Raw genomic sequence first — 115,343 nt, 5'->3', positions numbered from 1 at the left:
CGACGCCGACGGGCAACTGCGCGGCACGATTGACAGCCTCGACCAAGCCGCGACGGGCATCCCAATCAGCGAAATCACGGTGGAGGGCAACACCATTCGCGTCCGTTCCGACGCGGTGCAGGGCGAGTTCGTCGGGACACTTTCGGACGACGGCAAGCAGGTTGCAGGCGTCTGGAAGCAGGGCGGGCAGGAGTTGCCGCTGACGCTAACGCGCGGCGAACCGCCCACACCCAAACGCCCCCAAGAACCCAAACCGCCCTTCCCCTACCGCACGGAAGAAGTGCGCATTCCCCACCTCAAGGAGCGGTTCGAACTGGCGGGCACGTTGACCATCCCCGAAGGCAAGCCGCCGTTCCCCGCGATTGTGTTTTTCACAGGGTCGGGCGCGCAGAACCGCGACCAAGAGGTGTTCGGGCACAAGCCGTTTCTGGTGCTGGCGGACTACCTAACCCGTGCGGGCTATGCAACGCTGCGCATGGACGACCGCGGGGTAGGCGGTTCAGGCGGCGACATGCGCACGGCGACCACGCTCGATTTCGCAGACGACGCGCTGTCGGGCGTGCGCTACCTGCAGAAGCGCAAGGAGATCGACCGCAAGCGCATCGGGCTGCTGGGGCACAGCGAGGGCGCGCTGGTGTGCGCCATTGCCGCCGCCAAAGCGCCGCGCGAGGTCGCCTTCCTGATTATGCTGGCGGGCACAGGCGTGCCCGGCGAGCAGATTCTGTACCGCCAAGCGGAACTGATGAGCCGCAAAGCGGGGCTTGCCGAGCCGCTGATCGAGCGCAACCGCGCCCTACAGCAGCGCGTGTTCGAGATCCTTAAACGCGAGCGCGACGACGCCAAAGCGCAGGACGCAATTTATGAGGCGATGCTCCAGTCGCTGGGGGCGGGCGCGAACCTGCCCGAAAACCAGAAGGCTGCCCTCCGCGCGCAAGCCGCCAACTACATCTCCCCGTGGTTCCGCGCCTTCATCACGCTGGATCCTGCGCCCTACCTGCGCAAGGTGCGCTGCCCCGTGCTTGCCCTCAACGGCGAACTGGACTTACAGGTAGACCCTGAGCAGAACCTGCCCGCCATCGAGCGCGCGCTGCGCGAGGGGGGCAACAAGCGCATCACCATACGCCGCCTGCCCAACCTCAACCATCTGTTCCAGAAGGCAAGGACGGGGCTGATTACCGAATACACGGAAATCGAGGAGACCTTCAACCCCAACGCGCTGGAAGTGATTCGTAAGTGGCTGGACGAGACCGTGCGGGGCAAGAAATAGAAATGGTGACCCCAGGGGGATTCGAACCCCCGTCCTCCTGGCTGAAAACCAGGCGTCCTAGACCACTAGACCATGGGGCCAGCCGTGAGTAGTATACCCCAGCGCGCCAAGGGAATTGCAAGCCCTTGCGAGGAAGGCTTTTGTGGGGGCGCGGCAGGACTTCCGCAGCGAGACGCGAATCCCGCGCTTATGGAGGGCAACGATGCAAACCTACAGACTCTACATCAACGGTGAATGGGTAGACACAGGCACGCGCTACGAAGTGCGCAACCCCGCCAACGGCGAGGTGATTGCCGAGTGCGCCGTCGCAGGCGAGGCGGAACTGAACGCCGCCGTAGACGCCGCTGCACGCGCCTTCCCCGACTGGGCAGCCCGTTCCTACGAAGAGCGCGGCGAACTGCTGCGCGCCGTCGCGCAAGGCATCAAGGCACGCTACGAAGCGTTCGCCCTCGCCGAAACGCAAGAGACAGGACGCTGCCTGCGCGAAACGATGGCGCACGACATCCCCGCCACAATCGCCGTGTTCGAGTATTTCGCAGGCGTCGCCCCCGCTACACTCGGCGAGACCATCCCCGTTCCTGGCATGTACCTCAACTACACGCGGCGCGAGCCCTACGGCGTCGTCGGCGCAATCACCCCGTGGAACTTCCCGCTGTGGCTGGCAGCCATCAAGATTGCCCCCGCGCTGGCGGTCGGCAACACGATGGTTCTCAAGCCCGCGCCCACCACGCCGATTACCGCGCTGATGCTGGCGGAAGTGATGCACCAAGCGGGCATCCCTGCAGGCGTGTTCAATGTGCTGACCGACCCGACGCCCGCCACGCTTGGCGACCTACTGACCCGCCACCCGAAGGTGCGCAAGATCTCCTTCACGGGGTCTACGGCGGTTGGCGTGCGCGTGATGCAAAACGCCGCGACGCACATCGCCCCCGTGTCGCTGGAGTTGGGCGGCAAGTCGCCGTTTATTGTGTTCGCCGACGCCGATTTTGACCGCGCCCTCGCCCACGCCCTGCTGGCGAACTACTTCGCGCAGGGGCAGATGTGTACCGCCGCTACGCGCATCTTCGTCGAGCGACCAATCTACGAGCGGTTCCGCGATGCGTTCGTCGCCCGCGCCCAACGCCTGCAGATTGGCGACCCGTCAGACCCCACCACCGAGTTTGCGACCCTGCACAAGCGCGAGCAACTGGAGAAGACCGAGTTCTATGTGCGCACTGCGCTTGAGGAAGGCGCGAAACTGCTTGCAGGCGGCAGACGCCTCACCGAGCCGCCCTTCGACAAGGGCTTCTACTTCGCGCCGACCGTGCTGGAAGAGGTGCAGCCCACCATGCGCGTCGCCTGCGATGAGATTTTCGGACCCGTCGCGATGCTGATGCCGTTCGAGGGCGAGGCAGAGGCGGTGCGCCTTGCCAACAGCACCGACTACGGGCTGGCGGCGGGCGTCTGGACGCAGGACATCGGCAAGGCGTTGCGCGTCGCCCACCAGATTGAGGCGGGCAAGGTGTGGGTCAACTGCTACAACATGATTCCCCCGCAAGCGCCCTACGGCGGCTACAAACTTAGCGGCTTCGGGCGCGAACTCGGCTTGCACTGCCTGCTCGACCTCTACACGCAGGTCAAAAATGTGCAGGTAGACCTCAGCCCCGACTATTTTGAGTGGTTCGGGTAGGCTCCCCACGAGAAAACTCCTAACGAAAAAGCAGGGAATGCCATAATTAAGGGTACGGAGGTGTGAAATGCGAGTCTGGACGATTTTGAGTCTGCTGGCAGCGGCGGTTTGCTTAGGGTACGCGCAGGGGCAGACACAGGAAACGCCCCAGGAAGCCCCCAAGCCGCCAGTTCAGATTGAGGTTAAGAAAATTGCGCTTTACCCGTGGAGTTTCGCCGAGAACGAGCGCGGCACGAACGAGCAAGCCGTGCGTACCGTGCAAGAGCTGTTGCGTCGGTCGTTCGAAGACCGCGCGGGGCTGGAAATTATCCCTGAAGGACGATGCCGCTCTGTGTGGCTGCAACTGGGTAACGATAATGTTTCGCTCACTTACGAGGAGCCGGGGCAATTACCCCAGCTGCCCAGTCCGAAGAAATTGCTGGAGTTCGGCGAGGCGTTAGGCGCGGACTATGTGTGCGCAGGCACGGTCTCGTGGCGCGTGCGCTCCGTCTGGGTTGGACTGGGACCCAAAACGAAGGCGGAAGCCACGGTGAATGTGATTATCGTCGATGTGAAAAAGCGCGAGATTGTGGTTGATGTGCGCGACTTCTCGTCGGGAAGCAACAAAGCGGAGAAGTGGTACGAGACGGCGGGCGCGCTGCTGGTGTCATGGGGCATTACACTCTTCAGCGGTGGACCGAAGACGCCGCACATGCAACGCGCAGGCGTGATTGCCGTCGGCGCGGCAATTGAACCCTTCTTCGCCGCCACAGGACGCAAAATCGACTGACCTTTAATCGCCTACCCTAATCCCTCCCGCCTCTGGTAGGGCGAAACGCTCTGCCAGAGGCGTGCGTCTTCTACCAATCGCATAGGCAAAATTTACGAAAACCAGTGAGATTGAAGACCCCCTCCTTAAGGTTCCCCCTGCACGCAGGGGGAACCGATGGGCTTGGTTCCCCTCGCGAAGCGGGGGGAACCTAAAGGAGGGGGGCAATTGATAAACTCTGCCCGTGCGATTGGTATTCGAGTATACTTCTCGTCGGAGGCGCACGATGCGGTGGCTGTGGCTGTGTGTATGGCTTACGCTGGCGGGGCAATCTGCGCTTGCCCAGGTGACGCTTGCTGACGACCCGCGCTTGCAACCGCGCATCACCCTCTGGCTGAAGATGGAACCCCTGCGCGATGTGTTGCGCACGGTTAGCAAACAAACAGGCGTCTCCCTGCGCTGCCAAGACGCCATCCAGCACCACAAGGTGTCTATCTTCGTGGAGAACCGCCCTGCGGGGGAGATCCTGACGCAGTTAGCGTCGTTGTTTCGCTATGCGTGGCGCAGGGATGGGGGGGAGTATGTGTTGTATGTGCCTGACGAGACGCGGCAGCAGGAGGAGGGTGTGTTGCGTGCGGCTCGCGAGGCGCGTGTGCGGGCGTTGCAGGATGTGATCCGCTTTGCGCGGGAGGCTGTCAACAATCCGCCTGCTGAAGCGGAGGACGACGATTCGTTCTGGAATCTCCCGCAACCAAGTGAAGACGCGCCGCCTGAAGAGTGGAATCGGTGGTTGGCATATTGGTATCGTCCTTGGGAGGCAACGCGCGAATATGCTCAAAAGCGAGGCAATTTCCCAGAGTGGATCTTCGAAGACGCAGTGCTGTTGGCGTTGCTGGCGAAGATGCCGCCGCAGGCGGAACGCGCCCTGCTGAATGGGCAACTGGTCGGGTTTAGCACGCGCCCTATGCCAGGGGTCTATCCGCTGCCTGAAAGCATTATCGCCTCCAATTATATGCGCGGCTACGAATGGGATGAGGCGACAAATCAAACCCGTGCCGTCCAGCAGAACCCTCCGTACTGGGGGCTTTGGATTCGGCTTCCAAAGCGTGGAAACTACTTGGAGTATGAAATGGTTTGGTTCTCGCGCGACCGCTACTCTTCTGGGAACCGTTCGCCTTCTGAGCCGGAGTTGAATCGCATGATGAAACAGTTTTTATTCTACACGGTACCCTATGTGCGCGACCATCCGTGGCTTGCCCAGTGGCGGGCGTGGGCGACTCCTCAGAAGGCGTGGGAACCGCGCATCCCCGAACGCGCCCTCACTGAGCGCAATGACCGCGCCAAGCCGCAGTCCCCTTCGTATGTTCTGGATCGAGATTACTCGAACAACCTCGTCAACAGCGCCGACCTACTGGAATGGTTCGCGTGGAGTACGCGCCTACCCGTCATTAGCGAGTCGTTCCGAACAGATTCGGCGTGGCTTCGGGAGTTGAATCTCAAAGCGCCTCGTGATGTGCTTCGGAAGTTGTCGGAACGCGCGTGGGTGCGAGTTGACGAGTCGGGCTATGTGCTGCGGCGTGTGGAGTTGTATTGGGCGTGGCGCCTGGTGGAGTTGCCCGAAGATTGGCTGCGCCCGCTGGAGCAACGCTTTGCCCAGCAGCGCTGGCTGGACTTAGAGGATTATGTCGCCCTTGCGGGACGCATGACCGATGTGCAGGTAGACTATTACAAACGCGATAGCGTGTCGCTCTCGTGGACATCCCCAATTTGGCTCACTGTGCGCTTTCCTTGGGAGACCCTGACCCAGAGCCTACGCGGGCTGCGATTCTTAGCGTCGCTGAGTGCAACTCAGCGCAGGCAGTTGCTTAGCGGCGATTGGATACCCGTCAGTACCTTGACGCTTCCTCAACGACAGCGATTCCGAGAGGCACTTGAGGACGGCTTTCCACCGCCTGAGCAACTCTTGAGAATCGATTTTCCGTACCGATGGGAGGATCCGCGTCAGTTTCCGCTGTTGGGATGGTCGGAAGAGAGGCGAACCGCAGAGCTGTCCCCTGTAGACACGATGGCGTTTCGGCTGAAGCATTACACCGAGTACCCGTTGAGCTACGACATCCCAGATGAGATAGGACTCGCACTGCGTTACTACATCCCTCGCAGAGAAAATATTCGTCTTCCTTCTGGGTTTGATCCCAGCGAAGTTGAACAGTGGCAAAAAGAGGCGGAGCGGTACGCTATCGAGAGTTTGCTACAGAGGTTCAAGGAGGAACAAGCAATGCATCTCTACCTTGTCCACACGCAGGGCTACACGCTGGAGTTGCAAGCGCCACCCGCGCGACGCAGAACCTACTACATCTTCCAGCGGCGCGCTGAACTTGTGGATGTGCGCACGCTGGAGGCGAGACTCAAGGAGGTGGAGAAGCTCAATGAAGATACCCAAGCCAACGGACCCTGAGGACGAATCGGCATGGCGCGCCTTTCTCAGGGCGTGCGAGCGTCATCACGAAAGTCTGCGCGGGCGCGTCCCCGAACACGCGCTTGCGCTCCTGAAACTCGAGGGCGTAGACGATGGACTTCTCGTAGAAGCTGACTACAATCGCGCCGAACGCACTCTCAAGGTGGTGCTTCGCTGCGGACACCTGCAGATGGGGTACTACGACCTTGTCTTGCAGTTCCACGACGCGGAACTGTCACCGCGCAATCGGCGAATCTTGCGGCAGATTGCAGAAACGACGCAATCCTGCCGAATCCACGAGTTTGACCTCTACCGTTTCGAGTTGGACTTAGCCTCCGATGGGGCGCTGATACTGCGATTGGAATTCCTTGGTTTCAATCTGCCCGATGCATGGGTAGAAATCCGCTGCAGTGCGTTGGAGTGGCATACGGAGCCGCGCCCCAACCAAGAGTTGCCCAACATTCCACGCTACCGCGAACGCTGACAGTTCAGTGTTGTATCAGCGTGTCAAGCAACGCACACGAATGGCAGACGAAACGCGCTCTGCCTCTGACTCGTCTCCCACTGCGGAGGAGGTACAGCGATGCATCGTGGGCAGACATGGATGTGGATATGGATTTGGATAATGATGCTTGGGATGTGGCTTGCGATACTTGCCGCGCTTGCAGGGTGCGGCGGCGCGACGAGCCATCAAATCATCACGGACTACAAGGGGAGCCTGCAGGGAATGGTGGTTGCGCCCCCGAACGGCGCGCGGGATGTGGACACGCGCATCAAGCCGCGCATCGCGTGGCGAGGCGACGCCCAGCCGCCTGCCGTGTTCAGCGTCTCGCTCAAGTACCAGCGTCAAGGCGGCGACTTTGACCCCGTGCGCACGCGCTTGGAACGGCTCGGCGAGAAGGAGTGGCAACTCGTGCCGACCTTCCCGCTCTCGTCGGGCACGCTCCACGCGATAGTCGTCACCGCGCCCAACGAGCGCGTCGAGTCGTGGTTCATCACGGAGGGCGACCCCGTTTACTTCCGCTCCGCGCCGCCCACCGAGCCTGCTGCCGACGCGGACGACGGCGCGGCGTTTGAACACACAATCTACTACCACCCACTGCCGAAGTGAACACACCCACATCTTTGACCGCCCCGCCCGTCGGGTACAATTGCTTGTGATGAGCAGCCCGATTGGTCGCGAGGTGTTGCAGGTTCCCGTCGAGGAGGAGATGAAACGCTCCTACCTCGACTACGCGATGAGCGTGATTATCGCCCGCGCGCTGCCCGATGTGCGCGACGGACTCAAGCCCGTGCAGCGGCGGATTCTGTATGTGATGCGCGAACTCGGCTTGACCCCCGACTCGCAACACACCAAGTCGGCGAAGGTGTGCGGCGAAACCACCGCCAACTACCACCCGCACGGGCAGGAGGTGGTCTACCCCACGCTGGTGCGCATGGCGCAGGACTTCAACATGCGCTATCCGCTGGTGGACGGTCAGGGGAACTTTGGGAGCGTGGACGGCGACCCGCCTGCTGCCATGCGCTACTGCCTCACAGGCGACGCGCTGGTGCGCACAGCGGAGGGGCTAATTCCGATAAGCAAGTTGGCGAGCGCGGAGGCAGGGGCGGAGGTCGCGATTGATATTGCCGTCCGCTCCGCAGGCGGGCGAACCCAGCGCGCCGAACGGTGGTTCGATTGCGGCGAGCATCCGACTCTGCGCGTGCGCACACGCTACGGCTACGAACTCATAGGCACGCCGAACCACCCCGTGCTGGTATGCCTTGCGGACACTACGGGCAAGCCGCGCCTCGCGTGGAAAACGCTGGACACGCTGCAAGTGGGCGACTACCTCGTGATTGATCGGGGCATCGAAACACAAGCGGGAACGCCTGTAGACCTCACCCCGTACTACCCAGACCTCTCTCCTGCGACGCGACGCCACGCGCTGCCGACGCAACTGGACGAGCCGCTGGCGTTCCTGATGGGTGCGCTGGTCGCTGAGGGCACGCTGGCAGACGACCGCATCGAGTTCACCTGCACGCCAGGCGAGTTCGCCGACGAGTTTGTGCGCTGCTGGGCGCGCGTCTTCCCCGACTGCCGTCTGCACCAGTGGCTGCGCCCGCCTGTCGGTTTCGGCAAGCGCCCGTTCTGGCAGATGCAGGTCGTCAGCCAGCAGGTGGTGCGGCTACTCGGCAACTTGGGGCTGCACGGGCGTTCGGCGGAGCGCGTTGTGCCCGAGGCGATTTTGCGCTCGCCGCAGGCGGTACAGGCGGCGTTTCTGCGCGGGCTGTTCGAAGGCGACGGAGGTGTCGAGCGCAGTGGGCGGAGCCTGATGCGCGTAAGCCTCGTCTCCGCCAGCAAGCGATTGCTACAACAGGTGCAGGTGATGCTGCTGCACTTTGGGATTGTGGCGCGGCTGACGCAGGACACGCGCGGCACGACTTGGCGGCTCATCCTCACAGGCGCACGCAACCTGCAGCGCTATGCCGCAAGTATCGGCTTTGTGTCCGAAGCGAAACGCAAGGCGTTGGAGGCGGTTTTGAATGATGCGACGGGGCGCGTGCTGTCCAAGACCGACTTTGTGCCGTACCTGAGCGCGTATGTGCGCCGAACAGCAACGCGCCACCGCGAGTGGCTGGGCAAGCACAACTTCGACCGACCAGAGCGGCTCGCCGACGCGCTCCCCCGCTTGCTGGAAGCCCTCACCCCTGAAGACGCCGAGTTCCTATGTGCCCTCGCCGAAGGACGCTACTTCTTCGACCCCATCGTCGCCATCGAGGACGCAGGCACGCAGCGCGTCTACTCGATTCGCGTGGCGAGCGACTGCCACTCCTTCGTCGCGAACGGGTTCATTAACCACAACACCGAGGCACGCCTCACCCCCATCGCGATGGAGATGCTCGCCGATATCGACAAGGAGACCGTCGACTGGATGCCGAACTATCTGCAGAGCGCGGAGGAGCCGACCGTGCTGCCCGCGCGATTCCCGAACCTGCTGTGCAACGGCGGGAGCGGCATCGCCGTCGGCATGGCGACCAACATCCCCCCGCACAACCTCAGCGAAATCGTCGACGCGCTCATCTATCGGCTGGAACACCCGAACTGCACGCTGGAACCCATCCTGAAACTGCTGCCTGGACCCGACTTCCCGACGGGCGCGCTGATTTTGGGCACGAAGGGCATCCGCCAAGCCTACGAGACAGGGCGCGGCAGCATCGTGATGCAAGCCAAGACGCAGATCGAACCGCTGGATGGCGGCAAAAGCGCGATTGTGATTACCGAACTGCCCTACCAAGTGAGCAAGGCGCGCCTGATCGAGCAAATCGCCGCGCTGGTCAAGGCAGGCAAACTGGATGGCATTACCGACCTCGCCGACTACTCCGACCGCACGGGCATGCGCGTGGTGATTGAACTGCGCCGTGATGTGAACCCGAACCGCATGCTCAACAGTCTGCTCAAGCACACACAGATGCGCACCACCTTCGGCGCGATTCTGCTCGCGCTGGTGGACAATGTGCCGCGCGTGATGAGCCTGCTGGACTTGCTGGATCACTATCTGGAGCATCGGCGCACCGTTATCGAGCGGCGCACGCGCTACGAACTCTACCGCGCCAAGTCGCGGGCGCATATCTTGGAGGGGCTGCAAATCGCACTCAACTTCCTGGACGAGATTATCCGCATCATCCGCCAGTCGGAGACCGCCGAGGTCGCCCGCCGCGAGATGATTCGCCGATTCGCGCTCACTGTGCTGCAGGCGGACGCAATTCTGAACACGCAACTGCGCCAACTCGCGCGGCTGGAGCAGGAGAAACTCGCCGAGGAGTACCGCGGACTGTTGCGCGAAATCACACGGTTGGAGCATATCCTCTCCGACCCGAAGCAGGTGGAGCAGATTATCAAGGACGACCTGCGCACCCTCAAGGAGAAGTACGGCGACGGGCGACGCACGCGCATCATCGCCCGCGAAGCGGAAGACATCTCGGAAGAGGAACTCATCCCCGAAGAGGAGACGCTCGTGCTGATTACGCGCGACGGGTACATCAAGCGCGTGTCGATGGACGCCTACCGCTCGCAAAAGCGCGGCGGCAAGGGCGTGATTGCCACCACCGCCCGCGAAGAGGACGAAGTGGAACACCTGTTCCAAGTCAGCACGCACCACTACATCCTGTTTTTCACGGATCGCGGGCGCGTGTACCGCCTCAAAGCCTACGAGATTCCCGAAACCTCGCGTCAGGCGCGCGGCACGGCAGTGATTAATTATATCAACATCCAGCCTGACGAGAAGGTGACGGCGACGGTCTCGGTGCGCGATTTCGCCAGCGAGGGCTACCTGACGATGATCACGCGCGGGGGCGAGATTAAGCGCACCGCGCTCAACGAGTTCGCGAACCTGCGCAGCAACGGCTTGAATGCGTTTGACCTCGAAAGCGGCGACTCGCTGGGATGGGTGCTGCACACTTCGGGCAAGGACGATGTGCTGCTGGCGACGCGCGCGGGACTGGCGATACGCTTCCCCGAATCGGATGTGCCCGTGCGGGGTCGCACGGCAGGCGGCGTGAAGGCGATTCGGCTCGGCAAGGACGACGCGCTCGTTGCTGCGTGTCGCGTGCAGCCCGACGCGCTGCTCTTAGTCGTCTCCGAGAACGGCTTCGGCAAATGCACGCCGCTTACGGAGTACCGCGTGCAATCACGCGGCGGCAAGGGCATCTTCACGATGAATGTCACGCGCAAGACGGGCAGCGTGGTCGCGGCGGAGGTCGTCGAGAAGGACGACAAGGTCATCCTCGTCACCGCGAACGGCAAGGGCATTCGGCTGCGCGTGGCGGATCTGCGCATCACGGGGCGCATCGCGCAAGGCGTGAAACTAATAGACCTCGCGCCAGGCGACACAGTGGCAGCGATTACGCGCATCGTGCTGGGCAAACGCCTGCATGCAGTGGACGCCTCGCGCGACGGACAAGACGCGAGCGCATAGCGAAGCCTCTCAAAGACAAAACTGCCTCACAGCCCTAAAATCTCTCGCGCTCCAGGCGTGCGTTGCAGTTCGTCGCGCGAGAGTCGCCTTTGAGTTTCCCAATCTGGCTCCACCTTCCAGAGGCGGTACGCGCCCGCGTGTTTGTCCCACTGCCATATCTTGCGTGCGAATAAGCATCGCTGGCGGGCAATCTGCGAGTAGTGCGGCTCATCTAACTGAATGGTGAGCCACGACTCCACAATCTCCCAGAGCCTGTCTCGGTTCACATCGCGCGCTTCTGCGCGGAAGCGACCCTCACTTCGGTAGAGCCAACGCGCTTGGGTGGGGCGTATCATCTGTAGAACGCCCGCAGCACACGCCTGCCCGTCCACCCAGAAGAAGATTTCGTCCCTGCCGTCGCGGTTCAGGTCACGCACCAGCAGTGTGCCACCACTGCCGTGCCCGACGAGCTGCTCCCAGAGACGCCTTGGCGGCTGAGCGGCGCGCGGCTCCAAGACAACTACATAGACATTGCCAGGCTCTTGATAGCTCGGCTCCCCCGCACGGGCGGCGGCGGTTTTGCGCACCAGCGCAACCAGGCAGCGCCGTGCAGGCAGCAAGCGCGCTGAGCGCGCGGTTGCCAGCACCTCAATGTAGTCGGCGGCGAAGGCAAGCGCGATCTGCGCCTTGTCGTCTCGCGAAGATTGGCTCATGGCTATCCCCGTCAAGCCCCGCGCCCGTCCATCAGCGCGAGGAACTCGTTGAAAAACGGGCGGCTGTCCCACGGTCCAGGCGCGGCTTCAGGATGGTACTGGAGCGTCATCACCCTCAAGTCGCGATGACGCACGCCCTCCACCGTGCCGTCGTTGAGGTTGATGTGCGTCAGCTCCAGCCCCGTGCCGTCCAAACTGTCGCGATCTACGGCGTAGCCGTGATTTTGCGCGGTGATGTCCACGCGCCCCGTGAGCAAGTTCTTCACAGGATGGTTGCCCCCGCGATGCCCGAACTTGAGCTTGTAGGTGCGCGCCCCCAACGCCAGACTCACTAACTGATTGCCCAAGCAGATGCCCGCAACGGGAACCTTACCCAGCAACTGACGCACAGTCTCAATCACAGGCTGCAACCGCGCGGGGTCGCCTGGACCAGGCGAAAGCAACACCCCGTCGGGCTGATACGCCAGCACCTGCTCGGCAGTCGCCGTCGCAGGCAGAATGATCGAGCGCACCCCCAGACTGGCTAAACGGCGCGGGATGTTCCACTTCACCCCGCAGTCTAGTATCACCACGCGCTTGCGGTAGTGGTCGTCGGGCGCGTCGATGGGTTCCATCCCGTCGTAGCCCCACTTGTAGGGTTCAGGTGTCGTGACGCGGTACACGAAGTCTTCCTCGTCGTAGCGGGGGACGGTCTGCAGGCGGTGGAACGCTTCGTCGGGCGTCTCGTCGGTGGTGATGGTCGCCATCATCACGCCATAATAGCGCACGCGCAGCGTGACGGCGCGGGTGTCAACGCCGCTAATCGCCACTATCCCGCGCGCGGCGAGGTAATCGTGCAGCGCGGCGCGCGCTCGCCAGTTGGACGGCGTCTCGCACGCCTCGCGCACCACAAAGCCCGCCGCCTGCGCCCGACGCGACTCGTCGCTTTCGTCGTTCACGCCGTAGTTGCCAATCAGCGGGTAGGTCATCAGCACGATTTGCCCTGCGTAGGAGGGGTCGGTGAGGATTTCTTGGTAGCCTGTCATGCTGGTGGTGAACACCAGTTCGCCTGTGGCGCGTCCCGTCGCGCCCAGCGACTCGCCCGCAAATACGCTCCCGTCTTCCAGCACCAGATGCGCCCGCATCGGGAAGGAAGTATACCTCCCGAAGCGCTCCCCAAGACACAGCCTTACCCTTTGTAGGGGGCAACCCTCGTGGTTGCCCCACTTATGGCTGCCTTCCCGTATGCGGGGTATAATCCCACCCGATGCAAGGGCAGTTCCGACCCCAGACGCCGATGCTGCAGCAGTATTTTCGCCTGAAGGCAGAGTACCCCGATGTGCTGCTGGCGATGCAGGTCGGCGACTTCTATGAATTCTACGGGGAAGACGCCGAAATCGCCGCGCGCGAGCTGGAAATCGTGCTGACGGGGCGCGAGGACGGCAGCAACGGGCGCATCCCGATGGCGGGCGTGCCCATCCACGCCTACGAACGCTACCTCGCCAAACTCGTCCAAAAAGGCTACCGCGTCGCCATCTGCGACCAAATCGAAGACCCCAAACTCGCCAAAGGGCTGGTCAAACGCCGCGTCACGCGCGTGCTGACCCCAGGCACCGTCGTGGAAGACTCGATGCTCGACGCGCGGGCGAACAACTACCTCGTCGCCGCCGTGCTGGGCGACCCGATTCACGGACTGGGCGTCGTCGATGTCTCCACAGGCGAATTTTTGGCGACCGAAATCGCAGGCGAGGGACGCCTGCAGAAACTGCTTGACGAACTGTTCCGCCTGCAACCCGCCGAGGTGCTGGTGCCCGAAGACCAAGAGGAACTCATCCAGACCTTGCGCGAGCAACTAAGCGCGACGATTACACCCGTACCGCTGCAGGAATGGGTCGGGCGCGAGGCGCGCGAAATCTTGCTGCGCCACTTTGGGGTGGAGTCGCTGCGCGGGTTCGGCTGCGAGGAGTTCACGCGCGGGCTGGATGCCGCCGCACTCGCCCTGCGCTACCTGCAGCAGAACCAGATGACCGCCTTAGAGCATATCCGCACGCTGGCGACCTACTCGGTGGAGCGGTTTATGTACCTTGACGCGACGGCGCGGCGACATCTGGAGCTGACGCAGAACCTGATGGATGGCACGCGCCGCTACACGCTGCTGGCGAGCATCGACAGCACCTGCACGCCGATGGGCGCGCGACTGCTGAAACGCTGGCTCGACGAGCCGCTGCTGGAGCCTGACGCCATCGCTGCGCGGTTGGACGCTGTAGACGCGCTGGCGCAGCAGAGCATTCGCCGCGACGCACTGCGCCAGATGCTGCGCCCACTGGCGGACTTGGAGCGGCTTGCCGCACGCGCCAGCACGGGCACAGCGAATGCCCGCGACCTCGTCGCCCTGCGCCAGTCACTGCAACGGCTGCCCGCCTTGCATGCGGAAGCGGACGCCCTGCTGCGCGAGCTGCCCCAGCCGCCGACGCTGCTGGCGACGCTTGCGCCGCGCCTTGCGCCCCTGAATGACCTCTGCGCCCTGCTGGAACGCGCCCTCGTGGACGACCCACCCGCTGACCTCAAATCGGGCGGCGTCATCCGCGACGGCTACGACCCCGAATTAGACCGCCTGCGCCAAGTGCGCACCGACGGCAAACAGTGGATTGCCCAACTGGAAGCCAAAGAGCGGCAGCGCACGGGCATCCCCAGCCTCAAGGTCGGCTACAACGCCGTCTTCGGCTACTACTTGGAGGTCTCCAAGCCGCACCTGAGCAAAGTGCCCGCCGACTACATCCGTAAGCAGACGCTGGCGAACGCCGAACGCTTCATCACCCCTGAACTCAAGGAGCAGGAGGCGATTCTGCTGGGCGCGGAGGAGCGCATTAACGCGCTGGAGTTCGAGCTGTTCACGCGCGTGCGAGGCGAGGTCGCCCGCCACACGCCACACCTGCAGTCGCTGGCGAAGGCGATTGCCGAGCTGGATGTGCTGTGTGCGTTTGCCGAGAACGCCGTGCGCCACCGCTATGTGCGCCCCGTGGTGGACGCTGAAGACCGCATCCATATCGTGGGCGGACGCCACCCCGTCGTGGAGCGATTCAGCGAGAAGCCGTTTGCGCCCAACGACTGCCGTTTAGACCCCACCCAGCGGTTGATTATCCTGACAGGTCCCAACATGAGCGGGAAGTGCCTGTCGGGCGAGACGCTGGTGTTTACAGAGCGGGGCATTCAGCGATTGCACGACCTTGCGCCGCCCGACGCGCCGCTGAACGCTTTTGCGCCGATAGATACCCGCGTGCGGACGCGCGACGGCGTGCAGCGCGCAACGCAGTTCTACTCTGGCGGGGAGCAAGCGACGATTCGGCTGACCACGCGGCTGGGGTTCACGCTGGAGGGCACGCCTGACCACAAGGTGTGGACACGCCGCGAAGATGGTTCGGAGGGCTGGACGCGCCTCGGCGACTTGCGCCCAGGCGATTGGGTCGCCCTCGCGCGCGGGTTCGAATGCTGGGGCAACCAGACGGAACTGCCCACTTTTGACCCCCCCTCCTTGAGGTTCCCCCCGCTTCGCGAGGGGAACCGCGTGCGAGTGAAGGTTGCCGCGCTTCGCGAGTGGGACTGTGGTTCCCCCTGCTTGCAGGGGGAACCTAAAGGAGGGGGTCAAAAAACCTTCATCCACCCGCGCGAGCAGGAGTGCAAAGTTCCGACCCATCTCACGCCTGATCTTGCCTACTGGTTGGGGCTACTCATCGGCGACGGCACGATAACTTATCGCAACGCCATCGTCTTTTCCACGAAAGACCCGTTCCTCGCAGAGCAGTTCTGCGAACTGTCTGAGCGACTGTTCGGCTACGCGCCCACTCGCAAGGCAAACGGCAAGGACTACTCCATCTCCAGTGCTTACTTGAGGCAGTGGCTGCACCAGATTGGATTGGATTATGCAACTGCAGCGACGAAGCGCACGCCTCAGTGCATCCTCTGTGCCCCACGCGAGTGCGTCGTAGCCTATCTGCAAGGACTGTTCGATACCGACGGCTATGTGGAGCGCAAGTACGGGAATGTGTTCCTCACCACCGCCTCGCGCCTGCTTGCGCTGGAGACCCAGATGCTGCTACTTAACCTGGGGATTGTAGCGTCGTTGCGCAAGAAGACCATCAAAAAAGGTACTTACTACGAGATCGCCGTTCACGGGGAGGATGCAATCCGTTTCCACCAACAGATAGGGTTCCGCCTTGAAAGGAAGAAACAACGCGCCTTACTCGCCTCCGAAGTGCGCCGTCCAAACAAAGGCGGGATACCTCATTTAGCACCCCTCCTAAACAACATACACCAGCGCATCGTATCCTCCCGCACCAAATGCCGTGCGCTAAAGTCCTGCAAGGCGGTCGAGTCGCTGTTTTACACTTACATCCCAAACGGCAGAAACCCGAGCTACGCCGCACTGAACCGATTAGTTCAATACTGTCGGGAAAACAATATCGACTGCCAAGAGCTGGAGTTGCTTCTGATGCAGGGCTACTTCTACGATCCCATCGTCCGCCTTAAACCCAGTCGCGCTGTCGTCTACGACTTGAATATTGAGCCTGACCATAACTACATCGCGCAGGGCTTCGTTAGCCACAACTCCACCTACATTCGCCAAAACGCGCTGATTGTGCTGATGGCGCACATCGGTAGTTTCGTGCCCGCCGAACGCGCCGAAGTCGGCTTGGTAGACCGCATCTTCACGCGCGTCGGCGCACGCGACGAACTCGCCACAGGGCAGTCCACCTTCATGGTGGAGATGACCGAGACCGCCAACATCCTCAACAACGCGACCCCGCGCAGCCTCGTGATCTTGGACGAAATCGGGCGCGGCACCAGCACCTACGACGGGCTGGCAATCGCGTGGGCGGTCGCCGAGTACCTACACGCGATTGGCTGCAAGACGCTGTTTGCGACCCACTACCACTACCTCAACGATTTGGCGAACCGATTGGAGGGCGTCGCCAACTACCGTGTCGCCGTCAAGGAGCAAGGCGACCGCATCGTGTGGCTGCACAAGGTGCTGCCTGGCGGTACGGATCGCAGTTATGGCGTGCATGTGGCGCGGATGGCGGGCGTGCCCCCAGAGGTGGTGCAGCGCGCCGAGCAAATCCTGCGCGAGTTCGAACGGCGCGGCGTGCAAGGCGCGGTTCAGCCGCCCACCAGCGACGCGCCGACCGTCCGCACCAAAAAACTGCAACTGACCCTTTTCGAGGCGGAGATGCATCCCGTGCTGGAAGCCCTCCGCGCGCTGGACATCGCCACCCTCAGCCCCGTCGAAGCCCTGCTGAAACTGGACGAGCTGAAACGCAGGCTGGAGTCATAGCTACGGAACCAGCACCGCCGCGCCGTGAATCTTGCCTTCACGCAGTGCCTGCAACGCCTCGTTCGCCTGCTCCAGCGGGAACGGCGTCGGGTGCGTCTGCACAGTGAAGGGACGAATACGCTCGAAAAACGCCGTACCGTCCTCGCGCGTCAGGTTCGCCACCGAACGCACGACCCGCTCGCCCCACAAAATGGCATACGGGAACGACGGGATGTCGCTCATGTGGATACCGCCGCACACGACGACACCGCCCTTGTCCACCGCCCGCAGCGCGGCAGGCACTAACTCGCCCGCAGGCGCGAACAGTATCGCCCCGTCCAGCGGCTCTGGGGGGATTTGGTCGGAACTGCCCGCCCACCACGCACCCAGCCCCCGCGCGTAGTCCTGAGTCTCGTGGTCGCCGGGGCGTGTGAAGGCGAACACGCGCATCCCGTCGCGGATGGCAATCTGTATCAGGATATGCGCCGCCGCGCCGAAGCCGTACAGCCCCAGCCGATTGCCCACCATCTCGCGCCGCGCAATACGGTACGAGCGGTAGCCAATCAGCCCTGCGCACAACAGCGGCGCTGCGCTCACTGCGTCGTAGCCGTCGGGGATGGGGAACACATAGCAGGCGTCAGCGACGGCGTATTCGGCATAACCGCCGTCCAGCGTGTAGCCCGTGAACTTCGCGAAGGGGCACAGGTTCTCGCGCCCCGCCTCGCAGTACCGACATGTGCCGCAAGTCCAGCCCAGCCACGGCACGCCGACGCGCTGCCCGACCTGCAGCGCAGCGACCTCCGCGCCGAGTTGCGCCACCTCGCCGACAATCTCGTGCCCCAGAATCAGCGGCAGCTTCGGATTGGGCAGCTCGCCGTCCACAATATGCAGGTCGGTGCGGCACACGGCGCACGCCTGCACACGAATCAGCACTTGGTGCGCCTCGGGCTGCGGGATGGGCGCCTCGCGCAACACCAGCGGCTGCCCGACCGCCTCCAGCACCATCGCACGCATCGTACTCATACGCGCTCAAACAGCCCTGCCGCGCCCATGCCCAGCGCGGCGCACATCGTGACGAGACCGTAGCGCCCGCCTGTGCGTTGCAGCGCGCACGCCAGCGTGACGACCTGCCGCGCACCCGTGCAACCCAGCGGATGCCCCAGCGCAATCGCGCCGCCCAGCGGATTCACCCGCGCCATCGGCATCTCAAAGATGCAGCTCGACGCCAGCACCTGCGCCGCGAACGCCTCGTTGAACTCGATGTGGTCGATCGCGTCGATGCCAACCCCTGTGCGCCGCAGGAGTTTGGGGATGGCATAGGCGGGCGCGACGCCGAAGTCTTCGGGGGTCAGCGCGGCGGTTGTGTAGCCCACGAAGCGCAGCAGGGGCTTGATGCCCAGCGCGTCTGCCTTGCGTGCGCTTATCACCAGCACGGCAGCTGCGCCGTCGCTGCGCTGCGAGGCGTTGCCCGCCGTGATGATGCCGTCGGCGCGAAAGGCGGGCTTGAGTTTCGCCAGCGACTCCATGCTCGTGTCGCGGCGGGGTCCCTCGTCACGGGTGAGGGTAATCGCCTCGCGCTGGGGGCGTCCGCAGGCGTCGACGGTCTGCACTTCGGTCTGCACGGGCGCGATTTCGGCGTCGAACAGCCCTTCGTCTTGGGCGCGGACGGCTTTCTGGTGGCTCTGCAGGGCGAAGGCGTCCGCCTGCTCGCGCGTGACGCCATACTTACGCGCAAGTTGCTCCACCGACAGCCCCATGTTCAGGTAGGTGTTGGGCGCGTCGCGGAACAGAGTCGGGTTCGGGTGTGTGCGGATGTCCAGAAACGGCACGCGGCTCATGCTCTCCACGCCCCCTGCGAGGATGATGTCAGCGTCGCCTGCACGGATACGCTCGGCGGCGATGGCGACGGCTTCCAGCCCCGACGCGCAGAAGCGGTTCACCGTCGCGCCTGGCGTGCTTGGAGGCAGCCCCGCACGCAGGGCAGCAACGCGGGCGACATTCATCCCCGATTCGCCTTCGGGCGTCGCGCAGCCGAAGATGACATCTTCAATCTCGCTGGGGTCTACAGCGGGACATCGGGCGAGAACGGCTTGGATTGCTATCGCGGCAAGGTCATCAGGTCGGGTATGGCGCAGGCTGCCGCGCGGGGCTTTGCCGATAGGTGTGCGCGCCGCTGCCACAATCACGGCTTCGTTGCTCATGCGTGCCTCCACAAAACGAAAGGATACCTGATGGGGTTCGGGCGCAGCTACTCCGCCAGCGCGTACTCCAGCGTCGCGACACGCACATAGACACCGTTGCGCACCTGCTCTAAGATTAGCGACTGTGCGCCGTCGGCAACTTCGTCGCTGAGTTCGACTCCGCGCTGGATGGGACCAGGGTGCATCACGACGCACTCAGGCTTCGCAAGGCGCAGGCGTTCGGCGTGGATCTGGTAGTCGCGGCGGTAGGCGTTGAGGCTGGGCAGGAGTCCTTGCTGCATCCGCTCGGTCTGCAAGCGGAGCGCCATGACGACATCGGCGTCTTTGATGGCGGCGTCGGCGTCGTGAGTAAGCGTGGCGCCTTTTAGAGGCGCGTCGGGCAGCAGCGACGGTGGCGCACAGAGCCACACCTCCGCGCCCGCTTGCGTGAGCAGCGTCAGGTTCGACCGCGCGACGCGGCTGTGCCGAATGTCGCCGACGATGGCGACTTTGCGCCCCGCCAGCCACGGCGTGGTCGGGTCGGGCATGCCGTAGTGGCGCCACAGCGTGTAGAGATCAAGCATCGCCTGCGTGGGGTGTTCGTGTGCGCCGTCGCCCGCGTTCAGGATGGGCACAGTGGCGACCTGCGCGGCGGTCTGGGGCGCGCCCGCCTGCGGGTGGCGCATCACAATCGCGCGGATGCCTTGCGCGCAGAGCGTGCGCACCGTATCTTGCAGGCTCTCACCTTTGGCGACGCTGCTGGCTTCCGCCGTGATGACCAGCGGGTGATAGCCCAGCAGCACGCACGCCTGCTCGAACGCCGCGCGGGTGCGCGTGCTGGGTTCGTAAAACAGCAGGGCGATTAGCGCGGCGCGGGGCTGTATCGGCGGTGTGGGATTCGCCTGCAGGCGGGTACGCCAAGACTCCGCGCGGTTCAGTATCTCCGACACGGGCAAGTCAGCGGCGGTCAGCACATGGGGCATCGGCGCCTCCTATGGCAGGGGCGGAGCCGCCTTGCGCAGCACCACGCGGTCGCGCCCTTCCAACTCCATCAACTCCACCAACACGAACTCGCTACGGCTGGTGGGCAGGTTCTTGCCCACATAGTCGGGACGGATGGGCAGCTCGCGATGCCCACGGTCAATCAGCGTCGCCAACTGGATACAGGCGGGGCGCCCCAACTGCATAATAGCCTCCATCGCGGCGCGCACCGTGCGCCCCGTGTGGATGACCTCATCGACCAAGATGACGCGCTTGCCCGTGATGGGGAACGGCACATCGGTCTGGCTACGGGTAAGCGTGCCTGGCTTGCGTTCAATGTCGTCGCGGAACGGGGTAATGTCCACACTGCCGCACGGGATTCCGACGCCTTCGATTTGCGAGAGGGCGAGCGCGAGTCGTCGGGCGACGGGCGCGCCCCGACGCTGGATGCCAATCACTACAAGGTCTTTCGCGCCGCGATTGCGCTCTAAGATTTCGTGTGCGATGCGCGTGATGGCGCGGCGCATGTCCTCCGCGTCCATCACCACAACCTCGCCCTGCTCCGTCATCGTAGGGAGTATACCCGCTTTATTGCCAGCAGTCGTCGCCGAGCGTGCCCTCGTAAAGCGCCTTGCCGACGATAACGCCTTCCAACGAGGTGGACTGCGCCAGCGCACGCAGGATAGTCAGGTCGCTCGCATCACGCACGCCCCCCGAGGCAATCACAGGCACAGAGACCGTCTTGAGCAGCTCGATGAGCGGCTCAAAATCGACCCCCTGCAAGGTTCCATCGCGCTCAATCTGAGTGAAGATGATGCGTTGTGCCCCGCGTTGCGCCATCTCCTGCGCCACTTGGAGGTAGTGCGTCTCGGACAGCGACTCCCAGCCTGCGGTGACGGCGCGCCCCGACTTCACATCGAGCGCGCAGACGATGCGTTCACCGTACTTTTCGAACAGCGCGCCCGCGACTTCGGGCTGCTCGACGGCGAGCGTGCCGAGTATCACGCGGTCTGCGCCCGCGTCCAGCAGAGCGCGTACCGCCTCTTCCGAGCGGACACCGCCCCCAACCTGAACAGGAATTGCGACCCCGCCAATCACGCGCCGAATGAGTTCTAATTGAACTGGGTAGCCCGCGCGTGCGCCGTCCAGGTCTACGACATGCAGGCGCGGCGCGCCCCGCTGCGCCCAGTGCTGGGCAAGCGCGACAGGGTCGTCGTGGTACCGCGTCTCCCGCGTATAGTCGCCCTGAAGCAAGCGCACCGCGTAGCCGCCGCGCAGGTCGATTGCGGGAATCACTTCAAATGGCTTCATCAACCGCCAATTGTACCGAAGGAAGCCACGCGCCTATAATCGGGTACAATTCGGCGCGCTATGAAACTGTTCCGTTTACAAACCGAGCAGGTCATCCCTGCGCCGTTGGAAACCGTGTGGGACTTTTTCTCCAGCCCTGTGAATCTGAAACTGATTACGCCGCCCTATATGGGCTTCGATATTTTGACGCCTGTGCCCGATAGGATGGAGGCGGGGCTGATTATCGCCTACACCGTGCGCCCACTGTTCAATATCCCGATGCACTGGGTTACCGAAATCACGCATGTCGAGCCGATGCGCTTTTTCGTGGACGAACAACGGTTCGGACCCTACCGCTTCTGGCATCATCGGCACACCTTTACGCCTGTGGAGAGCGGCGTGCGGATGGAGGACTTGGTCTACTACGCGCTCAAGCAGCCGCTGATTGACGGCATCATTCACAAACTGCTGGTGCGTCCGCGCTTGGAGGAGATTTTCGAGTACCGCCGTCGCAAGGTGGAGGAGATTTTCGGCAAGGCGCGGGCGTCCCACGCAGAGGGTCTGACAACGGTCGGTTCAGCGTAGCGCTTTTGTAGAGGCGTATCCTGTGCGCGTTCTGCGGTTAGGATAACGAAGACGACCCGTCAGAAATCCTCTCGGAAGCTGGTCCTCGTCTAAGGTATACTCCTTGCTGATGGTGTCCCCTACAGCGCAAATGATGGCTACCGAGAGCGCTGCAGCGCGCACGCCCGCCCTGCAGCGCGTGCGCTTTACCCCCGAAATGTTCCACCGACTGGGGGAACTGGGGCTGTTGGACGACGAGACCCGCTACGAGCTAATCGAAGGAGATATCTATCCTATGACGCCCGAAGGAGCCGAACACGCTGCGCTGGGCACTGTGCTTGCCTACCGCTTGATGGAGCGTCGTAGTCAGGACTGGCATGTGCGAGTCGAGAAACCGTTGCGTTTGGGTGAAAGCGAGGTAATCCCCGACCTCGCGATTGTACCCGGTCGTCCAAGCGACTACCTTGAGCGGCATCCCGAGACAGCGCTGCTAATAATCGAGATTGCCCACAGCTCTCTGCCGCGCGACCGCTTGCTTAAACTGCCCTTGTACGCGCGAGCAGGCGTTCCAGAATACTGGATTGTGAACCTCTCGGAGCGGCGGGTGGAAGTCTATCGGGCGCCTGCAGGCGACTCGTATCAAGAGCAGCAGGTCTATGCTGCAGGGGCTACACTTGCACCGTTGTTCGCCCCTGATTGGGTGCTCGCGGTGTACGACCTACTGCACTGCGCGTAGCCGCGCACGCGCCTTACGCTCGGAAGGAGGGAAACGATGGAGAGCCGCACGGAAGCGTTGCTGAGTGAACTGCGTATGGCGTTGCAGCAGCCGAACGGCGCGCTGCAGCAGATGCTGGAAGCATATGCGCCCCAAGACTTGGCGGAAGCCCTCTCGCTGATGGATAGCCCCGCCGAGCAGGCGCACGCGCTGCTGCAAATGGACGAGGCGGTCGCCTCCGAGATTTTGGAGTATCTGGAGCCGTCGCTGGTCGACGAGATTTTCGAGCATATCCCGCTGGAGAAAGCCGCGCGCCTGTTGCAACTCATCCCTGCCGACGACGCCGCGCAAATCCTCGACGCGCTGGACGAGGCAAAGGCGGAGGCGCTCCTTGAACAGATGGCGCCGCCCGAAGCCCGTGAGGTGCGTGAACTGCTGGAGTACCCTGAAAACACCGCGGGACGCCTGATGGTGCGCCAGTATGTGCGCGTGCGACCCGACTGGACGGTGGAGATGACCCTCGACTACCTGCGGCAGGTCGGCAGCGAAATCGAAACGATTTACTACCTCTATGTGGTGGACGCGCGACAACGGCTAATCGGTGTCTGCTCGTTGCGCGATGTGGTCGTTAGCGACCCCAGTAAGCGCATCGAACAAATCATGGAGACCGACATCATCGTTGTCAAGCCCGAAACCGACCAGGAAGAGGTCGCGAACCTGCTCTCCAAGTATGACCTGCTGGCGGTGCCCGTCGTAGACGATTTGGGGCGCATGCTGGGCATCGTGACGGTGGACGATGTGGTCGATATTCTGGTGAGCGAGAGCACAGAAGATGTGCTGAAACTTGGTGGTGTGGAGGCGACCGAAGAGCCATACTTTCGGCAAACCCCGTGGCAACTGGTGCAGAAGCGCGTGCGCTGGCTTGTGTTTTTGTTTGTGGCGCAACTCCTTTCGGGGGCGGTGCTGCGCACCTACGACGACGCGATTCAGAAGGTCACTGCGCTGGCGTGGTTCATCCCGCTCTTGATTGGGTCGGGCGGCAACGCAGGGGCGCAGACGACCACCACCATCACTCGCGCGATTGCGCTGGGCGAAGTGCGCTGGCAGCAGGTGTTGCGCGTGATGGGGCGCGAGTTGCGCACAGGGCTGCTGCTGGGCAGTTTGGTCGGCGCTATCGGCATCTTGAATGCGCTTGTATGGACTCGCGCAGGCTATGCGTGGGAAGACCAACTCCGAATCGCGCTGACGGTCGGGCTGGCGCAGGTCGGGATTATCACGCTGGCGACTACGGTGGGCGCGTGCCTGCCCCTGATTGCCAAGCGGCTCAATATTGACCCTGCCGTGATGTCCGCGCCGTTTATCACCACAATCGTAGACGCCTCGGGGCTGCTGCTCTACTTCACTTTAGCGCGGTTGATTGTATTCAACTGATAGGATGGCTGCACGGCTGCGGTACAGGAACTCTGGGTTTAGGAGCGAACTACCGACGCGATGGCACGCGACAGGGACTTTGTGTCGATACGCTGGGTTGTCGCAGGCATCCTGATAGGGATTGTCGGGGGCTTGTGGCTCAACCGCGCGGGTGGCGCGGAATCGCCGTTGTTTGGCGTGGTGGGGCTGGGCGCAGACCTATTTATCCGCCTGCTGCGGATGGTGATCGTACCGTTGGTCGTCGCTTCGCTCATCACGGCGGCGGCGGGGCTGGATACGCGCTATCTGGGACGGCTCGGCGTCATCACGCTCGTCTACTACACGGCGACCACTCTGTTGGCAGCAGGGCTGGGGCTGGTGATTGTGAACCTTGTCGATCCTGGGGTTGGGGCAGCGTTGCAAGGCGCGCAGACGCCCAAAGAGATACTGGAACGCGAGCCGCCGACTTTCGCTGACCTGCTGCGCAACCTCATCCCTGCAAACCCGATTGACGCGCTCGCGCGCACCGATATGCTCCAGATTATTAGTTTCAGCCTGATTGTGGGCGTTGCGCTGAACATCATGGGCGATCGTGCGCAAGCGGTCAAAAGCTTCGTCAGCGAAGTGTTGGAACTCTCGATGGTCATCGTGCGCTGGGTGCTGTATCTGTTGCCTGTGGGGGTCGCGTTGCTGTTGGCGCGGGCGATTGGTCAGGCGGGCTGGGAAGTGTTCGCGCCGCTGGCGAAGTATATGGGCGCGGTGCTGGGCGGGCTGGCAATCCACGGGCTGATTGTGCTGCCACTTTTGGTGTGGGTGTTGGGAGGCGTGCCGCCGTGGCGGTTCCTGCCAGGCATCTCGAATGCGATGCTGACCGCGCTTAGCACCAGCTCCAGTGCGGCGACGCTCCCTGTGACGATGCGCACGGTCGAGCGCGAACTCAAGGTGCCGGGCTATATCAGCCGATTCTGCATTCCCATCGGCGCGACAGTGAATATGGACGGCACGGCGCTTTACGAAGCGGTCGCCGCGCTTTTCATCGCGCAGGCATATGGAGTGCAGTTAGAGTTCACGCAGCAAATCGTGGTGCTGTTTACGGCGGCGCTGGCGGCGATTGGCGCGGCGGGCATCCCCAGCGCGGGGCTGTTCACGATGGTGATTGTGCTACAATCGGTGGGGTTGCCGCTGGAGGGGATCGGGCTGATTCTGGCGGTCGATCGGATTCTGGACATGTTCCGCACGATGGTGAATGTGGAGGGCGACGCGGGCGGCGCGGTGATTCTGACCAACATCGTTGGGCGCAAGTAGACGGCTTGCATCAACAGCGCGATAGGGTATAATGGAGAGCGTCGGGGCGTGGCGCAGTATGGTTAGCGCGCTACCATGGGGTGGTAGAGGTCCCCGGTTCGAGTCCGGGCGCCCCGACCATGTGCGCCCGTAGCTCAGCGGATCAGAGCACCAGACTTCGGATCTGGGGGTCGGGGGTTCGAATCCCTCCGGGCGCGCCAAAAGATTGGCTTGGGTAGGTCTTCACCGCATGCCTTGAGACAGGTACGCCAGAGCGGCGTCCAGCAGGCTTGCGTCCACCTTTGTTTTTAGGGCGCGTTCGAGGCTCTTGCGCTTTATAGCGAGGCGGAAGCACTCGGCATTTGGGCACAGGTACGCGCCGCGCCCCAGCAGGCGCTGATAGGGGTCAAAGACAACTCGTCGGGATTGGGGGCAGCGTGCAAAGCGCAACAGGTCGTGTTTCGGGGCGGCGCGCCGACACGCGGCGCACCGCCGAATCGGCTCATGCGGACTTCTCTTTCTCCGCTTTGGCAATCTCTTCCTCCGAACGCACCTCCAGGCTCCAGCCCGTGAGCTGTTCGGCGAGGCGCACATTCACGCCGCCGCGCCCCACCGCTTGACGCAGCTGGTTGTTGGGCACGACCACCAGCGCGCTTTTGTTCGCCTTGTCCAGAATCACGCGGTTCACGCGGGCGGGGCTGAGCGCGTCGCGGATGAACTGCACAGGGTCGCTACTCCACTCGATGACATCGATATGCTCGCCGAACAGCTCGTTGCTGATGGCTTGGATGCGCATGCCGCGCTGTCCCAAGCATGCGCCGACGGCGTCGATGAGCGGGTTTTTGGAGTGGACGGCGATTTTGGTGCGCTCGCCTGCTTCGCGGGCGATGGCTTTGATTTCCACATCGCCGCTGGCGACTTCAGGCGCCTCTTGCGCCAGCAGGCGCGCCACCAGTTGCGGTTCCGTGCGCGAGGCGATGACCTTCATGTCGCGCAGGCGCGGTTCACGCCCACGCTCGGTCGGCGGGGCTTTGACCTCCAGTACCAGCACCTTCAGCGGCTCGCCGATCTCGTAGGTGTCGCGCAGGCTTTGATGCTTTTCGGGCAGCACCACCTCGATGCGCCCGTAGGAAAGCAGCACCTTCGGACCGATGAATCGCTCCACACGCGCGGTAATCACATCGCCGACGCTGGCGTTCAACTCGCGCATCGCATGCTCGCGCTCCAACTCGCGCAGACGCTGCGTCAGCACCTGGAAGGCGTTCTGCACGGCAATCCGACCGAACTCCGCGATGGAGGCTTCCATCTGCACCGTGTCGCCCACTTCCAACGCAGGGTTCAGCTTTTGCGCCTCCTCTAACGCAATCTGTGTACTCTCGTCGGTCACGACGCCGACCACCTCCTTCTCCACGAAGATTCGAAAACAGTTCGGCTGGTCAGGCGTGAACTTGGCGCGCACCCGCGCGTTCTGGGGCAGGTGCATCTGCTTGCGATAGGCGTTCGCGAACGCGCCTTCCAGAGTCGCCACCAAATCCGCGTAGGGGATCCCACGCTCGCGCTCCAACTGCTTCAGTATCTCCACGATTTCGTTGCAAACCATTGCGCATACCCCCTTCGGGGGCGTCTCGGCTGTTAAAGACAAAGAGTGGGCACAATCCCACTCTTCCTCTCCGCGCCGCCCATGAGAGTATACCCGACCTGTCATGGATTTGAGAAGCCTGTTCCACGATAGCCCTTACGACACTATTTCGAGTGGGCAGAGCGTCGCGTTGGTTGCCCGCACCCCCAGCTGACAAGGGTACATTGCTTGAGTTCGCTGCGTGTAGAGTATGCGCATTTTTGTAGCCCTCACCCCCAGCCCCTCTCCCACTGCGTGGGAGAGGGGCGCACGGCGGTGCGCCCTCCCCTCTCCCGCGAGCGGGAAAGGAGGACACAGGGGGTGATGGCAAAAAACCGTGCCTCTCCCCACGCACGCCCTGGGAAAAGTCTCCCCCGCTTCAGAGATTCTGCGCCGAACCGTTGTACCCTTATCAGGGGGAAGCCTTTGGGACGGGCGTTGGAAAATGGTTGCCTAATGGTCGCTTCGGGATCGGGCGCCCTTCCTGCAGCCACAGGGGGATTGACTGCACTTCGCGCACGCCCGACTTGTCCAGCGTCGCCTGTAGCAGCACCGCCTGCCGCGTTAGTCGTGAGCGTGGGGTGTGAATGAAGTTGCCGACGCTGTAGAACACATGCGCCGTGCCGACTCGCTCGTAGCCCTGTACGACATGTGGGTGGTGACCGACAATCAGCGTCGCGCCCCCTTCCACCAGCAGTTGAGCGATGCGCCGCTGCTTCGCGTTGGGGCGCGTTGTGCCCTCGTCGCCCCAGTGCGGGATGACGACCAGCGCGTCGGCGTTAGCGCGCGCCTCGTGCAGGATGGGCAGCACAGCGTCCAGCGTCGCCACGCCTGGCGTGCGCGCGCCTGCAGGAAACCCGCGCGGCACAACCGCTGTGAAGCACACGAATGCAGCCCGCAGTCCACCGAAGTCCACATACACGGGCTGTGCGGCTGCTGCGCGGTTTGCCCCCGCACCTGCCCACCAGACGCCCGCCTGCCAAAGGTAATCCATCGTGTCCAGCAGGGCGGTCGCGCCGTAGTCCATCGAGTGATTGTTGCCCAGCGAGGCCATCGAGACGCCTGCAAGGCGCAGATACATCGCCAGTTCGGGCGGGGCGCGGAAGGTGTACTCTTTGGGCAGCGGCGCGCCGCGCGTGCTGATGCAGCCCTCCAGGTTCAGCACCGTCCAGTCCGCCTCACGCAGTAGGGGCGCAATCGGCTCAAAAAAGTAGCCCAGCCCGCGCGCCCGCGCGATTTGCGAGACGCCCTTGCCGAAGATGATGTCGCCCCCAATCGCGATGCGCACGCGCATTCAGCCCTCCAGCACGCGCAGGTACTGCCCGACGATGTGTCCTTCCTCGAACTGCTGCAGCCACTCGTCGGGCGCAGTCGGCAATTGCCCTTCCAGCCCGCGCACAATCGCCGCCGCCAGCGCGTCCACATCGCCCACAGGAACCAGCGCGCCGTAGCGACCGTCGTCCAGAATCTCGCGTGGACCGCTGGGGCAGTCGGTACTGATCACGGGGCAGCCGCACGCCATCGCCTGAATCAGCGCGTTGGGCAGCCCCTCGTAACGCGACGACAGCACGAACACCCGCGCGCGACGCATGTAGGCAAATGGGTTCGGCTCGTAGCCAGGCATGGCAACGGCGTCGGTCAACCCCAGCGCCTGCACCAGTCGCCACAGGTCAGCGTGCAGTTCCCCCTCGCCGAGGATCAGCAGCCGCGCGGGGTGGCTCTGGCGCACTTGGGCAAAGGCGCGCAGCAGAGTGGGGTAGTCCTTCGCTTCGGTCAGCCGCCCGACTGCCAGCACGACAGGCGGCGCGCCCGCCTCGAACCACGGGTGCGATAGTGGCTCGTCGCGCGCCTGCCGTAGTCGCTCAGTAATCACAGGGTTGTAGATACACGGGATTCGGTTTTCAGGCAGTCCCGTCAGGCGCAGCAGGTCGTGCTGCACGCCGCGCGACACGGCGACAATCGCGTCCGCCTGACGGTACATACGGGCAATCAGCGCAGGCACGATGCGGTCTTTCGGCTTGACCGCCACGCCGAACTCGCGGGTGGGCGTGCTGGCTTCCCGCACGACAAGGCGCGTGGGAACCCGCGCCAGTCGCCGCGCCACAATCGCCACAAGGTTCGGCTGGCTCAGCGTACTTAGCAGCGCGTCGGGGCGTTCCCGTCGTAGGTAGCGCGCCAGCGGCAGGATTGTGCGCACAGCGCGGTAGGTGTTGAGGTCAACGATGCGCACTTCGGGGCACAGTTCCTTGCGCAGTTCGCCCTGCGGCTTCATCAGCACAACCTGCACGGTGTGCCCCAGCGCAGCGAAGCGGTTCGCCAGCGTGACCAGCACCCGCTCCGCACCGCCGACCTCCAGACTTACCGTAAACAGCGCGAGTTTCACAGCTATGCCCGTACCGCAACGATCCGAAACGAGTTCGCCCAGCGGATGCTCAGCGGGGTCAGCGCCATGAGAATTGCGTTCGCCGCGCGCACCAGCGGGCTGCCCTTCGCGCCCCCGAAGTAGGCGTACGCGCGGGCGCGGAAGCCGTAGGACTCAATCTGACGCGCCAACTCGAGCGGGTTGAACAGCCGTTCAATCACTGCGCCTGAGTAGGGGTTCACGGGGCAGGTCTCGCCCGTGAAGCGTGCGTTAGGCATCTCGCCTGTGGCGCGGTAGTGGCGCACGGCGTCCAGAATCGCGGGCTGGGTCATCCCGCTGGTGCGCCGCGCCAACTCGGCGATGGTTTGCGCGTCCAAGTCGGGGGCGCACTCGCGAATGATCGCTTCGCGTAGTTCGCGATACGGCTGCAGAATAGTGTGCCCCTCGAACTTGCCCGCAGGTCCGTTTTCGAACCGCTCCCAGATTTGGCGCGTTTTGTGCGCCAACTTGGGGTTCGCGCCGTTGTTGCCGTCGGCGATGATGAGTACGCCCCCTTTGCGCAGCCACTGCGCCGCCCGCTCCAAGAACCGCTCCACACTGGGGTAGTGCGATATCGCCTCGTTGGAGAGAATCATGTCGAATGCGCCGTGCGGGTAGTCCGCCTCTTCCAGCCCTACCTGTGCCGCGTACAGATTGGTCAGCCCATGCTCAGCGATCACGCGCTGCAGCACTTGGAGACGGTCGGCGTAGGGGTCAAAGCCGTGCCCCTCGGCGACACCCATAAAGTGCAAAATCACTAACTGCAGTCCCAGCCCGCAGCCGACATCCAGCACGCGCTTGCCCGTTGGGTCGAATCGTGCCAGCGCACACAGGTCATACACGAAGCGGGTGTATTCGCGGCAGCCTGCCAGTGTGCCCAAGCGCGGGTAGTAGTTCAGCAGTTCGGCGGCGTGTTCGCGGCGCGACTCGTCCCGCAGCACGGCTTGGTACAGCGCGTACACCTGCTGGGCGACTTGGGCGTAGTCGGGCATAGCAGGATTGTACCATACGCAGGGTACACTTCAAGTATGCACCCGACTGCGCTGCTGATTGTGGATGTGCAGAACGATTTCTGTCCTGGGGGCGCGCTGGCTGTGCCTGAAGGCGACCAGGTGATTGCCCCGCTGAATCGCCTCGCGGAAGCGATTGCCCAGCGGGGTGGGCTGGTGGTCGCCTCGCGCGATTGGCATCCGCGCACGACGCGCCACTTCAAAGCGTTCGGCGGCTTATGGCCCGTCCACTGCGTGCAAGAGACGCATGGCGCAGCGTTCCACCCTGGCCTGAAACTGCCCGACGGCGCGGTTATCGTCTCCAAAGGAACCAGCACGGAAGACGACGGCTACTCGGCGTTCGAGGGTCGCACGGATGACGGCAAGACGCTTCACGAAGTGCTGCAGGCGCACGGCGTGCGTCGGCTGGTGGTGGGCGGGCTGGCGACCGACTACTGCGTGCGGGCATCCGTGCTGGACGCGCTTCAGCACGGCTACGAGGTCGTCGTGCTGACCGACGCGATTCGCGGGGTGAACCTGCAGCCCGACGACAGCGCACGCGCCCTGCAGGAGATGCAGGCGCACGGCGCACACCTGATGCCCACAGAGGAAGCGCTACGGGACGATAATTAGCCCGCTGCTGGACGCCCCACGCAGCACCTGCTGCACAAATGCAGGCTCAGGCAGCGCGCCCTCAAAGCTGTGGCGGTCGTTAACCACTGTCTTCGGTACTGCCATCACGCTGTATCGGCTTGCCAGCTCAGGAAAATCCTCGCTGCTGACGCCCTCGGCGGTGATTAGGTCGCTTGCCATCGCCAACTTGTGCGCCAAGCGCACCGCCGCAGGGCAGTAGGGACAGCCGTAGGTCACGAACACCCGAATATGCACGGGGGTGCGCAGGTTCACCAGCATTAGGCGGCTGTCAGGCGACAGTCCAGGATCGCCCCTGCCGACATCCTCGATTGCCCCGACCAGCGACGCGAACTCGAAGCCTGCGGGCACGCCCAGATAGCGGATGCCGTAGTCTTTTTCTTCCGTGCGCACCACGATGGCAGGCGCGTGCGTGATGCCGTACTCCTGCGCGACGGTCGGCTCCGCTTCCAGCGCGTGCTGCTCCAGCGTCAGCTTGCCGCCGCTGATGCCTACCAACTCCTGTATCAACTGTGAGACCAGCTCGCTGGTTTCGGGCTGCTGGCTCGTGGTGAACACGACCAACTTCACTGTGTTCGGCAGCCCCGATAGCCGCTGCTGTAGCACTTGTCGGTCTTTCTCCTGTAGGATGGTCATCGTCGCCTCCAGTGTAGTGTTCCATGTTCGTTAGAGGAAGGTTCTATCCAAAAAGTTGCATCCTCAGTTTACCGCCTGCTCTCCAGTTGGGCGAGGGCGGCTTGGAGCGAGTCGGGGTGGTCGGCGATGAGGCGTTGCAGCACGGCGTTGGCGGCGTCGGGTTGCCCCTGCTGGTGGAGCAGGCGAGCATGCAGTAGCAGCCATTCAGGGCGGTCGGGCAGGTCGGGGTGGCGCGTGAGCGTCTCCAGCCAGCGCAGGGCGCGCGCCCGCTCCTGATGGCGTTCGGCATGGCGCAGCAGCGTCTGCAAGGTCGGCGCGTCCAGTGTGTGCAGTTGCTCCAGTTCGCTCAGCAGGTCGGTGGCGTCGGCTGCCTGTGCGTAGTCGCCATGCCCAAGCGCGCCTTGCACCGCTTCGCGCAGCAGGGGGCTTGCTTCGTCGAGGTCGCCCAGCATCGCCCACGCCGCGCCCTGCAGGTAGCGCACGCGCGGCACATCGGTCGCAGGCAACTGCTGCAGGTAGCGCAGCGCGTCGCCTGCCGCGCCCTGCTGCAGCGCACGCGCCGCCTGCTCCACCAGGTACTCGCGCTCGCCCTGCGCCCCAGCACCCCACAGCAGCGCAAGCATCAGCCCCGTCGCGAAGCCGCCTAAGTGCGCCCAGTAGCCAATCGCGGACGGCGTCGGCTGACCCGCCTCCAGAATCGCCCCTGCGCCCTGCAACAGCACCCACGCCAGCACGCCGACCCACATCGGCACGGACAGCCCCCACCGACTCGGCGACGCCCACACCAGGCGCACCCGCCGCCGATAGAACCGCAACGCGAAGTAGCCCACCAGCCCCGAAATCGCGCCCGAGGCGCCCACCAGCCCCTCGCGATACAGCGACGGCTGAATCGTCAGGCTCATCGCCCAGTGGACGCCAATCGCGCCCAGCCCGCTCGCCAAGTAAAGCGCCAGCCACCGCCACGCCCCCAGCGCACGCTCCACATAGACCCCAAACAGCCCCAGAAACAGCGCGTTTTTCAGCCAGTGCAGCCAGCCCGCATGCACAAACAGGCTCGTCAGCGCACTCAGCAGCGACGGCTGCGCAGGCACAAACCCCCACGCCTCTACCGACTCGGCGCGGGACGACAACCAGACCACAATCGCGGTATTGACCCCCAGCATGCCGAGGGTCGCGAGGGGCAACGGGACGCGCATGCGCGCCTCACCTGACCTTATGAGACGCTGGCGAACGCCTCGTCGGGGATGTCGAAGTTCGCGTAGGTGTGTTGCACATCGTCGTGGTCTTCGAGAGCTTCCAAGAGGCGCATCAGTTTCTGCGCGGTCTCGCCCTCCACACGCACAGTAGTGGTCGGCGTCAGCTCCAGTTGCGCTTCGGCGATGGGCAGCCCGCGCTCTTGCAACGCCTCGCGCACGCGGTGGAACTCCTCAACCGCCGTCAGCACGCGGTAGAACTCCTCCTCTTGGGTCACATCGTCCGCGCCCGCCTCCAGCGCAAGCTCCAGCAGTTCCTCTTCGGCGATGGCTTCGGCGGGGATGGTGATGACGCCCTGCCGCTTGAACTGCCATGCGACGCTGCCCGTCTCGCCGAGGTTGCCCCCGTGCTTGGAGAACAGGTGGCGCAACTCGGCGACGGTGCGGTTGCGGTTGTCGGTCAGGCATTCCACCATAATCGCGACGCCGCCCGGTCCGTAGCCCTCGTAGGTGATTTCCTCGTAGGTCACGCCTTCCAGCTCCCCTGTGCCTTTCTGGATGGCGCGTTTGATGTTGTCGGCGGGCATGTGGTTCTCACGCGCTTTTTCGATGGCGAGTCGCAGGCGCGGGTTCGCATCGGGATTGCCCCCGCCCAGTCGCGCCGCGACCATAATCTCGCGCGTCAGCTTCGTAAACAACTTACTGCGCAGCGCGTCCTGCTTGCCCTTGCGAATGCGGATGTTGTGCCACTTGGAATGTCCAGCCATCGCTCGTGCCTCCTACGATAGGATACCCGAAACGCGCCGAAACGCGCGAAGGGCATGCTCTACGGCAGCGTCGTCGATGTCTTTGTGCGTCACCAGGCGCAGGCGGTGCGGGTCTAACGCGATGCACAGCACGCCCTCCGCCGCCAGCGCACGCTCGACCTCCTGCGCGGGGCGGGCGGTCTGCACATAGACCATGTTCGTCTGCACCGTGCGCAGGTTCACCGCAAAGCCAGGCAGTTCGGCGATGGCTTCGGCGAGGCGTCGGGCGCGGGCATGGTCGTCGGCAAGACGGTCAATCATCGTCTCCAGCGCGACCAGGCACGCCGCCGCCAGCACGCCCGCCTGACGCATCCCGCCGCCCAGCATCTTGCGCACGCGATGCGCCTCACGAATGAACGCCGCCGACCCCGCCAGCACCGACCCCACAGGACAGCACAGCCCCTTCGAGAAGGCAATCATCACTGAGTCGGCGTAGCGCGTCCACGCCTGCGGCGAGACGCCCAACGCCACGCTCGCGTTGAACAGCCGCGCGCCGTCCAAGTGCAGGCGCAGCCCATACCTGTCCGCCAGTGCGCGCAGGTCGGGCATCATCTCAGGGGGCAGAATCGTGCCCCCGCAGCGGTTGTGCGTGTTCTCGATGCACAGCAGGCGCGTGCCCGGCGTATGGTCGTCGGCGACGCGAATGCGCGACTCGATGTCGGCAAGGTGAAACACGCCGTCGGCGATGGGATAGGTCTCCACCTGCACGCCTGCAATCACGGCGGGAGCCGCCAGTTCGTAGTGCAGGATGTGGCTTTCGGCATCCACCAAGATGGCGTCGCCAGGCTGCGTCCACACCTTGACGGCGATTTCGTTCGCCATCGTGCCCGACGGGGTGAACAGCGCGGCTTCGTGCCCCAGCAGTTCCGCCACCCGCGCCTGCAAGCAGTTGACCGTCGGGTCTTCGCCGTACACATCGTCGCCGAGTTCGGCGTTCGCCATCGCGCGGCGCATCTCAGGCGTCGGCAGGGTCACTGTGTCGGAACGCAGGTCTACACGCATGGGCGCGAAAGTATACCTGTTCTTCGAGTACGGCAAATGGGTTGAATACCGCCTACCAGCGTACCCCTCTCAGAGACTGCTGGGCAATTGTACGGTGCCAACGGGCGCGTTTGTTGCCGCGCCTCATGGGGTGTATGGAAGCGCGAACCTTCCAAGACTTCGAACTACTAATACCAATCGCGTAGGCAAAATTTACGAAAACCAGCGAGATTGAAGACCCCCTCCTTAAGGTTCCCCATGCACGCAGGGGGAACCAGGGGATCGATTCCCTCGCGAAGGGGGGACCGCAGGAGGGGGGGCAACTGCAAACTCTGCCCTTGCGATTGGTATTATTAGTTTCTCGGCTGATGATTGCGTTCGGTAAAAAAACTGCTCCTTGATGGATTGAGGTGGTGTGCAAAGAGTTTGTGAAACTAAACGAACGCGGTTCCCCCTGCGCACAGGGGGAACCGCGACCAGGAGGTGATTCTCCTAAACACGGGCGATTAGCACCCCGCGCCGAAGTTGAACAGCACAATCAGCAGGTCGGCGTCGTCGACGATGTTGTCGCCGTTCACATCGCCCTGACCGCCTGCGTTGCCGAAGTTGAACAGCACAATCAGCAGGTCGGCGTCGTCCACGCAGCCGTCGCCGTTCACATCGCCCTCAGGACCTACCTGCGCAATCACGCGCACATCGGTGATATTCGTGTAGCGCAGGCTACTGCTGGTGCGGTTGCTGGCGTTCAGCGTCGGATCCTGCCCATACTGGTTGCCCTGCGGGATGACCAGCGCGACATACTTGACGCCGCTCTGACCCGACACATTCAGCGTGGAATACCAGATTTCGTTCGTCGGGTCTTGATAGAACTTCAGTCCGAGCCTGTTGTTCCCGTTGAGGTAGTCCAGCGTCGCCTGCGGGCACTCACCGAAAGTGTTGCCCGTATTCGGATCCCACTCGCACACATTCGGCAGCGTGCCGTTCGCCTTGCTCAGCGTGCCGACCCGCCTCCAGTTGGAGTCGCTCTGCGGGTCGCTGGCGGGATTCGGGTCGTTCTGGGCGACATAGACATCGATCTGGAACGGCGCGGCGGTGTCCGAGAAGGGGCGGACTTTTGCGGGGGCGGATTTGTGCACCAAGTCGCGTACATCCCACGCGAACACCTGCACCTTCACCACATTCCAGCCGTTCGGGTTGCTGTCGTCCAGTTCGTACTTAATCCACACTGTCCCTTCAACGCCGTGATCACCGTTGTTGGAACGGTTCGTGTACGCACCGCCCTGACGGAACAGGTACTGGGGAACGGTGAAGTTCGTTGGCCAGTTGAACGGTGCGCTTCGCAGAGAGTCGACAGTGGTGATGGTAATGGGCGTCGTCGCGCCGCCGAGACCAACCTGGTTGCCAAGCGCGTCGAACTGCAGCCCGTCCACTTGAATCGTGTACGCGGGCCAAAAGCCGAAGGTTTCGAAGTTAGTACCGTCCTGAAAGTCGCGGCGGCTCCACTGTAGAGGTTGCTCACTAGCGCTAATCTCTGCCAGCGCGTTGACGGCGCGCACTTTGCCCTTGTTGTTGCCCAGCACCACCTGGGCGCAGGTCGTCGCTACAAACACACTCGTTAAGCCCAAAGCCAGAATAGCTCGCATAGTTGCCTCCTTTCGGCTCGATTCTCTGAGCCGCGTTAATATGCTACCCCGCGCGATTTTAAGGGGTGGTTAAAATCAGGGCGCGGCGGTTGGACGGGAGGTGCGCCCTGTTGCCCTCACCCCCTTTGTCCCCCTCTCCCGCGAGGCGAGATAGGGGGAACGGTAGGGCGCACCGCCGTGCGCCCCTACATCCCTCTCCCACAGGGTGGGAGAGGGGCTGGGGGTGAGGGCGAAAACTCAATACGGCAGCACAGAGACCGACTTAGCGACCAGCGCGAGCGCGATGCCGAACATGCCGATTAGCCCCATCCCGCATAGGAAGCCTGCCAGCAGCACAGGCGCGTAGCGTAGCCAGTTCTCCTCGCCGTAGCGTTTTTTGAAATAGCGATGCCCCAGCCATGCGCCCAGCAACTTCGGTAGCGTGAAGTGCGGCAGCTGCCCCACCCCGCTCACCAGCCCATAAAACAGCAGCAGGGGCCATTTGAACGCGCTAAAGAGCCAGAACAGCCCCAGCCCCGACACAAAGCCTGCAATAATGCGCGGAATGTTCAGCGCGTTTAGCACCACCTCGCGAATCTCGCTCTGAGGCAGGTTAATCTGCTTCCATACGGCTTCCATTTGCGCGTAGTAGGGCCACATCTTCTGGGCGAATGGGAACAGCGGCGACGGAATCGGGCTTGCCTTCCAGAAAAACGCCCAGAAGATGAAGCTCGCCAAAAAGATGACGGGCAGCATCACCAGCTCTGCCTTCAGGATGCTGGTGAACTTCGTGCCTGTCAGCTCCACCTCGCGGAACCGTTGCGCTGCCCAGCCGTAGTCGTACAGCGGTAGTGGCGCGTACCAGATGTCCACGCGCGGGTAGCGACTGCTGATAATCGCCACCTCCTTAATAAACGGCACGGACACGCCCTGCCCCGTCAGCCCAATCATGCGCGCCGACACATAGCTGTTGAGCGGGCTCCAGAGCAACCCAAACCCTGCCACAATCCACAGCGGGAAATCGGGCACGAGCCACCGACAGAGCGCGATGTACGAGACAACCGACACCGCCCACACCGCCAGCGGAATCCACAGCGGCGGGTCGCCACGCCCTGGCGGAGGCGTCAGCCCGCGCAGACGCAACGACTGACTGGTGCGGTACTCGCGCATCGTGCGCACCACCATCGAGACGCCAATCGCCGCGACCGCCAACTGCAGTCCCACGATAATCGCCAGCCAGAAGTCTAAGTCCGCCGCGAGTTTTGTCGGCAGCGCGGGCGAGTTCGGCTGCCAGTTCGGGATTAGCCCTGCATGATATAAAATCGGGTTCGCCATCACATAGGTCGCTACCGAGCTAATCGCTGCGCCCAGCAAAATGTGGTACGGCAGCACGAAGCCGACCAGCACCTCACCCAAGTTGATAGAGATGCCCACAATTGCGGTCGGCAGGCTCGCCTCCACATTCTGCGTCAAGTCCAGAAACGGGATGGGGATGAGCTGCAAGGCGTTGCCGAACAGCGTCCCTGTGAACACGGGGATGCCCACATAGAATAGCCCGAAGCCCATGCCGACGACCGCGCCTGTGGAGAACACACCCCAGCGCCACGATTCCTCGCGGCTGCCCACCTCCGCCAGCGCGAGCGCGCCCGCCGCCGCCACAGGCGCGAGCGGGAACGGCAACTTCTCCACATCTGAAGTCATCCGAAACAGCAGGTAGCCCATGCTCATCCAGCTGGCGCGCCCCAAAATCTCGGTCAGCACCAGCAGGAAGATGGGCAACGCCCACGCGCTGTCCAGGAAAGTGCGCTCGCGCAACGCGGGCGAATCGGGCGCAGGCACTGCCCAGCGCGGCACTTGGTCGGCAATCGGCGCGGCAGGCGACGACTGCACGAAAAACTGATCCCAGATCTTCCACTGCAACGGACCGCCCGACAGCCCGTACGCGCCCATCGCGGTCAGCGACGCCGCGATATAAAAGAGTATGTAAATCTCTTGGCGACGCAAGGGCTGCAGCGAGCGGCGCATCACCTCCGCAAACAGCACAATCGTCACCCACTCCGCCGCCGCACCCAGCCCAACGCCCGCCACCAAGCCGATGTAGATGCTGCCCGGTAGCATCACGAACGCCACGAACAAAAGTCCCAAGAAGGTGCGGAAAGTAAACCCCTCTTGGAACTTATGCTCTTCGGCGGCGACCTCCTCGGCGGTCTGCCGCGCCCTGACCAACTCATCCTGTACCGCCATCACGCCCGTGATTCGGCAACGGCAGGCGGTCTCCTGCTAACGGCGCGGCGTTTTTGGAGGGCTGAAGCACAACTTCAACGGTGGGGCGGAAGCATGACTTCCCCACTACATAGTCTGCGATTGCAGGAACTCGACCATCCCGCGCGAATCAGGAGCTATGCCTCGCATCAGTGCAAGTTTTGCGCTTTTTCTGGTACTGAGTCTGCTACGCGCCCAATCGCTGCAAGCCGAGATAGACGCCCTGCTGAATGTGGAGTGGTTGCGCTACGGCTACTGCGGGGTGGTCGTGCGCGACTTGCAGACGGGCGAGACGCTCTACAGGCGCGACGCCGAGCGGGTGCTCATCCCCGCTTCCAACATGAAACTGCTCGTCTCGGCGGCGGCGCTCCATCGGCTGGGACCCGACTACCGCTTCCGCACGCGCGTGTGGATGCGCGGGACTCTGACGCTCGATGGCGTGCTGCAAGGCGACCTGATTCTGCAAGGGCTGGGCGACGCTACGCTGGAGATGCGCGGCTTGGAGACGCTTGCCCAACAAGTGCGCCAAGCGGGGGTGCAGCGCGTGCAAGGCTACCTGCTGTATGACGACTCGTGGCTGGACGCCGAGCGGTACGGCTTCGGCTGGAGCAGCGACGACGAACCGTTCGGCTACCAAGCGCAGATGAGCGCGCTCTGCGCCGAGCGGAACGCCGTCCGCCTGTACGCCAAACCTGCTGCGCAGGTCGGCGAGCCTGCCCTGCTACGCTTGGAACCCGACACCGACTATGTGGAACTGGTGAACCGCACGCGCACAGTAGAGCGCGGCGCGCCGAACACGGGCGTCCGCGCGACGCGCACCCGCGCCCGCAACCAGATTATCGTGGAGGGCACTATCCCGCTTGGCGGCGAGGAGGTCTTCGTCGGCAGGTACTCGGTGGAGAACCCCTCGCGCTACGCGGCGCACCTGTTTCGGCAGGCGCTGCAAGCAGCGGGCGTGGTGGTGGAGAGGGGGATTGTGCCTGCCCTCACCCCCAGTCCCTCTCCTACCTTGTGGGAGAGGGGTGTAGGGGCGCACGGCAGTGCGCCCTACCTTTCCCCATTGCCCGCCTTGTGGGAGAGAGGGATAATACCAATCGCCGAAACATACTTTACAAAAATGCAGACGATTGCAGACCCCCTCCTTGAGGTTCCCCCTGCAAGCAGGGGGAACCGAACAGATGCGCGGTTCCCCTCGCGAAGCGGGGGGAACCTTAGGGAGGGGGGTAAATTCCCAGAGATGACCCCCCTCGCCGAACACCGCTCGCCCCCCATGCGCGAGATCGTCGCGCTCATCAACAAGCCCAGTGACAACCTCCTTACTGAAATCACGCTCAAGACGCTGGGCAAGGAGATTCGAGGCGAAGGCACAACCACTGCAGGTGTGCAAGTTTTGCGCGAATTCTTGCAATCAGCGGGGCTGGAAATGGGTGCGGTGCATATCGTAGACGGGTCGGGGCTGTCGCGCATCAACGGAGTCAGCCCAGAGAACTTCGTGCGCCTGCTGGAGTATATGCACCGCTCGCCGCATGCAGAGGCGTTTCGCGAGTCGCTGCCCATCTACGGCGTAGACGGTACACTACGCAACCGCCTGCGCGGCACGCCCGTGCAAGGCAACGGCTACGCCAAAACGGGCAGCCTGAACCGTGTCAGCAGCCTGTCGGGCTACTTGCGCACGCAAAGCGGGCGCTGGCTCGCCTTCTCGATAGTGATGAACGCCTATAACGCTGCTGGCAGCGACGCGCGCGCCTTGCAAGACCAACTCGTGCAACTGCTCTGGGAACGGCTGTAGGCTATTCCACCACCACCTGTGTGAAGTCCGCCAGCGCGAGGTAGAGCCGATTCGCGCACGCGAGCAGGTTCAGGCGGTTCTGCCGTCGCGCGGCGTCCTCCGTCATCACCAGCACGCCGTCGAACAGCGCGTTCACAGCAGGCGACAGCGCGTGCAACTCGTCGTAAATCGCCGCGTAGTCGTGCTTGTAATACAGCCCCTCGAAGCGCGGGGTCAGTCGCGCGACCGCCTCGTACAGCGCGTGTTCCGTCGGGTGTTCGAACAGCGCGGCGTCCACATGCTCCAGCCCGCCGACCGCCTTGATGTTTTTCTTCTCGGCAGCGGCGAGGATGTTGGCGGGGCGCGTAGCGGTCTGCGTCAGCGCGACGAACTCGTCTGTCCCCGCGTGCGCTTGAAGCAACCGCGCCCGCTGCACGAACCCGTACACCGAGTCGTCCCAGCCGCCCCCCAGCGTCGCGCGGATTAGGTCGTAGCGCACGCCCATCTCATCCAGCAGCGCCTCGATGCGACTGTAAAACAGCGTGCGCAGGTCAGCCTGCACAGCAACCAGCGGTTTAAGCGGCGCGCGCTGCTCGCGGTAGGCGTCGTGCGCCCGCTGCACCAACTCCGCCAGCGTCGGGTAGTCAGGCTCGTGCTGCAGGATCTCCACCACGCCCGCCGCCGCGCGGCGCAGCCCGAACGGGTCGGACGAACCCTTCGGCAGGTAGCCCAGCCCCACATAGCCCACCAGCGCATCGATGCGATCCAGCACCGCCAGCGCGCGTCCCAAAGCCGACTCGGGGATGGGGTCGCCCGCGTGGCGCGGCATATAATGCTCGCCGATGGCGGTCGCCACAGCCTCTGGCTCGCCCGACAGCCGCGCGTACTCCGCGCCAATTACCCCCTGCAGGTCGGGGAACTCCATCACCATCTGCGTCGCCAAGTCCGCCTTGCATAGTCGCGCCGCGCGATGCAGCAACAGCGTCTGTTCGGCGTCCCAGTCCAGCGCGCCCGCCAACTGCTCCGCGACGCGCTCGAGCCGATGCGCTTTGTCCAGCAGCGTGCCCAACTTCTGCTGGTACAGGATCCGTCCCAGCTCAGGCACGAACGCCTCCAGCGGCTGCTTGCGGTCCTCCTCGAAAAAGAACGCCGCGTCGTTGAACCGCGCGATGAGTACCCATTCGTTGCCCTCACGCACCTTGTCGGGGTCGCCGTTGTTGTAGACCGAAATAAAGTGCGGCAGCAGCGCGCCCTCGCCGTCCACCACAGGGAAAAACTTCTCGTGCTTTTTCATCGCCGAGACCAGCACGGGCGCGGGCAGCCGCAGAAACGATTCGGGAAAGCCTCCCAGCAGCAGGTGCGGCTGCTCCACAAGATACACATTCTCCTCCACAAGGTCAGGCTCCAGCACGGCGTGTGCGCCGATAGTGTGCGCCAGCCGCGTCGCGCCGTCGATAATAATGCGCTCGCGCTCGGCAGGGTCGGCAATCACATGCGCGCGGCGCAACTGCTCCAGAAATACTTCGGGCGACTCCACCTCGAACGGTTCGGGCGACAGAAATCGATGTCCGCGGCTGTGCCTGCCCGATGGGATGCCTTCCAGCTCAAATGGGATGACCATCTGCCCCAGCAGGGCGACAATCCAGCGGATGGGGCGTCCGAAGCGCATCTTGCGGCTGCCCCAGCGCAGGGTTTTCGGGAAGGTCATCGACAGAATCAGTTTCGGCAGCGCGTCGGCAAGCGCGTTTATGGCGGGCTGCCCCGAATCGTATTCGCGCACATAGGCGTACTCGCCCTGCGGCGTCTCTTGGAACTGCACGGCGTTGGGTTCCACCCCGCGCGAACGGGCGAAGCCAATCAGCGCCTGCGTCGGGTTGCCCTGCGCGTCGAAGCAGGCGCGCTTGGCAGGCCCGCGCACGACGCGCTCTTCGGGCGTCTGCTGCAGGGCGACCGCATCTGCCAGCGCAATCAGGCGGCGCGGCGTGCCCAGCGTGCGCACTGCGCCGTGTTCCAGACGGCACTCGCGCAGCGTCTCGGTAAGCCTCTCCTGCAACTGTTCCAGCGCGCCGCGCATAAACGCCGCAGGCAACTCCTCGCACCCAATTTCAATCAACAGCGTCGCCCGTTCCATCAGCGGGGAATTGTACCTCAGTGCGTCTGGAGGAGGGGAATCGGGGGCAATTTCGGGCAAAACCGCCCAATTCGCCCCTCAAAGAGTGAACAATTTGGTTAAAACTGGGGTATAATAGAGGTGCGCAGGCATAAGAAGCAATTATCCTACCCCTGCCTACGAAAGGAGGCTCTATGATGATGCGAACCTTTGCGGCTTTGGCGATATTGAGTGTCTCTATGTCGGTCATTGCTGGCGCTGCTTTTGCCCAGCAGAACGGCTCTTCACGACCCGTAGTCAAAGTTCAACCTGCGCCGTGGATTCCCACGCCGCAACTTCCGCCGAGCATCTTTCCTGCTTCGCCCAGCTTTAACGGCGCGGGCTCCGACTTCTTCCCTGCCGCGCCGACAGACCTGTTCAACAACACAACCCTTACAGGGTTCTACTTCTCTGTCTCGAACATCACAGTAGACGACGCGAATATCCCCAACGGCTTGGACAGCGACGGCGACAATACCTACTACATTACGCAAATCGAGTTTGGTGTCTCCGTACCCGACACAGCGCAACAGCCCGTCCAAGCGGAGTTTTACATCGGTACGGATCTTGTAGATCCGACAAACCTTACCCAGATTGCGACCTTTGAGGGCACTCTAAACCCAGGCGGTTACACAATCACTCTTACCTTCCCACGCTGCCAGCCCTACGAACTGGCGGCTACTGAAGTGACTGGCTCCGACGGGAATGTCTACGACCGTTTCTTGCTTGGCGTGAAGTTCCCGCAATACTGCGCGCCGCTTCACGATGGCGGAGGCCCTGGCTGGGTGCTGGCGGCGGGGCCGGATTTCCAAGAGGATGTCTTCTACTGGCAAGGCGACACCAACTGCAGCGGTACCTTCGGGGCTGGCTATTACTTCTTCGGCGGCAACCCGCGCGCCTCGTTCTACATGAAGGTCAAAGGCGCGGCGACTCTCGAGGACGCGGTGTCCAACCCCGACATCGATGGCAGCGGCTGCGTCGATGACGCCGACCTGCTGGCAGTGCTGTTCGCGTTCGGCAACACGGGCAGCGGCTTGGACGAGGATGTCAACTGCGACGGCACAGTCGACGACGCCGATCTGCTGGAAGTGCTGTTCGCGTTCGGCGAAGGGTGCGGCAGCTAAAGCGAGTCTCGCTCCACGGGCGGAAGGGAGTTGCTGCTCCCTTTCGCCCCCGTCCTCTGTTTTCCTCACACCCCCCTCGGAATTCGTCCTCCAAATCGGCAGGAGCCCTCACTCCTCGCGGGAATAAAGCGATTGGGTGATGGTGATGCAGAAGGGTCTATGGCTGTGGAGTCTGCACGCACTCCTGCTGATGGGTCTATGGAGCGTGGCGCAGGGTCAGGCGCGTTTCTACGGACTAGGCTTTTTGCCTGGCGATACCGCCAGTGCCGCGAATGCGGTCTCTGACAGCGCCCTCGTGGTCGGCTACGGCAACCGATGGGCGTTCGTTTGGCATCCTGCGACAGGAATGCGCGCCTTGGAGTTCCCGAATGCGCAGGCGACGATTGCCTATGCGGTTTCTGCGGACGGCGTGGTCGCAGGGCAAGCGATTATCGGCTTGTACGGCTACGCCTGCTACTGGGACGAAGCGGGCGCGTACCGCATCCATAGCCGCCCCAGCATGGCAACAGGCGTTAGCTATGACGGGCAAACGATTGCGGGGTGGGCAGAAAACCGCGCGGCAGGACGAGTGGTACCGTTCGTGTTCAACAGAGTGGATCACCAACTCGCGTTTCTCCCTGAACCTATGGGCAGCGCGGGCACATGCTTTGTCTACTGCGTGTCAGGCGACGGCAGGGTCTTGGGCGGCATGTCGATGATGCGCAACCCGTATTTCAACGACCCACGATTTGGTGGGGCATTCACGGCGCGCGGGCATGTGTGGATCGACGGCGTGCCAAGCGTGCGCGCGCTGCCGTCAGGCGGTTTCGGCTCGCAGGTGAACGGGCTTTCGTATGACGGGACTTACGCCGTTGGCAGCGCGCAGACGGAACCTGCCTTTGCCAGTCCGAGTCAGGCGGTGCTATGGGACGGCGCGACCCCGACGCTGTTGGGCACGCTGGGCGGCGCAGACAGCAACGCGCTTAGTACAGACCGACTGGGGTATCAAGTCGTTGGCGGCAGTAGAACCGCCGATGGAAATACCCGCGCTTTCTACTGGACGCGCACAGTCGGGATGGTGTCCCTGCAAGACCATTTCGCCGGGCTGATTCCAGCAGGCTGGACGCTGACCTCCGCGAGCGGCATCTCACCGAACGGGCGGTACATCGTCGGCATCGGGCAGAACCCGCAAGGCGCGACAGAAGCCTGGCTGCTGGACACGGGGCGCAACTGCTACTCAGGCGGCGATGTAGATGGCAGCGGCTGCGTGGACGACGCCGACCTGTTGGAAGTGCTGCTCGGCTTTGGGCGTGTAGGCGTGGCGGATGTCAACTGCGACGGCACAGTCGACGACGCCGACCTGCTGGCGGTGCTATTCAACTTCGGCAATGGGTGCTAAACGCTCCACACGGTACGGGCGCAGCAATCGCGCCCGTACACCTCCCCACTGTCCGTTCCCTGCCCGAAATGTGCCATAATATATAGGTGGGCGCACCGTTTACTTTCGCCGCCCACACGCAGAGGACAACCATGACGGTACTACTGACGATCGTCTATTTAGTGGGGATATTCACGCTGCTGGTGGCTGCCCATGAGCTTGGGCATATGTGGGTCGCCAAGCGGTTCGGGATGAAGGTCGAGGAGTTCGCCATCGGGATTGGTCCCATCCTCGCGCGGCTGTGGCGCGGGCGCGATGGCACGCTCTATACGATTCGCGCCTTCCCCATCGGCGGGTTCGTCAAAATCCCAGGCATGCTGCCCGACGAGGAGCATTTAGAGGGCAGTTTCCAGTCCAAGCCGCTGCACGCGCGCTTTCTGACCGTGCTGGCGGGACCGCTGGCGAGCATTCTGTTCGGCTACCTGCTGTTCGTGATTATCGGGCTGACGGCGGGGCTGCCCTCGTTAGACGACCCGACGCCCCAAGTGCGGATGGTCATGCCCGACACGCCCGCACAAGCAGCAGGACTACGCACAGGCGATGTGCTACTTGCCATTAATGGCGAGCCTGTGAAAAGCGCCGAGCAGGCAAGCAGAATAATTCGTGCCAGCGCTAACAAGCCCATCCAGTTGACTTTGAAGCGCAACGACGCGCCGTTCGTGGTCGTCATTACTCCCAAAGAGGTGGAGGCTGAAATCGACGGCGAACGACAAAAAATCGGGCAAATAGGGGTGCTATGGCATGTGCAGCGCAAGCGCGAGTCATTTGGGCAGGTGCTGGCACAGGCGGGGCTAATGACCGTCGGAATGACCGTTGCGATTGTGGACGGGCTACGCCGCCTGCTCTTCGGGCAGGGCAACATCCACGAGGTCGGCAGCATCATCTCCATCGCCAGCGCAACCAGCGCAACCGCCAAACTGGGCATCGTAGAAGTCGCCGATTTCGCCGCGAAGTTCAGCGTGATGCTCGGCATTATCAATCTGCTGCCGATACCCGTGCTGGACGGCGGCTACCTAATGATTTTCGCGGTGGAAGCCATCCGCCGCCGCAAACTCAGCCCCGAAGCGATGATGCGTGTGCAGTTCGCTGGGCTGGTAATTGTGCTGATGATTTTCGTGACGGTGTTCTCGCTGGACATCTACAAACTGCTCACAGGGAAGCTGATACGCTGATGCGTGCGGTTTACTTAGATCACGCGGCGACGACGCCTGTAGACCCGCGCGTGCGCAGGGCGATGGAGCCGTACCTGAAGTCGGAGTACGGCAATCCGTCCAGCCTCCATCGTTGGGGCAGGCGCGCGCGGATGGCAATCGACGCCGCGCGCGAGACCGTTGCCGCCGCCCTCAACGCCGACCCCGCCGAGATTTGCTTTGTCTCGTCGGGCACAGAGTCGTGCAACCTTGCCGTCATCGGTTGCGCGCTCAAAGCCCCACCCCACCGCAGGCATATCCTCGTCTCAGCGGTCGAACACCACTGCGTGCTGCACGCCGCCGAGTGGCTTGTCCCCTTCGGTTATACGGTGGAACAAATCCCCGTTGACCGCTACGGGCAGGTAGACCCCGACGCGGTGCGCGCCCGTCTCCGCGACGAGACTTGGCTGGTGTCGGTAATGCACGCAAACAACGAGATTGGCACGCTCCAAACTGTTGAGGCGATTGCTCGCCTCTGCAAGGAGTGCGGCGTGTGGTTCCATGTGGACGCCGTGCAGACCTTCGGGCTGCTGCCTGTAGATGTGCAGGCGATTGGCTGCGACCTGCTCAGCGTCTCGGCGCACAAGATTTACGGACCCAAAGGCGTCGGCGCGCTCTATGTGCGGGCGATGACCCCGCTGCAGCCGCTGATGGTCGGCGGCGGGCAGGAGCGCGACCGCCGCGCAGGTACGGAGAATGTCGCGGGCATCGTGGGCTTCGCCGAAGCGGTGAAAGTCGCACGGGAAATGCTCCCCACCGAAGCCGAACGGCAGACCGCCCTGCGCGACCAGTTTATCCAAGCCGTGCTGGACGCAGTTCCCGACGCCTTTCTGACAGGACACCCCACGGAGCGACTGCCTGGCAACGCCCATTTCCGATTCACGGGTGTCCCCGCTGACAGTCTGCTGATCGCCTTAGACCGCGCAGGCATCGCGGCGAGCAGCGGCGCGGCGTGCAGCGCAGGCTCGCTGGAGCCGTCCCATGTGTTGCTAGCGCTGGGCTGGCACGAGACGGCGGCGCAGGAGGGCATCCGCTTCACGCTGGGACGCGACACCACTTGGGACGACTTAGCGTACACCGTGGAGGTCTTGCGTCAGGAGGTCGCGCGGATACGGGCTACTCGTTCACCCGCGCGCCCCACAGCAGGCGGTCGCGTAGTTTCTCAAAGAACTCCCCTTCGTTGAACGAGAGCAACTTCACGCGGAACGGCGCGGCGGTGATGTGAACCGTCTGCCCCATACGAAGCGTCTGGTGGCGTCTGCCGTCGGCGGTCATGATTACTTGCGCGTCGGGTTCGTTCGTCGCCGCGCAACGGATGGTGATGCTAATCCGCGCGGTTGGCGGCAGCACGAGCGGGCGCGCCCCCAGCGTGTGGGGCGAGATGGGCGTCAGGATAAGCGCCTCCGTCTGCGGGTGCACCACAGGCGCGCCCGCCGAAAGCGCATACGCAGTAGAGCCTGTCGGCGTGGCAACCAGCGAGCCGTCCGCAGGATAAGTGGTTAGCAACAGGTCGTTGATACAAATCGTGAAGTCCAGCATCGGCGCGGTGGGCATGCGTAGCAGCGTGATTTCGTTGAGTGCGAGGGAGGCGCGCGTCTCGCCCTCCAGCCGCGCCTGCGCCATCAGCCGCTCCTGCACCTGATAATTGCCCGACTGCCACCGCTGGAGCGCGTCGATGATTTCGTTGGGTTCCACCTGCGCGATGAAGCCGAACCTGCCCAGATGCACGCCCAGCAGGGGCACGCCTGCGGGGGCAGCAAGCGCCGCCCCTGTGAGCAAAGTGCCGTCGCCGCCCAGCGTCATCACGAGCGCAATCTTTGGCTCAGGCAACTGGCTCCAGCGGGCGGCGGTCGGCTGGTCTGCTAACACAACACCGTAGCCCGCTGCGCGCAGCCACTGCGCCGTTTCCTGCGCGTGCCGTGCCGCGTCAGGCTTGCCCGCGTTGTAGATAATTAGCACATCCGCCATCAGTTATTTCCGACTCGCCAGCCGTTGCAAGTTTTTCTGCGCATCTTCCAATTTGGGGTCGAGCTTGAGCGCCTCTTGATACATCGTGCGCGCTTTGGCAATCTGCCCAGCGCGTTCGTAAGCCGCGCCCAAGTTGTTGTGATAGATTGCCGAGCGCGGGTTCAGCGCAACGGCGCGCTCCAACGCCTTCACCGCTTCCTGCACGCGATTGGAGCGCATCAGCGCGAGACCCAGATTGTTCCACGCGACATGGGAGCGTTCGTTCTCTTTCAGCACGGCGCGGTACTGCGCCTCTGCGCCGCGCAGGTCGCCCTTTTCCATCAGCAGGTCGCCGATAGCTAAGCGCGCCTCTTGACTTTTCGGGTTCTCCGCGACCACTTGCTGATAGAGGCGCAGCGCCTCGTCTGCTTGCCCTTTGAGCCGTTTCACGGTGGCGAGATTGAGCCGTGCGCTGGTCAGGCGCGGATTGATCTCCAGCGCGCGCTGGAGAGTCGCCTCGGCATCATCCAGCCGCCGCTGGCGTAGCCGCACGAAGCCGAGCTGATTGAGCGCGTCGGCGTCGTTCGGACGCAAGTTCAGCGCGTTCTCAAAGGCGGTTGCGGCTGCTGCAAGGTTCCCGCGCTGAAGATGCACGACGCCGAGATTGTAATGCAGGTCGGGATTATCAGGGTTAGCGGCGACGCCCCGCTCCAACGCCTGAATCGCCTTCTCGGGCTGGCGCAGTCGGGCATACGCCTCGCCCAGCTTGAGCCAGCCGCTTGCCTCTGTAGGCATTTTCGGCATCGCTTGCTCAAGCAGGCTCGCTACTTGCTGCCACTGCCCCAGCTCCGCAAGCGCCAGCGCATAGTTGAATTTGAAGGTGTTGTTGTTTTTGTCTATCTCCGTGGCGCGCTTATAATGCTCTGCCGCACGCGCAGGGAGCTTCATCATCTGGAAGGCATAGCCAAGGTTGTTATGCGCGTTCGCGTCGTTCGGTTTCGCTTGTATCGCCTTCTGGTAATGCTCCACCGCCTTCTGGTACTGCTTCGTCTTGGTGTAGAGATTACCCAGATTGTAGTGCGCGTCGGCGTCGTTAGGCTTGAGTTCAATCGCCTTGCGGTAGGCGTTAATCGATTTCTCCAGTTGGTTCGTGTGCAGGTAGGCGTTGCCGAGATTGTTCCACGCCTCAGCGTTTTTGGGGGTGAGCTGGGTCGCTTTCTCCAGCATCGGCACGGCTTCGGCGTACCGACCTACCTTGAGGTAGAGATACCCCAACCAGTTGACCACCGTGGGGTTATTCTCGTCGCGCTGATAGAGCGTCTCGAACTTCTCGATGGCTTCCTGCGTTTTGCCCTCGTTGGCAAGCGCGATTGCCTCGCGCACCGTCTGAGCCGAGAGCGCACCGCACAAAACTAATATCAGTGTCCCGATCGCCACGATTCGCATATTTACCTCCAGAACCTTAGACGCCCTCAAGTATACCTGTGTGCCCGCGATGGACGAGCGTTCACGCAATTTTCATTCAGTAGCTGTAATAGTCGCCGCCTTGCGCCATGTACGCACTGTAGGTCATTCCGACCGCTGCCCCGCCCACTACCAACACTATCGCCAGCGGCAGTGCGAACCGCACGACAGGCGACTGACGCTGGAGCGCGGGCAACAAGCGCATCGCAGGTGTTAGGGCAAGCAGGTAGAGGACGGCAAGCTGCCCCAGCGTCAGTTGCGCGAAACCGAACGCGGTTGTCCACAGCGATAGGTACAAAAGCATCGTCAAGGCGATTGCTCCACGCCCCACTGTGAAGCCGCTCAGAAACGCCAGCGGCACGCCGATGCCTATCACCGCGCCCAGCGTGCCCGACAGCTGCGCCAGCGACGCGCTCTTCGCGCCGTAAAACAGCACGCCCGCGCTCACCCCGCCCAGTAAAGCCATCAGCAACGGCGTCGCAATCCCGCGCTCCTCGCCCAGCGGCGCGGTCAGCGTCATCAGCAGCCATGTCGCCAGCGCAAAACCGACGATGTAGCCAACGCCTGCCGTCAGCGACCAGAAGCCCGACTCCATCAGCGGGCGGAACGGTGGTACAAACAGCCATAGCACACCCAGCAGCGCGCCCCACACCCACACCCAACGGTAGGCAGGCGCAATCCCCGCCAGCCAGCCTATGGGCAGTGCAAACAGCGCGTGCCAGAACACCCACTGCGTGGCGTCAATCGGCGGGAAGTCGGGGCGACCCTGCACGCGCCAATACAGCACGGCGAACCCTACGCTCACGCCGAGCGCGCTCAGCAGCGCGTGGGCGCGGCGGAGCCGCCAACCCAGCAGCCACAACACCCCAGCCGCCAGCGCTGCCAGCCCCGCCGTCAGCATGCTCTCTATGACAACGCTCACTGACGAATGCCCTCCACCGCGAAGGTGACGCGCACCTCGTCCGCCAGACCGCCGTTTAAGCCGTAGTTGATGTTGAACTGGCTGCGGCGAATCGTGAAGGTGGTCTCGAAGCCGATAATCTCCTGACCACGCTGGTTGCGCCCCTTGCCTGTGTAGGTTACCCGCGCGGTTATCGGGCGCGTCACGCCGCGCATGGTCAGGTCGCCCTGCACTTCCACAGTCGTGTTGTTGATTTTGCGCACGCGCGTGCTCTTGAAGGTGATTTTCGGGAACTGACGCGCGCTGAAGAAGTCAGGGCTGCGCAAGTGATCGTCGCGCTGGCTGTTGCCTGTATCTATGCTATTCGCGTCAATCTCCAGCTCGATAGAGCTGTTGGCAGGGTTCTTCTCGTCCACAACAATCGTGCCCGAAAAGGTGTTGAAGCGTCCGTAGGCAAAGCCCGTGTTCAGGTGCTTCACGCGGAAGATGATGAACGAGTGAACAGGGTCAATCCGATAGGTCACAGGTTGCGCCTGCACCGATTGTAAAGAGCCGACCAGCATCGCCACGATGCTCAAGTATGCCATCCAGCGTGTCTGTTTACGCATAACCAACCTCCTCCTTAGAGTGGAATGTTGTCGCACTCGGTCTTGTCGAGCGTGGTGAGCCAGTGTGCGAAGGCGCACAGGGTGTCGCGCACGGCGCGGAAGTAATGGTGTTGCCCCTGCTTGCGCATGGCGACCAGCTCCGCCTGCATTAGCGTATGTAGGTGGTGCGACACGGTAGACTGTGCGATGGGGAACCGCTCCGCCAGCTCGCCGCAGGAGAGTTCGCCATGCTGTAGCAGTGTGCGCAGGATGCTCAGGCGGGTGGGGTCTGCCAACGCCCGCGCGACTTGTATCGCCTTTCGCTCGGTCAGCTCGCGTCGCTCATTCATAGACCAATGTGCATATATCTATACGCACGAGGCGCGAGAAAGTTCCCTACGGAAATGAAGCGGGCAATCTCACTCGCCTTCGTCGTCTTCACCGTCGTCAGGGATGCGACGCAGCGCGATGAAGCCCTCCGAAAGCGTCTTGCCGACATACCACTCGACGCCGCGCATTTCGGCGCGTGTGCGTACCTTGTCGCTTGTCCATCGGTCGCCGATGACGACGGGCACGGCGTCGATGCCTGCGCCGCGCAGGGTGTTCGCGCGTGCGAAGGCGCGGTCAACATCGTCACGGTCTACTTTCACAGACACTTCGACGACGATGACCTTGTTCCCCTTCGCCCAGATGAGGTCTGCAGCGCTGGGGTCGGCTTCCGCTTCGAGGATAGGGTCGTCCCCGTTGAGCGTGCGCAGCCAGTTTTTCAGGAGTCTGCTCACAAAGGGCGACTCGGGGTGTCCGCCGCGTCCGCCCGCGAAGATAATCCGAGCGCGTTGGCGCACCTCTTTCTCCAGCTCTGCGCCCCGCCGCAACCCCTCGAAGCCCTTCCGCCACTCCTTGAAGTCGTGCAAGTCGCGCGCCATCTGCTCTTGCACCGCTACGACGCGCTGCACCTGAGCGGTTAGGTCGCGCAGCTGACGAGCGTGTTCCTGCAGAATCGCCTCGTGTCGCTGCTGGCTCTCTATCAACTGCTGCAACAGGCGACTATGCTCCTGCAGAATCGCCTCGTGTTGCCGCTGGCTTTCTATCAACTGCTGCAACAGGCGACTATGCTCCTGCAACTGGCGCGTATGCTCCTGCAGGATCGCCTCGTGCCGCTGCTGGCTCTCGATGAGTTGCCGTATCAGGCGACTGTTCTCCTGCTGCTGTGCCGCGTTGCGCTGCTGCGCCTCAACCAATTGGCGCACCAACTCGGGCAGCTGCAAAAGCTCGTCGTGCAGGATTTGGCGGCGGATGGCTTCGCGCGTCTCCGCACGCTTCTGAAACGCGCGGAGAATCGCCTTCTCGTCCACAATCCGATCCTGCAACGCCTCCAAAAACTCTGGATTCTCATCCAGCAGGCGCAACAACTCCTCGAACCGCTCTTGCACGGGTTCCACCACCCTGAATTATACCGCGCAGCGAGGGTATACTGCACGCATGCGGCTTGACCAGCGCGACCTTCAGAAGTGTATTCACTGCGGTCTATGTTTGCAGGCGTGCCCGACCTATGTGTCCACGGGTCAGGAGGCGGAGTCGCCGCGCGGACGGATTTACCTGATGCGCCAAGCGATGGAGGGGCGCATCGAGTGGGCGCAGGCGCGACCGCATATCGACGCTTGCATGGGGTGTCTGGGCTGTCAGACGGCGTGTCCGTCGGGCGTGCCCTACGCGAAGTTGATTGAGGGGGCGCGTGCCGAAGTGGAGCGACATGCACGCACGCCGTTCCAGCGGTTCGTGCGCCAGCAGGCGATTGCCCGCTTCACGAATCCGACGCATCTGCGCCTGATGCTGCGTTTAGCGGGCGCACTGGGCATTCAGCGCACGCCGCGCGGGATGGCACAGCTATTGGGCGCAGGCGAGTCGGCGGTGCGCTTGCCGCGCCTGCCCGCGCGCGCGTGGCGACCGACGCAGACCGTCTATCCCGCAGCGACGCAGCCGCCCAAAGCGCGTGTAGGGCTACTGCTGGGCTGCGCGATGCAGGTGCTGTTCGGGCGCGTGCATCGCGCCACAATCGGCATGCTCACGCTGGCGGGCTACGAGGTGCATCTCCCGCGCAATCAGGGCTGTTGCGGTGCGTTGTGGGTGCATAACGGCTACCCCGACCAGGCGCTACGCAACGCGCGACGGCTCTTTGCGGCGTTCCGCGAGATGGACTACATCGCCGTGAACGCGGCAGGCTGCGGCTCCACGATGAAGGAGTACGGGCTACTGTTCAGCAAGACGCCCGACCACGCCGAAGCGGAACGCTTCGCCCAGCGCGTGCGCGATGTGCATGAGTTGCTCGCCGACGCCGAGCTGCCCACGCCCACGCGCGACGACTCACTCTGTATCACCTACCACGACGCCTGCCACCTCGTGCATGGGCAAGGCATCCGCGAGCAGCCACGCGCCTTGCTGAAACGCTTGCCTAATGTCAAGCTGGTGGAGATGGACGGCGCGGATATGTGCTGCGGCTCGGCGGGCATCTATAACCTACTGCAGCCTAAGCTCGCCCGCGACGCGCTCCAACGCAAGGTGCGTGCCATTCAAAACACGGGCGCGACCATCGTCGCCAGCGCGAACCCCGGCTGCACGCTCTGGATACAGCAAGGCTTGCAAGAGGCAGGCGCGCCTATCGAGGTACTGCACCCGATGGAGATTCTGGCGAAAGCTTACAACGCCATGCCATAATACACAGTATGCGGTTTCGGAAAGACGCGCCACCGCGCTGGCTGCGGCGCTGGTGCCCCGATGAGCATGTGCAGAGCGTCGCGGAGATAGCGCCCGAACGCCTGCAGGCGCGGGGTATCCGCGCGCTGCTGCTGGACTTGGATAACACCATCACGCCCTGGCGCAGTCGCAAAGTGCCTCCCGAAGTCGCCGAGTGGGTCAAGCAGATGCAGGCGGCGGGTATTCAGCTCTGTTTCGTGTCCAACACGCGCAACCTGGGGCGACTGCAGTGGCTCAGCGAGACTTTAGGCATTCCCTACGCGCGGGGACCGATGAAGCCGCGCCGCGCCATGCTCCGCCGCGCGCTGGAGATGCTGAATGTCGCTCCCGAACACGCAGCCATCGTCGGCGACCAACTGTTTACCGACATCTGGGGCGGCAATCGGCTGGGCATCTACACGATTTGGGTACACCCGATGCACCCACGCGAGTTCATCGGCACGAAACTCAGCCGCCAGGTGGAGAAGTGGCTGCTGAAGCGACTGCAACCCTACCGCATCGAGGACGGCGGATGATCGACGCGCACACAGTCCTGACAGGCGTGCTGGGCTACCCTGTGCGCCACTCGCTCTCGCCCGCAATGCACAACGCCGCGTTCTATGCGCTGGGGCTGAACTGGGTCTACTTGGCGTTCGAGGTCGCCCCCGACAGGCTCGCGCAGGCAATCGCTGGGATGCGCGGGCTGGGCATTCGCGGGCTGAACCTAACGATTCCGCACAAGGAAGCGGTCATCCCGTTGCTGGACGGGCTGACAGACGCTGCCCGACACATCGGCGCGGTCAACACGCTGTTTTGGGACGGAGAACGGCTGGTGGGCGATAACACGGACGCCGAGGGCTTCCTACGCGCACTCTACGAGGCGGGCGTGAATCCTGCGGGTCAGACCGTGCTAGTGCTGGGCGCGGGCGGCGCGTCGCGCGCAGTCGTGTACGCGCTGCGTCAGCAAGGCTGTACCGTGTGGATAGCGAATCGCTCGCGCGAACGCGCGGAGGCGTTGGCGGCGGCGTTCGGCTGTGCAGGCGTATTACCGCTGGAACGCGACGCGCTCGCCGAATGCGCCGCGCACGCAGATGGCGTCGTGAACGGCACTTCGCTGGGGATGGAACCGCACACGGACACGACGCCTCCCCTGCCCGTGGAGTCGCTGCCTGCAGGCGCGTGGGTGTGTGACTTGGTATACCGCCCGCTGCAGACGCGCCTGCTCCAAGCGGCGTCGGCGCGGGGGCTGACAACCGTCGACGGGCTGGGCATGCTGGTGCATCAGGGCGCGCGCGCCCTTGAACGCTGGACAGGCAGCCCTGCGCCCGTAGAGGCGATGCGCAGGGCTGCACTGCAAGCGCTGGAGTTATGACTCACGCCACACCTGCCAAAAAGTCGCCGTATACTGCCTCAAGCGCGGACGCCTGCCCAGCGTGAGCGCGACGCCTGCCAGCCCCAGCAGCACGCGCAGCAGCGCGCCGCCCTTGTTGAGCCAGCGACATGCCCGCGCCTGCCACGCGCCGTGAAACTTGCGAAAATAGCGCTCCTTGCCGCGATTGTAGTAAATCACCATCTGCGCCCGTTGCGGCTCGCCGCTCGCGCCTAAGTGATGCACGAACACGGCGTCATGCACATAGTAAATCTTGCCCCCTGACTGCCGCACGCGGTAGCACAGGTCGGTGTCCTCGCAATACAGGAAGTAATCTTCGTCGAAGCGCGGGAAGGGGCGTCGGAGCATCATGCACGCGCCCATCACCTGTTCGGTCTCAATCGTCGCGCTGAAGTCCCAGTGCGTGCGCCAGTAGCCCCCAAACAGGCGCGTGTGCGGGAACAGTTTCGCCAGCATGCTCTGCTCGCAGAAGACCCACCAGAGCGTGAGTTCGCGGGCGCAGGAGGGCTGGATGCGCCCGTCGGGGTAGCGCAGTTGCCCCCCACAGATGGCTGCGTCGGGGTGCGCGTCCATAAACGCTACCAGCCGTTGCAGTGCGCCGTGCTGGGCGCGGATGTCGGCGTTCAGAATCAGCGCGTAGCGCCCGCGCGCGACCTCCAGCCCTTGATTGCATGCCGCGCCGAAGCCGCGATTGTCGGCGTTGGCAATCAGGCGCACTTGGGGGAACCGCTCGGCGACCATCGCTGCGCTGCCGTCGGCGGAGGCGTTGTCGACCACGATGACCTCTGCCGCCACCGCATCGTCGCCCTGCGCACACAAAATCGACTCGATACACTCGCGTAGCAGCTCGCGCGTGTTATAGCTGACGATGATGACCGACACATCAGGCGTGGGATGCATCGAGGAAGGCAAGGCGTAGCTGGTAAGTATAGCCGTGCCGAGTGGGAGCGCGTTCGCAGGCGACGACGCGGGCGGCGTGGAGTGTGTCGTTGCCCGCAATCCCGCGCAGGGCGGCGGGCAACTCCAGCGTTAGGCGTGCGTTCGGCGCAAGCGCGGTCGGCGCGTAGATACGCAGCCCACCTGCGCTCGCATCGCGTACCCAGCCAATCCAGTAGTCGCCTGCCACATGCATCACGACGGAAACCTCGTCAGGCAGCGTGAAGCGCTCGTGTCGGCGTCGCTGGATATGTCGCCAGCGGGAGGCGACTCGCGCAATCAAGCTCGGCTGCGGGCGCGTCGCGCGTCCCACGAACTGGATTGTTGCTTCATAGACCCCTGCGGGCGTCGTCAGGCGTAGCTCGGCGAAGGTTCCCACCTCGAACGAGACGGGCAGCCCCCGCTCCAGCGGTGGCGCAAGGTGCAGGGCGTCGCCGTCAATCCCCGAAAGCACGGTGGCATACTGCTTGCCCTCTACGGTGAACTCCACGCGCTGCCCTGCTTCCAGCGCGGGGCACTCGCGCAGCGGGCACAGGCTCCAGCGGCGGCTGCCCAGCGCAATCAGCGCGCCTCCCAACAGGGCAAGTCCCAACCCAATCCCCAGCGAAGTCCAGTCGGTCATGGCGCGTATTTCGGGAGCGCGCTTCGCGCCGATTCCAGCTCGCGCATCGCTTCGATGCGCAGCAGGCTGGCGCGCGCTTCCTCCTCCGGATTGCGCGACAGCAAGTATCGTGCCATCTGTTGCGCGGCTTGGATGAGCATCTGGCTGGCGAAGCGTGTGTGGGCGAGTGTGCGGCGGGTCACCTCGGTCGGCTCGGCGCGTTCGAGCCACTGCCCGATGTGCAGCGCGTTCAGCACGGCTTGCTCCCCGCGCGTGCGCAGCGCGCTCCAGTTCGGGCTGGGATCGCTGGCAAGGCGACGCAGATCCAGTAGCTCACTGGCGAGGTCGGTCAGCAGTCCGCTGGCAATCTGCAGCCACAGCGCGGCGCGCACCTCTGTAAGTTCATAGCTACCGTTGGGCAGGTTCTCCAGCATACGGGTCGCGCCCTGCAGCAGATAGCGTCGGTAGGCGACCTCTGCCCCGTTCTGCTCGGCGACAGGCTGCAGCGTCCGCGCGGCGGCAGGCGCGTCGCCCTGCATTAGCAGCATATCGAACAGCGCGAGGCGCAGGGCAATCGCGTCGGGCTGCGCGCGCAGCGCGCTCTGCAGATGGCTCACCGCCTCGATCGTTTTGCCCTCTGCCTGCAGGAGCGACGCCCATTCCAGCACGAATCGCTCGTCGTTCGGGTGAATTTGCGTCGCGCGCGCCAGCTCGTGCTGCGCTTGCTCACTCAGGTTCAAGCGACGGTAGAGATGGACAAGCTCCATCCGCAAGTTCGGGTCTTCGGGTTGCGCGTTGACGGCGGCGCGTAGGTGGGGCAGCGCCTCGATGTGCTTGCCTTCACGCAGGAGCTGCTCGGCGAGTGGGCGCGGTTCGGTAGGTCGGGGAGTCTCCGCGCGTGTGGGCGTAGGCGCGGGCGTCTGAACCTGCTCGGCGAGGCGCGGCAGCGCCTCCCACAGTTCCGTGTCCAGGCGCATCGCGACGGTGCGCCCCAGAGTCTGCAGCGCGGTCATGTCGTCCAGTCTGCCCTGTCGGGTAGCGACCTGCTGAAAGCCTTCGGTCTCCCACACGGGCACACGCACGCCCAATCGCCAGACTTTGATTGCATACTCGTAGCTGGTCTGTGTAGGTGCGCGCGTACAGCGCACGGTCATCACAAACTCTGCGCCCCATGCGCGCGCCAGTTGCCCGCGCAGGGCAGGCGTCGGGTTCGCAAGTTGCTCCGCGCTCAGCCCGCGCTGCTCGCCAAACTGCCGCGCAATAGAGTGGTTCGGCGCGTACCACTCCACGCGCACTTTGCGCAACTCCTGCAGGAACGGCGTCAGGTGGGGCTTGAGGTCGATATTTGGGTCATACGGCTGACCGTCGTGTTGCACAGGCGGCGCGGGGTCAGCGAAAATCAGGAGGGTCGGCTGTGTCCAACCGCTCGCCCACAGCAGAAGCGTCGCCCCCAGCAGCGCGGCTACTCGTTGCATAGCAGTAGCCCGTTCTGGCAGGCAGCGATGCCCTGGCGCGCCGCCTCCACCTCGCGTCCTGCCTGAATCTGGCGTTCATACTCGGCGATTGCTTGCAGGAAGTGGGTACGCGCGTTCGCTTTGTCGCCTAAGCGCAGGTAGCAGGTGGCGATTTGCTGATGTACTTCGGCGGGGTTCGGCGCAGTGGGCAACGCCTGCAGGTAGGCTTGGATTGCCTCGCGGTAGTTGCCTGCGCGCTGCAGGTTCTGCGCTTGCGTGAGCGCGTCCGAAGCGCGGGGCGCGTTGCGATTCGGCGATTGGGGCGGTACGCGCTCCACACGGATTTCGTACACGCCGCGCTGGGTCTCTTCCACTTTCACATCGGGCATCACTTCGGCGTCGCGGGGACGGTCGCCCTCGGTTTTGGGCGTCTCCTGCTTGGGCGCGGGTTTCGATTCGGGCGCAGGCAGGGTCGGTATCTCGCCGCGCGGGAGCGCAGGCTCTGCAGGCGCAAGCGCCAGGCGCGACGGGTCAACCGTTACGGGGGGTACAATCGCTTGTGGCGGGTTGGGCGGCGGCGTCTCGGCAGGCGGCGCAGGGACGGTGCTTGGCGGCAGGGGGGCGGACGCGAGGGTCTCGGCTGAAGACGCCACGGGCTGGCTCGGCGCGGGCGCAGGCGGCGCGCTCCAGCGCAAAATCAGCGCGAAGCCAATCAGCAAGACCAGCCCCTCTCCCAGAAACGCCAACGCGACAGGTAGCGTCTCCACCCACAGTGGGCGCACGGGCGCAGGGCGCACCGCCGCGCGCGCCTGACGACGCAGGGCGTCCAGCCGCGCCCGCTCCGCAACGCTCAGCGGGTTCACTGCCTGCACGCGCTCGTAAGCCGCTATCGCTTCAGCGACCTGCCCGCGCCGCTCGTGAATCAGCCCCTTCAGCGACAGCGCGGGCGCGTAGGTCTCGTCCAGCGCCAGCGCGCCCTCACATGCCAGCAGCGCCTCCTCCAGCCGCCCCTGCTCAAACAGCGATACCGCCTCGCGCATCAGTTGCTCGGCGTGCGCTTTCGTGTCCGTCGTACCGTTTTTAGACATCGCTCCCCGCCGTATTGTACCTCATTAACTCGGAATAGCAAAGCCCCCGAGTGCTTCGGGGGCTTTGTGGCTCGGTGTGTCGGTTGAGTCAAGGCTTACTGCCCGCGCCTGCGCAAGAAGGCAGGGATGTCAAGGTCTTCGCGCGAGAGGCGCGGTTCGGGGCGTTGGCGTTCGGGCGTCGGGTTTACCGTGCGGGGCGGTTCAGGCGTGGTCGTGCGCGGCGTCGCAGCATCCATCCGTGCGCGGGCGATGTCGAGCGGATGCGGTTCTGGCTGAGGCTTCATCTGCACCGCCGCCTCTTTGGACAGCGGCTCTTCGGGGAAGCCTGTCGCCAGCACCGTTACCTGTACCACATCCGTCATGCCAGGCTTGATGACATGCCCGAAGATGATGTTCGCCTCTTCGGGGTCGGTCATCTGGTACAGCAGGTTCATCGCCTCCTGCACCTCGTAGATGCCGATGTCCTCGCCTGTGGTAATGTTCACGAGTAGCCTGCGCGCGCCGTAGATAGACGATTCAAGCAGTTTGCTGGTGGATGCCTCCTGCACGGCTTGAATCATGCGGTTTTCGCCTGTGCCCTTGCCCAGCCCCATCAGCGCAGTGCCTGCGTCCTTGAAGATGGTGCGTACATCTGCGAAGTCCACATTAATCTCGCCTGCGTAGTTGATGATGTCGGAGATGCCCTGCACGCCGCTGCGCAGCACATCATCCGCCATTCGAAACGCCTCGGTCATCGTCGTGGTGCGCTCCGACACATCGATGAGGCGGTCGTTTTGCACCACAATCATCGCGTCCACATGTTTGCGCAGGAGTTGCGCCCCTTCCTCCGCGACTTTCCAGCGTCGAGGTCCTTCGAACTTGAACGGTTTGGTGACGACAGCGATGGTGAGTGCGCCCAGTTCTTGGGCGATTTCGGCGATAATCGGCGCGGCGCCAGTGCCTGTGCCGCCGCCCAGCCCAGCGGTGATAAACACCAGATCCGCGCCCTCCAGCGCTCGGCGGATTTCGTGGCGGCTCTCTTCGGCGGCGCTCCGACCCGCCTCGGGATTGCCCCCCGCGCCCAGCCCACGAGTAATCCCGACGCCTAAAGGGATCTTCGCCGGCGCACGCGATTTGCCAAGCACTTGCTGGTCTGTGTTCATGGCGATGAACTCCACGCCCTGCACGCCGACTTCGATCATGCGGTTCACGGCGTTCCCGCCGCCGCCGCCGACGCCGACCACTTTCAAAACGGCTTGCACTTCCAAAAGTCCATTCTCTCGATGCGTTGCGCGATCCTTGGCCATGGTAAGTCTCCTAAAACGATAGGGTTCTCAGTGTCGTTGAAACCAGCGACGAACGGTTTGAACAAGTTGTTTCCATAAGCGCGTGGGTGCGATGGGGCTGTCGGTCTCGGGGAAGAGTTGCACGCCATAGAGCGCGAGTCCGACAGCGGTCGCGAACGCGGGCTTCTGAAGCGCGCTGGGCAACACAACCTCACGCGGCTGCGGCGTCCCCAGACGCACCGGCAGCGCGTCGAACACCTGCCGCCCCAGCTCGGTGGTGCACGGCAGACACGAGCCGCCCCCAGTCAGCACGACCCCTGCCGCCAGACGGTCGTACAGCCCAGAGCGTTCCAGCTCCTCGCGGGCATACTCCAGAATCTCGCGCATCCTCTCCTCGATAACCTCAGTAAACAGCCGTCGGGGCACCCGACGCTCCTCATTCGTTCCCATTTCCCGATAGGATACCCTCTCGGTTTCGGGCACGCGCGCTGCCAGCGCGCTCCCGAATTCGTGTTTCAATCGCTCGGCTTCCTGCGGATCTGCCAAGCGAAACATGATATACACATCACGGGTCACCTGATTCCCGCCAAGCGGCACGGCGCTGGTATACGCGAGCGCGCCGTCAATGAAAATCGCGACATCGGTAGTGCCGCCGCCGATATCGATGAGCGCAACGCCGATTTCGCGCTCTTCGGGGGTCAGCGTCGCCAAGCCCGACGCCAGCGGCTCCAGCGCCATCGCCTGCACCTCCAGCCCTGCGCGCTCCACGCAACGACGCAGGTTCTGCAGGAAGGTCAGCCCGCCCGTCACAAGCGTCGCCTCCGCCTGCAGGTGCGACGCGCTCATGCCGAGGGGGTTAAGGATACCTGACTGCCCATCGAGGATGTATTGCCGAATGAGCGTGTGAATCAGCTCGCGATCGGGCGGCAGATGAACCTGCTGCAGGTTGAAGCGCAGACGCTCTAAATCTTCCTGTGTGACCTCGCGGTCGGGGCGTGTAATGGTAATCTCCGCGCGTCGCTGAATCGACTCGATATGTTCGCCCGTGACGCCCAGCACGACGCCCGTGATGGTGAGTTCCCCCATCGTCTGCGCTTCGTGAACGGCGTGCTGGATGGCGGCGACCGTCTGCTCCATATCGACGACCTGCCCCTGCTTCAGCCCGCGGCACGGCGCGATGCCGTAGCCCGCAGGCTGCAGCGTTCCCTCCGCGCCCCGCTGCACCGCGAAGCAGCACACCTTCGTCGTGCCGATATCGAGCCCGGTGATGAGTGTCATCCTCGTTGCCGCCTTAGCGCCCACTGATTAAGGTAATAGCGACGAATGAGTGATAGGTTCAAAAACATCCGTCCGCCAAGCGTCACCACCGCCGCGAGAAACAGGTCCACCCCGATTCGGTCGCCCAAGTACGCCAGCATCGCCGCCAGCAGCGCGTTCACGATAAAGCCCGACACGAACACATCGGCGTGGAAGCGACCTTCCAGCGCGGCGCGCCAGCCCCCGAACGCCGTGTCGAGACCCGCCAACGCCGCCAGCGAAAGGTACGCCGCCCACTCCTCGGGCAGCGGGATGTCCAACGCCACCGACGCGATAACCACACCCAGCAGCAAGCCAATCAGACCCACAGCAATCATGGCTTCGCCTCCTCCGTCACAGGGCGTGCATAACGAAACTGGGTGGAGCCGCTGAACGCGGGAATGCGTACCTTGTCCAGCTGCCTTACCTGCGCCATCTTGGGGTCTACGCTTTTCAAGTCCGCGAGCGCGCCGCCAGGCATCTCCAGCGCGCCAATCAGTGTCTTCGGGTCGCCAATCGCCAGCACCACGAACGGCGACGCCATCTTCACATCGTTGACGAACACCACAGGACCCGTGCATCGGATTCCCGTCGTGGCGACGATGCGCTGCCCGTTGATGCTAATCGCCTCCGCGCCCGCCTGACGCAGTTCGTTCACCACGCGCAGCAGGTCGTAGTCGTGAATCGTGTAGAGTTCGGGCAATAACTCAGGCGAGTCGCCCGACGGACGCTTCTTGCTGTCTTGCAAGATTAGTTCGATGCCTGGACCTTCCACTTCCAGCAAGCCCGCAATCATCTTCGCTTCCTGCAGGCTCTGGCTCAGCACTTGCGCCTGCTTGGTGCCGCTGGCGAAGGCGTTCTCCAGTTCGTTGATGCGCTGGCGCAGTTGGCGTATCTCCTCTTCCAGCGCGGCGTTGGAACGCTTCTCCTGCACATAGGCGCGTGCGAGGTCAGGCAGGCGCGCGCTGGGCAACTCGGCAGTGCGGATGCGTGTCTGCTCCTTGAATGCCATCCCCAGCAGCAGCCCCACGACCAGCCAAATCGCGAAAAAGACAGTCATCTGCTTCAACTTGTTCTCGCTCATTGCTCACCCCCGGTTGTCGCGCGCGGTTTGACCGCCTCCGCGTCGGGCGTGCTGATGTCCACATACTCCCACTGGCGCAACTCGGACAAAGGCATCTCCAGCAGGCGGTGCATCGTCGCAAGTTGCCGTTCGAGCGCGTTCGCGTCGCCGAAGCGGAGTTGCACGGCGACAGGCGTCTCTGCGCCGCGTTGCACCTCCGCGTACAGCCGTATCCCGTTTGTGCGGGATAGATGCACTCGCGGGCGGCGCACATCGGCGCGGTGGCTGACCGCACGCAAAATCTCCAACGCTGCTCGCATCTCACCCTCGGCGTAGCGCCCGTTCCATCGGCGCGTACTATCCTGCGCGAGTCGAATCAAGCCCGATGTGGGTCGCGGATTCGGATTCGGGGGCGCGAACAAAAATCCTGTGGCGTCCGCGAAAATTCGGGCGCCATTTTCGTCCCGAATCTCGGCGAACGGCACACGCGGGACGACGAGCAGGCGCGCCCGCCCCACCCCTGCCGCCTGCCACCGTGCTTGCCGCACCCAATCCAGTGCCTGCACTGCACGCTCCACCTGACGCGGCGAGTCGTGCAACGGCATCGGCCGGCGCAAGTGCGTCTGGAGCAGCGCATAGAGTCCCGCGCGCGCCTCCCACGGCGCACCTACCACCTCAAGATGGGTCAACTGAGTGCGTGGCGAGAACCACAGGCTCAGCGCCAGCGCACTCAGCGCGGTCGCCCACAGGAGCGGCTCCGCGTTGCGCCCTATCCACCTCCCGAACGGCGACACGCGCCCTGCGCGACGCTTGGAACGTCTGTGCCCAGCCGCCCGCGCAGGCGCGGGCATGCTGAACCTCCCCGTCGGCTCCAGCACGGGAGCAAGCCGTGAGGCAGTCGCTTGGCTTCGTATCCGCACGCGCGTGCCGCGTTCCCGCAAACGCATACGCTACACCTCCTCCAGCGCGTCGCTCAAGATGCGCTCGACGAGTTCGCCGAAACTTAGCCCTGCCGCCTCCGCGCTGCGCGGCAGCAACGAGGTCGGCGTCAAGCCCGGAATCGTGTTCACCTCTAACACATACGGGGTCGTCTCGCGCACAATCATATCCACGCGGCTCATGCCCCGACAGCCCAGCGCAAGGTGCGCCGTAACAGCAGTCTGCTGCAGCAGTTCCAGAATCTCGCTGGGCAGGCGCGCGGGCACAATCTCTTCTGTCTCGCCAGGCACATACTTCGCGTGGAAGTCGTAGTAGCCGCTTTTGGGGGCAATCTCCACAGGGGGCAGCGCATACGGTTCGCGCACACCCAGCACGGGCACAGAAACCTCCACGCCCTCGATGAGTTCCTCCACGAGCGCGTGCGCGTCGTAGGCGAACGCTTTGCGCAAGGCGCGTGGCAGCGCGTCCCATGCGAACACGCGCATCGCCCCCAGCGTTGAGCCGCCCTGATTCGGCTTCACAATCACGGGCAAGCGCAGCCGTCGTTGCACGCGCTCCAGGCTTTCATCTTCCGCATCGCTGAGCAGCAGCGCGTTCGGCGTGGTTAGCCCCACCTCGCGGAAGACCATCTTCGCGATATACTTATTCATCGCCAGCGCGCTGGGCAGCACGCCAGAGCCTGTATACGGGATGCCGAGCAGTTCCAGAAGCCCCTGCACTGCCCCGTCCTCGCCGTGCCTGCCGTGCAGCGCGATAAACGCCACATCGGGACGCTCCTGCGTCAGCAACTCCTGCAAGCCCCAGTAGCCCTCCTTGCCCGTAAGCAAGGCGGGGTCTACTGCGACGGCGTGATACTTATCGGGGTTCAGCGCCTGCATCACGCGCAGTCCCGACAGCAGCGACACATCCCGTTCAGGCGAGTCGCCGCCCATCAGCACGGCGACTGTGAGCCGCCGCGCCTGACCACGCGCCTCCAACCGACGCAGCAGCAACGGCGCAATCTTCTCTATATCCCCTGCACCCATCACCACGACCACATCGTTCGGCTGCAAATGCGGGATTAGGCGCGACGGAATCTGCTCCTTGATGGGCACATAGAGCGTAGGCGGGCAGTCGCGCTCCAGCAGCCCATCAGCAATCAGCGCCGCGCTGACGCCTGGAATCGGCTGCTCGCGCGCGGGGTAAATATCCGTGATGACCGCAAAGTCTGCAGCGGCAAGGCTCTCTATCAGTCCGTGCAACTGGTCGCGCGTGCGGCTATACAGGTGAGGCTGGTAGACCACCACCAGTCGGCGGTTGGGGAACCGCTGGCGCAGTGCGCTCAGTGCGGCGCGTATCTCCGTCGGGTGGTGCGCATAGTCGTCTACCACGGTGATGCTCATCGCCTCGCCGACGATTTCCTGCCTGCGCTTGACCCCCCGAAAGTGCGCCAGCGCGTCCCGAATCACCGCCACAGGGACGCCCAGCAGTAGCGCGATGCATGTCGCCCCCAGCGCGTTTTGCACATTATGCTCGCCCAAGACGGGGATGCGCAGCGTCGGCTCGGCATCCGATAGCCAGTGGCTATTATGCACGCGAAACTCGGTGTAGGTCGGCGGGCGCGCGGTAATCTCCGCGCGGAGGTCGTTATGCGACCCCAGCCCATACAGGATCGGCGGTCGCTCGTGCCCGCCAATCCCATGTAGCATTTTCACCATCTCGCGCACACCATGACTGTCGCCGCAGGCAACCAGATAGCCCTCGCGAGGCACATGCTTGCTGAAATTCGCAAAACTCTTGAGCAATCGCTCAAAGGTGCCGTGATAGTCCAGATGGTCAGGCTCGATGTTCGTAATCAGCGCGAGATACGGGCGAATATCCAGAAACGATTCGTAGGCTTCACAGGCTTCCACGACTGCCCATTCGCTGTTGCCCAGTCGTAGGTTGCCCTGCCACGGCGCAGGCAGGGGCACATCCGCGCCTATCAGCACGGTTGGGTCATATCCCGCTGCCTCCAGAATCGTTGCGGTCATGGCGGTGGTGGTGGACTTGCCGTGCGTGCCTGCGATTGCGATGACTTTGTAGTCGCGCAGCAGCCAACCCATTAGTTGCGAGCGTCGCCAGATAGGAATCTCGCGTCGAAGGGCTTCGATCACTTCGGGATTATCAGGGTGGATGGCGTCAGACACCACGACCCAGTCGGGCTGCCCCATGCGGTTGGCATCGTGCGCGGCGTAGGCGTCCACTCCGATTTTACGCAGCGCGTCTAATATCGGGGATTCCACGAGATCTGAGCCGCTGATGCGCGCGCCTTTGTGTCGCAGCCAGCGCGCGAGCGCAGACATCCCTGCCCCACCGATTCCGACGAAGTGGAATGCCATCGACAGGCTCGGCTCTCGATTTGTCGTTAGGCGGATACCTGTGGGTGTGTACACGCGCCAACCTCCTCTAACAGTTGCACGATGCGCTCGGCGGCGTTCGGGATTGCCCATGCGCGTGCGGCAGCCTGCATCTGGGCGCGTCGCTGTGGACAGTCGCGCAACTCCAGCAATCGCTCCGCCAGCCGCTGGGGCGAAAGTGCAGCTTGGTCGATAACCTCCGCTGCGCCCCGCGCCGCCAACGCGGTGCAATTATACCGCTGATGCCCCCCCGCCGCGTGGGGGTACGGAACCAGGATCATCGGCAGCCCGTTGAGCGCAAATTCGGTAAGGCTACCCGCGCCGCCGCGCCCGACGACCACATCCGCCGCGCGGTACGCCAGTCCCATCTCGCGCGCGGGCAGAAACGCACGCGGATGATAGTTGCCGTTCAATCCCAGCCGCTCCGCCGTGCTGCGCACCAGTTCAAAATGCGCCTCGCCTGTGATATGAAGCCACTGAAGCTCGCTTAACGGCAGATATTGAACCGTGTTCAGCGCCGCCTCGTTTAACGCTTGCGCCCCTTGACTGCCCCCAACCACCAGCACGCAGAATTTGTCGCGTTTCAGCCCGAAATGGTCGCGCGCGGTGGTCGGCTCTACATCAGGCAAGTAGACTTCAGGACGCACAGGTAGCCCTGTGCGCATGGTCGTTGCGCGCCCGAACACCTGCGCCGCCTCCTCGAAGTTCACGCAGATACGCACGGCGCGCCGCGCCAACCAGCGGTTCGCCTTGCCTGGTAGCGCGTCAGGCTCCAACAACACCAGTCGCTTGCTCAACCGCAGGAACGCCAGCGCAATCGGCACAGAGGCGTAACCGCCCGTGGTGAACATCACCTCCGCGCCGAACGCCTGCAGATGGCGGTGCGCCTCGCCGCGCACACGCCAAATCGTCTGCAGCAGAGACCACAGCGTGCGCTGCGTGGAACGCAGCCCGCTCATCTCCAGCAGCGCATGCGGCACAGGGAGCGGGACGCGCCCTTCAATGCCGTGCTTCGCGCCGAGATACAGCACCTCGTGCCCCCGCGCCTGCAACGCTTGCGCCACCACCAGCGCAGGGAACAGATGCCCGCCTGTAATCCCGCCCGCAATTGCGACCCTCATGGCGTCTCCTTCGCCAGCGCGATTCCGATGCCCAACGCTGCCAGCAGGCTCACCAGCGCGGAGCCGCCCGCGCTCACGAACGGCAACGGCAAGCCCATCGTCGGCAGCATTCCCACCGCCATGCTGAGGTTCATCAGCGCGCCGACACCGAGCCATATACCTAACCCGCCCCAATATAGCCTTGCCGCGCGCGTGGACGCACGCCGCGCACTCTCAAAGCACGCCCACACCAACAGTCCCAACAGCCCGATTACGCCCAGACTGCCCACCAGCCCCATCTCCTCAGCGATGGCGGCGAAGATGTAGTCGCTCTCCACTGCAGGCAGACCGCGCTTCTCGCGCCCCTCGCCGACGCCTACGCCGAATAGTCCGCCGCTGCCGACTGCTATCTGTGCGCGCACCATCTGGTAGCCTGCCTCGCGCTCATGCGCCCACGGATCCAGTGTCGCTTGAATACGCTTGACAACATATGCGCCTGGCTGCGTCTCCCATGGCTGGTCGCGCAGCGCGCCAAGCATCAAGGGCGTCGCCACCACCGCGCCTGCCAACAGCGCAGCCCCAAGCGCCCCGAAACACACCCACTGCGCACGCAACCCGCCCAGAAAAGCGATCCCGAACCCTAACAGGAACACCAACACCGCTGTGTCCTTGTCGGGCTGCAACATAATCAGCCCGATTCCAGAGAGCCAGAGTAGTACGCCCAACCATGTGCCGAGCGACGCGCGCAGGCGCGGCGCGCTCCACAACGCCGTCAGCCAAAGTAAGGTTGCCAATTTGTAGAACTCGGCAGGCTGCACGGTGATTCCGCTAATCACGGGAACAGGCAATCCGAGCCAGCGCGTCGCGCCGTTTATCGTGAGCGCGCCTGGCAATTTCAGCGCGAGCCATAGCAGCGCGCCCCACCCCAGCAGCAACCACACCCACGCGCTCGCAAGCCAGAGCCATCCCCGCACGCGACTGCAAACCCACATCACGCCCGCACCAACCACCAGCCACAGTGCCTGCATCAGCACGGGGCGGAACGCATCCAACACGGCAGGCGGCGTTCCCGCCTTCGTGAGGCGACTGAACTCCGCAATCCCAACACTGCTTTGAAAAAATAGCCCCACGAGCGCAAGCACGAACGGCGTCCACAACAGCGCAGGATGCACGCCCGTCGAGCGCGCAGCGACAGGTGCTGGCGACGCGCGCGACGGATCAGCCGAATGACGCGCGTTTTTCAGGATGTGGGACTGCCGCATTCAAGCACCTCCTGTACTAAGCGTTTGAACTGCTCCCCCCGATCCGCGAAGTTGCGGAACTGGTCGAAACTCGCGCATCCCGGCGCAAGAATCACGGCATCCCCCGCGCGGGCAAGCTGCGCCACTTCCGCAACCGCGCTTGCTAAGTCGCCTACATAGCGCCAGCGCATGTATCCGAGCGCGTCCAGCGCTGCGCCCACTGCCGCGCCGTCTCGCCCAATCAGAAGCACATGCGCTGCATGACGCGCGAGCGATTCCGCCAACTGCGCAATGCTATCGTTCTTGTCCACGCCGCCCGCAATTACCAGACACGGCTTCGGCGTCGCCTGAAGCGACTTTTCCAGCGCGTCGGCATTCGTACACATGGAGTTATTAATGTAGCGCACCCCTCCCCACTCGCCGACGAACTCCATGCGGTGCGGCACACCTTTGAAACTTTCGAGTGCCTCGCGCAGTTGCTCAGGCGTACAACCCAGAATGCTGGCGACGGTCGCCGCTGCGAGCGCGTTTTCCAGACCGTGTACGCCCAACAGCGCAGGCTTGGGCAAATCGGCGATGTTTAAGGTTTTGCCTGAAAGTTTTACTACTGGTTCCGACTGCGTGAAAAAGAGTCTCCTGCCGACACCTCTTGCGAACTGGGAAGTTGCATTGACCCCCTCCTTAAGGTTCCCCCTGCTCGCAGGGGGAACCAAGCCCTGCCCCTCTTCGCCAAGTGGGGGCAATTCTGCAGAGGTGAGCGAAACAGAACCTGCGTGGTTCCCCTCGCGAAGCGGGAGGAACCTTAAGGAGGGGGGTACATTTAATAATCGATCTACAACCCACCTCACCCCCGAATCTTCCCCATTTAGCACTGCCCAGTCGTCGGGCGTCTGATTTGCCAGAATCTTCGCTTTCGCAAGCGCGTAGGCTTCCCAGGTACCGTGATAGTCCAAGTGGTCATGCCGAATGTTCGTGATGACCGCGATTCGGGGGCGAAAAGCGTGCGTATGCAGGAGTTGAAACGAACTGACCTCCGCCACAAGCCACTCGTCGGGTGTGGCGCGCTCGGCGGCTTCCGTAAGCGTCTGCTCGTCGTCAATCCCTGCGATGTTCCCGCACAGGTGAGCGCGCAGCCCCATCGTTCGCAGAATGTGATGAATCAGCACTGTGGTCGTGGTCTTGCCGTTCGTACCCGTGACGGCGATGATGGGCGCGCGCGCGATCTGGTAGCCCAGCTCGATTTCACTCCATACGGGCACGCCTGCTGCCTCTGCCAACGCGAAAATCGGATGGCTGGGCGGCACGCCTGGGCTGACCACTACGAGGTCGTACCCTTGCAGGCTGGCAGGCGCGTCTGTCTGCGCATGAAGCGCAATCCCCTGCCCCGCCAGCGCGTCGGCGTGCGGCAGCTCAGTATACAGCTTTCGGTCAGAAACCTCTACTTGTGCGCCGCGCCTGGCGAGCGCGTGCGCCGCCGCGACGCCGCTACGCCCCGCGCCAATCACCGCCACTCGCTTGTCCGCGAACGCACTCATGGCTTGCTCACCATCGACTTACAGAGACGCCGCACGCTGCGGCAATTGCGCCCGCCAGCCAGAAGCGCATCACAATCGTCGGCTCCGCCCAGCCCAACAGCTCGAAGTGGTGATGGATTGGCGTCGCCCGAAAGATGCGCTTGCCACCGCGCAACTTGACCGAACTTAGTTGCACCACAACGCTGAGTATTTCCACTGCAAATACGCCCCCCACCAGCACGAGCGCGCCCCACGCCTGCCACTCTGGAGCAGTCAGTAGGTAGCGCAGCGTCAGCAGCCCGAAGCTCGCGCCCAGAAACATCGAGCCTGTGTCGCCCATAAACACCCGCGCGGGATGCACATTCCACCACAGGTAGCCGACGCACGCGCCAGCAACCATCAGCGCGTAGCTCATCCAGCCCCCCTGCCCCGCCCCGATGGCATACACGCCCATCATCGCGAGCGCGGTCAGCCCCGCCGCCAGCCCATCCAGCCCGTCCGTTAGGTTGAAGGCGTTCACCCAGCCCACCACCCACAGCACACCCAGCCCGAAGGTGAGCAAGTTCAGCGGCAACTGCGCCGTGTCTTCGCTTGCAAGCCCTAGCAGTGACTCGGCAGCCTCTGCGCCCGACGCCACCAGCCACAGCACATACACGCTCAACCCCGCCGCGACCAGTTGCAGCCCGAGTTTCTGCTTCCATTCCAGCCCGCGCTGCCCCGTCCAGCGACGAATCCAGTAGTCGTCCAACAGTCCGATAAACGCGAACCACACCGCCCCTGCAAAAATTACCAGCATGGGAATCAGCGTCTCGCGCGTTTGCCAGCCCCACACCGTCAGCCCCACCACTACGCCGAGCATCAGGAGCAGTCCGCCCATCGTGGGCGTGCCTTCTTTGGCGCGGTGCGTTTCGGGCGCGTAGGCGTAGATGGTCTGCCGTGCGCGAATGCCTGCCAGCCAGCCGATTACAGGCTTGCCCAGCAGCAGAGTGGCGAGCGCCGCCGCCAGAAACACTCCCGCGTCCGTCATCGCACCACCGCCTGCTCCAGCCCCAGCGCACGCGAGCCTTTCAGAAGCACGCAGTCCCCCTTCTGCACGGTGCGCAGCAGCCACTCGCGTGCCTGCTGGGGCGTCTCGAAGTGCAAGAGTCGGCTGGGGGGAAATCCGCCCTCCCTGGCGGCAGCCGCCGTCCATAGCACTTCGGTTCCAACCAAAACGAGATAATCCAGCGGTTGCGTCGCGAGCCAGCGTCCCAAGCTCCAGTGCAACCGCATGCTATATGCGCCAAGCTCCTTCATATCGCCCAGCACGGCGATCCGTCGCCGTGCTGGGATTTGGTGTATCAGCACTTGCAGGGCGGCGCGCATCGAGTCGGGATTTGCGTTGTAGGCGTCGTTGATGAGCGTCCAGCCATCGGGTTGCCGCTGCACTGCCATGCGCATTTCGGGCAGTTGGATATGGCGCAGCGCACGCGCCGCCCCGTCAGGCGCGACGCCCAGCACGACCGCCGTCAGCAGCGCCGCCGTCGCATTGATCAGCAGATGCTCGCCCAAGTACGGTAGCTCCAGCCACACCCGCGCCTGCACATCGGGCAAGTTCAGCACCACAACGCCCGCCGTGTAGTCTTCGCCCAGCTGCACCTCTGTTAGGCGAGCATGCGCTTCAGGATGGCGCCCGAAAGTGTAGACGGTCTCGCATGCGCAGCGCGCCCGTAGGAACTCGTAGAACTTGTCGTCGCGCGGTAGGATGGCAATTCCGTCGGGTGGGAGCGACTGAATCAGCTCCGATTTCGCTTCGGCGATTGCCTCGCGGCTACCCAACTGCTCGATGTGCGACCATCCGATTTGCGTAATCACTCCGACGCGCGGCTCGGCAATCTCGGCAAGGTAGGCAATCTGCGCGCGTCCGCGCATCGCCATCTCCTGCACCAGAAATCGGCAATCGGCGTCCAGCTCAAAGAGCGTCAGGGGCACGCCGAGTTCAGTGTTATAGTTTCCCGCGCTTTTTTGCACAGCGTTCGGATAACCCGCCTCCAGTGCGGCGGCAATCATCTCTTTCGTGGTCGTCTTGCCTGTGCTGCCCGTCACGCCGATAACGAGCGTATCGAACTGCCTGCGGTAGTAGCGGGCGAGTTGCCCCAGCGCGTGGACGGTGTTCGGCGTGCGCAGCAACGGCATCTCCTCTGCGCCCAACGGCACATACTCGACCAGCGCGGCGACGGCGCCCTTGTCGAACACCTCTTGCAGGTAGTGGTGTCCATCCGTGCGGTTGCCGCGCAACGCCACAAACAGGTCGCCTGCCTCTACAGCGCGGCTGTCTATGCAGACGCCCGTGATGGCGACTGTTTCCAAGTCGCGAATGTTCACAGGTTTCGCGCCTGTCGCCATAACCACCTCAGAGAGTCGCATCGCTCGTCTCATCGCTTCGCTCCTGCCGCCTCCTTCGCTACTTCGATGTCGCTAAAGGGCAGCTTCTCTGTGCCCACAATCTGGTACGGTTCGTGTCCCTTGCCCGCCAGCAGGATGAGTTCGCCTGCCTGCGCTGTGTGCAGCGCGTACTCGATGGCGCGCTGTCGGTCTGCCTCCACCAGCGCGACTTTCCCGCGCAGGTCGTTGGGCACGCCTGCGAGTATCTGCTGCAGGATTTGGTGCGGGTCTTCCGTGCGCGGGTTATCGGAGGTGAGGATTACGCGGTCGGCAAGCTCGGTGGCGATTCTGCCCATCTGGGGTCGCTTCGTGGGGTCGCGGTCGCCGCCGCAGCCGAACAACACGGTCAGCCGTGTGGGGTTCAGCATGCGTCCAGCCTGCAGCACGCGCGCCAGCGCGTCGGGCGTATGCGCGAAGTCCACAATCACCGTGTAGTCAGCGTCGATGGGCGCGCGTTCAAAGCGTCCAGGCACTTGCGACAGGCTCGCCAGCCCTTGCCGAATGACTTCCAACGGGACTTCTAACGCCAGCGCTGCAGTCGTCGCCGCCAGCGCATTATATAAATTGTAGGGAGCGATGAGGGGGGTGTGAAGAGGAAGTTCCTCGACGCCGCGTGCTGAACCCCCTCCTTGAGGTTCCCCCTGCATGCAGGGGGAACCAAGGTGTGGTTCCCCTCGCGAAGCGGGGGGAACCTTGAGGAGGGGGGCAACGGCGGTGAGGGTGGAGTGCCTGCCTGCCCCGTTGCGTGTTGTCAGAGTTGTCCGAATCCAGAAGCGCAGTGCGTCGTGTCCGTATTCTACGCGCGTTGCCTGCACCAGGGCGCACTCGCTTTCGCCGTAGGTGTAGACCGCGCCCCGCGCCTTCGCCGCGAATACCCTGCCCCACTCATCGTCGATGTTGACAACCGCTCGGAACGGTTTGCCCGACTGTTCCGCTAAGTCCGTGAACAGGCGCAGTTTCGCGGCGGCGTAAGCTTCCATCGTGCCGTGATAGTCCAGATGGTCTTGCGTCAGGTTCGTGAACACGCCGACATCGAAGCGGATGCCGTCGGCGCGCCGCTGATCCAGCGCGTGCGAGGAGACCTCCATCACCGCCGCCTGTGCGCCCCGTGCGCGCGCCTGCTGCAGCAGCGACTGCAGCTGGTAGACTTCGGGTGTGGTGAACTCGCCTTCTTGTGCCAGCGCCTCACGCCGACCGTCAGGATACTCGATCCACGCGCCGAGCGTGCCAATCAGCACAGTCGGCTTGCCCCACGCCGCCAGTATCTTCTGGAGCATGTGGGTCGTAGTGGTCTTGCCGTTGGTGCCCGTGACGCCGATGGTCAGCATGTGTTGCGTCGGGTCGCCATACAGCCGCTGGGCGATGCGCCAGAGCGCTTCGCGCGTGTCAGGCACACGGACGAACGGGAACTCGGAGGCGACTTGCGCCGCTGCTTGCTGCACCATGACAGCCGCTGCGCCTTGCTGCAGCGCGTCCGCGATGAAGTGATGCCCGTCGTGCTGCCGCCCCGCAAGCGCGACGAACAGGTCGCCGCGTTGTACGCGCCTCGAGTCGACGCAGACACCTGTAATCTCGGCGTCGCCCCGCGCCTCCACTATCGGCAGCCCCTGTATCAGCTCACTCAATCGCATCGGTTCACCCTGCGCGTGTGCGCGGATTGAAAATCGCGGGTTGCGAGCGCGTCGCCTCGCGTCGCGACGGCGGGAGCCGCCAGTACCACATGAGGAACTGCGCCACTTGGCGGAATGCGGGCGCGGCGACCTCGCCGCCGTAGTAGCCGTTTCGCGGCTCGTCTGCCAGCACGAGGATGACCGCGCGCGGGGCATCCGCGGGCACAATCCCCACAAACGACGCGATATACTTGCCTTGTGCGTAGCCACGCCCGCCCTCCATAGCTTTCTGTGCCGTGCCCGTTTTTCCCGCTACCCAGTAGCCCTTTAGCCGCGCATGTTTGCCAGTGCCCTCCTCTACCGCCTGCACCAGCCCGCGAATGACCAGTCGTGCATATTCGGGGGGCACGATTAGCTCTGACTCACGGTGCGTCAGCGCAGGCTCCAGCACAATTCGGGGCGCAATCCAGCGTCCCTCGTTCGCCAGCGCGCCATAAGCCGCCGCGAGCGCGAGCGGAGAGACCATCAGCCCCTGCCCGAAGGCGAGATTCGTCGCCCGCAGTTCCCTGCCCCAGCGCACAAGCTCTGGCGGGATGGTGCGCCCTACCTGCTCGCCTGTAAAGCCCGCCTCCATCGGCTCGAACAGGTGGAACCGCTGCAACGCGCGATAGACGCCCTCCAGCCCTACGCGCAGTCCCATCTGCGCCATCGCCACATTACACGAGTGGCATAGCGTGTCCTCCAGCGTCAAGCGACCGTGTCCCCTACCCCGCCCATGCGCCACGCATCGAATCGACTTCCTGCCGACTCGGATTGCCCCTGAGCAGTAGTAGCGGCTCGTTGGGCTGACGGCGCCTTCCGCCAGCAGCGACGCGACCACCAGCGGCTTGACGGTAGACCCTGGCTCATACAGAAACTCTACTGCGCGATTGCGCAGCGGCTCCATCGCGCGGTTGCGTTCGGCAGGCGTGTCGTTGCGCGGACGGTTCAGCCCTTCGCGAGTGGCGAGATCAAAGGTCGGGCGGTTCGCAAGCGCCAGAATGTCCCCTGTGTGGGGGTCTAACACCAGAATCAGCGCGCCTTTCGGGCGATGCTTGCGCCAAAGTTGCTCCAGCGCGTCTTCGGCAACCGCTTGAATCGCGGTATCCAGCGTCAGGCGCACCGACGCGCCATCAGTGGGCAGTTCACGGTGGCGTATCGTTTCGGGAATCAGCAAGCCGCCAGGCGCGATTTCGCCCTCCTCGACGCCGTTCCTACCTGCCAACACGGTGTCGTAGCTCTTCTCGACGCCGCTCACGGCGACCAGCAGGTTGCCCTCCTCCCGACTCTCGCGTAGCTGGGTCAGCCCTATCACTTGCGGGGCGAGCGAGCCTTGCGGATAGGCGCGGGTCGGGGTGTATTCGCGCATCAGCACGGGGCGTTCGCTGCGCTTGAGTTCGCGAAACGCCGCCTCAAACTCCGCTTGCAGTGAGTGATAGCGTTCGATAGGCGCGCTGGTCGCCACACGCAGGTAGCGGCGTTCGGACTGTTGCGCCTGCAGGATTTGCGTCCGCAACGCTGTAGGGTCGCCGCCCAAGTGCTTGGCTAAAATCCGTGCCATGCGCTCAGGCTCACGCACGCGCATCGGGTCAATCGCAATATGACAGCAGACTTGGCTCTGCGCCAGTGGCTTGCCGTTCCGATCCAGAATTGCGCCTCGCTTTGCCAGCAAGGGGCGACGCCGCAGTCGGCGACGCAATCCCGCCTCCAGCAGCGCGTCGTGTTGAAATACCTGCAGGTGCACCACGCGCGCCGCCACCAACGCGCCGCCCAGTCCCAGCAGCGCACGCGCCCAGTCAATGCGCCGAAGTTCCTGCGCCTTCAAGCGCACGGTCGCATGACGATACATCGGGCGCGTTCGTACCATCGCCTCACCTCAACAACGCTGGAATATCCATCGCCACAGGTGCGGGGGGCGATGTGGGCGCGTCCAGCCCGATAATCGTCAGCTCAGGTCGCTCATCGACGCGCACCATCCCCGCCTGCTCCGCCCATCGGCGCACGGACACCTCCTTCGTATGCACGGCAAGTTGCCCTTGCAGCCGCTCGATGTTCAGCTTGATGCGGTCTTTTTCGCGGCGCAGGCTCTCGCAGCGTGCGCTCTCGTAGTTCAACATCGCCACAGCGGTCATATGAGTTGTAAAGACCGCGACGATGACGCCTATGGGCAACAACGGCAGTCGGCGCGGGCGCGCCTTGCGCTGCGGGCGCACACTCGGCGCCGCATGCGGTTTGGGACGCGCCTGCGGTGTTCGCTCCGCCGCATGCTCCCGTTTCGGTTTCGTTGTTGTTGGCATATGGTCATCCTCCTTCCCCTACCCTGCGCGGCGGGCAGCGCGTAGTTTCGCGCTCCGCGCACGGGGGTTGTCCTGTATCTCCGCTTCGCTCGGCTCGACTGGCTTCGGGGTCAAAATCTCCAGCACAGGGCGGGCGGCTTCCGTTGCGGATGCGCCCACACCCACAGGCTCGCGCACACGCTGGCTAAGGTTCCGAAACGCATGTTTGACCGCGCGGTCTTCCAGCGAGTGGTACGCCAATACACATATGACGCCTCCCACCTTCAAGCAACCTGCCATCGCCTCAAACGCAGGCTGCAAGTCGTCCAGTTCACGGTTGACCGCGATTCGAATTGCCTGAAAAGTGCGCGTGGCGGGGTGAATGCGCTTCTCCTGAAACTTTTTCGGGATGGCTTCCAGCACGGCGGCGGCAAGGTCGCCTGTGGTGTTCATGCGCCCTTGGTCGCGCCTGCGGATAATCGCACGCGCGATGGGCTTCGCCCACTGCTCGCCTCCGTACTCCCGCAGGATGCGCACCAGGTCGGGCAACCGAATGCGTTGCAAGAGGTGGTAAGCAGTGGTGGGCTGTTCCCTGTCCAAGCGCATGTCCAACGGCGCGTCGTAGCGGAAAGCGAACCCACGCTCTGGGTCGTCTAACTGCTCACTGCATACCCCCATATCCACCAAAATCGAATCCACGGCTTTGATTTGCAATTCTTGCAGCACTTCAGGTAAATTTCTGTAGTCGGCGTGGATATAATGCGCCATGCAAGGGATGTCGGCGAGGTTTTGCTGGGCAAGTGCAAGCATTTGGGCGTCGCGGTCGAGCGCGATGAGTAGCCCGTCGCGCCCCAGTCGCTCCGCAAGGGCGCACGCGTGCCCCCCTGCCCCGACGGTGGCATCTACCGCGATACCCCCGACAGGCGGGTTCAGATACTCCATCACCTCGCGCACCATCACAGGTTTATGCATCTCAGATACCCATCTCCGTGGCGTAATCCAGCAACTCCACCGAGTTCGCTGCCTCGTTCAAGATGTTGTAGAACGCCTCCCGTGCCCAGATTTCCACGCGGTTCTCGCATCCGATAATCGAAACCTCCGAATTTGGCTCGATACCAGCCCACTCGCGCAGTTCCTGCGGAATTGCCACGCGCCCCTGATTGTCGGGCGTGACTTCCGTCGCCGCGCTATACAGCAACCGCTGCAGATGCATCTTGCGCCTGTCAAAGATGGCACCTTGCTCAAACTTTTGGCTCAGCCCTTGCCATCGATCCAGGTCGAACACATAGACACAGCGGTCAAATCCGCGAGTCAAGACGAAGCGCTCCCCAAGGTTCGCGCGGAAGCGCAAGGGGATTACCACGCGCCCCTTGTCGTCCACTGCGATACTGCTACCACCTTGCAAGATTGCCATCGTCAGCCACCGTGATTACCACTGAGTCTCCACTCAGCTACCACTGAGCCTCCACTTGGCTAATATTATAGCCCATCTTGCACGATTTGTCAAGGGTTTTAGCCCCACTTGCCACCAGAATTGGGGCAATTTGGGGGTAAATTGCCCACATATAGCGGTTGACGAGGGTGCCAGTGGATGTCCAGTGGGGGCTAAGCGCGTTTTCTGCCCTCACTTCCAGCCCTTCTCTCCCTGCGTGGGAGAGGGGTGTAGGGGGCACGGCGGTGCGCCCAACCGTTCCCCCTCTCCCGCCTCGCACAGGGAGTGAGGGCGACAAGAACGCTGTTAGGTACAATTCTCACGATGCAACCCCTGGTCGGCGTGATTATGGGTTCCCAATCGGATTGGGAGACGATGCGCCACGCGGTGGAGACGCTCGAATCGCTGGGCGTGCCCTACGAGGTGCAGATTGTGTCGGCGCACCGCACGCCTGACAAAATGTTCGAGTACGCCCACACTGCTGAGTCGCGTGGGCTGGAGGTGATTATCGCGGGCGCAGGGGGCGCAGCGCACCTGCCTGGTATGACCGCCGCCAAAACCACCCTGCCCGTGCTGGGTGTGCCCATCGAATCGCACGCGCTCAAGGGGCTTGACTCGCTGCTTTCTATCGTGCAGATGCCTGCGGGCGTGCCTGTAGGGACGCTGGCGATTGGCAAGGCGGGCGCGATTAATGCCGCGCTGCTGGCGACCGCCATCCTCGCGAACAAATATCCCCAGTTCCGCGACGCCCTGCACGCCTACCGCCAGCGCCAGACACAGGCAGTGCTGGAGAACCCTGACCCACGCGCGGAGTAAACGATGGAGGTCGGCATTCTCGGTGGAGGGCAACTGGGCAGGATGCTCGCGTTGGCGGGCTACCCGCTGGGCGTGCAGTGCGCGGTGTACGACCCTGCGCCTGACGCCTGCGCGGGGCAGGTTGCCCCCCTTATGTGCGCGCCGCTCGACGACGCCGACGCGATTGCACGCTTCGCACAGGGCAAACGAGTGATTACCTACGAGTTCGAGAATGTGCCTGTGAGCGCCGCATGGTGGGCAAGCGCGTGGACACCTGTGCGCCCGACGCCCCGCGCTTTGGAACTGTTCCAAGACCGCCTGCTGGAGAAACAGTTCCTGCGCGAGGTGGGCATCCCCACGCCTGCGTTTGCGCCCATAGATCCTGAGAACCCCGCAGACGCGCTGGAACAGGTCGGCTGCCCTTGTGTGGTCAAGACGCGGCACGGCGGCTACGACGGCAAGGGACAACGAGTCGCGCACACCCCTGACGAATACCTCCAGGCGGTGGCGCAGCTGGGCGGCGCGCCGCTGATAGCGGAGGCGTTCGTGCCCTTCAACCGCGAGCTGTCGGCAATCGGCGTGCGCGGGCGCAACGGCGAGATGCACGCCTACCCGCTGGTGCAGAACCATCACCACGAAGGAATTCTGCGCCTGTCGATCGCGCCTGCGCCCGACTCAAATGCGCTGTTGCCCACAGCCCAAGACTACCTCAAGCGTCTGATGGACGCGCTAAAGTATGTGGGCGTACTCGCGCTGGAGATGTTCCAAGTGGGCGACCAGTTGCTGGCGAACGAGGTCGCCCCGCGCGTGCATAACAGCGGACACTGGACCATCGAAGGCGCGCACACCAGCCAGTTCGAGAACCACCTGCGCGCGATTCTGGACTTGCCGCTGGGCAGCACTGCCCCGCGCGGCGTGTCGGCAATGGTAAACCTCATCGGCGACATCCCGCCTATTGTGCCGATTCTGCGCATAGAAGGTGTTCACCTGCACCTGTACGGCAAGACTCCCCGCCCAGGGCGCAAAGTAGGGCACATCACCCTCTGTGCAGACGACTACAAATCGCTGAAAAAGACGCTGGCGATGGTGATAAGCCGCGCGTCTCTCAACTTGCCTATCGACCCTATTTCGTGACTTAACCTGTGCCGTTTTCCCAGCGCGAGTGCAGTTGGGCAGACGCGCTTTGCAGCCCTCGCTTAGGGGGTTAGGAGGAGGTTCGCAAAAGGCGTGCAAGCGGATGCGCGCTTATGAACCTTGATGGGTGGACGGGTATCCTTTTAGCCGTGAATCGCCCCAGTTGGGATGAGTATTTTATGCAAATCGCGCACATGGTGGCGACGCGGGCAACATGTCCGCGTCGGAGCGTCGGCGCAGTGATTGTGCTGGACAAGCGCATTTTGGCGACAGGCTACAACGGCGCGCCAATCGGACTGGCGCACTGCACGGAAGTGGGCTGCCATATTGTGGCAGGGCACTGCATCCGCGCCCTGCATGCCGAACAGAACGCGATTCTGCAAGCCGCTCTGAACGGCGTCTCCACACGCGGCGCGACCATCTATGTGACCTGCCAGCCCTGCAACCACTGCGCCAAGATGATTATCAACGCAGGCATCCAGCGCGTCGTCTTTGAAGGCGACTACCCCGACGAGTTCGCGTTAGAACTCTTCGCTGAAGCGGGCGTCCAACTGCATCGGTATCGCGAGGGTACAATTGAGGAAGTAGATTTGACGCCTTTTAGACCGAAGCGATGAAGACGATTACGGTAGTGTTTTTGCTGTCGTTGGCGACGACCTATCTACTCACTCCGTGGGTACGGCAGTTGGCGGTTCGGATGGGCGTGCTGGATCACCCCGATGCGCGGCGCGTGCACACCGAGCCGATTCCGCGTTGGGGTGGGCTGGCGATTTACATTGGAGTGTTGGTCGGCATGCTGGCGGGGCTGGCACGGCTCTATATGCTTGCGCCGTCCGATAATGTGTTTCTGGAGCGCGCGCTGCAGTTCCTGGGGCTGCTGCTGGTCGGCACGGGCGTGCTAATCGTCGGCATGCTGGACGACAAGTGGCAGTTTTCCGCCGCCGTACAGATGGGCGCGCTGTTGCTGGCGGGGCTGGTGGTGCAACTGTTTGGGGTGCAGATTGAGGGCTTCGCCGCGCCGATTGGGGGCAAGTTCAGCGAGGCGCAGTGGGTGCCGCTGGGGGTGTGGACGATTCCGATTACCGCCCTCTGGATGTTCGTCGTGAGCAAGACGATGGATACTATCGACGGGCTGGACGGTCTGGCGGCAGGTGTGAGCGCGATTGCGGCGTTCGCGCTTGCCCTGATGGCGCTACAGGCGGCGGACTTGTTAGACCAGCCCTATCCGAACTGGCTGATTGCGATTACGGCAGCGGCGATTGCAGGCGCGGCGGGTGGCTTTCTGCGCTACAACTTCAATCCTGCGCGAATTTTTATGGGCACAGGCGGAGCGCAGTTCCTTGGGTTTATGCTCGGCGGGCTGTCGGTTATCGGCGCGTTCAAGACCGCCACCGCCTTCGCGATTGCCATCCCGCTGCTGGTGTTCGGGCTGCCGTTTCTGGACGCGGCGTTTGCGGTCGTGCGCCGTGCGCTTACGGGACAGCCCATTCACAAGCCTGACAAAAAGCACATCCACCACCAACTGCTGGCGCGCGGGCTGAATCAGCGCCAGACGGTGCTGATTCTGTATGGCATCGCGGCGGCGATGGCGGTCGTGGCGGTTATTCTGTTCCGCAAGGCGATTGGCTAAGCCCGCGCCCGTTGCCTACAGTTTTTCGCGCCACCACGCCAGATACTGCTCCAGTCGGTGGCGGCGCAGGTCGGGCGGACCGCTGCGCGACAAGCCATGACTCGACTCGGCAGGGTAGCGCACATACAGCACCTCCTTGCCCTGTCGCACCAGCGCGGCGAACAGTTGGTCTGCCTCTGTGATGGGGCAGCGCAGGTCGCCCTCGCTATGCACAATCAGCAGCGGCGTCTGGATGCGCCCCGCATACGCCAGCGGCGAACACTCCCACAGCTTTTGCGGCTCATCCCAGAAGTTGCCTGGCCAGTACCGATTCGGAATCTGCGGGAAGTCGGAGGTGCCGCCCATGCTCACCAAGTTCACCACGCTGCGGTCGGTAATCGCCGCTTTGAAGCGGTTCGTGTGCCCCACGATCCAGTTCGTCATGTAGCCGCCGTAGCTGCCGCCTGCGACGCCCATGCGCGTTTTGTCCACAAATGGCAGGCTTTCCAAGTAGTCGGCGATGGTCATCAGGTCTTTGAAGTCGCGGTTGCCCCAGTCGCCTTTGATGGCGCGGGCAAACGCCTCGCCGTAGCCGACGCTGCCGCGCGGGTTCGTGTACGCCACCACATAGCCTTCCGCCGCGTGCAACTGGAACTCGTGGAAGAACACGCGCCCGTACATCGCGTGCGGGCCGCCGTGAATCATCAGAATCGTCGGGTACTGGCGGCTGGGGTCAAAATCGGGCGGCTTGAGCAGCCAGCCGTGGATGAGTACGCCGTCGTCCGCCTGCACTTCGAACTCTTCGGGCGCGACGATGGCTACTTCATCCAGCAGGGGCTGGTTCAGCGCGGTCAGCGGGCGCAGATTCAGCGTGTTGCCTGTGCGCTCGGCGAGGAACACCTCGTGCGGATGCGTCGCGTCGCCTTTGAGTAGCGCAAGGCGATGCTCGTCCTGCGACAGGCTGAAGTCCGCAATCTCGAAGTCGCCGTCCAGCAGCTTGTCTAAGTGCGTGCCGTCCACCTTCACGCGGTAGGGGTAGACACCGCCGCGCTCGCTCACCAGAAAATACAAATGCTGGCTGTCCGCGCTCCACAGCAGGGGCGCACCGCCGCCGAACTCGCGCACATCGGTCAGCGTGCCCACCCCAACCGTGTTGTCCAGATTCGGGATGAGGTCTATCGTCTCGCCCGTCTCCAGAGAGACCAGCCACACATGGTCGTTGCGCGGGTAGGGGTCTTCGGGGTACGGGTTGCCGATATAGGCGAGGTAGCGTCCGTCGGGCGACCATGCGAGTTGGTACTTGGGTCCGTCGGGCGCGGGGATACGGCGCAACTCGCCCCCGTCGGCGGGCACGACCCAAATCGCGTCATAGCCTGGATGGTTGTCGGGGTCGGGCGTGCGGTTGCTGATAAACGCAATCTGCATCCCGTCGGGCGACCACACGGGGCTCGATTCGCTGAATTCGGGGTCGGCAACGAGTTGTTTCGTCTCGCCCGTGCGCACATCGACCACATAGAGGTGGTAGCGCTGGTCGACGAACGCGCCATCGCCGTCCAGTCGCCAGTAGGCGCGGCGGATGATGCGCGGCGGGTTCGACAGCCCCTTCTCCTGACGCTCCTTACGGGCGGCTTCGCGCCATTCGGGGGCGGTCTCGCGGTAAGTGAAGGCGATGCGCGTGCCGTCGGGCGACCACGCGAAACTGCCGATGCTCCCCTCCTCCAAGTTCGTGATTGGGCGCGCCTCGCCCCCATCAGCGGGGATCACATAAATCTGCGTCTTCGGCTTCTGGCGGCTGCTGACGAACGCGATTTGCTTACCATCGGGCGACCAGCGCGGCTGCGAGTCGCTCCACTCGCCGTAGGTGAACGGCTGGGCTTCCTCGCCAATCCGCACGCGCCACAGGTTAGAAAAGTATTTGTTTTTCTCGGCATCAATCCACTTGTAGACAAACACCACCTGCTCGCCATCGGGCGCAATCTGCGGGCTGGCGAGCAGCTTGATACGGAACAGGTCATCGATAGTGATTGTGCGCTTCATAGGGTTGCCTCCACGCGGGGGATTCGCGGCGTAGGGGCAGATTCCTGTTTATCGTGTAGGCGTCTGCACAAGCGGGCGGGGAAACGGTGTGACGAAAAAGCTCCCCGCTATGCCTCGGAACCCTCCGATGGTTTGCTCGGACGGCTCTGGCTTGCCGTAGGCGAGTTCCCACATGCCCTGCTCGCGGACAAGCCATAGGTGTTCCACGACAGCGGTGTCTACGGGCGCTTCGGGCGCTTGCGGTGGGGGCGCAAGTCGCTCAGCCACGATGCCCCACTCCCGAAGGATGCGAGCGAGGTCTCGTCGCTTGGAAAGGGGCAGTGCTGTGAGCGGAGCGCTCGTGCTACGCCCGTCCCACAGAGACTCGCGCAGGACTTCGGGCAGGTTCTCCAAGATAGCCATCACTATCCATGCGTAGCCAAGCGATTGGCGTTCACTAAGGTACATCGGCATCGGTGCGCCGAGGCGCGGAGGACGCCACTCGATGCTGCTAAATAGGAGCCACCGCGCCTGCTCCGAAGTCGTTGCATAATAAAACGCCTGCCAGTCGCCGTAGCTGCCTTGGGCGCGCTCCAAGCGCCAGAGGGCAGCCAGCGGCGGATTGGACGCGCGGCGCACGAACGCCCCCCAGTGGCGCAGCACCCACACCGAATCGTGGCGCTCCAGCAGACACGGCTCCAAGAACCTGCTTAGCAATTCAGCGAGTGTATTCTCCTTCGGGGCGTCGCCAAAAGTCGCACGCACCTGCAGTCCTTCGTACACCTCCGCGATAATCTCTTGGTCATATGCCTTCGCCCATGCCGCGAACGCGCCGAGCCATTCGAGGTCTTCCAGGGGAAGCGGCGCGTGAGCCACAGGGGCTTTTAGCAGTTGCTGGTGGCGCGCATAAGCCGCCGTGTACGCCTGCGCCCACGCGCGATCGAGCAGTTGAAAATGACTGTGCGCGTCGGCAGGGGTCCACTGCAAGCGAATGTCCGCGCGCGGCAGCGGGGAGGTAGGTATCCAAGAGCGTCGCGGGAAATCTACCGCGATTTCGTAGGCATAGCCGCCGTTGTAGCTCCAAGCGGCGCGTATCTGGAGGTGTAAGGGCACATCTTCCGCCTGGTAAAGCGGGACATGTAGCCCCGAAGGGTCTTCACGCAGCCACGCGGCGACCTCGGGCGGCAGCCGCAAGGTCTGCACGCGCACGAGCTGCCCACGCGCCAGCACTTCGCGCGCACGGAGCGGCGGACGCAGCTGAGACTGGGTGACCTCTAACGCCCACACAGGCATCCACGCCCGCGCGACTTGTCCCAAGTAGAGGAGTAGATGCGCCTGCGCCTCGAGCGGGTCGTCAGTCTTCAGCACGGCATGTCCCAGTTTAGGCGCCCACCTTTCGCGCCAGCGCTGCGCTTCGCGCACCGCCCAGCGTCGCTCCTCTTCCGAGAAGCCGAAACTGGCAAGCGGATATTTTCGCAGGAACTCTTGCAGGCGACCGCGCGCGTGGAAGCGCGAGAATTCACTACTGAACCACTCGTAAGCGCGCCAGTTGCGCAGCGCGGCTTTGAGCGGCATCTCCTGCGCATGGGCGATTTCATCGCGCAGGCGTGCCCAGTGCGCCTGCTGTGCCGATGGCGGCAAGTGCGCGTAGCGCAGTCGCACAAGATGCGTCGCGGCGCGGTCGGCAGGCACTTTCGAATCAAGACAAGCGTGTAGGAGGCGCGTTTGGAAGGCAGCTTGTTCTTCAAGAGCGCGTGCTAACCGTTCGCGCAGACGGCGCTCGCGCCCCACAATCGCGGGGTCGCGCTCCAGAATCCAGTCGCCGTCGCTAACCCGACGGAACTGTACCTCCAGCGCACGCTCCAGGAGCGCACGCGCCTCGCGCCACGAGCGCGGCTTGAGATAGATCAGTGCCAGTCGCTGACGCACTTCGGGCGCGCACGACACGCGCCTGCCCGCAACGGACATGTGGCGGGCTATCTCCTCGAACGAGTAGTGGCTCAGCGGGAACTCTATCTGCTGCGCCGTTGCGGGCGCAAGGAGCGCGGCGCACCACCACCCCAACACCTGCTTCTGCCAGCCCATTCCAACGATTCGACGGCTTGGCGCGCGGAAACGCTTCTGTCGTCCGCGCCTTTCACTCGCCGATGATTTGCACATGCACGGTGCGCGTGCGCGGGCGCGTGTCGAAGTCCAGCAGCACAATCTGTTGCCACGCGCCCAGCGTCATCCGCCCGCTCACGATGGGTATGGTCAGCGAGGGTCCCAGCAGCGAGGCGCGCAGGTGCGAATGTCCGTTATCGTCGTGCCAGCGCGCCTCATGCGCATACGGCGCATCGCGCGGAATCAGTCGCTCCAGCAGCGTCGCCATGTCCTGCTTCAAGCCCGACTCGTACTCGATGGTCGTGATGGCGGCAGTGGAGCCAACCACAAACACCGTCGCGATGCCGTTCACGACGCCCGACTCCAGAAGCACCTGCTCGACGCTCCCTGTGATGTCGAGCATGTCGTCGTTGCCCCGCGTGGAGACCGTGAACCGCCCAGAGTAGACCATCCCGCTAATAGTGTACCTGTTTGCGGAGCGCTAATTCTGCCAACGCGGCTCACTTTCGTGGATGGCGTACTCAAACTGCGGTTTGCCTTCCTTGTCGCACAGGCTCAGCACGAGGCATCGGTCGCTGCGTTTGCCCAGCACGCGAATCCGCCCGAAGCGCCGCTTGCCCCGCGCCTGTGTGTCCGGCACACGGGCGCGGGGCGTTCCCCTCGTCGGAGCGTCCGTTATGGAAATCAGCACCCTGTGCCGAAGTTGAACAACACAGTCAGCAGGTCTGCGTCATCAACCACGCGATCGCAGTTCACATCCGCATCGTTGGGACCCGTTGCGCCGAAGGCGAACAGTACCTGCAGCAGGTCCGCGTCGTCTACACAGCCGTTGTCGTCCACATCGCCCGGCACAGGCACATATGTCTCCACATCATCGATATAGACGATGTACGGACCGAGGTTCGCAGGGTCGGTGGGCGTGAACGCCAGTTGCTCCAGAGTACCTCTTTCAGTATCGAGCTGACCATTCGCTGTTGCACCTGCAAACGCGCGGATAGGATCGCAACTGGCGTCGAACTTCACCGTCACCCACTGGTCTTTCTGGTTCACCAGTTTACCGACAGGCGCGTTGTTGCCCTGTGCCGAAGTCGCGCCAATCCACTCGATGCCGCCCGAAGTGCCGCCGTTGCCTGCGCACGCCTCGGTGGTTCCCGTCTCGCGCACGCCCAGCGTCAGGTAGAAGTCGGGCGTGTCGCTGGGCACATAGAGGCGCACGCGCACACGGTGGGCGAAGGTAATCGCGGGGTTGGGTATATTCGGAGTATTGAAGGTCGTCAAGCGCAGCCAAGCGTTGGGATACGGCTGACCTGTATTCGGGTTCAGGCGGAACTGCCACGCCACGCGCAACGATTGTGTTCCGCTGAAGGCTTGTTCGTCAGAAATCTGGGAGCAATTGTAAACACCGCCCGCAAAGTTGCAGGGGTCGCCGACCACAAAACTGCTGGTCGATCCCGAAAAGCTGGGCTGGCGGAAAAGCACTACGCCGTTCGCACCGAGAGCATAACCCTCGAAGTCGGTAATCAGGCACTGAGCAAATGCGCCGCTCATGCCCATCAGCGCCGTAAGAGCCAAAACTGCGTATCGCATCCTCATCGATTCCTCCTTTCGCAGGGCGAGCCTGCGCCCTTAATTATACCCCGAATTTGTGAGGGCGTTGGGTATACTCCGCGCGATGGGCGCTGTGCGACAGGGAGGTTGGCTTGCGGCGCTGCTGGTCGCGCTGATGCTGTGCCTACCGTCGGGGGCGCAGCAGGACAAGGCGCAGCAACGCCAGCAGTTGCAACGCGAGCTGCAGTCGCTTCAAGGGGAGATTGGCAAGCTGCGGGGCGCGATTGACCAGAAGCGACGCGAGGAGCGCAAGGTACGGCGCGACCTCGCCGAGCTGGACGCGCAAATCACGCGCGTTTCGGCGCGCCTACGCGAGACGCGCGACCGCCTCGCCCGCGCCCGCAAGGAGCAGGCGGCACTGGCAAAGCAACTGGAGATTCTGACCCAACGCCTGCGCCGTCGCGAAAGCCTGCTGGCGCAACGGCTCCGCGCCGCCTACAAGTACCGTAGCGTGTCGTATCTGAGCCTACTCACGAACGCCCGAAATCTCAGTGAGCTGAATAGCCGCAGCTATGTATTGCGTCAGATCGTCAAGACCGACCGCGAGTTGCTGGAGCAGGTGCGCGCCGACCAGCAGGCGGTCGCCCAGGCGAAAGCCAAGATGGACGCGCTCGTGCGCCGAATCGACGCGCTTGTCGCCGACCTGCGCCAACAGCAGGCAGAACTCACCGACGCGCAGGACGAGAAGCAGGCGCTGCTACGAGACATCGCCCGCGAGCGCGCGCTCTACGAACGGCAACTGGCGGAGCTGGAGGCGGAGTCGCGTGCGATTGCCCGCCGCCTGCGCGCCTTGATGGAGACGCCCAAAGGACGCGCCCGCGCCGATACGCCCTGGTCGGGACGCTTCATCCGCCCCGTGGAAGGGCGAATCACTTCGGGCTACGGAATGCGCGTGCATCCCATCTTCAAGGTGCGCAAGATGCACACGGGCATCGACATCGCCGCGCCGACAGGCACGCCCATCCACGCCGCCGATTCGGGCGTGGTGGTCGAAGCGGGCTACATTCGCGGCTACGGCTACACAGTGATTATCGATCACGGCGGCGGCGTAGCGACCCTGTACGCGCACTGCTCGGCAATCCTTGTCGCAGTTGGGCAAGAGGTCAAACAAGGTCAGATTATCGCCCGCGTCGGCAGCACGGGCTACTCCACAGGACCGCACCTGCACTTCGAGGTGCGCATCAACGGCGAACCCGTGAATCCGCTCAGCTACGGATTGTAGCCGACAGGAAAATTCGCCCCGAAGTCTTATATAGCCTCGTATGGAAGCAAACATCTTTACGAATGTTGTGCTGCCCGTTGCGCTGGCGGTAATTATGCTGGGCTTGGGGCTGACGCTGACGCGCTACGACTTTTTGCGCGTGGTGATTTTCCCGAAGGCGTTCGTGATTGGGCTGACCTGCCAGATGGTGTTGCTACCGCTGGCAGGATTCGTGATTGCGAAACTGTTCCCGATGGAGCCACAGTTGGCGGTCGGGGTAATGATACTTGCCCTGTGCCCTGCGGGCGCGACGGCGAACCTGATTACCTACCTTGCGCGGGGCGATGTCGCGCTGGGGATTACTCTGACCGCATTCAACAGCATTATTATCATCATCACAACGCCGATTCTGATTAACTTGTCGCTGGCGCACTTTCTGGGCGAGACGCAGGAGATTCGGCTGCCCGTGCTGCGCACGATCATTCAGGTGGGCGCGATTATTCTTATCCCCGTCTCCATCGGGATGTTTATTCGGGCGCGGAAACCCAAGTTCGCGTTTGCGGCGGAACGCCCCGTGCGCTATTTGTCGATAGTGTTTATTGCAGTTGCGGTGTTGGGTGCAGTGCTGCAGGATCGGGAGAACCTGCCGTCGCACTTTCGGCAGGCGGGCATCTCGATGCTTGTGCTGAATGTGCTGACGATGTGGATGGGCTATAATGTGGCGCGCCTGTTCCGCCTGCCGCTCAAGCAGGCGATTGCGATTGCCATCGAGGGCGGCATCCAGAACGGCACGCTCGCCATCCTGATTGCCAGCACGATTCTGAAGCAGCCTGCGATGTCCATCCCTGCGGCGGTCTACAGCCTGATTATGTTCGCGACGGGCGCGTTTATGGTCTACTACTTCGGGCGTCGGGTACAGGCGACCGCGTCTGAGGCGGCGTCTTAGCCGCCCCAGCGCGGGTCGTCAAACCGCTGGATTTCAATCAGGTAACCATTTGGGTCGCGGGCGAACAGATGGTAAATCTGATACCGCTCGTTGTAGGCGGGCGGCTTGGTGATTTCGACGCCGTGCGCCTGCAGGTGGGTGTGCCATTCGTCGACGGCATGGGTGACCAGCGTGAGGATAACGCGCTCGGCGGGCTGGGGCGTCTCGGCGCGGCGGCAGAAACCCAGATAGCCCGCCCCTGCGACCTGGTAGATGCAACAATCCACCTGCTCCAGCACGCAGGACAGCCCCAGCACCTGCTCGTAGAACTGGCGGGTCGCTTCCCAGTTCGGCGCGGGCAGAAACGCGATAAACTCGGTAATCAGCGGGCGTGTCATGCGCTAATTATGACCTATTCTGCACTCCACGCCGTCCCTGTGTAGCGTCAGCAGGAACTCGTCGCCCGACGCCGAACCGTCCGCCTGTGATGCGGCGACTTATTGGGTTGGTAGGCTGGTTGCTTCTCGGCGTTAGTGCGTGGGCGCAGGATACGCCCTATCGTTTGCCTGATGTGTATGCGCTGCGCGGCGCGAAGATCGTGTCGAACGCCGCGCCGCCGATAGAAAACGGCGTGCTGGTCGTGCGCAACGGCGTGATTGTGGCGATAGGTGGCAGCGAGACGCCCATCCCCGCCGATGCGGAGGTCATCGACGCGAGCGGGCACACGGTGTACCCTGGCTTCATCGACGCCTTTGCGAGCCTGGGCATGCCCACGCAAGCGAACGACCCCGCCTACGCCAGCTACGAGCGCGGGAACACGCACCCGAACGCGCAGATTCGCCCCGAACGGCAGGCGACGGTGCTGATGCAGCCCGATTCGGCACAACTATCGCGTTGGCGACGCGCGGGGTTTATCGCCGCACATATCGCGCCGCCGCACGGCATTATGAGCGGGCAGAGCGCAGTGATTAGCACAGGCACAGGCGCGCCTGCCGAACTGGTGATTGCGCCGCAAGTCGGCGTTGTGCTGAACCTGCGTGGGCGCGGCGGGTTTGGGGGCGGGGGCGGCTACCCCAGCTCGCTGATGGGCGCGATTGCCCTCGTGCGCCAGACCTTCTATGACGCGCAGCACCAGATGCAGGTGTGGGACGCCTACATGCGCGACCCCGCAGGCAAGCCGCGCCCCGCGATGAACCGCGCGCTCGAAGCGTTGCAACCCGTGCTGAAGCGCGAGACGCCTCTGCTGGCTATCGCCAACAACGCCGAGGACATCCGTCGCGTGCTGCGCCTCGCCGACGAGTTCGACCTGCGCGTGGTGATTGTGGGCGGGCTGGAAGCCGCGAAGGTCGCCGACGAACTTAGGCGGCGCGACATCCCCGTGCTGCTAAGCCTCGAAATGCCCGAACCGTTGCGCAGTTACGACCCGCTTAGCCCGCCGACGCTGACCAGCCTACGCAACCGCGCGCTGGCGTACCAGAACGCTGCGATTCTGCATGAGAAGGGTGTGCGTTTTGCCTTCACGACGGAAGGACTGGGCGACCCCGAGCGGTTGCTGCGCAACATCCGCACGGCGATTGCGAACGGCTTGCCCAAAGAGGCGGCGCTGCGCGCGCTGACGCTGACCCCCGCCGAGATTCTGGGCATCCAGAACCGCTTCGGCGACTTGGCGGTGGGCAAGACGGCGAGTTTCGTGGTCGTGCGGGGCGAGCTGTTCGAGCCGCGCGCCCGTATCGAGTTCGCCTTCGCCGACGGCAAGCGGTTCAAGGTGAGCGAGGCGACGCCAACGGCGAGTGCGCCTGCCACGCCGCCGTTCCGCCGCCCGCGCGACTGGGACGCCGAGAACACGGGCAGCCTGCTGGAAGCCTCCTGCTGCTTCCACCACGCGCACGGCAGCACGCTGACCCACATGCACAGCCACGACCACGAGGCGCACGCCTGCGACGCGGAATGCACCGACCACCTCACGGCGGGCGTCCCGCCACGCCAAGACTCGCCACGCGAGCAAGCCACGCAACTTACGCAGCCGCCCACCGAGCGCACGGAGCAGGCAGGCGCGCCCGACGAGACGCCCACCATGCCCCGTGTAAAGCTCACGCCGATTATGCCCCCGCCTGCCGACGAACACAACACTTGGCTCATCCGCAACGCCACCGTGTGGACACTCGCCCACGACAAGCCCCTGCCCAACACCGATGTGCTGGTGGTGGACGGTACAATCGCGGCGGTCGGCAAGAACCTGACCGCCCCACCGAACGCCCGCATCATCGACGGCACAGGCAAGCACCTGACGCCCGGACTAATGGACTGCCACTCGCACACTGCCATCAGCGGCGGCGTGAACGAGGGCACGAATGTCTGCACCGCCGAAGTGCGCATCCAGGATGTCATCAACCCCGACGATGTGAACATCTACCGCCAGTTGGCGGGCGGCGTCACGAGCGCACTCATGCTGCACGGCTCGGCGAATGTGATTGGCGGGCAGAGCATCGTGGTCAAGTGGCGCTGGGGTAAGACCGCCGACGAGATGATTTTCAAGGAAGCCCCCACAGGCATCAAGTTCGCGCTGGGCGAGAATGTGAAGCGCTCCAACTTCCGCACGCCAGGAGCCACGCGCTACCCCGCCTCGCGCATGGGTGTGGAGCAGGTGATTCGCGAGCGGTTCCTCGCCGCGCTGGACTACAAACGCCACTGGGACGAGTATCGGCAGGGCAAGCGTCCGCTGCCACCGAAACGCGACCTGCAGTTAGACGCGCTGGTCGAGATTCTGGAGGGCAAGCGGCTCATCCACTGCCACAGCTACCGCCAAGACGAGATACTAATGCTGCTGCGCGTGTGCGAGGAGTTCGGCGTGCGCGTGGGCACGCTCCAGCATGTGCTGGAGGGCTACAAGGTCGCCAACGAGATTGCCCAACACGGCGCGGGCGCGTCGGCGTTCTCTGACTGGTGGGCGTACAAAATCGAAGTGTACGATGCTATCCCGCACAACGGCGCGATTATGTGGGAGCGCGGCGTGGTGGTGTCGTTCAACTCCGACAGCAACGAGCTGGCGCGACGCCTGAACACCGAAGCCGCCAAAGCGGTCAAGTACGGCGGCGTGCCCGAAGTGGAGGCGCTCAAGTTCGTGACGCTCAATGTCGCCAAGCAGCTCGGCATCGAGCGATATGTCGGCTCAATCGAGGTCGGCAAGCACGCCGACCTCGCGCTCTGGAGCGACCACCCGCTGAGCGGCTACGCCGTGTGCGAGAAGACCTTTGTAGACGGCGTGCTTTACTTCGACCGTGAGCGCGACCGCGCGTGGCGCGAAGCGTTGGAGCAAGAGCGTCAGGAGTATCTGAAGGGGCTACGCGCGGAGTCGGTGTTCGATGAGCGCACTCGCGAGGCGCCGTCGGAGCGCGCGCCTGATGAACCGCAGGGAGGCACTTCCCCACGCTTCGCGGGCGTTTGGCGCGGCACAATTACAGGCGGCGACCCGCTGCCCCCTGAAGGCGTACCGTTTACCTTGCGCATCCGTCAGGAAGGCAACCAGCTGCGCGGCACGCTGGAAACGCTGCTTGGCGCGCAGGAGTTCAGCACCGCTGCACCCGACGGCGACACCCTCACCTTCACGCTGGAGGTCGGCGGGATGAGTATCACGGTGAACGCGACCGTCGCAGGCGACCGCCTCACAGGAACCATCAGCGCAATGGGACTAAGCTTCACCATCGAGGCGCAGCGTGCGCCTGACCACGCTCGCCTGCCATAATTAGAGGTATGCGACTCGTTGCGTGGTTGCTTGCGATCGGGCTGGCGTTGGCGGGCTGCGGGCGTTCGCAACAACAGACGCAGCCCCAGAAGAGCCTGCTGGAACAAGGCGTCCAAAAGCTGGAGACGCGCGACTACGCGGGCGCAGCGACGCTGTTTCAGCAGTATGTGGAGCAGTCGCCAAATCTCAATCTCGCCCTGCAGGAGGTCTACCGCGCCTACATGACGCGCCCCGAACGCCCCGCCGAGCAAGCGTATGTGTTCTTGGTGCAGTACGAGCCGCGCGCGGGCGAAATCCCTGTCCAGGTCGACCGCGCAGGCTACTATCAGGCATTGGGCACGCTCGCGTTCCTTGCGGGCAAGCGCGACGAGTACGCGAAGTGGTTCGAGAGGGCGTTGCAGTTAGACCCGCAGAACCACTTGGCGTTGAACGACTACGCCTACGCGCTGGCGGAGGACGGACGCGAGCTGGAGAAAGCGTTGCGCCTGGTGCGGCGTGCCATCGCCATCAAGTCGAATGTCGGCGCGTACCACGACACGCACGGCTGGGTGCTATATAAGCTGGGGCGGTACGAGGAGGCGTTGCGCGCGTTGCGCCTTGCCGTACAGACCGCGCCCGACACGCCCGAATTGCGCTATCACCTCGCCGCCGTATATGCCAAGCTGGGGCGCAAGGATGACGCACTCGTCGAGCTGGAAAAGGCGCTCGCGCTCAAACCCGGACACGAGCCGTCGCTGCAGTTGCGCAAGGAGTTGCTTGGGGAGAAGAAAGGGCAATAGTAAATTAACCCTTGTGGTTGCCCGTTCGTGCATGCCGCGTGCGTATTAGGCACTTAGGTACTCTTAACCCACTCTTTACACACGCACAGGTACTGTGCAAGATTATGGAGGAGCCGATGGAGCAACTCACTCGGCGCGAGGTATTGAAGGGGCTGGGCACGGCGACTTTGGGCGCGGCGGCGTGGCTGACCTTGCGCAATACGATGGACGCTTCGCCGAATCCGCAACGCAAGCGCGTGCTGCGCCTCGCGCACCTGACCGACATCCATGTGCAGCCCGAAGGGGTCGCCGTGCGCGGGCTACTGAACTGTCTCAAGACCATCCACGAGATGCCCGACCGACCTGACTTGATTCTCAACGGCGGCGACTGCGTGATGGATGTGTTCGCCCAAAACGAAGCGCGCGCCCGCGTGCAACTGGAGCTTTGGATGCGCATCCTTAAGGAACACTGTGAAATCCCCGTCCGCCACTGCATCGGCAACCACGATGTGTGGGGCTGGGACAAGTCGCGTAGCGGCTGCACAGGCGACGAGCCCAAGTTCGGCAAAAAGTGGGTGCTGGAGCTGTACGGGCTGGAGAAGCCCTACTACAGCTTCGAGCAGGCAGGCTGGAAGTTTATTGTGCTGGACGGCACTTTCCCGAAAGGCAACGGCTACACGGCGCGCCTGGACGACGAGCAGTTCGAGTGGCTCAAAGCCGAGCTGCAGCGCACGCCTGCTACGACCCCCGTGCTGGTGCTGTCGCATATGCCCATCGTGTGTGCCTGCGCCATGTTCGACGGCGAGAACGAGAAGTCGGGCGACTGGGTTATTCCAGGTGCATGGGTACATATCGACGCGCGGCGGATGGTGGAGCTGTTTTATCGGCACAAGAATGTGAAGCTCTGCCTGAGCGGGCACATCCACCTGCTCGACCGCGTGGTCTACAACGGCGTCACCTACATTTGCGACGGGGCGGTTAGCGGCAGGTGGTGGGGCGGCAACTACCACCAGACGCCGCCGGGCTGGGGCTTGGTTGACCTCTATGATGACGGCTCGTTCGAACACGAGTACCGCGGCTTCCCCTACCCCGTGCCGACGAGCGGATGAGGGTGCGTCATTTGAGTTTACTTGCTGTAGGAGGCTCTGCTCACTCCCGTAGGTAGCTTCCCCCTCCTCTAACACGCGGGCTGTTCCCCTGGTGCTGGTGTCGGGTATCCTTTAGGCGACAGGAGGTTTGCTTATGCTGACAGGGAAGAAGGGCATCATCTTCGGGGTGGCGAACCAGCACAGTTTGGCATGGAAGATTGCCCAGCGGTGCGCGGCGCACGGCGCGCAACTTGCGATTGCCTATCAGAACGAGCGATTCGAGGAGAAGGTCAACGCGCTGGCGCGGGAGCTGCCCGACGCCTTCACGCTGCAGTGCGACCTGAACAACGACGCGGAAATTCAGCAGGTGGTGGACACTCTTCGCAATCGCTGGGGGCAAGTGGACTTTATGGCGCACTGTGTAGCGTATGCGCTGCGCGAGGAGCTAATGGGGCGCTACTTGGACACTTCGCGTGAGGGGTTCAAGGTTGCGCTGGAGACCAGCGTCTACACCTTTGTGGCGGCGACGCGCGCTCTGGAGCCGATTTTGCGCGACGGGGCGTCCCTACTGACGCTGACCTACTTGGGCAGCGAGCGGGTGGTGCCTGGCTATAATGTGATGGGCGTCGCCAAAGCTGCGCTGGAAGCCAGCGTGCGCTACTTAGCATACGAGCTGGGCGCACGGCAGATTCGTGTGAACGCGCTGTCGCCTGGACCTGTCAGCACGCTTGCCGCGCGGGGTATTCGCGGGTTCACCTCGATGATGGAGTATGTGCGCCATCACGCGCCGTTCAAACGCGATACCGACCCTTATGAAGTGGGCGACGCCGCCGTGTTCCTGTTCAGCGACATGGGGCGCGGCATCACGGGCGAAGTGATTTACATCGACGCAGGCTACCACATTCTGGGGATGTAAGAGATGGCGCAGCTCAAGCCCACAAAGTATCAGCCGCTGGAGCCGTTGCCGATTGAGCGGTTAGCGAAGCCGTTTGCGATGTTCGCCAAGCAGGCGAGCGCAGGGGGCGTTGTATTGCTGGCGTGCGCGATTGTTGCGTTGCTATGGGCGAACTCACCGCTGGGCGAGTATTACTTCCGCCTCTGGTCGACCCCCGTTGAGGTGCGCTTCGGCAACCTTATCGATATCGACAAGCCGCTGCTGCTGTGGATTAACGACGGCTTGATGGCGGTGTTCTTCTTTTTGGTGGGGATGGAGATTAAGCGCGAATTGCTGGTGGGCGAGTTGCGTTCGCCGCGCAAAGCGGTGTTGCCGATGGCTGCGGCGGTCGGCGGGATGGTGGTTCCTGCGCTGATTTACGCATCGTTGAACTGGGGCACGCCCGAAATTCGCGGCTGGGGTATTCCAATGGCAACCGACATCGCCTTCGCACTGGGCGTGCTTGCGCTGCTGGGCACGCGCGCGCCCCTCGCGCTCAAGGTGTTCCTCACCGCGCTGGCAATCGTGGACGACCTCGGCGCAGTGCTGGTGATTGCGCTGTTCTACACCGAGAACCTCAAGGTGGACGCGCTGCTCTACTCGTTCCTGTTTTGGGGCGCGATGATTCTGATGAATCGGCTGGGCGTGCGCAACGCGCTGATTTACTTCCTCGTGAGCTTGGGGATGTGGTTTTTCATGCTCAAGTCGGGCGTGCATGCGACAGTGGCGGGCGTGCTGGGCGCGTTTGCAATCCCTGTGCGCTCACGGATTGACCCAGAGCTATTCATCGTCCGCGTGCGCGAGTACCTCAACGAGTTCGACCAGCCAATCACCGAGCGCACAATCATCCTTTCGCCCGAACAGCAGTCGGCAGTGGAAGCCATCGAGCGGGAAGCTTTGCGGGTGCAGTCGCCCCTGCAGCGACTGGAGCATCAGCTGCACTATTTCGTGGCGTTCTTTGTGATGCCTGTGTTTGCACTGGCGAACGCGGGCGTTGCGCTCGGCGGCGAGGGCGGGCTGAACTGGACGAGCCGCGTGATTTGGGGCGTTGCGCTGGGGCTGCTAATCGGCAAGCCGCTGGGGATTGCGCTCTTCTCGTGGCTGGCAGTTCGGCTGGGGCTGGCGCAGCTGCCGCAGGGTATCAACTTCGTGCATATTGTGGGCGTCGGCTTCCTGGCGGGGATTGGCTTTACGATGGCGCTGTTTATCGGCGGGCTGGCGTTTCGCGGCGACGAGCTGGACTACGCGAAGTTGGGCATCCTGTTCGGCTCCGCCCTGGCAGGCGCAATTGGCTTCACAATGTTGCGTCTGTGGACGAAGCCGCAGCCCCATTTGGAGTGAGCGGCGCGAGTTGCTCCAGCAATGTCGGCAGGTCGGGCGCGGTTGCCATGCCGTGCTGCAGGAGCATTCGCCAGAGCGCGCAGGCTGCCCCGTCGGTGAAGTCGCGCGTCTCAATGGGGCGGCTCTCCAGCGCGAAGACAGGCTTGCCCTGCTCTTGCGCCCAGCGCGCCAGCTCCAGATTGCGCAGGTTGCCCCGTCCAAACGGCGCATCGGCAATGATGACAGCGTCTGCCGCCTGCATCAGTTGTCGTGCGCGGCGGTAGGCGTCGTCTGAGATGGGCGAGAAGGGCTGCTCGGTGATGTGTTCGATGCGAAGGGCGCGCGCCGCTTCCTCATCGGTGTCCAGCAGGTTCAGCACGCCCGTGCAGACACGCCAGCCCGCAGTAAGCAGCGCGTAGTAGACCGCCGCGCCCGACCCGCCGCCCGCAATCACGAACGCCGTCGGCGCGTCGGGCGGAACCTGCGGCGCGTCGTCGGGTGCAAGGGCGAACACCAGCGGCTTGCCCGTCGTTGGGTTCGTCTGCGTCAGCACGGGCGTGTGGTAGACCGCCTCCAGCAGCGCAGGCTGCATCACCGAATCGGGCGTCCCCTGCGCCACAATCCTGCCCGCGTGCATCAGTGCGATGTGGTCAGCGTACTGACCGGCTAAGTTCAGGTCGTGCAGCACGACCAGTATACCGACGCGCCGTTCGTAAGCATGCTGGCGCAAGGTGTGCATCAGGCGCGTCTGGTGGCGCAGGTCTAAGTGGGCAGTTGGCTCATCCAGCAGCAGGTACTGGGCTTGCTGGGCAAGTGCGCGCGCGAGGTTCACCCGCTGGCGCTCGCCCCCGCTGAGTTGGCTAATCGTGCGCGTCGCCAGGTGCTGAATCTGGGTGAGCGCCATCGCCTGCTGCACGGCGTCCCAGTCGGCGCGGCTTGCGCCCCAGAAGCCTTTCTGGTGCGGGTAGCGCCCCATCATCACCAGTTCGGCGACGGTGAAGCCCATCTCGGCGGGGGTCTCTTGGGGCGCGTAGGCGACCCGCTGGGCGAATTCGGCGGGGCGGTAGGCGTCGTAAGGCTGCCCGTCCAGCGTCAGCCGTCCCGAAAACGGGGCGAGTGTACGCGCCAGCACGCGCAGCAGTGTCGTCTTGCCCGACCCGTTCGGTCCCAGCAGCGCGACGACCTGCCCCTGCGCGACCCGCAGCGACGCCTCGTGAACCACAGGCACGCGCCCGTAGCCCGCCGTAATCGCCTCCGCGCACAGCATCCCAAGTAGTGTAGCATGTGGGGTATCCTTTTCGCCGTGAGCATTCGCGCAGCGTCCAGCATCACGCTCGGACTGGAGGAGGAGGTTTTCATCACGACGCCGACGCGCCCGACGCTGGACGCGCTCTATGTGCTGGCGAAACTGCTTTGGCGCAACCCGCGCGATTACTATAAGCACACGGCGAGCAACTTCGCGCGGGGGCGCGACGCGCGCCAGTGCTTTATGAGCAGTGTGGAAATCGCCACGCGCCCGCACACGGATATTGACGCCCTGCTGGACGAACTCCGCACGCATCGCGCCGCGCTGGCGGACGCCGCGGGCGACGCCTACCTGGTTCCTGTGGGGCATCTGTTTGATTTGGACACGCCGACCAACACGGCGGGGCTACATATCCACATCGGCGTCCCAGCCGAGCGTCGCCCCACGGTGTACGCGAATCTGGCGTACTTCCTGCCGCTGCTGATTCTGCTTTCGGCGAGCAGCCCTTACGCGGGCGGACGCTATTTTGGGCAGTCGTACCGCGTGGCTTCGTCGTTCGCGATTGGCGCGCTGCACGACGACCCGTACTACCGATTCCAAGACCTCATCCTCTCGCGGCGGCTGGGCACGATTGAGATTCGGGCATGCGACCCCATCTGGGACTTGGAGCGGCTGCGTGTGCTGTTGGAGGCGGTGCAGGCAATTGCCCAGTTGCCGACGGCGCGCCCGATTGACCGCGCCCGCTATGCCGCGCTGCGCCATCAAGCAGCGTGCGTCGGCTACACGCCCGACCTGCAGGCGCTGCATCGCGAACTAAGCACGGTGTACGAGATTCCAGAGGCGTTGCTACAGGAGACGGTTTCGGACGCCCTTCACGGGTATCTGAAGCGGTTTTGGATCCCACCTTCTGTCCCCTCCTCATCCAGTAGGCAGGCGAGCCAATTCGGTGCAGCGCGCAACAAATCCCCCCTTACTAAGGGGGGAGAGGGTGTGGGAGTGGGGGGATTCAACTGGGCGTTGGCACCAGCGACACCCGCAACGATTTCACCTAACGCCCTCCTTCACACATACGCCCGCCTGAACCACGCCTACCGCACGGGACGCTGGGCGCCTGTTGCGCCGCACCCTGCGCGCCCATCGGCATGGCGTGGAGTGTTGGGCGTGCTGGGTTACTATATGCCGCGTTTACCCTACACGGCGTACAAAGCGTGGGCGGAGTGGGGCGCGCCCATCCGCGACGGCTACTTGGTCACAGAGACCGTTGCAGGCGACCCAACCGTCTGCCGCGCCGATTCGTAGACCTGCAAAATGCGATCGACCACCGCGGGCACGGAGAGAGTCTCCCGTTTGCGCACGGCGCGCTGGCGCAACGCCTCACGTTCCGCCTCGTGGCGCGTGAGGTACAGCACTGCTTCCACAAACGCTTCGGGGGTTGGCTCCACAATCAGCCCTGTTTGCCCGTAGTCTACTGCTTCGGGCGCGCCACCGCCGTTGGCGACGATGCAGGGCAAGCCCGCCGCCTGCGCCTCGTCCAGCACCAGCCCCTGCGACTCGGTCACCGACGGAAACACGAACAAGTCCGCCGCCAGCAGGTAGAGCGACACCTCCTCGCGCGGTACGGGACCTGTGAACTGCACCCACTGGGTGAGTTGACGCGTCTGTGCCTCCGCGCGGAGCGACTCCAGCGCGGGACCCGGACCCACCAGCCACAGCCGCGCGTCGGGGCAGCCGCGCACGATGTGCGGTATCGCTTCCAGCAAGACGGCAACATTTTTTTCGGGCGCCATCCGCCCGACATAGAGCAGCATCCACACCTCGTTGGGGATGCCCAACCGCGCCCGCGCCTCCGCCTTGCTGACCGCTGGGAACGGCAGCACGGGATTGCGGATCGGTGTAATCGGCTTGCGCACGCCGTACTTGCGTAGCACCTCCGCGCCGATGTCCGACGGGGTCATCACGGCGTCCACGCCCTCGTAGTAGCGACGCAGATGCCAGCGCAGTAGGCGGCGCACAGGCGCACGCGGCACGATACGCGGCACATAGTGCAGATACTCTTCGTACAGCGTGTGGTAAGTGCTGACCAGCGGGAGGCGCAGCCGCCTTGCCCAACGCGCGCCCACAATCCCCGTGAAAAACGGCGTGTGTGTATGGACGATGTCGATTCCCAGCGTGCGAAACTCGCGCCAGAGCGCAGGCGCAAACGGCAGCGCAATCGGGTAGTCGGGTTCGAACGGCGTGTAGACCGACGGCAGGCGGCGCACGGTGGGATACGGGTCTCGGTAATCGCGGAAGCGCGGCGCGTAAATCCAGACCTCGTGCCCGCGACGGGTCAGCTCCTCGTGTAGGATGCGAATCGAGACGCTGACCCCGTTCAGGTACGGCAGGTAGCTTTCCGAGAAGATGGCGACTTTCACGGCGTTTCCGATTCGCGGCGGGCGTTGCGGTTCCCGCGCGGCTGGCGCAGGGCTTGCTCTTCCAGAAACGCCACGATGTCTGAGAGGCGGAATCGGCGCTGGTTGCCCTCCGTGCGGAAGCAGTGCAGCCAGCCGCGGTCGGTGTAGCGGCGGACGGTCGCAGGGCACACGCCCAGCAGGCGCGCCGTCTCCTCCAGTGTCAGCACGGGGTCGGTCAGCCGCGCGATGAGTTCCTCGCGGCTCTCGTCGCGCCCGCGCACGGGATAGTATTTGCGCGTGACGCCGTCATCTGTCCACTCCGCCAGATAGCGCAGGTACTGGGGCAACTTCGCCCAGAGTTCATCGGCTTCGGGCGGCACGATTGTTTCGGGGGCGATTTTTTTGCGTCCCTTGCGCTTGCGTAGGCGCGGTCCGTCCGAGGACGGCTCCGACGGCGTGGGCGGTTCTGGGGTCGGGGTCGTCTGCGTAGGTGGTGCGGGCGGCTGCCAGTTCAGTTCCTGCTGAAGCAAGGGCACGAACTCGACAATATGGGGCACGCGAATAGAGACCAGCGCGTACCCGCGCTCCTGCATCGGCGCAGGCGAAGCGGGCATCGGCTCAGAAATCGGGGGTGGCGAAATTTCGGAGGGCGCGGCAGGCTGCGGCGGCTCCGCAGGCGGTTGGGGCGTCCGAGGCGATGCTTGCGACGACGCCTCCGCTGGCGCATCGGACGACTGCGGCTCTGGCTGGTCGTCCGCATACTGGGTCTCAAGATAGCGATACCAATCAGTCAGGCTTAGACGGCTCATGGATGCGCTATAGTGTACCTTAAATGCGAAAACGGCTCCAGAGAACTCTGGAGCCGTGGAGGTGATTTCAATCTGGGCATCGACCTATTTTCCCACTCCGTTACCAGAGCAGTATCTTCGGCGCTGGAGGGCTTAACTGCCGTGTTCGGGATGGGAACGGGTGTTTCCCCTCCGCTATGGACACCCAGATTGAAAGCGTGTGCAGTCCACCGCTCGTGAGAGGGTCGGTTCCCTCTCAGGAGAGGTTTTGACAACTGGAGCTGGAGTCGTCGGAAGTGCGTCAGTAGGCAAGCCCTCGGTCAATTAGTACGGCTCAGCTCAACGCATTACTGCGCTTACACCTGCCGCCTATCAACCCAGTCATCTACTGGGGACCTTACTCCGTTGTCCGGATGGGAGACCTTATCTTGGGGTGGGCTTGGCGCTTAGATGCTTTCAGCGCTTATCCCGTCCCGACATGGCTACCCAGCGACTGCCCCTGGCGGGACAACTGGTACACCAGAGGTCGGTCCAGCCCGGTCCTCTCGTACTAGGGCCAGCTCCCCTCAAGTCTCCTACGCCTGCGGTGGATAGGGACCGAACTGTCTCACGCACATTCCTCCCTTGTTTCCAAGGGTGTAGACTATACCTCCATCCTCCCGAAGGACAAGGAGGAGCCGGCGTATGATGAGCGCCATAGATTTGCCCCGACTTAGGGCAGGACGCCCATCTCAGGCGTAAAGCCTTCAGTCGTTACGGGGAACGGCAGCTTGCACCGCATTACTGCGGAGAGAATTTGTCCTTCATCTTCAGCTCCCGTTCTTCCCTCGGTATTGCCCTCTGCAGCGTTCGGCGGACTGCAGGAGGGGTCTACCGATATGAGCCGGTAGGCACCACAGGATTACTCCTGTGGGACGCCACGCCCTTTTGGGCTAACGTTCTGAACCCAGCTCGCGTGCCGCTTTAATGGGTGAACCCCCCAACCCTTGGGACCCTATTCAGCCCCAGGATGCGACGCATGATTCTCCACTGTTTCCAGTGGCATAGACTATAGCATCACCTTGACCATCGCTCGTCAAGGGTCCGGCGTGTGATGAGTGCCGTAGATTTGCCATGACTTAGGGCAGGACACCCATCTCAGGCATAAAGCCTTCAGTCGTTACGGGGTCAAAGGAGTTTGTATCCCATACACGGGGGTACATAGGAACGGATAATTTCGCAAAACGAGACTGCGCTTCGCGATGGTACATAAAGAACCCAGTGGCTTTTTCCCGCCTGGTGGAGCTTAGCACGGATGCCATATCGATTGGATAGGGCATTAGCTAACCGTTCCACATCAGAGCGTGGAAAAGCGTGGGTGTTCAACCGCAAAGCGTTGCAGTCTGTGCGGCGATGTCCGTCGTCCATGTACCACACTGCCAAAGCCAGTTCCGTCAAGAGCCGTTCCACATTAGATGGAACCACTTTCCAGCCGTCGGGGTAGAATGTCTCCCCATACCACTCCAACTCTGGGAGGCTCGTCGTATCGTATCGGATGTGGTAGTAGTGTTTACATGTGCGCTTATCAAACACAGCCACAGTGCGCGGTTCGCGACAAATGCGCTGTAGCAGTGTATGCTTCCACAGCGCGTATTCTGCCGCGGAAGCACTATGGTCGAAGCGCACCCGATAATGCTTGCCGTTCTTGGAAAGGCATGCATCTCCGAGAAGAGAGCCGACCAGCACGGAATGCTCTGGCTCTGACAGCATTTTCAACTCCTCGACTTCCCACGGGATTACCCTCGCCAATCGGGGGAGGATTGCGTTAGGGCTTCCCCGTTATCAGCCGGATTTTACCTGAAGAGTTGCCTCTTCAGGGGCCCAGATTGAGCCGACATCGAGGTGCCAAACCCCGCCGTCGCTGTGGACGCTCGGGCAGGATCAGCCTGTTATCCCTAGGGTAGCTTTTATCCGTTGAACCCTGGCGTGCCCACGCACAGCCAGAGGGTCACTAGGCCCTGCTTTCGCACCTGCTCGACCCGTAGGTCTCACAGTCAAGCCCGCTTATGCCCTTGCACTCGACGCGCGATTTCCGACCGCGCTGAGCGGACCTTTGGACACCTCCGTTACCGTTTAGGAGGTGACCGCCCCAGTCAAACTACCCGCCTAAGACTGTCTCCACGCCGGATAACGGCGCAGGTTAGCATTCCAGTAGGTCAAGAGTGGTGTTCCATTGGCGCCGAAGCTCCCACCTACGCTATACATGACATACCGAAATGCAATCTCAAGCTGTAGTAAAGCTCCATAGGGTCTTTCCGTCCTACCGCAGGTAACCCGCATCTTCACGGGTGCTACAGTTTCACCGAGAGTCCCGCTGAGACAGTGGCCCAGTCGTTACGCTTTTCGTGCGGGTCGCAATTTACGCGACAAGGAATTTCGCTACCATAGGCAGTTGCCCCCTATGTCGCCATAGGGACTGGACCATATCTTCACTCCGCAGGGATCTGCGAAGCGTCTGGCGTATGGTCTCTGAGGATTCTTGAAATCACCTCCTGCAGCGGTCGGAGCCGTTGCTTTCCCTTAGCGGCTGGGTTCATCGCATACGCCTTCTCGACGATGCGTGCCAGCCCCTCAGGGCGGCGGTGTTCCCCTTGGTTCATCAGTTCCAGGATTTCGCGGAACCGATAGAAGGTTTCGCGCTTGCATGAGAAGGGTACCACATACTTCTCGAAGTAGGGTACGACCTTCTCCCAGAGGCTACGCCGACAGTGGATGGCGTAGACATAGCAGTTGGGGCTTCCCGGTTTGGGGAAGATGCGTCCTGTGCCGAAGACTTGCTGGGCGAGTTTGAGCAGGGGTAGTCCGCTGCGGTGTTGCACCAGATGAAACTCTGGGTCAACATAGTATCCGTAGCGGCTGGTTTCGTGGTGTTTGATGCTCACCAGCAGCGAGCCTTCGCCTTCGATGAACCCTGCGAGGAACCATTTCGCCTCTTCGGTGACTTCAAGTCTTTCCTGCTGATTGGCTCCACCCATCACTTTGTCACCTCCTCGGTAGTGTGGGATACACGAGCTGTCCCAGCATATAGCCAGATTTTACAACGGCCCTGTGACGAACCGTTAGAGTTACGGCCGGCATTCACCCGGGCTTCAGTTCGGGGCTGCACCTTGCGGCTGACCCCTCACCTTAACCTACGGGCATTGGCCAAGCGTCGCCCCCTATACATCGGGTTTCCCCTTCGCAGAGAGCTGTGTTTTTGGTAAACAGTCGCCGGGCCCGCTTTGCTGCGACCTCTTTCGAGGCACCCCTTCTCCCGAAGTTACGGGGTCAATTTGCCGAGTTCCTTAGCGGGACTTCTCTCGCGCGCCTGAGGCTCCTCGCCTCGCCTACCTGTGTCGGTTTGCGGTACGGTCAGGTGGTTTCAACGCGACGCGGGTTTTCTCGGCTCCAGTCACGGTCGCTTCGTTCACCGCGAGGGATCCCTTCGTCGCCCCAGAGTTGCCGCTGGGGCGAGCGCAGCCTTCCAACTCTGCGCCCGACCGATTCTGAAGCGTCACCGCTTAGCTCCACCACCTGGGGTGGGAATGTTGACCCACTGCCCTTCGCCTACGGCTTTTCGCCCTCGACTTAGGACCGCCTAACCTTCAGCGGACGAACCTGCCTGAAGAACCCTTAGGCTTTCGGCGGACGGGATTCTCACCCGTCTTCTCGCTACTCGTGCCGGCATTCTCACTTCTGCACGCTCCAGTGGTGCTTGCGCTCCACCTTCCCTGCGAGCAGAACGCTCCCCTACCGCTCCCCTTGCGGGGAACCCGCCGCTTCGGTAACAGGCTTGAGCCCCCTTACATTGTCGGCGCAGGGTCACATTCGACCAGTCAGCTGTTACGCACTGTTTAAAGGATGGCTGCTTCTAAGCCAACCTCCTGGTTGTTTACGCGACCCTACATCCTTTCACACTTAGCCTGTGTTTGGGGACCTTAGCGGGCGGTCTGGGCTATTTCCCTTTTGACAACGGCGCTCATCCGTCGCTGTCTCACTCCCACGCTTCCTGCGATGCCATTCGGAGTTTGGTTGGGTTCGGTAACCTGGTAGGGCCCCTAGCCCATCCAGTGGCTCTACCTGCATCGCATAGTGCGTGAGGCTGCACCTCAATGCATTTCGGGGAGAACCAGCTATCTCCGCGCTCGATTGGCATTTCACCACACTACCCCCAGTTCCTCCGAGCCCTTTTCAACGGACACCGGTTCGGCCCTCCACCGTGTGTTACCACGGCTTCAGCCTGACCAGGGGTAGATCGCGCGGTTTCGGGTCTACGCCCAGCGACTGAGTCGCCCTGTGTGGACTCGCTTTCGCTACGGCTCCGCGTCTGAGACGCTTAACCTTGCCGCTGAGCGTAACTCGCCGGCTCATTCTGCAAAAGGCACGCCGTCAGACTGTCCCCCAGAGGGGTATAGTCCTCCGACTGCTTGTAAGCGCACGGTTTCAGGTTCTCTTTCACTCCCCTTCCGGGGTGCTTTTCACCGTTCCCTCACGGTACTGGTTGCGCTATCGGTAGCAAGGAGTATTTAGCCTTACCCGGTGGTCCGGGCGGATTCGCACAGGGCTCCACTTATCCCGTGCTACTCGGGATGCCGACGAGTCGCTTCCACTTTTCGCGTACGGGGCTCTCACCCTCTATGGCATGCCGTTCCAGGCACTTCTGCTAAGCGGAAGGCGTACTCTGATGTCGGTCCCACGACCCCAACTGGGCACGCCCAGTTGGTTTAGGCTCTTCCCCGTTCGCTCGCCGCTACTGAGGGAATCTCATTCGATTTCTTTTCCTCTGGGTACTGAGATGTTTCAGTTCCCCAGGTTCCCTCCACACCGCCTATGGGTTCAGCGGTGGGTGACCACCCATTCGGTGGCCGGGTTCTCCCATTCGGGGATCTGCGGATCAACGCCTGTTTGCGGCTCCTCGCAGCTTATCGCAGCTTACCACGCCCTTCATCGGCTCCTTGCTCCTAGGCATCCGCCGTGCGCCCTTAGTAGCTTGCCTACTTGGCGCGCTTCTCGATGACTCCAGTCCAGTTGTCAAAGTGGGAAATCGTTGGGTCCGTTGCCCATTGTGTTGGTGCCTTCAGCCCAACCGTCAACGCCCCGTAGGGCGCTGAGGGTTAGGCTGGTGGAGGCGACCGGATTTGAACCGGTGACCCCCTGCGTGCAAAGCAGGTGCTCTCCCGCTGAGCTACGCCCCCACTGGTGGGCGCGATTGGATTCGAACCAATGACCTCACCCTTATCAGGGGTGCGCTCTAACCGACTGAGCTACGCGCCCGTCTGTGGTTCCCTCGAAACCGAGCAGGTAGTGCTTTGCGTGCCGTAGAGAGTTGCTTCCGTTAAAGGAGGTGATCCAGCCGCACCTTCCGGTACGGCTACCTTGTTACGACTTAGTCCCCCTTACCAGCCACACCTTCGGCGGCTCCCTCCCGTGTGGGTTAGGCGACCGACTTCGGGTGCAGCCGACTCGGGTGACTTGACGGGCGGTGTGTACAAGGCCCGGGAACGTATTCACGGCGGTATGGCTGACCCGCCGTTACTAGCGATTCCGCGTTCACGCAGTCGAGTTGCAGACTGCGATCCCAACTGAGGGTGGTTTTTTGGGATTCGCTCCCGCTCGCGCGTTGGCTGCCCTTTGTACCACCCATTGTAGCATGTGTGACGCCCTGGACGTAACCGCCATGCTGACTTGACGTCGTCCCCACCTTCCTCCGTGTTGACCACGGCAGTCTCCTCAGAGTGCCCGGCATGACCCGCTGGCAACAGAGGACAGGGGTTGCGCTCGTTGCGGGACTTAACCCAACACCTCACGGCACGAGCTGACGACAGCCATGCAACCGGTGTCCACGGGTCGGTGGGTTTCCCCACCGAGGCGCCCTGTTTCCAGGGCGTTTCTCGTGGATGTCAAGCCCAGGTAAGGTTCTTCGGTTTGTATCGAATTAATCCACATGCTCCACCGCTTGTGCGGGCCCCCGTCAATTCCTTTGAGTTTCAACCTTGCGGCCGTACTCCCCAGGCGGGGCGCTTAATGCGTTAGCTACGGCGCTGAGGGGTAATTCCCCCAACACCTAGCGCCCATCGTTTAGGGCTGGGACTACAGGGGTATCTAATCCCTTTCGCTCCCCCAGCTTTCGCACCTCAGCGTCAGCAACGGGCCAGAGATCCGCCTTCGCCACTGGTGTTCCTCCCGATATCAATGCATTTCACCGCTACACCGGGAATTCCAATCTCCTCTCCCGTCCTCGAGCCCCGCAGTATCTGGTGCAGCCTCCCGGTTGAGCCGTGAGATTTCACACCAGACTTACGGAGCCGCCTACGTGCGCTTTACGCCCAGTAAATTCGGGCAACGCTCGCCCCCTACGTATTACCGCGGCTGCTGGCACGTAGTTAGCCGGGGCTTTTTCTGTGGGTACCGTCTGCGTTCGTCCCCACTAAAAGGAGTTTACACCCCGAAGGGCTTCGTCCTCCACGCGGCGTCGCTGGGTCAGGCTTGCGCCCATTGCCCAAAATTCCCGACTGCTGCCTCCCGTAGGAGTGGGGCCCGTGTCTCAGTGCCCCTCGGGCCGATCGTCCTCTCAGACCGGCTACCCGTCGTCGGCTTGGTGAGCCGTTACCTCACCAACAACCTGATAGGCCGCGGGCCCATCCCGAAGCGGAAACCCGTTTAGATGCCTTCGCCGAAGCCAAGGCATCCACATCCGGTATTAGCCCGAGTTTCCCCGGGTTATCCCAGTCTTCGGGGCAGGTTACCCACGTGTTACTCCGCCGTTCGCCGCTCTCGGCGCCCCGAAGGACGCCTACCGCTCGACTTGCATGTCTAAGGCACGCCGCCAGCGTTCGCCCTGAGCCAGGATCAAACTCTCCGTCAGAAAACGCTTCTCCCGCTTGCGCGGGCTCGTTTTCCGAATCGACTTGGGCTCGCAAAGCGTTCTTACCTGCCCGGTTTTCAAGGTTTATTCTGCGCTTGCCGCCGTTGCGCCAAGCGCACGCGCCGACGCGCCTTGCAGCATCTCGTCGGCGAGTCTGATTATACCACATCCCAGGCGCGTTTGTCAAGGGCATAGCCCCTACGCACGCAGTTTCTGGGATCTCAAGGTGTCACTCGCGCCCAAAGTCCCTTGCTTTGAGGCGGGCTATATATTACCATGTTCGCGAGGGCGTTGTCAAGGGTTTAAGCCCGATTCGGGGCAAATTCGCCCCAAATTCAGGGGAAATTCGGGAAAGCCCTGCCCCAAGACGCCTCGCTCAAAAGTCAACCAACCACACAGCCCGCTGAGGCGCCCAGCTCCAGCCGAGATCGAGGTCGATGCCGTCTCGACGATAGTCCCATCTGAAGCGCGCCCCCTTTGCCCCACGCGGTAGCGCGTAGAGGGCGATATCCAGCAGCTTGCGTCCCCCTGTCAGGGAAGCGTCCCAACGCAGCACGCAGTGCGACGGATAAACGCGCAGCTCGACGGGTCGCATTCGCTCCACTTGCGCGAACGGCTCATTCGGGGGATGCACCAATCCCACACACGCCGCCTCGCCCGCGTTCAAAACGAGCGTTCCGTCGCGACTCACAATCTGCCCCGAAAGCACCGCGACGATGAGAAACTGCTCGTAGGGTTGTTCGCCACGCGGCGCGTCCGCGCTAAACCAAGCGACTGCTACCCAATCCATATCGGGAGTAATCTCGGTTAGCTCATCAAACCAGAATTGCAGCGCGGAGAGACCCTTCCCTGCATTGTGCGTGAAGGACGCCGCCTTGCGCGTCTGCCAACCCTCTTTGGGATGCCAATCAAGGTATGCCGCCTCCACTTGCTGCGTCTGCTTCGTACCAGAAGAAGTTGGGGTTTTCCGCACACGCATCACTTGGCACCAGTTCGGGCGCGTCTCAGCAGGGAGCGGCACTCGAAACGAGCGAGGCTTCCAGTCGACGGGAATCCGTTGCTCCACAAGGCGCGGGTTTCCCTTGCGCGGTTCACCGTACACACGGAACACTCCCCCTTCTGGGCGAAGGATGTAGATTACGCCGTCTGATATCCACCATTCGCTCTCAGCGTCTATCAGGCTCGCTTGTTCCGAAAGCGGTTCACCGTGCGCCTGGAACAGCACCCGCAGCGACTCGGGAACTGCACCCTCTTGAAGTTCCGTGCCCACTTCCTCCACCGAGAAGCTGAACAAGGGGCGTCCGAACCCGTATTTCTCTTCAATCAGCAGGGCGTGCGCGGCATCCCCAAACAAGGGCTTGTTTAGCCACTGCTCAATCCGCTGCGCCTCCGCGCCGACACCGTACTGGATGAGTCCGTTCGGTCGGAAGCGTCTTTCTCCATCGTCGAGTGTGGATGGCGAAGCCTCATCGTCATACACATACCCCATCTGCAGCAAAAGGCTCTCCCGCGCATCGAGCGGCAGCCGAAATATGGGGTTCGGGATCTCCCACCAGTTTGTCAGTAGTACCCCATCTGCCAGCGGCATTTCGGGGATTGTCGCAGGGGTATGCTGCTGGCGCGCGAGGTAACCCCCGACTGCCACAGCAGCAGCAACTCCGATAATTACTGCTCCTCCAACCACTCGCTTCGCAGTTTTGACACCGTTCATAGGAGATTTCCTCCCAAACTGTCTCTCAAGGTAGGAGGCGATTGCCTTGCCGCTAACTGAAGTATACCCCTGAACAAATCGTTTGAATTTAGACCGCCGCCCCGCGCCTGATTGCCGTGAGCCGACGCTTGCTCTCGTAGCAGTAGCGCGTGTCAGGGAACATCTTGTCGGGGTTCAGCACATCGTGCGGGTTGAAGACCGCCTTGACGCGCTTCATCAGCGCCAGATCCTGCGCGGTGAACATCTGATGCATCGAGGCGCATTTCTCTGTGCCGATGCCATGTTCGCCCGACAGGCTGCCGCCTTCGCGCAGGCACAACGCCAGAATCTCGTCGCCCGCTTCCACCACCCGCGCCACCTGTTCAGGGTCGGAGTCGTCGAACAGCAGCACGGGGTGCAGGTTGCCGTCGCCCGCGTGGAACACATTCGCGAGGCGCAAGCCGTATTTTTCGGCGATGCGCCCCGCCTCGCGCAGCACTTGGGGCAGTTTCGAGCGCGGGATGACGCCATCTTGGGTGACGCATGAGGGCGCGAGCCTGCCCAGCGCGCCAATCGCTTTCTTGCGGGCTGCCCACAGTTTCGCGCGTTCCAGCGGGGTGGTCGCGCGGCGCACTTCGCGGGCGCAATTACGCTGACAGATGTCCAACACCCGCGCCTGCTCGCCGTCCAGCTCCGCCTCCAGCCCGTCGAGTTCAATCAGCAGCACCGCCTCCGCGTCCAACGGGAATCCGTAGCCGAACGCCGCCTCCACCGCCTGCAGCGTTAGCGCGTCCATCAGCTCCAGCGCGGCAGGCACAATCCCCGCGGCGATGATGTCCGACACGGTCTGGCTGGCGTCTTCCAGCGTCTCGAAGACCGCCAGCATCGTGCGCGTCGCCTGCGGGTTGGACGCCAGGCGCGCGACGACCTCCGTGACGATTGCCAGCGTGCCCTCGCTGCCCGTCAGCAGCCCCACAAGGTCGTACCCGAACGGCTCGTCTTCCTCGCCGCCCAGTTCCATAATCTCGCCGTCGGGCAGCACCACCTGCAGCCCCGTGATGTGGTTCACCGTGACGCCATATTTTAATGTGTGCGGTCCGCCCGAGTTCTCGGCGACATTCCCGCCGATGGTGCAGGCGCCTTGCGACGAGGGGTCAGGCGCGAAGTGCAGTCCCGCGTGCTGCACGGCTTTGCTTAGCTGGTAGTTCACCGCGCCCGCTTGCGCGCGCAGGCGACGATTGCGCGTGTCCACCCAGAGGATTCGGTGCATGCGGCTGAATGCCAGCACGATTCCGCCCCGCGCTGCCAGCGCGCCGCCCGATAGCCCTGTGCCCGCACCGCGGGGCACAATCGGCAGCCCTGCGCGGTTCGCCAGCCGCACAATCGCCGCAACCTGCTCGGTCGTCTGGGGCAGCACGACCGCCGTCGGCAGGGCTTTCTCAATCGTGTAGGCGTCGCAGTCGTATGCCAGCAGTTGGATGGGGTCGGTCAGCACTGCCTCCGCGCCCACGATGCGCTCCATGTCTATCCGCAGCGTGTCCGAAAGGCTCATTGCGCCCTTCCCAGCAGTAGCCCGATTAGCACCGCCAGCGCGAGGAGCAGTAGGGCAATGATGCTGTAGCGCGCCGCCAGCCGATCCAGCGGCTTCGCCAGCCATGCCAAGTGCGCCAGCGCGAGCAGCGGTGTCAGCAACAGTAGCCCCAGTCCCAGCGTAATCAGCCAGTTCGTCTGGTCGCCGCGCAGCACATGCCACACCCAGCCGAGTGCCATCAGCGCCGCGCTGGCGTAGGTCAGCCGCCGATAACTCAGCGCAAGGCTCTGTTCGACTTCGCGCACATAGGGATTGTACCCGCCGTGCGCAGAGACGCCTTACCGCACACGCCTTTCAAGTTCCCGTTCGATGTCCGCCCAGCGATAGAGCCAGAAGTTGCGCCCCTCGCTGTTCATGGCGACGACCAGCCCTTTTTCGAACGGCGCGCCGAAGTTGTGCGCGCTGGCGTCCAACCCATCGGTCTTGTCCGCGCCCGTCCGCAGCGTGAGAATCGGCTTGCGCTGCACGCCGAAGCGGGGATAAATGTGCAACTTGCTGCCGCCTTCTATCTGCTCGGTGCAAAGCAGGTAGCCTGCACCGTCGGGAGGCGCGTATATCGCGATGCCCTCCTGGTCACCCTCATATTCGGTCGCAAACAAGGCAATCTCGCGCTCAGGGTGGCGCGGGTCGGCGTAATACTTGCGGATGCCGACGCCTTCGTCGGCGTAGTAGACATAGCCGAGTTCGCTGTCGACGCAGATGGCTTCGATTTCGCCCTCGCCGCTGAACGCGCCGAACGCCCGCATGAGCTGCACGCCGACGCGCCTGCCGCGCGTGGGAACCAGCCGATACTGATGCAGGTAGCCGCGCTTCGGTCCCGACTTGCGCGAGACAATCGCATGCACCTCGCCGCGCCCCGCTTGGTGGAGGGCAACCCCCATCGGCATCGCGCGCTCGCCCGATTCGCCCGCGAACACGCGCGCGCCGTCAGGGTCAGTGATGTCCACCAGTCGGCGGCGCGCCGGGTCAATCCGAAAGATGCGGAGGCGGCTGGCGTACCGCTCGGTCGCGACGGCGATATCGACGCGCTCACGCCCCAGCGCAAAGCCGTAGGCAACATCGATATTATTCGGCTGGTCGATGCCGTCAATCCGTTGCAGCATGCGTCCGCTGAGGTCGAACACGCCGATGGCGCCGCGCGGCGCACGCGCCTTGTTCGTGCCTAAAATCAGGCTCAGGCGCGGATCGCGGGGATGCGTCCAAATCGCGGGGTCGTCGGCGTCGTCGGGCAGCGGCATCGTGCGCACCACTGGGCGCACTTCGGGCGTCTCCGTTTTAAGCAGCCGCACCATGACGGTTCACTATACCCCGCACAAGTGTTAAGGATTCGTTAACGCACCTACCAATCTATGGGTCGTCCGCTGTCAGCGGGATTGCCCCGCCCTCAAAAAGCACCTACGGCTTTGCTTCTATTGCAGGCGTCGCCCGCTCGAAAATCTCCTTCACCAACTCCACATCGTCAGGGATGGGGATGGGGTAGTCGCCGTTGAAGCAGGCGAGGCAGAACCGCTCGCGTGGATGCCCTGCTGCTTCCAGCAGCCCCTCGATGCTAAGATACCCCAGCGTCGTCGCGCCGACTTGTCGGCGTACATCTTCCACTGTGTGGTGCGCGGCGACCAACTCGCGCTGGGTCGCCATATCGATTCCGTAGTGGCAGGGGAATCGGATGGGCGGCGCGGTGATGCGCAGATGCACCTCGCGTGCGCCCGCCTCAAAGAGTAAGCGCACAATCTGTCGCGTGGTTGTGCCGCGCACGATGGAGTCGTCCACCACCACCAATCGCTTGCCCGCAATCACCTCGCGCAGGGGCGTGAGTTTCAGGCGCACGCTCTGTTCGCGCAGCCGCTGCTCAGGCTGAATAAAAGTGCGTGGCGCGTAGCGGTTCTTGATTAGCCCGTCGCCGTAGGGAATGCCCGACTCCGCCGCGTAGCCCACGGCTGCAGGCGCGCCCGAATCGGGCACAGGGATGACCAAATCCGCTTCCGCGGGATGCTCGCGCGCCAGTATCCGCCCCATCCGACGGCGCACTTCGTACAGCAACCTGCCGTACAGATGGCTGTCGGGACGCGCGAAGTAGATGAGTTCGAACATGCACAGCGCCTCACACGCACGGGGTAGCCCCTCGTAGGTGTGCAGCCCGTCGGCGTCAATCACGACGATTTCGCCAGGCTTGACCTCGCGCACATAGTCCGCGCCAATCGGCGGGAAGGCGCAGGTCTCCGACGCCAGCACCCACGCCCTACCCAACCGACCTAACGCCAGCGGGCGCACGCCATACGGGTCGCGCACGCCAATCAACTGCGTGGGGGTCAGAATCGCCAGCGAGTACGCGCCCCGCACCTGCCGCATCATCGCACGGATGGCGTCCACGATGTCCGCGCCGTTTTCCAGCGCACGAGCCATCAACCGCACGATAACTTCCGAGTCGTTGGTCGATTCGAACTGCTCGCCTGCAGCCTCCAATCGGGCGCGCAGATGGTGCGCGTTCACCAAGTTGCCGTTGTGCGCGACGGCGATGTTGCCATGCTCGGTCGCGCAGGTAATCGGCTGCACATTGCGCAGCGTGGACGAGCCTGTGGTGGAGTAGCGGGTATGCCCGACGGCGATATAGCCCTGTAGGCTCTGCAAAATCGGCTCCGAAAACACGCGCGTGACCAGTCCCAAGTCTTTGTAGGCGCGGATACGCGCGCCGTCTGAGACGGCGATGCCTGCGCTCTCTTGCCCCCGATGCTGTAGCGCGAACAGCCCAAAGTAGGTCAGTCGGGCGACATCCTCCCCTGGCGCAAAGACACCGAACAGCCCGCACGCCTCGCGCGGCGTATCCTCGTTCCACACGGCAGCATAAGTGTACCTGATTCCCCTCTTCGTCCCCCAGACCAACGCGCTGGGTAGAATCCTTTTGTGAAACGGCGTGCGCTGTGGGCAGGGTTGGCGTTCCTGTTAGGCGTGGCAGTGGCGGCGCGCCTGACAGTGCGCACACGCGCCCTCCGTTTGATTGGGGAACCTAAGTGAACTTTCTGAGGTATACTTATGCACGGAACCGTTCGCGCGGCTATTGCGTAATCGCCTGCGAACGCCGATAATCGTCTACTATGTCAAGCATGGAGCGTACCAACGCGGTTATAGGAGGCATATGTTGAGTAAAAACGCACGCACCTTTTTGACTGTCGTGGGGTTTGTGCTGGTGTTGCTGCTCCTGATGCAATATCTGCGTCAACTGCAGCCGATGGGCACACGGGAGTTGACCTACACACAACTCGTGAACGAGGTGCACCAGCGCAACATTGCCGAAGCGACGGTGCAGGGCAATCGCTTGGTGGGAACCCTACGGGACGGAACGCCCTTCCACGCCGCGCTGCCGCCCGATGGCGCCACCCGCGATAGACTCTATCAGGAATTTGAGAAAGCAAGGGTCGCCCTCAAGTTCACCGAAGACAGCCGCATGCCCGACTACCTCAGCCAGATGTTGGGGATGTTTCTGGTCATCCTGCTGATTGGGGGACTGTTCTGGTTTCTGCTGATGCGTTCGGC

General features: G+C 63.2%; 92 protein-coding genes, 5 tRNA genes, 3 rRNA genes and 3 pseudogenes (2 of these 103 cut by a window edge). 38 read left to right on the top strand and 65 right to left on the bottom strand.

Annotated features, from left to right (window positions below):
- Positions 1-1,267: the 3' portion of an alpha/beta hydrolase family protein gene (locus NW848_RS05050; protein WP_414510606.1), read on the top strand. 89 nt of this gene lie to the left of the window's left edge; the window shows 1,267 of its 1,356 coding nt (coding positions 90-1,356); its start codon lies off the left edge, out of view; its stop codon occupies positions 1,265-1,267.
- 3 nt (positions 1,268-1,270) lie between these two features.
- Here NW848_RS05050 and NW848_RS05045 read toward each other — a convergent pair.
- Positions 1,271-1,347 (bottom strand) — tRNA-Glu (locus tag NW848_RS05045).
- A 122-nt stretch (positions 1,348-1,469) separates the two neighbouring features.
- Between NW848_RS05045 and NW848_RS05040 the strand changes: the two genes are divergently transcribed.
- The 7 genes and pseudogenes from NW848_RS05040 to gyrA all read left to right on the top strand — a co-directional run bounded on the left by NW848_RS05040 (position 1,470) and on the right by gyrA (position 11,097).
- Entirely contained in the window at positions 1,470-2,936 is a 1,467-nt protein-coding gene (locus NW848_RS05040; protein WP_414510605.1) for an aldehyde dehydrogenase family protein, read from the top strand.
- Positions 2,937-3,003: 67 nt separating this feature from the next.
- A complete protein-coding gene (locus tag NW848_RS05035; protein WP_414510604.1) occupies positions 3,004-3,705 on the top strand; it encodes a hypothetical protein in 702 nt (233 codons plus the stop codon).
- 265 nt (positions 3,706-3,970) lie between these two features.
- Complete coding sequence (locus NW848_RS05030) at positions 3,971-6,139, top strand: hypothetical protein (protein ID WP_414510603.1); 2,169 nt, start codon at positions 3,971-3,973, stop codon at positions 6,137-6,139.
- Entirely contained in the window at positions 6,111-6,623 is a 513-nt protein-coding gene (locus tag NW848_RS05025; protein WP_414510602.1) for a hypothetical protein, read from the top strand. The genes NW848_RS05030 and NW848_RS05025 overlap by 29 nt, the downstream gene beginning before the upstream one ends.
- A 153-nt stretch (positions 6,624-6,776) precedes the next feature.
- Positions 6,777-7,250: a hypothetical protein gene (locus tag NW848_RS05020; RefSeq protein ID WP_414510601.1), complete on the top strand. Its 474-nt coding sequence runs from the start codon at positions 6,777-6,779 to the stop codon at positions 7,248-7,250.
- Positions 7,251-7,299: 49 nt separating this feature from the next.
- A pseudogene (locus tag NW848_RS05015) lies at positions 7,300-8,973 on the top strand (DNA gyrase subunit A); the annotation flags it as partial.
- Positions 8,974-11,097 (top strand): DNA gyrase subunit A, encoded by a 2,124-nt coding sequence (gyrA, locus tag NW848_RS05010; RefSeq protein WP_414510841.1) that lies wholly within the window; start codon positions 8,974-8,976, stop codon positions 11,095-11,097.
- Between the two features lie 26 nt (positions 11,098-11,123).
- Here gyrA and NW848_RS05005 read toward each other — a convergent pair whose 3' ends face one another.
- Both NW848_RS05005 and carA read right to left on the bottom strand, forming a co-directional pair.
- Entirely contained in the window at positions 11,124-11,789 is a 666-nt protein-coding gene (locus NW848_RS05005) for a hypothetical protein (RefSeq protein WP_414510600.1), read from the bottom strand.
- A gap of 11 nt (positions 11,790-11,800) precedes the next feature.
- Positions 11,801-12,913, bottom strand: a complete 1,113-nt coding sequence (gene carA, locus NW848_RS05000) for a glutamine-hydrolyzing carbamoyl-phosphate synthase small subunit (RefSeq protein ID WP_414510599.1) — start codon at positions 12,911-12,913, stop codon at positions 11,801-11,803.
- Positions 12,914-13,035: 122 nt separating this feature from the next.
- Between carA and mutS the strand changes: the two are divergent.
- Together mutS and NW848_RS04990 are read left to right on the top strand one after the other, a co-directional pair.
- Positions 13,036-16,314 (top strand): annotated as a pseudogene (gene mutS, locus NW848_RS04995) (DNA mismatch repair protein MutS); the annotation flags it as partial.
- An 18-nt stretch (positions 16,315-16,332) separates the two neighbouring features.
- A pseudogene (locus NW848_RS04990) lies at positions 16,333-17,207 on the top strand (MutS-related protein); the annotation flags it as partial.
- Here NW848_RS04990 and NW848_RS04985 read toward each other — a convergent pair.
- Genes NW848_RS04985 through hisA form a run of 5 tightly spaced genes read right to left on the bottom strand, consistent with a single transcriptional unit; the run spans position 17,101 to position 21,551 of the window.
- Positions 17,101-18,102, bottom strand: a complete 1,002-nt coding sequence (locus NW848_RS04985) for a zinc-dependent alcohol dehydrogenase family protein (RefSeq protein ID WP_414510598.1) — start codon at positions 18,100-18,102, stop codon at positions 17,101-17,103. The pseudogene NW848_RS04990 and the gene NW848_RS04985 overlap by 107 nt on opposite strands.
- On the bottom strand, positions 18,099-19,280 hold the full coding sequence (locus NW848_RS04980) for a thiolase family protein (protein WP_414510597.1): 1,182 nt from the start codon (positions 19,278-19,280) through the stop codon (positions 18,099-18,101). Before NW848_RS04980 ends, NW848_RS04985 begins: the two co-directional genes overlap by 4 nt.
- A 47-nt stretch (positions 19,281-19,327) precedes the next feature.
- A complete protein-coding gene (locus NW848_RS04975; protein WP_414510596.1) occupies positions 19,328-20,242 on the bottom strand; it encodes an aspartate carbamoyltransferase catalytic subunit in 915 nt (304 codons plus the stop codon).
- A 9-nt stretch (positions 20,243-20,251) separates the two neighbouring features.
- Positions 20,252-20,809 carry a bifunctional pyr operon transcriptional regulator/uracil phosphoribosyltransferase PyrR gene (pyrR, locus tag NW848_RS04970; protein WP_414510595.1) on the bottom strand — a complete coding sequence of 186 codons (558 nt, stop codon included), beginning with the start codon at positions 20,807-20,809 and terminating at the stop codon, positions 20,252-20,254.
- A 19-nt stretch (positions 20,810-20,828) separates the two neighbouring features.
- The gene (hisA, locus tag NW848_RS04965; protein WP_414510594.1) at positions 20,829-21,551 is read right to left on the bottom strand and encodes a 1-(5-phosphoribosyl)-5-[(5-phosphoribosylamino)methylideneamino]imidazole-4-carboxamide isomerase; all 723 of its coding nucleotides are present in this window, start codon (positions 21,549-21,551) and stop codon (positions 20,829-20,831) included.
- A gap of 60 nt (positions 21,552-21,611) precedes the next feature.
- On the opposite strand from hisA, the gene NW848_RS04960 reads away from it, so the two are divergent.
- The 6 genes from NW848_RS04960 (at position 21,612) to NW848_RS04935 (ending at position 25,724) form a co-directional block, all read left to right on the top strand.
- Entirely contained in the window at positions 21,612-22,115 is a 504-nt protein-coding gene (locus tag NW848_RS04960) for an SRPBCC family protein (protein WP_414510593.1), read from the top strand.
- A gap of 109 nt (positions 22,116-22,224) precedes the next feature.
- Positions 22,225-22,830 carry a Uma2 family endonuclease gene (locus tag NW848_RS04955; protein ID WP_414510592.1) on the top strand — a complete coding sequence of 202 codons (606 nt, stop codon included), beginning with the start codon at positions 22,225-22,227 and terminating at the stop codon, positions 22,828-22,830.
- A 36-nt stretch (positions 22,831-22,866) separates the two neighbouring features.
- Positions 22,867-24,240, top strand: coding sequence for a magnesium transporter (mgtE, locus tag NW848_RS04950; RefSeq protein ID WP_414510591.1), 1,374 nt, complete (start codon positions 22,867-22,869; stop codon positions 24,238-24,240).
- A gap of 60 nt (positions 24,241-24,300) precedes the next feature.
- Positions 24,301-25,524: a dicarboxylate/amino acid:cation symporter gene (locus NW848_RS04945; protein ID WP_414510590.1), complete on the top strand. Its 1,224-nt coding sequence runs from the start codon at positions 24,301-24,303 to the stop codon at positions 25,522-25,524.
- 42 nt (positions 25,525-25,566) lie between these two features.
- A tRNA-Pro gene (locus NW848_RS04940) sits at positions 25,567-25,644 on the top strand.
- A 3-nt stretch (positions 25,645-25,647) separates the two neighbouring features.
- Positions 25,648-25,724: transfer RNA gene (locus NW848_RS04935), tRNA-Arg, on the top strand.
- A gap of 22 nt (positions 25,725-25,746) precedes the next feature.
- On the opposite strand, the gene NW848_RS04930 is transcribed toward NW848_RS04935, so the two are convergent.
- The 5 genes from NW848_RS04930 to NW848_RS04910 all read right to left on the bottom strand — a co-directional run bounded on the left by NW848_RS04930 (position 25,747) and on the right by NW848_RS04910 (position 30,514).
- Positions 25,747-26,097, bottom strand: a complete 351-nt coding sequence (locus tag NW848_RS04930; RefSeq protein ID WP_414510589.1) for a YlxR family protein — start codon at positions 26,095-26,097, stop codon at positions 25,747-25,749.
- The gene (gene nusA / locus NW848_RS04925) at positions 26,006-27,103 is read right to left on the bottom strand and encodes a transcription termination factor NusA (protein ID WP_414510588.1); all 1,098 of its coding nucleotides are present in this window, start codon (positions 27,101-27,103) and stop codon (positions 26,006-26,008) included. The genes NW848_RS04930 and nusA overlap by 92 nt, the downstream gene beginning before the upstream one ends.
- A 430-nt stretch (positions 27,104-27,533) precedes the next feature.
- Positions 27,534-28,415 (bottom strand): CapA family protein, encoded by an 882-nt coding sequence (locus NW848_RS04920; RefSeq protein ID WP_414510587.1) that lies wholly within the window; start codon positions 28,413-28,415, stop codon positions 27,534-27,536.
- On the bottom strand, positions 28,416-29,504 hold the full coding sequence (locus tag NW848_RS04915; protein WP_414510586.1) for a glycosyltransferase: 1,089 nt from the start codon (positions 29,502-29,504) through the stop codon (positions 28,416-28,418).
- A 2-nt stretch (positions 29,505-29,506) separates the two neighbouring features.
- Positions 29,507-30,514 (bottom strand): class I SAM-dependent methyltransferase, encoded by a 1,008-nt coding sequence (locus NW848_RS04910; protein WP_414510585.1) that lies wholly within the window; start codon positions 30,512-30,514, stop codon positions 29,507-29,509.
- 36 nt (positions 30,515-30,550) lie between these two features.
- Here NW848_RS04910 and pncA point away from each other — a divergent pair, with 36 nt between their 5' ends.
- Positions 30,551-31,144, top strand: coding sequence for a bifunctional nicotinamidase/pyrazinamidase (pncA, locus tag NW848_RS04905; protein WP_414510584.1), 594 nt, complete (start codon positions 30,551-30,553; stop codon positions 31,142-31,144).
- Here pncA and pdo read toward each other — a convergent pair.
- From pdo to NW848_RS04875, 6 genes are all read right to left on the bottom strand, one after another.
- Positions 31,127-31,798: a protein disulfide oxidoreductase gene (gene pdo / locus NW848_RS04900; protein ID WP_414510583.1), complete on the bottom strand. Its 672-nt coding sequence runs from the start codon at positions 31,796-31,798 to the stop codon at positions 31,127-31,129. The two genes, pncA and pdo, sit on opposite strands and share 18 nt — an antisense overlap.
- Before the next feature lie 68 nt (positions 31,799-31,866).
- Positions 31,867-32,994, bottom strand: coding sequence for a rhomboid family intramembrane serine protease (locus tag NW848_RS04895; protein WP_414510582.1), 1,128 nt, complete (start codon positions 32,992-32,994; stop codon positions 31,867-31,869).
- Positions 32,995-33,011: 17 nt separating this feature from the next.
- Positions 33,012-33,758: a YebC/PmpR family DNA-binding transcriptional regulator gene (locus NW848_RS04890; protein WP_414510581.1), complete on the bottom strand. Its 747-nt coding sequence runs from the start codon at positions 33,756-33,758 to the stop codon at positions 33,012-33,014.
- Between the two features lie 12 nt (positions 33,759-33,770).
- Complete coding sequence (locus tag NW848_RS04885) at positions 33,771-34,799, bottom strand: threonine aldolase family protein (protein WP_414510580.1); 1,029 nt, start codon at positions 34,797-34,799, stop codon at positions 33,771-33,773.
- A gap of 485 nt (positions 34,800-35,284) precedes the next feature.
- Positions 35,285-36,421 carry a hypothetical protein gene (locus NW848_RS04880; RefSeq protein WP_414510579.1) on the bottom strand — a complete coding sequence of 379 codons (1,137 nt, stop codon included), beginning with the start codon at positions 36,419-36,421 and terminating at the stop codon, positions 35,285-35,287.
- 237 nt (positions 36,422-36,658) lie between these two features.
- The gene (locus tag NW848_RS04875) at positions 36,659-38,644 is read right to left on the bottom strand and encodes a hypothetical protein (RefSeq protein ID WP_414510578.1); all 1,986 of its coding nucleotides are present in this window, start codon (positions 38,642-38,644) and stop codon (positions 36,659-36,661) included.
- Positions 38,645-38,801: 157 nt separating this feature from the next.
- Between NW848_RS04875 and dacB the strand changes: the two genes are divergently transcribed.
- On the top strand, positions 38,802-40,451 hold the full coding sequence (gene dacB / locus NW848_RS04870; protein WP_414510577.1) for a D-alanyl-D-alanine carboxypeptidase/D-alanyl-D-alanine-endopeptidase: 1,650 nt from the start codon (positions 38,802-38,804) through the stop codon (positions 40,449-40,451).
- Position 40,452: 1 nt separating this feature from the next.
- On the opposite strand, the gene glyS is transcribed toward dacB, so the two are convergent.
- The gene (glyS, locus tag NW848_RS04865) at positions 40,453-42,561 is read right to left on the bottom strand and encodes a glycine--tRNA ligase subunit beta (protein ID WP_414510576.1); all 2,109 of its coding nucleotides are present in this window, start codon (positions 42,559-42,561) and stop codon (positions 40,453-40,455) included.
- Positions 42,562-42,734: 173 nt separating this feature from the next.
- On the opposite strand from glyS, the gene NW848_RS04860 reads away from it, so the two are divergent.
- The 4 genes from NW848_RS04860 to NW848_RS04845 all read left to right on the top strand — a co-directional run bounded on the left by NW848_RS04860 (position 42,735) and on the right by NW848_RS04845 (position 47,494).
- Positions 42,735-43,703: a hypothetical protein gene (locus tag NW848_RS04860; RefSeq protein WP_414510575.1), complete on the top strand. Its 969-nt coding sequence runs from the start codon at positions 42,735-42,737 to the stop codon at positions 43,701-43,703.
- Between the two features lie 139 nt (positions 43,704-43,842).
- Positions 43,843-45,081, top strand: a complete 1,239-nt coding sequence (locus NW848_RS04855) for a hypothetical protein (protein ID WP_414510574.1) — start codon at positions 43,843-43,845, stop codon at positions 45,079-45,081.
- 131 nt (positions 45,082-45,212) lie between these two features.
- The gene (locus tag NW848_RS04850) at positions 45,213-46,292 is read left to right on the top strand and encodes a M50 family metallopeptidase (protein ID WP_414510573.1); all 1,080 of its coding nucleotides are present in this window, start codon (positions 45,213-45,215) and stop codon (positions 46,290-46,292) included.
- The gene (locus tag NW848_RS04845) at positions 46,292-47,494 is read left to right on the top strand and encodes a cysteine desulfurase family protein (protein ID WP_414510572.1); all 1,203 of its coding nucleotides are present in this window, start codon (positions 46,292-46,294) and stop codon (positions 47,492-47,494) included. Before NW848_RS04850 ends, NW848_RS04845 begins: the two co-directional genes overlap by 1 nt.
- Here the strand turns inward: NW848_RS04845 and NW848_RS04840 are convergent.
- The 6 genes from NW848_RS04840 to NW848_RS04815 all read right to left on the bottom strand — a co-directional run bounded on the left by NW848_RS04840 (position 47,427) and on the right by NW848_RS04815 (position 52,651).
- Positions 47,427-48,278, bottom strand: a complete 852-nt coding sequence (locus NW848_RS04840) for an NAD(+)/NADH kinase (RefSeq protein ID WP_414510571.1) — start codon at positions 48,276-48,278, stop codon at positions 47,427-47,429. The genes NW848_RS04845 and NW848_RS04840 overlap by 68 nt on opposite strands.
- A gap of 3 nt (positions 48,279-48,281) precedes the next feature.
- Positions 48,282-49,703 carry a tetratricopeptide repeat protein gene (locus tag NW848_RS04835; protein WP_414510570.1) on the bottom strand — a complete coding sequence of 474 codons (1,422 nt, stop codon included), beginning with the start codon at positions 49,701-49,703 and terminating at the stop codon, positions 48,282-48,284.
- Positions 49,704-49,779: 76 nt separating this feature from the next.
- Entirely contained in the window at positions 49,780-50,643 is an 864-nt protein-coding gene (locus tag NW848_RS04830) for a hypothetical protein (protein WP_414510569.1), read from the bottom strand.
- Positions 50,640-51,230, bottom strand: coding sequence for a YceI family protein (locus tag NW848_RS04825; RefSeq protein WP_414510568.1), 591 nt, complete (start codon positions 51,228-51,230; stop codon positions 50,640-50,642). Before NW848_RS04825 ends, NW848_RS04830 begins: the two co-directional genes overlap by 4 nt.
- A 14-nt stretch (positions 51,231-51,244) precedes the next feature.
- Positions 51,245-51,559, bottom strand: coding sequence for an ArsR/SmtB family transcription factor (locus tag NW848_RS04820; protein ID WP_414510567.1), 315 nt, complete (start codon positions 51,557-51,559; stop codon positions 51,245-51,247).
- A 69-nt stretch (positions 51,560-51,628) separates the two neighbouring features.
- Positions 51,629-52,651, bottom strand: coding sequence for a hypothetical protein (locus NW848_RS04815; RefSeq protein WP_414510566.1), 1,023 nt, complete (start codon positions 52,649-52,651; stop codon positions 51,629-51,631).
- 40 nt (positions 52,652-52,691) lie between these two features.
- Here NW848_RS04815 and NW848_RS04810 point away from each other — a divergent pair, with 40 nt between their 5' ends.
- Genes NW848_RS04810 through NW848_RS04800 form a run of 3 tightly spaced genes read left to right on the top strand, consistent with a single transcriptional unit; the run spans position 52,692 to position 55,314 of the window.
- A complete protein-coding gene (locus tag NW848_RS04810) occupies positions 52,692-53,924 on the top strand; it encodes a (Fe-S)-binding protein (protein WP_414510565.1) in 1,233 nt (410 codons plus the stop codon).
- An 8-nt stretch (positions 53,925-53,932) separates the two neighbouring features.
- A complete protein-coding gene (locus tag NW848_RS04805) occupies positions 53,933-54,478 on the top strand; it encodes a YqeG family HAD IIIA-type phosphatase (RefSeq protein WP_414510564.1) in 546 nt (181 codons plus the stop codon).
- Positions 54,475-55,314 carry a shikimate dehydrogenase gene (locus tag NW848_RS04800; protein WP_414510563.1) on the top strand — a complete coding sequence of 280 codons (840 nt, stop codon included), beginning with the start codon at positions 54,475-54,477 and terminating at the stop codon, positions 55,312-55,314. Before NW848_RS04805 ends, NW848_RS04800 begins: the two co-directional genes overlap by 4 nt.
- Here the strand turns inward: NW848_RS04800 and NW848_RS04795 are convergent.
- The 20 genes from NW848_RS04795 to mraZ form a co-directional block, all read right to left on the bottom strand.
- On the bottom strand, positions 55,309-56,232 hold the full coding sequence (locus NW848_RS04795) for a glycosyltransferase family 2 protein (RefSeq protein ID WP_414510562.1): 924 nt from the start codon (positions 56,230-56,232) through the stop codon (positions 55,309-55,311). The genes NW848_RS04800 and NW848_RS04795 overlap by 6 nt on opposite strands.
- Positions 56,216-56,890, bottom strand: a complete 675-nt coding sequence (locus NW848_RS04790) for a PilZ domain-containing protein (RefSeq protein WP_414510561.1) — start codon at positions 56,888-56,890, stop codon at positions 56,216-56,218. Before NW848_RS04790 ends, NW848_RS04795 begins: the two co-directional genes overlap by 17 nt.
- Positions 56,887-58,344: a tetratricopeptide repeat protein gene (locus NW848_RS04785; protein ID WP_414510560.1), complete on the bottom strand. Its 1,458-nt coding sequence runs from the start codon at positions 58,342-58,344 to the stop codon at positions 56,887-56,889. Before NW848_RS04785 ends, NW848_RS04790 begins: the two co-directional genes overlap by 4 nt.
- Entirely contained in the window at positions 58,332-59,411 is a 1,080-nt protein-coding gene (locus NW848_RS04780) for a tetratricopeptide repeat protein (RefSeq protein ID WP_414510559.1), read from the bottom strand. The genes NW848_RS04785 and NW848_RS04780 overlap by 13 nt, the downstream gene beginning before the upstream one ends.
- A 95-nt stretch (positions 59,412-59,506) precedes the next feature.
- On the bottom strand, positions 59,507-60,697 hold the full coding sequence (gene ftsZ, locus NW848_RS04775; RefSeq protein ID WP_414510558.1) for a cell division protein FtsZ: 1,191 nt from the start codon (positions 60,695-60,697) through the stop codon (positions 59,507-59,509).
- 27 nt (positions 60,698-60,724) lie between these two features.
- A complete protein-coding gene (gene ftsA, locus NW848_RS04770; protein WP_414510557.1) occupies positions 60,725-61,954 on the bottom strand; it encodes a cell division protein FtsA in 1,230 nt (409 codons plus the stop codon).
- Positions 61,951-62,310 carry a DUF1290 domain-containing protein gene (locus NW848_RS04765; RefSeq protein ID WP_414510556.1) on the bottom strand — a complete coding sequence of 120 codons (360 nt, stop codon included), beginning with the start codon at positions 62,308-62,310 and terminating at the stop codon, positions 61,951-61,953. Before NW848_RS04765 ends, ftsA begins: the two co-directional genes overlap by 4 nt.
- Positions 62,307-63,056, bottom strand: a complete 750-nt coding sequence (locus NW848_RS04760) for a DUF881 domain-containing protein (RefSeq protein WP_414510555.1) — start codon at positions 63,054-63,056, stop codon at positions 62,307-62,309. Before NW848_RS04760 ends, NW848_RS04765 begins: the two co-directional genes overlap by 4 nt.
- On the bottom strand, positions 63,053-63,982 hold the full coding sequence (locus tag NW848_RS04755) for a cell division protein FtsQ/DivIB (protein WP_414510554.1): 930 nt from the start codon (positions 63,980-63,982) through the stop codon (positions 63,053-63,055). Before NW848_RS04755 ends, NW848_RS04760 begins: the two co-directional genes overlap by 4 nt.
- 3 nt (positions 63,983-63,985) lie before the next feature.
- The gene (gene murC, locus NW848_RS04750) at positions 63,986-66,334 is read right to left on the bottom strand and encodes a UDP-N-acetylmuramate--L-alanine ligase (protein ID WP_414510840.1); all 2,349 of its coding nucleotides are present in this window, start codon (positions 66,332-66,334) and stop codon (positions 63,986-63,988) included.
- A gap of 26 nt (positions 66,335-66,360) precedes the next feature.
- Positions 66,361-67,473: a UDP-N-acetylglucosamine--N-acetylmuramyl-(pentapeptide) pyrophosphoryl-undecaprenol N-acetylglucosamine transferase gene (locus NW848_RS04745; RefSeq protein ID WP_414510553.1), complete on the bottom strand. Its 1,113-nt coding sequence runs from the start codon at positions 67,471-67,473 to the stop codon at positions 66,361-66,363.
- Positions 67,470-68,714, bottom strand: a complete 1,245-nt coding sequence (locus NW848_RS04740; protein ID WP_414510552.1) for an FtsW/RodA/SpoVE family cell cycle protein — start codon at positions 68,712-68,714, stop codon at positions 67,470-67,472. Before NW848_RS04740 ends, NW848_RS04745 begins: the two co-directional genes overlap by 4 nt.
- Positions 68,693-70,228, bottom strand: coding sequence for a UDP-N-acetylmuramoyl-L-alanine--D-glutamate ligase (gene murD / locus NW848_RS04735; protein ID WP_414510551.1), 1,536 nt, complete (start codon positions 70,226-70,228; stop codon positions 68,693-68,695). Before murD ends, NW848_RS04740 begins: the two co-directional genes overlap by 22 nt.
- A gap of 7 nt (positions 70,229-70,235) precedes the next feature.
- Positions 70,236-71,234: a phospho-N-acetylmuramoyl-pentapeptide-transferase gene (gene mraY / locus NW848_RS04730; RefSeq protein ID WP_414510550.1), complete on the bottom strand. Its 999-nt coding sequence runs from the start codon at positions 71,232-71,234 to the stop codon at positions 70,236-70,238.
- Positions 71,231-72,625 (bottom strand): UDP-N-acetylmuramoyl-tripeptide--D-alanyl-D-alanine ligase, encoded by a 1,395-nt coding sequence (locus tag NW848_RS04725; protein WP_414510549.1) that lies wholly within the window; start codon positions 72,623-72,625, stop codon positions 71,231-71,233. Before NW848_RS04725 ends, mraY begins: the two co-directional genes overlap by 4 nt.
- Entirely contained in the window at positions 72,622-74,262 is a 1,641-nt protein-coding gene (locus NW848_RS04720) for a Mur ligase family protein (protein ID WP_414510548.1), read from the bottom strand. The genes NW848_RS04725 and NW848_RS04720 overlap by 4 nt, the downstream gene beginning before the upstream one ends.
- A 4-nt stretch (positions 74,263-74,266) precedes the next feature.
- Positions 74,267-76,147 carry a peptidoglycan D,D-transpeptidase FtsI family protein gene (locus tag NW848_RS04715; RefSeq protein WP_414510547.1) on the bottom strand — a complete coding sequence of 627 codons (1,881 nt, stop codon included), beginning with the start codon at positions 76,145-76,147 and terminating at the stop codon, positions 74,267-74,269.
- A gap of 4 nt (positions 76,148-76,151) precedes the next feature.
- Positions 76,152-76,577: a hypothetical protein gene (locus NW848_RS04710; protein WP_414510546.1), complete on the bottom strand. Its 426-nt coding sequence runs from the start codon at positions 76,575-76,577 to the stop codon at positions 76,152-76,154.
- Positions 76,578-76,595: 18 nt separating this feature from the next.
- On the bottom strand, positions 76,596-77,528 hold the full coding sequence (rsmH, locus tag NW848_RS04705; protein ID WP_414510545.1) for a 16S rRNA (cytosine(1402)-N(4))-methyltransferase RsmH: 933 nt from the start codon (positions 77,526-77,528) through the stop codon (positions 76,596-76,598).
- A gap of 1 nt (position 77,529) precedes the next feature.
- On the bottom strand, positions 77,530-77,970 hold the full coding sequence (mraZ, locus tag NW848_RS04700; RefSeq protein ID WP_414510544.1) for a division/cell wall cluster transcriptional repressor MraZ: 441 nt from the start codon (positions 77,968-77,970) through the stop codon (positions 77,530-77,532).
- Between the two features lie 342 nt (positions 77,971-78,312).
- Here mraZ and purE point away from each other — a divergent pair, with 342 nt between their 5' ends.
- The 4 genes from purE to NW848_RS04680 all read left to right on the top strand — a co-directional run bounded on the left by purE (position 78,313) and on the right by NW848_RS04680 (position 81,547).
- Positions 78,313-78,804 carry a 5-(carboxyamino)imidazole ribonucleotide mutase gene (purE, locus tag NW848_RS04695; RefSeq protein WP_414510543.1) on the top strand — a complete coding sequence of 164 codons (492 nt, stop codon included), beginning with the start codon at positions 78,313-78,315 and terminating at the stop codon, positions 78,802-78,804.
- A gap of 3 nt (positions 78,805-78,807) precedes the next feature.
- Positions 78,808-79,917 (top strand): 5-(carboxyamino)imidazole ribonucleotide synthase, encoded by a 1,110-nt coding sequence (locus NW848_RS04690; RefSeq protein ID WP_414510542.1) that lies wholly within the window; start codon positions 78,808-78,810, stop codon positions 79,915-79,917.
- Positions 79,918-80,030: 113 nt separating this feature from the next.
- Positions 80,031-80,534, top strand: coding sequence for a deoxycytidylate deaminase (locus NW848_RS04685; RefSeq protein WP_414510541.1), 504 nt, complete (start codon positions 80,031-80,033; stop codon positions 80,532-80,534).
- The gene (locus NW848_RS04680) at positions 80,531-81,547 is read left to right on the top strand and encodes a glycosyltransferase family 4 protein (protein WP_414510540.1); all 1,017 of its coding nucleotides are present in this window, start codon (positions 80,531-80,533) and stop codon (positions 81,545-81,547) included. The genes NW848_RS04685 and NW848_RS04680 overlap by 4 nt, the downstream gene beginning before the upstream one ends.
- Before the next feature lie 15 nt (positions 81,548-81,562).
- Here NW848_RS04680 and NW848_RS04675 read toward each other — a convergent pair whose 3' ends face one another.
- Genes NW848_RS04675 through NW848_RS04655 form a run of 5 tightly spaced genes read right to left on the bottom strand, consistent with a single transcriptional unit; the run spans position 81,563 to position 87,238 of the window.
- On the bottom strand, positions 81,563-83,563 hold the full coding sequence (locus tag NW848_RS04675; protein WP_414510539.1) for a S9 family peptidase: 2,001 nt from the start codon (positions 83,561-83,563) through the stop codon (positions 81,563-81,565).
- Positions 83,564-83,611: 48 nt separating this feature from the next.
- Positions 83,612-85,627 carry a hypothetical protein gene (locus tag NW848_RS04670; protein ID WP_414510538.1) on the bottom strand — a complete coding sequence of 672 codons (2,016 nt, stop codon included), beginning with the start codon at positions 85,625-85,627 and terminating at the stop codon, positions 83,612-83,614.
- A 52-nt stretch (positions 85,628-85,679) separates the two neighbouring features.
- Entirely contained in the window at positions 85,680-86,096 is a 417-nt protein-coding gene (locus tag NW848_RS04665; RefSeq protein ID WP_414510537.1) for a secondary thiamine-phosphate synthase enzyme YjbQ, read from the bottom strand.
- A 30-nt stretch (positions 86,097-86,126) separates the two neighbouring features.
- Positions 86,127-86,285, bottom strand: coding sequence for a hypothetical protein (locus NW848_RS04660; RefSeq protein WP_414510536.1), 159 nt, complete (start codon positions 86,283-86,285; stop codon positions 86,127-86,129).
- Between the two features lie 44 nt (positions 86,286-86,329).
- Positions 86,330-87,238, bottom strand: a complete 909-nt coding sequence (locus NW848_RS04655) for a hypothetical protein (protein ID WP_414510535.1) — start codon at positions 87,236-87,238, stop codon at positions 86,330-86,332.
- A 79-nt stretch (positions 87,239-87,317) separates the two neighbouring features.
- On the opposite strand from NW848_RS04655, the gene NW848_RS04650 reads away from it, so the two are divergent.
- Together NW848_RS04650 and NW848_RS04645 are read left to right on the top strand one after the other, a co-directional pair.
- The gene (locus NW848_RS04650; protein WP_414510534.1) at positions 87,318-88,475 is read left to right on the top strand and encodes a murein hydrolase activator EnvC family protein; all 1,158 of its coding nucleotides are present in this window, start codon (positions 87,318-87,320) and stop codon (positions 88,473-88,475) included.
- A 40-nt stretch (positions 88,476-88,515) separates the two neighbouring features.
- A complete protein-coding gene (locus NW848_RS04645) occupies positions 88,516-89,400 on the top strand; it encodes a bile acid:sodium symporter family protein (protein WP_414510533.1) in 885 nt (294 codons plus the stop codon).
- On the opposite strand, the gene NW848_RS04640 is transcribed toward NW848_RS04645, so the two are convergent.
- Positions 89,397-89,777, bottom strand: coding sequence for a VOC family protein (locus NW848_RS04640; protein WP_414510532.1), 381 nt, complete (start codon positions 89,775-89,777; stop codon positions 89,397-89,399). The genes NW848_RS04645 and NW848_RS04640 overlap by 4 nt on opposite strands.
- 89 nt (positions 89,778-89,866) lie before the next feature.
- Here NW848_RS04640 and NW848_RS04635 point away from each other — a divergent pair, with 89 nt between their 5' ends.
- The 5 genes from NW848_RS04635 to nhaA all read left to right on the top strand — a co-directional run bounded on the left by NW848_RS04635 (position 89,867) and on the right by nhaA (position 97,242).
- A complete protein-coding gene (locus NW848_RS04635) occupies positions 89,867-93,121 on the top strand; it encodes an amidohydrolase family protein (RefSeq protein ID WP_414510531.1) in 3,255 nt (1,084 codons plus the stop codon).
- A gap of 8 nt (positions 93,122-93,129) precedes the next feature.
- A complete protein-coding gene (locus NW848_RS04630; RefSeq protein WP_414510530.1) occupies positions 93,130-93,900 on the top strand; it encodes a tetratricopeptide repeat protein in 771 nt (256 codons plus the stop codon).
- 116 nt (positions 93,901-94,016) lie between these two features.
- Positions 94,017-94,988, top strand: a complete 972-nt coding sequence (locus NW848_RS04625; RefSeq protein WP_414510529.1) for a metallophosphoesterase family protein — start codon at positions 94,017-94,019, stop codon at positions 94,986-94,988.
- A gap of 133 nt (positions 94,989-95,121) precedes the next feature.
- Entirely contained in the window at positions 95,122-95,883 is a 762-nt protein-coding gene (locus NW848_RS04620; protein ID WP_414510528.1) for an enoyl-ACP reductase, read from the top strand.
- 3 nt (positions 95,884-95,886) lie between these two features.
- Positions 95,887-97,242, top strand: a complete 1,356-nt coding sequence (gene nhaA / locus NW848_RS04615) for a Na+/H+ antiporter NhaA (RefSeq protein WP_414510527.1) — start codon at positions 95,887-95,889, stop codon at positions 97,240-97,242.
- Here nhaA and NW848_RS04610 read toward each other — a convergent pair.
- Positions 97,196-98,488 carry a heme ABC transporter ATP-binding protein gene (locus tag NW848_RS04610; RefSeq protein WP_414510526.1) on the bottom strand — a complete coding sequence of 431 codons (1,293 nt, stop codon included), beginning with the start codon at positions 98,486-98,488 and terminating at the stop codon, positions 97,196-97,198. The two genes, nhaA and NW848_RS04610, sit on opposite strands and share 47 nt — an antisense overlap.
- Positions 98,489-98,524: 36 nt before the next feature.
- Between NW848_RS04610 and NW848_RS04605 the strand changes: the two genes are divergently transcribed.
- Positions 98,525-99,766, top strand: coding sequence for a glutamate-cysteine ligase family protein (locus tag NW848_RS04605; protein WP_414510525.1), 1,242 nt, complete (start codon positions 98,525-98,527; stop codon positions 99,764-99,766).
- Here the strand turns inward: NW848_RS04605 and NW848_RS04600 are convergent.
- From NW848_RS04600 to purF, 12 genes are all read right to left on the bottom strand, one after another.
- Entirely contained in the window at positions 99,709-100,881 is a 1,173-nt protein-coding gene (locus NW848_RS04600) for a glycosyltransferase (RefSeq protein ID WP_414510524.1), read from the bottom strand. The genes NW848_RS04605 and NW848_RS04600 overlap by 58 nt on opposite strands.
- On the bottom strand, positions 100,878-101,669 hold the full coding sequence (locus tag NW848_RS04595; protein ID WP_414510523.1) for a MerR family transcriptional regulator: 792 nt from the start codon (positions 101,667-101,669) through the stop codon (positions 100,878-100,880). The genes NW848_RS04600 and NW848_RS04595 overlap by 4 nt, the downstream gene beginning before the upstream one ends.
- 71 nt (positions 101,670-101,740) lie before the next feature.
- Positions 101,741-101,857: ribosomal RNA gene (gene rrf / locus NW848_RS04590) — 5S ribosomal RNA — on the bottom strand.
- Positions 101,858-101,952: 95 nt separating this feature from the next.
- Positions 101,953-106,662: ribosomal RNA gene (locus tag NW848_RS04585) — 23S ribosomal RNA — on the bottom strand.
- A gap of 124 nt (positions 106,663-106,786) precedes the next feature.
- A tRNA-Ala gene (locus tag NW848_RS04580) sits at positions 106,787-106,861 on the bottom strand.
- Positions 106,862-106,863: 2 nt separating this feature from the next.
- Positions 106,864-106,940: transfer RNA gene (locus NW848_RS04575), tRNA-Ile, on the bottom strand.
- A 63-nt stretch (positions 106,941-107,003) separates the two neighbouring features.
- A 16S ribosomal RNA gene (locus NW848_RS04570) occupies positions 107,004-108,531 on the bottom strand.
- The 16S, 23S and 5S rRNA genes sit together here with 2 tRNA genes alongside, the layout of an rRNA operon.
- Positions 108,532-108,907: 376 nt before the next feature.
- The gene (locus NW848_RS04565; protein WP_414510522.1) at positions 108,908-110,242 is read right to left on the bottom strand and encodes a hypothetical protein; all 1,335 of its coding nucleotides are present in this window, start codon (positions 110,240-110,242) and stop codon (positions 108,908-108,910) included.
- Positions 110,243-110,330: 88 nt separating this feature from the next.
- On the bottom strand, positions 110,331-111,773 hold the full coding sequence (locus tag NW848_RS04560) for an FAD-binding oxidoreductase (protein ID WP_414510521.1): 1,443 nt from the start codon (positions 111,771-111,773) through the stop codon (positions 110,331-110,333).
- A complete protein-coding gene (locus NW848_RS04555; protein WP_414420368.1) occupies positions 111,770-112,057 on the bottom strand; it encodes a hypothetical protein in 288 nt (95 codons plus the stop codon). Before NW848_RS04555 ends, NW848_RS04560 begins: the two co-directional genes overlap by 4 nt.
- A 33-nt stretch (positions 112,058-112,090) precedes the next feature.
- Positions 112,091-113,104, bottom strand: a complete 1,014-nt coding sequence (locus tag NW848_RS04550; RefSeq protein ID WP_414510520.1) for a phytase — start codon at positions 113,102-113,104, stop codon at positions 112,091-112,093.
- Between the two features lie 103 nt (positions 113,105-113,207).
- The gene (purF, locus tag NW848_RS04545) at positions 113,208-114,647 is read right to left on the bottom strand and encodes an amidophosphoribosyltransferase (protein WP_414510519.1); all 1,440 of its coding nucleotides are present in this window, start codon (positions 114,645-114,647) and stop codon (positions 113,208-113,210) included.
- Positions 114,648-114,945: 298 nt separating this feature from the next.
- On the opposite strand from purF, the gene ftsH reads away from it, so the two are divergent.
- Positions 114,946-115,343, top strand: the beginning of a protein-coding gene (gene ftsH / locus NW848_RS04540; RefSeq protein ID WP_414510518.1) for an ATP-dependent zinc metalloprotease FtsH. The gene runs 1,540 nt beyond the window's last position; 398 of the gene's 1,938 nt are visible here — the first part of the coding sequence; the start codon lies at positions 114,946-114,948; its stop codon lies beyond the right edge, outside the window.

Source organism: Synechococcus sp. RC10A2, from assembly GCF_047502605.1.
The sequence above is the reverse complement of the archived record's forward strand: the minus strand, read 5'-3'. Positions and strand labels throughout refer to the sequence as shown.

Bases quoted from the DNA above. Each gene is read 5' to 3' on its own strand.
- NW848_RS05040 (WP_414510605.1), top strand. From the start codon at position 1,470: ATGCAAACCTACAGACTCTACATCAACGGTGAATGGGTAGACACAGGC.
- NW848_RS05035 (WP_414510604.1), top strand. From the start codon at position 3,004: ATGCGAGTCTGGACGATTTTGAGTCTGCTGGCAGCGGCGGTTTGCTTA.
- NW848_RS05030 (WP_414510603.1), top strand. From the start codon at position 3,971: ATGCGGTGGCTGTGGCTGTGTGTATGGCTTACGCTGGCGGGGCAATCT.
- NW848_RS05025 (WP_414510602.1), top strand. From the start codon at position 6,111: ATGAAGATACCCAAGCCAACGGACCCTGAGGACGAATCGGCATGGCGC.
- NW848_RS05020 (WP_414510601.1), top strand. From the start codon at position 6,777: ATGTGGCTTGCGATACTTGCCGCGCTTGCAGGGTGCGGCGGCGCGACG.
- NW848_RS05005 (WP_414510600.1), bottom strand. From the start codon at position 11,789: ATGAGCCAATCTTCGCGAGACGACAAGGCGCAGATCGCGCTTGCCTTC.
- carA (WP_414510599.1), bottom strand. From the start codon at position 12,913: ATGCGGGCGCATCTGGTGCTGGAAGACGGGAGCGTATTTGCGGGCGAG.
- NW848_RS04985 (WP_414510598.1), bottom strand. From the start codon at position 18,102: ATGAGTACGATGCGTGCGATGGTGCTGGAGGCGGTCGGGCAGCCGCTG.
- NW848_RS04980 (WP_414510597.1), bottom strand. From the start codon at position 19,280: ATGAGCAACGAAGCCGTGATTGTGGCAGCGGCGCGCACACCTATCGGC.
- NW848_RS04975 (WP_414510596.1), bottom strand. From the start codon at position 20,242: ATGCCCCATGTGCTGACCGCCGCTGACTTGCCCGTGTCGGAGATACTG.
- pyrR (WP_414510595.1), bottom strand. From the start codon at position 20,809: ATGACGGAGCAGGGCGAGGTTGTGGTGATGGACGCGGAGGACATGCGC.
- hisA (WP_414510594.1), bottom strand. From the start codon at position 21,551: ATGAAGCCATTTGAAGTGATTCCCGCAATCGACCTGCGCGGCGGCTAC.
- NW848_RS04960 (WP_414510593.1), top strand. From the start codon at position 21,612: ATGAAACTGTTCCGTTTACAAACCGAGCAGGTCATCCCTGCGCCGTTG.
- NW848_RS04955 (WP_414510592.1), top strand. From the start codon at position 22,225: ATGGTGTCCCCTACAGCGCAAATGATGGCTACCGAGAGCGCTGCAGCG.
- mgtE (WP_414510591.1), top strand. From the start codon at position 22,867: ATGGAGAGCCGCACGGAAGCGTTGCTGAGTGAACTGCGTATGGCGTTG.
- NW848_RS04945 (WP_414510590.1), top strand. From the start codon at position 24,301: ATGGCACGCGACAGGGACTTTGTGTCGATACGCTGGGTTGTCGCAGGC.
- NW848_RS04930 (WP_414510589.1), bottom strand. From the start codon at position 26,097: ATGTGCGCCTCGCCGAACAGCTCACGGGCTGGAGCCTGGAGGTGCGTT.
- nusA (WP_414510588.1), bottom strand. From the start codon at position 27,103: ATGGTTTGCAACGAAATCGTGGAGATACTGAAGCAGTTGGAGCGCGAG.
- NW848_RS04920 (WP_414510587.1), bottom strand. From the start codon at position 28,415: ATGCGCGTGCGCATCGCGATTGGGGGCGACATCATCTTCGGCAAGGGC.
- NW848_RS04910 (WP_414510585.1), bottom strand. From the start codon at position 30,514: ATGCCCGACTACGCCCAAGTCGCCCAGCAGGTGTACGCGCTGTACCAA.
- pncA (WP_414510584.1), top strand. From the start codon at position 30,551: ATGCACCCGACTGCGCTGCTGATTGTGGATGTGCAGAACGATTTCTGT.
- pdo (WP_414510583.1), bottom strand. From the start codon at position 31,798: ATGACCATCCTACAGGAGAAAGACCGACAAGTGCTACAGCAGCGGCTA.
- NW848_RS04895 (WP_414510582.1), bottom strand. From the start codon at position 32,994: ATGCGCGTCCCGTTGCCCCTCGCGACCCTCGGCATGCTGGGGGTCAAT.
- NW848_RS04890 (WP_414510581.1), bottom strand. From the start codon at position 33,758: ATGGCTGGACATTCCAAGTGGCACAACATCCGCATTCGCAAGGGCAAG.
- NW848_RS04885 (WP_414510580.1), bottom strand. From the start codon at position 34,799: ATGCGTGTAGACCTGCGTTCCGACACAGTGACCCTGCCGACGCCTGAG.
- NW848_RS04880 (WP_414510579.1), bottom strand. From the start codon at position 36,421: ATGCGAGCTATTCTGGCTTTGGGCTTAACGAGTGTGTTTGTAGCGACG.
- NW848_RS04875 (WP_414510578.1), bottom strand. From the start codon at position 38,644: ATGGCGGTACAGGATGAGTTGGTCAGGGCGCGGCAGACCGCCGAGGAG.
- dacB (WP_414510577.1), top strand. From the start codon at position 38,802: ATGCCTCGCATCAGTGCAAGTTTTGCGCTTTTTCTGGTACTGAGTCTG.
- glyS (WP_414510576.1), bottom strand. From the start codon at position 42,561: ATGGAACGGGCGACGCTGTTGATTGAAATTGGGTGCGAGGAGTTGCCT.
- NW848_RS04860 (WP_414510575.1), top strand. From the start codon at position 42,735: ATGATGATGCGAACCTTTGCGGCTTTGGCGATATTGAGTGTCTCTATG.
- NW848_RS04855 (WP_414510574.1), top strand. From the start codon at position 43,843: ATGGTGATGCAGAAGGGTCTATGGCTGTGGAGTCTGCACGCACTCCTG.
- NW848_RS04850 (WP_414510573.1), top strand. From the start codon at position 45,213: ATGACGGTACTACTGACGATCGTCTATTTAGTGGGGATATTCACGCTG.
- NW848_RS04845 (WP_414510572.1), top strand. From the start codon at position 46,292: ATGCGTGCGGTTTACTTAGATCACGCGGCGACGACGCCTGTAGACCCG.
- NW848_RS04840 (WP_414510571.1), bottom strand. From the start codon at position 48,278: ATGGCGGATGTGCTAATTATCTACAACGCGGGCAAGCCTGACGCGGCA.
- NW848_RS04835 (WP_414510570.1), bottom strand. From the start codon at position 49,703: ATGCGAATCGTGGCGATCGGGACACTGATATTAGTTTTGTGCGGTGCG.
- NW848_RS04825 (WP_414510568.1), bottom strand. From the start codon at position 51,230: ATGCGTAAACAGACACGCTGGATGGCATACTTGAGCATCGTGGCGATG.
- NW848_RS04820 (WP_414510567.1), bottom strand. From the start codon at position 51,559: ATGAATGAGCGACGCGAGCTGACCGAGCGAAAGGCGATACAAGTCGCG.
- NW848_RS04810 (WP_414510565.1), top strand. From the start codon at position 52,692: ATGCGGCTTGACCAGCGCGACCTTCAGAAGTGTATTCACTGCGGTCTA.
- NW848_RS04805 (WP_414510564.1), top strand. From the start codon at position 53,933: ATGCGGTTTCGGAAAGACGCGCCACCGCGCTGGCTGCGGCGCTGGTGC.
- NW848_RS04800 (WP_414510563.1), top strand. From the start codon at position 54,475: ATGATCGACGCGCACACAGTCCTGACAGGCGTGCTGGGCTACCCTGTG.
- NW848_RS04795 (WP_414510562.1), bottom strand. From the start codon at position 56,232: ATGCATCCCACGCCTGATGTGTCGGTCATCATCGTCAGCTATAACACG.
- NW848_RS04790 (WP_414510561.1), bottom strand. From the start codon at position 56,890: ATGACCGACTGGACTTCGCTGGGGATTGGGTTGGGACTTGCCCTGTTG.
- NW848_RS04785 (WP_414510560.1), bottom strand. From the start codon at position 58,344: ATGCAACGAGTAGCCGCGCTGCTGGGGGCGACGCTTCTGCTGTGGGCG.
- NW848_RS04780 (WP_414510559.1), bottom strand. From the start codon at position 59,411: ATGTCTAAAAACGGTACGACGGACACGAAAGCGCACGCCGAGCAACTG.
- ftsZ (WP_414510558.1), bottom strand. From the start codon at position 60,697: ATGGCCAAGGATCGCGCAACGCATCGAGAGAATGGACTTTTGGAAGTG.
- ftsA (WP_414510557.1), bottom strand. From the start codon at position 61,954: ATGACACTCATCACCGGGCTCGATATCGGCACGACGAAGGTGTGCTGC.
- NW848_RS04765 (WP_414510556.1), bottom strand. From the start codon at position 62,310: ATGATTGCTGTGGGTCTGATTGGCTTGCTGCTGGGTGTGGTTATCGCG.
- NW848_RS04760 (WP_414510555.1), bottom strand. From the start codon at position 63,056: ATGAGCGAGAACAAGTTGAAGCAGATGACTGTCTTTTTCGCGATTTGG.
- NW848_RS04755 (WP_414510554.1), bottom strand. From the start codon at position 63,982: ATGCGTTTGCGGGAACGCGGCACGCGCGTGCGGATACGAAGCCAAGCG.
- murC (WP_414510840.1), bottom strand. From the start codon at position 66,334: ATGGCATTCCACTTCGTCGGAATCGGTGGGGCAGGGATGTCTGCGCTC.
- NW848_RS04745 (WP_414510553.1), bottom strand. From the start codon at position 67,473: ATGAGGGTCGCAATTGCGGGCGGGATTACAGGCGGGCATCTGTTCCCT.
- NW848_RS04740 (WP_414510552.1), bottom strand. From the start codon at position 68,714: ATGCGGCAGTCCCACATCCTGAAAAACGCGCGTCATTCGGCTGATCCG.
- murD (WP_414510551.1), bottom strand. From the start codon at position 70,228: ATGAGTGCGTTCGCGGACAAGCGAGTGGCGGTGATTGGCGCGGGGCGT.
- mraY (WP_414510550.1), bottom strand. From the start codon at position 71,234: ATGACGGACGCGGGAGTGTTTCTGGCGGCGGCGCTCGCCACTCTGCTG.
- NW848_RS04725 (WP_414510549.1), bottom strand. From the start codon at position 72,625: ATGAGACGAGCGATGCGACTCTCTGAGGTGGTTATGGCGACAGGCGCG.
- NW848_RS04720 (WP_414510548.1), bottom strand. From the start codon at position 74,262: ATGCGATTGAGTGAGCTGATACAGGGGCTGCCGATAGTGGAGGCGCGG.
- NW848_RS04715 (WP_414510547.1), bottom strand. From the start codon at position 76,147: ATGGTACGAACGCGCCCGATGTATCGTCATGCGACCGTGCGCTTGAAG.
- NW848_RS04710 (WP_414510546.1), bottom strand. From the start codon at position 76,577: ATGCCAACAACAACGAAACCGAAACGGGAGCATGCGGCGGAGCGAACA.
- rsmH (WP_414510545.1), bottom strand. From the start codon at position 77,528: ATGCATAAACCTGTGATGGTGCGCGAGGTGATGGAGTATCTGAACCCG.
- mraZ (WP_414510544.1), bottom strand. From the start codon at position 77,970: ATGGCAATCTTGCAAGGTGGTAGCAGTATCGCAGTGGACGACAAGGGG.
- purE (WP_414510543.1), top strand. From the start codon at position 78,313: ATGCAACCCCTGGTCGGCGTGATTATGGGTTCCCAATCGGATTGGGAG.
- NW848_RS04690 (WP_414510542.1), top strand. From the start codon at position 78,808: ATGGAGGTCGGCATTCTCGGTGGAGGGCAACTGGGCAGGATGCTCGCG.
- NW848_RS04685 (WP_414510541.1), top strand. From the start codon at position 80,031: ATGAACCTTGATGGGTGGACGGGTATCCTTTTAGCCGTGAATCGCCCC.
- NW848_RS04680 (WP_414510540.1), top strand. From the start codon at position 80,531: ATGAAGACGATTACGGTAGTGTTTTTGCTGTCGTTGGCGACGACCTAT.
- NW848_RS04675 (WP_414510539.1), bottom strand. From the start codon at position 83,563: ATGAAGCGCACAATCACTATCGATGACCTGTTCCGTATCAAGCTGCTC.
- NW848_RS04670 (WP_414510538.1), bottom strand. From the start codon at position 85,627: ATGGGCTGGCAGAAGCAGGTGTTGGGGTGGTGGTGCGCCGCGCTCCTT.
- NW848_RS04665 (WP_414510537.1), bottom strand. From the start codon at position 86,096: ATGGTCTACTCTGGGCGGTTCACGGTCTCCACGCGGGGCAACGACGAC.
- NW848_RS04655 (WP_414510535.1), bottom strand. From the start codon at position 87,238: ATGAGGATGCGATACGCAGTTTTGGCTCTTACGGCGCTGATGGGCATG.
- NW848_RS04650 (WP_414510534.1), top strand. From the start codon at position 87,318: ATGGGCGCTGTGCGACAGGGAGGTTGGCTTGCGGCGCTGCTGGTCGCG.
- NW848_RS04645 (WP_414510533.1), top strand. From the start codon at position 88,516: ATGGAAGCAAACATCTTTACGAATGTTGTGCTGCCCGTTGCGCTGGCG.
- NW848_RS04640 (WP_414510532.1), bottom strand. From the start codon at position 89,777: ATGACACGCCCGCTGATTACCGAGTTTATCGCGTTTCTGCCCGCGCCG.
- NW848_RS04635 (WP_414510531.1), top strand. From the start codon at position 89,867: ATGCGGCGACTTATTGGGTTGGTAGGCTGGTTGCTTCTCGGCGTTAGT.
- NW848_RS04630 (WP_414510530.1), top strand. From the start codon at position 93,130: ATGCGACTCGTTGCGTGGTTGCTTGCGATCGGGCTGGCGTTGGCGGGC.
- NW848_RS04625 (WP_414510529.1), top strand. From the start codon at position 94,017: ATGGAGCAACTCACTCGGCGCGAGGTATTGAAGGGGCTGGGCACGGCG.
- NW848_RS04620 (WP_414510528.1), top strand. From the start codon at position 95,122: ATGCTGACAGGGAAGAAGGGCATCATCTTCGGGGTGGCGAACCAGCAC.
- nhaA (WP_414510527.1), top strand. From the start codon at position 95,887: ATGGCGCAGCTCAAGCCCACAAAGTATCAGCCGCTGGAGCCGTTGCCG.
- NW848_RS04610 (WP_414510526.1), bottom strand. From the start codon at position 98,488: ATGCTGTGCGCGGAGGCGATTACGGCGGGCTACGGGCGCGTGCCTGTG.
- NW848_RS04595 (WP_414510523.1), bottom strand. From the start codon at position 101,669: ATGAGCCGTCTAAGCCTGACTGATTGGTATCGCTATCTTGAGACCCAG.
- NW848_RS04565 (WP_414510522.1), bottom strand. From the start codon at position 110,242: ATGAACGGTGTCAAAACTGCGAAGCGAGTGGTTGGAGGAGCAGTAATT.
- NW848_RS04560 (WP_414510521.1), bottom strand. From the start codon at position 111,773: ATGAGCCTTTCGGACACGCTGCGGATAGACATGGAGCGCATCGTGGGC.
- NW848_RS04550 (WP_414510520.1), bottom strand. From the start codon at position 113,104: ATGGTGCGGCTGCTTAAAACGGAGACGCCCGAAGTGCGCCCAGTGGTG.